Annotated in this window: 109 protein-coding genes, 2 tRNA genes, 2 pseudogenes and 2 riboswitches (1 of these 115 only partly in view); of the genes and pseudogenes, 64 read left to right on the forward strand and 49 right to left on the reverse strand. The window is 64.0% G+C overall.

Annotation, left to right across the window (positions count from 1 at the left end; translation table 11 throughout):
- On the forward strand, positions 1–101 hold a 101-nt coding region (locus NKH38_RS33305; RefSeq protein ID WP_502898780.1), incomplete at its 5' end, for a KUP/HAK/KT family potassium transporter.
- 35 nt (positions 102–136) lie between these two features.
- Positions 137–1,177, forward strand: coding sequence for an SDR family oxidoreductase (locus tag NKH38_RS07725; RefSeq protein WP_023735936.1), 1,041 nt, complete (start codon positions 137–139; stop codon positions 1,175–1,177).
- A gap of 49 nt (positions 1,178–1,226) precedes the next feature.
- Here NKH38_RS07725 and NKH38_RS07730 read toward each other — a convergent pair whose 3' ends face one another.
- Positions 1,227–2,117: an SDR family oxidoreductase gene (locus NKH38_RS07730; protein WP_352762471.1), complete on the reverse strand. Its 891-nt coding sequence runs from the start codon at positions 2,115–2,117 to the stop codon at positions 1,227–1,229.
- A gap of 138 nt (positions 2,118–2,255) precedes the next feature.
- On the opposite strand from NKH38_RS07730, the gene NKH38_RS07735 reads away from it, so the two are divergent.
- A complete protein-coding gene (locus NKH38_RS07735; protein WP_023690335.1) occupies positions 2,256–2,663 on the forward strand; it encodes a winged helix-turn-helix transcriptional regulator in 408 nt (135 codons plus the stop codon).
- 75 nt (positions 2,664–2,738) lie between these two features.
- Positions 2,739–3,974 (forward strand): annotated as a pseudogene (locus NKH38_RS07740) (FAD-dependent oxidoreductase); the annotation flags it as partial.
- On the opposite strand, the gene NKH38_RS07745 reads toward NKH38_RS07740, so the two are convergent.
- Entirely contained in the window at positions 3,937–4,677 is a 741-nt protein-coding gene (locus NKH38_RS07745; RefSeq protein WP_352762469.1) for a glutathione S-transferase family protein, read from the reverse strand. The pseudogene NKH38_RS07740 and the gene NKH38_RS07745 sit on opposite strands and share 38 nt — an antisense overlap.
- Positions 4,678–4,714: 37 nt before the next feature.
- Positions 4,715–5,020 (reverse strand): Rieske (2Fe-2S) protein, encoded by a 306-nt coding sequence (locus NKH38_RS07750; protein WP_023690332.1) that lies wholly within the window; start codon positions 5,018–5,020, stop codon positions 4,715–4,717.
- A 122-nt stretch (positions 5,021–5,142) separates the two neighbouring features.
- On the opposite strand from NKH38_RS07750, the gene NKH38_RS07755 reads away from it, so the two are divergent.
- The 3 genes from NKH38_RS07755 (at position 5,143) to ilvC (ending at position 7,453) form a co-directional block, all read left to right on the forward strand.
- Positions 5,143–5,601, forward strand: a complete 459-nt coding sequence (locus NKH38_RS07755) for a MarR family winged helix-turn-helix transcriptional regulator (RefSeq protein WP_023731255.1) — start codon at positions 5,143–5,145, stop codon at positions 5,599–5,601.
- A gap of 143 nt (positions 5,602–5,744) precedes the next feature.
- On the forward strand, positions 5,745–6,410 hold the full coding sequence (locus tag NKH38_RS07760) for a TetR/AcrR family transcriptional regulator (RefSeq protein WP_352762465.1): 666 nt from the start codon (positions 5,745–5,747) through the stop codon (positions 6,408–6,410).
- Positions 6,411–6,433: 23 nt separating this feature from the next.
- A complete protein-coding gene (gene ilvC / locus NKH38_RS07765; RefSeq protein ID WP_352762462.1) occupies positions 6,434–7,453 on the forward strand; it encodes a ketol-acid reductoisomerase in 1,020 nt (339 codons plus the stop codon).
- A gap of 81 nt (positions 7,454–7,534) precedes the next feature.
- On the opposite strand, the gene NKH38_RS07770 is transcribed toward ilvC, so the two are convergent.
- Positions 7,535–7,819, reverse strand: a complete 285-nt coding sequence (locus tag NKH38_RS07770) for a PilZ domain-containing protein (RefSeq protein ID WP_023685169.1) — start codon at positions 7,817–7,819, stop codon at positions 7,535–7,537.
- A 168-nt stretch (positions 7,820–7,987) separates the two neighbouring features.
- Positions 7,988–8,581: a BA14K family protein gene (locus tag NKH38_RS07775; protein WP_352762459.1), complete on the reverse strand. Its 594-nt coding sequence runs from the start codon at positions 8,579–8,581 to the stop codon at positions 7,988–7,990.
- Between the two features lie 157 nt (positions 8,582–8,738).
- Here NKH38_RS07775 and NKH38_RS07780 point away from each other — a divergent pair, with 157 nt between their 5' ends.
- Together NKH38_RS07780 and NKH38_RS07785 are read left to right on the forward strand one after the other, a co-directional pair.
- Positions 8,739–9,851, forward strand: a complete 1,113-nt coding sequence (locus NKH38_RS07780) for an endonuclease/exonuclease/phosphatase family protein (RefSeq protein WP_352741369.1) — start codon at positions 8,739–8,741, stop codon at positions 9,849–9,851.
- Positions 9,852–9,856: 5 nt separating this feature from the next.
- On the forward strand, positions 9,857–10,576 hold the full coding sequence (locus NKH38_RS07785) for an NUDIX hydrolase (RefSeq protein WP_023668380.1): 720 nt from the start codon (positions 9,857–9,859) through the stop codon (positions 10,574–10,576).
- Here NKH38_RS07785 and NKH38_RS07790 read toward each other — a convergent pair.
- From NKH38_RS07790 to NKH38_RS07805, 4 genes are all read right to left on the reverse strand, one after another.
- A complete protein-coding gene (locus NKH38_RS07790; RefSeq protein ID WP_023690325.1) occupies positions 10,573–10,815 on the reverse strand; it encodes a hypothetical protein in 243 nt (80 codons plus the stop codon). The two genes, NKH38_RS07785 and NKH38_RS07790, sit on opposite strands and share 4 nt — an antisense overlap.
- Positions 10,816–10,944: 129 nt before the next feature.
- Positions 10,945–12,162 (reverse strand): ABC transporter permease, encoded by a 1,218-nt coding sequence (locus NKH38_RS07795; RefSeq protein ID WP_023685173.1) that lies wholly within the window; start codon positions 12,160–12,162, stop codon positions 10,945–10,947.
- Complete coding sequence (locus NKH38_RS07800) at positions 12,159–12,863, reverse strand: ABC transporter ATP-binding protein (protein WP_023685174.1); 705 nt, start codon at positions 12,861–12,863, stop codon at positions 12,159–12,161. Before NKH38_RS07800 ends, NKH38_RS07795 begins: the two co-directional genes overlap by 4 nt.
- Positions 12,864–12,867: 4 nt before the next feature.
- The gene (locus NKH38_RS07805) at positions 12,868–14,154 is read right to left on the reverse strand and encodes an efflux RND transporter periplasmic adaptor subunit (RefSeq protein WP_023744656.1); all 1,287 of its coding nucleotides are present in this window, start codon (positions 14,152–14,154) and stop codon (positions 12,868–12,870) included.
- A gap of 113 nt (positions 14,155–14,267) precedes the next feature.
- Here NKH38_RS07805 and NKH38_RS07810 point away from each other — a divergent pair, with 113 nt between their 5' ends.
- Both NKH38_RS07810 and NKH38_RS07815 read left to right on the forward strand, forming a co-directional pair.
- Positions 14,268–15,176 carry a PhzF family phenazine biosynthesis protein gene (locus NKH38_RS07810; protein WP_352762454.1) on the forward strand — a complete coding sequence of 303 codons (909 nt, stop codon included), beginning with the start codon at positions 14,268–14,270 and terminating at the stop codon, positions 15,174–15,176.
- A 106-nt stretch (positions 15,177–15,282) separates the two neighbouring features.
- Positions 15,283–15,358 (forward strand) — tRNA-Lys (locus NKH38_RS07815).
- A gap of 168 nt (positions 15,359–15,526) precedes the next feature.
- Here NKH38_RS07815 and NKH38_RS07820 read toward each other — a convergent pair.
- From NKH38_RS07820 to NKH38_RS07855, 8 genes are all read right to left on the reverse strand, one after another.
- Positions 15,527–15,799, reverse strand: a complete 273-nt coding sequence (locus NKH38_RS07820) for a hypothetical protein (protein WP_155923538.1) — start codon at positions 15,797–15,799, stop codon at positions 15,527–15,529.
- A gap of 250 nt (positions 15,800–16,049) precedes the next feature.
- On the reverse strand, positions 16,050–17,060 hold the full coding sequence (gene cobT, locus NKH38_RS07825) for a nicotinate-nucleotide--dimethylbenzimidazole phosphoribosyltransferase (protein WP_352762452.1): 1,011 nt from the start codon (positions 17,058–17,060) through the stop codon (positions 16,050–16,052).
- Positions 17,061–17,084: 24 nt separating this feature from the next.
- Positions 17,085–17,852, reverse strand: a complete 768-nt coding sequence (gene cobS, locus NKH38_RS07830; RefSeq protein ID WP_352762450.1) for an adenosylcobinamide-GDP ribazoletransferase — start codon at positions 17,850–17,852, stop codon at positions 17,085–17,087.
- Complete coding sequence (locus tag NKH38_RS07835) at positions 17,849–19,162, reverse strand: cobyrinic acid a,c-diamide synthase CobB (RefSeq protein ID WP_023739152.1); 1,314 nt, start codon at positions 19,160–19,162, stop codon at positions 17,849–17,851. The genes cobS and NKH38_RS07835 overlap by 4 nt, the downstream gene beginning before the upstream one ends.
- Positions 19,159–19,971, reverse strand: a complete 813-nt coding sequence (gene cobA / locus NKH38_RS07840) for a uroporphyrinogen-III C-methyltransferase (RefSeq protein WP_352762447.1) — start codon at positions 19,969–19,971, stop codon at positions 19,159–19,161. The genes NKH38_RS07835 and cobA overlap by 4 nt, the downstream gene beginning before the upstream one ends.
- On the reverse strand, positions 19,968–20,732 hold the full coding sequence (gene cobM / locus NKH38_RS07845; protein WP_352904337.1) for a precorrin-4 C(11)-methyltransferase: 765 nt from the start codon (positions 20,730–20,732) through the stop codon (positions 19,968–19,970). The genes cobA and cobM overlap by 4 nt, the downstream gene beginning before the upstream one ends.
- A complete protein-coding gene (locus tag NKH38_RS07850) occupies positions 20,729–21,115 on the reverse strand; it encodes a cobalamin biosynthesis protein (RefSeq protein ID WP_023690940.1) in 387 nt (128 codons plus the stop codon). Before NKH38_RS07850 ends, cobM begins: the two co-directional genes overlap by 4 nt.
- Positions 21,112–22,338 (reverse strand): bifunctional cobalt-precorrin-7 (C(5))-methyltransferase/cobalt-precorrin-6B (C(15))-methyltransferase, encoded by a 1,227-nt coding sequence (locus NKH38_RS07855; protein ID WP_023685184.1) that lies wholly within the window; start codon positions 22,336–22,338, stop codon positions 21,112–21,114. Before NKH38_RS07855 ends, NKH38_RS07850 begins: the two co-directional genes overlap by 4 nt.
- Positions 22,339–22,492: 154 nt before the next feature.
- Between NKH38_RS07855 and NKH38_RS07860 the strand changes: the two genes are divergently transcribed.
- Positions 22,493–23,251, forward strand: a complete 759-nt coding sequence (locus NKH38_RS07860; RefSeq protein WP_031247073.1) for a cobalt-precorrin-6A reductase — start codon at positions 22,493–22,495, stop codon at positions 23,249–23,251.
- Here NKH38_RS07860 and NKH38_RS07865 read toward each other — a convergent pair.
- From NKH38_RS07865 to NKH38_RS07900, 8 genes are all read right to left on the reverse strand, one after another.
- Complete coding sequence (locus tag NKH38_RS07865) at positions 23,215–23,979, reverse strand: precorrin-3B C(17)-methyltransferase (protein WP_352762441.1); 765 nt, start codon at positions 23,977–23,979, stop codon at positions 23,215–23,217. The genes NKH38_RS07860 and NKH38_RS07865 overlap by 37 nt on opposite strands.
- Positions 23,976–24,749 carry a precorrin-2 C(20)-methyltransferase gene (locus NKH38_RS07870; protein ID WP_352762439.1) on the reverse strand — a complete coding sequence of 258 codons (774 nt, stop codon included), beginning with the start codon at positions 24,747–24,749 and terminating at the stop codon, positions 23,976–23,978. The genes NKH38_RS07865 and NKH38_RS07870 overlap by 4 nt, the downstream gene beginning before the upstream one ends.
- Positions 24,746–25,378 (reverse strand): precorrin-8X methylmutase, encoded by a 633-nt coding sequence (locus tag NKH38_RS07875; RefSeq protein WP_352762438.1) that lies wholly within the window; start codon positions 25,376–25,378, stop codon positions 24,746–24,748. Before NKH38_RS07875 ends, NKH38_RS07870 begins: the two co-directional genes overlap by 4 nt.
- A 2-nt stretch (positions 25,379–25,380) precedes the next feature.
- Entirely contained in the window at positions 25,381–26,856 is a 1,476-nt protein-coding gene (cobG, locus tag NKH38_RS07880) for a precorrin-3B synthase (protein ID WP_352762435.1), read from the reverse strand.
- Entirely contained in the window at positions 26,853–30,527 is a 3,675-nt protein-coding gene (gene cobN, locus NKH38_RS07885; protein ID WP_023731240.1) for a cobaltochelatase subunit CobN, read from the reverse strand. The genes cobG and cobN overlap by 4 nt, the downstream gene beginning before the upstream one ends.
- An 18-nt stretch (positions 30,528–30,545) precedes the next feature.
- On the reverse strand, positions 30,546–31,598 hold the full coding sequence (gene cobW, locus NKH38_RS07890) for a cobalamin biosynthesis protein CobW (protein WP_023731239.1): 1,053 nt from the start codon (positions 31,596–31,598) through the stop codon (positions 30,546–30,548).
- Positions 31,599–31,600: 2 nt separating this feature from the next.
- The gene (locus NKH38_RS07895; RefSeq protein WP_023731238.1) at positions 31,601–32,029 is read right to left on the reverse strand and encodes a DUF1636 family protein; all 429 of its coding nucleotides are present in this window, start codon (positions 32,027–32,029) and stop codon (positions 31,601–31,603) included.
- Between the two features lie 38 nt (positions 32,030–32,067).
- A riboswitch (cobalamin riboswitch) is annotated at positions 32,068–32,272 on the reverse strand.
- 29 nt (positions 32,273–32,301) lie between these two features.
- Entirely contained in the window at positions 32,302–33,504 is a 1,203-nt protein-coding gene (locus NKH38_RS07900) for a winged helix-turn-helix domain-containing protein (RefSeq protein ID WP_352762431.1), read from the reverse strand.
- 328 nt (positions 33,505–33,832) lie between these two features.
- On the opposite strand from NKH38_RS07900, the gene NKH38_RS07905 reads away from it, so the two are divergent.
- The 26 genes from NKH38_RS07905 to NKH38_RS08030 all read left to right on the forward strand — a co-directional run bounded on the left by NKH38_RS07905 (position 33,833) and on the right by NKH38_RS08030 (position 59,463).
- Entirely contained in the window at positions 33,833–34,198 is a 366-nt protein-coding gene (locus tag NKH38_RS07905) for an NADH-quinone oxidoreductase subunit A (RefSeq protein WP_023670825.1), read from the forward strand.
- Complete coding sequence (locus NKH38_RS07910) at positions 34,189–34,770, forward strand: NuoB/complex I 20 kDa subunit family protein (RefSeq protein ID WP_023670824.1); 582 nt, start codon at positions 34,189–34,191, stop codon at positions 34,768–34,770. Before NKH38_RS07905 ends, NKH38_RS07910 begins: the two co-directional genes overlap by 10 nt.
- Before the next feature lie 4 nt (positions 34,771–34,774).
- The gene (locus NKH38_RS07915) at positions 34,775–35,380 is read left to right on the forward strand and encodes an NADH-quinone oxidoreductase subunit C (protein WP_023731236.1); all 606 of its coding nucleotides are present in this window, start codon (positions 34,775–34,777) and stop codon (positions 35,378–35,380) included.
- Between the two features lie 9 nt (positions 35,381–35,389).
- Complete coding sequence (locus NKH38_RS07920) at positions 35,390–36,580, forward strand: NADH-quinone oxidoreductase subunit D (protein ID WP_023829421.1); 1,191 nt, start codon at positions 35,390–35,392, stop codon at positions 36,578–36,580.
- Entirely contained in the window at positions 36,581–37,912 is a 1,332-nt protein-coding gene (locus NKH38_RS07925) for an NADH-quinone oxidoreductase subunit E (RefSeq protein ID WP_352762428.1), read from the forward strand.
- Positions 37,912–38,115 carry a hypothetical protein gene (locus NKH38_RS07930; RefSeq protein ID WP_023690953.1) on the forward strand — a complete coding sequence of 68 codons (204 nt, stop codon included), beginning with the start codon at positions 37,912–37,914 and terminating at the stop codon, positions 38,113–38,115. Before NKH38_RS07925 ends, NKH38_RS07930 begins: the two co-directional genes overlap by 1 nt.
- Before the next feature lie 3 nt (positions 38,116–38,118).
- The gene (gene nuoF / locus NKH38_RS07935; RefSeq protein WP_352762427.1) at positions 38,119–39,423 is read left to right on the forward strand and encodes an NADH-quinone oxidoreductase subunit NuoF; all 1,305 of its coding nucleotides are present in this window, start codon (positions 38,119–38,121) and stop codon (positions 39,421–39,423) included.
- 74 nt (positions 39,424–39,497) lie between these two features.
- On the forward strand, positions 39,498–40,190 hold the full coding sequence (locus NKH38_RS07940) for a helix-hairpin-helix domain-containing protein (RefSeq protein ID WP_352762425.1): 693 nt from the start codon (positions 39,498–39,500) through the stop codon (positions 40,188–40,190).
- Positions 40,191–40,201: 11 nt separating this feature from the next.
- Complete coding sequence (locus tag NKH38_RS07945; protein WP_352762424.1) at positions 40,202–40,483, forward strand: pentapeptide repeat-containing protein; 282 nt, start codon at positions 40,202–40,204, stop codon at positions 40,481–40,483.
- Positions 40,483–42,564: an NADH-quinone oxidoreductase subunit NuoG gene (gene nuoG, locus NKH38_RS07950; protein WP_352762421.1), complete on the forward strand. Its 2,082-nt coding sequence runs from the start codon at positions 40,483–40,485 to the stop codon at positions 42,562–42,564. The genes NKH38_RS07945 and nuoG overlap by 1 nt, the downstream gene beginning before the upstream one ends.
- A gap of 2 nt (positions 42,565–42,566) precedes the next feature.
- Entirely contained in the window at positions 42,567–43,610 is a 1,044-nt protein-coding gene (gene nuoH / locus NKH38_RS07955) for an NADH-quinone oxidoreductase subunit NuoH (protein WP_023670815.1), read from the forward strand.
- A complete protein-coding gene (locus NKH38_RS07960; protein ID WP_023670814.1) occupies positions 43,610–43,867 on the forward strand; it encodes a hypothetical protein in 258 nt (85 codons plus the stop codon). The genes nuoH and NKH38_RS07960 overlap by 1 nt, the downstream gene beginning before the upstream one ends.
- Complete coding sequence (gene nuoI / locus NKH38_RS07965; protein ID WP_023805493.1) at positions 43,864–44,355, forward strand: NADH-quinone oxidoreductase subunit NuoI; 492 nt, start codon at positions 43,864–43,866, stop codon at positions 44,353–44,355. Before NKH38_RS07960 ends, nuoI begins: the two co-directional genes overlap by 4 nt.
- Before the next feature lie 123 nt (positions 44,356–44,478).
- Positions 44,479–45,099, forward strand: coding sequence for an NADH-quinone oxidoreductase subunit J (locus tag NKH38_RS07970; protein ID WP_023690957.1), 621 nt, complete (start codon positions 44,479–44,481; stop codon positions 45,097–45,099).
- A 1-nt stretch (position 45,100) separates the two neighbouring features.
- A complete protein-coding gene (gene nuoK, locus NKH38_RS07975; RefSeq protein WP_023670810.1) occupies positions 45,101–45,409 on the forward strand; it encodes an NADH-quinone oxidoreductase subunit NuoK in 309 nt (102 codons plus the stop codon).
- A gap of 10 nt (positions 45,410–45,419) precedes the next feature.
- Positions 45,420–47,393, forward strand: coding sequence for an NADH-quinone oxidoreductase subunit L (gene nuoL / locus NKH38_RS07980; RefSeq protein ID WP_352762419.1), 1,974 nt, complete (start codon positions 45,420–45,422; stop codon positions 47,391–47,393).
- The gene (locus NKH38_RS07985; protein ID WP_023670808.1) at positions 47,393–48,898 is read left to right on the forward strand and encodes an NADH-quinone oxidoreductase subunit M; all 1,506 of its coding nucleotides are present in this window, start codon (positions 47,393–47,395) and stop codon (positions 48,896–48,898) included. Before nuoL ends, NKH38_RS07985 begins: the two co-directional genes overlap by 1 nt.
- Positions 48,899–48,916: 18 nt before the next feature.
- Positions 48,917–50,353 (forward strand): NADH-quinone oxidoreductase subunit NuoN, encoded by a 1,437-nt coding sequence (nuoN, locus tag NKH38_RS07990; protein ID WP_023706136.1) that lies wholly within the window; start codon positions 48,917–48,919, stop codon positions 50,351–50,353.
- Positions 50,354–50,357: 4 nt separating this feature from the next.
- Entirely contained in the window at positions 50,358–51,179 is an 822-nt protein-coding gene (locus NKH38_RS07995) for a biotin--[acetyl-CoA-carboxylase] ligase (protein WP_023709242.1), read from the forward strand.
- A 33-nt stretch (positions 51,180–51,212) separates the two neighbouring features.
- On the forward strand, positions 51,213–52,886 hold the full coding sequence (locus tag NKH38_RS08000) for a ribonuclease J (protein ID WP_023690300.1): 1,674 nt from the start codon (positions 51,213–51,215) through the stop codon (positions 52,884–52,886).
- A gap of 97 nt (positions 52,887–52,983) precedes the next feature.
- The gene (mce, locus tag NKH38_RS08005; RefSeq protein ID WP_352762415.1) at positions 52,984–53,388 is read left to right on the forward strand and encodes a methylmalonyl-CoA epimerase; all 405 of its coding nucleotides are present in this window, start codon (positions 52,984–52,986) and stop codon (positions 53,386–53,388) included.
- The gene (locus NKH38_RS08010) at positions 53,385–53,669 is read left to right on the forward strand and encodes a DUF1467 family protein (RefSeq protein WP_352762413.1); all 285 of its coding nucleotides are present in this window, start codon (positions 53,385–53,387) and stop codon (positions 53,667–53,669) included. The genes mce and NKH38_RS08010 overlap by 4 nt, the downstream gene beginning before the upstream one ends.
- Before the next feature lie 729 nt (positions 53,670–54,398).
- On the forward strand, positions 54,399–55,727 hold the full coding sequence (gene proS / locus NKH38_RS08015; RefSeq protein WP_352762411.1) for a proline--tRNA ligase: 1,329 nt from the start codon (positions 54,399–54,401) through the stop codon (positions 55,725–55,727).
- Between the two features lie 104 nt (positions 55,728–55,831).
- Positions 55,832–57,070, forward strand: coding sequence for a lipoprotein-releasing ABC transporter permease subunit (locus tag NKH38_RS08020; protein WP_502896618.1), 1,239 nt, complete (start codon positions 55,832–55,834; stop codon positions 57,068–57,070).
- A complete protein-coding gene (locus NKH38_RS08025) occupies positions 57,067–57,750 on the forward strand; it encodes an ABC transporter ATP-binding protein (protein WP_352762407.1) in 684 nt (227 codons plus the stop codon). The genes NKH38_RS08020 and NKH38_RS08025 overlap by 4 nt, the downstream gene beginning before the upstream one ends.
- Positions 57,751–58,212: 462 nt before the next feature.
- Entirely contained in the window at positions 58,213–59,463 is a 1,251-nt protein-coding gene (locus NKH38_RS08030; protein WP_352762405.1) for a site-2 protease family protein, read from the forward strand.
- Between the two features lie 19 nt (positions 59,464–59,482).
- Here NKH38_RS08030 and lipB read toward each other — a convergent pair whose 3' ends face one another.
- Entirely contained in the window at positions 59,483–60,226 is a 744-nt protein-coding gene (gene lipB / locus NKH38_RS08035) for a lipoyl(octanoyl) transferase LipB (protein WP_023685213.1), read from the reverse strand.
- A 335-nt stretch (positions 60,227–60,561) separates the two neighbouring features.
- Between lipB and NKH38_RS08040 the strand changes: the two genes are divergently transcribed.
- A tRNA-Leu gene (locus NKH38_RS08040) sits at positions 60,562–60,646 on the forward strand.
- 199 nt (positions 60,647–60,845) lie between these two features.
- On the opposite strand, the gene NKH38_RS08045 is transcribed toward NKH38_RS08040, so the two are convergent.
- A complete protein-coding gene (locus NKH38_RS08045; RefSeq protein WP_352762402.1) occupies positions 60,846–61,079 on the reverse strand; it encodes a GcrA family cell cycle regulator in 234 nt (77 codons plus the stop codon).
- A 235-nt stretch (positions 61,080–61,314) separates the two neighbouring features.
- On the reverse strand, positions 61,315–62,394 hold the full coding sequence (locus NKH38_RS08050; protein WP_352762401.1) for a histidine kinase dimerization/phosphoacceptor domain -containing protein: 1,080 nt from the start codon (positions 62,392–62,394) through the stop codon (positions 61,315–61,317).
- Between the two features lie 399 nt (positions 62,395–62,793).
- Here NKH38_RS08050 and NKH38_RS08055 point away from each other — a divergent pair.
- A pseudogene (locus NKH38_RS08055) lies at positions 62,794–63,749 on the forward strand (TauD/TfdA dioxygenase family protein).
- A 27-nt stretch (positions 63,750–63,776) separates the two neighbouring features.
- Here the strand turns inward: NKH38_RS08055 and sucD are convergent.
- The 5 genes from sucD to NKH38_RS08080 form a co-directional block, all read right to left on the reverse strand.
- Entirely contained in the window at positions 63,777–64,676 is a 900-nt protein-coding gene (gene sucD / locus NKH38_RS08060; protein ID WP_023727684.1) for a succinate--CoA ligase subunit alpha, read from the reverse strand.
- Positions 64,677–64,690: 14 nt separating this feature from the next.
- Positions 64,691–65,875, reverse strand: a complete 1,185-nt coding sequence (locus NKH38_RS08065) for a malate--CoA ligase subunit beta (RefSeq protein WP_352762399.1) — start codon at positions 65,873–65,875, stop codon at positions 64,691–64,693.
- Positions 65,876–65,893: 18 nt separating this feature from the next.
- On the reverse strand, positions 65,894–66,868 hold the full coding sequence (locus NKH38_RS08070; RefSeq protein WP_352762397.1) for an HpcH/HpaI aldolase/citrate lyase family protein: 975 nt from the start codon (positions 66,866–66,868) through the stop codon (positions 65,894–65,896).
- A gap of 11 nt (positions 66,869–66,879) precedes the next feature.
- Positions 66,880–68,070 carry an aminotransferase class V-fold PLP-dependent enzyme gene (locus NKH38_RS08075; protein WP_352762394.1) on the reverse strand — a complete coding sequence of 397 codons (1,191 nt, stop codon included), beginning with the start codon at positions 68,068–68,070 and terminating at the stop codon, positions 66,880–66,882.
- 146 nt (positions 68,071–68,216) lie between these two features.
- Positions 68,217–68,837, reverse strand: coding sequence for a response regulator transcription factor (locus NKH38_RS08080; protein WP_032910960.1), 621 nt, complete (start codon positions 68,835–68,837; stop codon positions 68,217–68,219).
- Between the two features lie 312 nt (positions 68,838–69,149).
- On the opposite strand from NKH38_RS08080, the gene mgtE reads away from it, so the two are divergent.
- Both mgtE and NKH38_RS08090 read left to right on the forward strand, forming a co-directional pair.
- Complete coding sequence (gene mgtE, locus NKH38_RS08085) at positions 69,150–70,568, forward strand: magnesium transporter (protein WP_352762392.1); 1,419 nt, start codon at positions 69,150–69,152, stop codon at positions 70,566–70,568.
- 159 nt (positions 70,569–70,727) lie between these two features.
- Positions 70,728–71,114, forward strand: a complete 387-nt coding sequence (locus NKH38_RS08090; protein WP_006203215.1) for a MerR family transcriptional regulator — start codon at positions 70,728–70,730, stop codon at positions 71,112–71,114.
- A 301-nt stretch (positions 71,115–71,415) separates the two neighbouring features.
- On the opposite strand, the gene NKH38_RS08095 is transcribed toward NKH38_RS08090, so the two are convergent.
- Complete coding sequence (locus NKH38_RS08095) at positions 71,416–71,922, reverse strand: methyltransferase family protein (RefSeq protein WP_352762390.1); 507 nt, start codon at positions 71,920–71,922, stop codon at positions 71,416–71,418.
- Entirely contained in the window at positions 71,919–72,929 is a 1,011-nt protein-coding gene (locus NKH38_RS08100; RefSeq protein ID WP_352762388.1) for a heparan-alpha-glucosaminide N-acetyltransferase, read from the reverse strand. Before NKH38_RS08100 ends, NKH38_RS08095 begins: the two co-directional genes overlap by 4 nt.
- Before the next feature lie 232 nt (positions 72,930–73,161).
- Here NKH38_RS08100 and NKH38_RS08105 point away from each other — a divergent pair, with 232 nt between their 5' ends.
- Positions 73,162–74,361, forward strand: coding sequence for an MFS transporter (locus NKH38_RS08105; RefSeq protein ID WP_352762386.1), 1,200 nt, complete (start codon positions 73,162–73,164; stop codon positions 74,359–74,361).
- On the opposite strand, the gene NKH38_RS08110 is transcribed toward NKH38_RS08105, so the two are convergent.
- A complete protein-coding gene (locus NKH38_RS08110; protein ID WP_352762384.1) occupies positions 74,362–75,525 on the reverse strand; it encodes an aromatic ring-hydroxylating oxygenase subunit alpha in 1,164 nt (387 codons plus the stop codon).
- A gap of 134 nt (positions 75,526–75,659) precedes the next feature.
- On the opposite strand from NKH38_RS08110, the gene NKH38_RS08115 reads away from it, so the two are divergent.
- The 5 genes from NKH38_RS08115 (at position 75,660) to cobO (ending at position 78,771) form a co-directional block, all read left to right on the forward strand.
- Positions 75,660–76,352 (forward strand): gamma-glutamylcyclotransferase, encoded by a 693-nt coding sequence (locus tag NKH38_RS08115; RefSeq protein ID WP_352762382.1) that lies wholly within the window; start codon positions 75,660–75,662, stop codon positions 76,350–76,352.
- Between the two features lie 67 nt (positions 76,353–76,419).
- Positions 76,420–76,615, forward strand: a riboswitch (cobalamin riboswitch).
- Between the two features lie 36 nt (positions 76,616–76,651).
- The gene (locus tag NKH38_RS08120) at positions 76,652–76,831 is read left to right on the forward strand and encodes a CbtB domain-containing protein (RefSeq protein WP_023670784.1); all 180 of its coding nucleotides are present in this window, start codon (positions 76,652–76,654) and stop codon (positions 76,829–76,831) included.
- Positions 76,832–76,846: 15 nt separating this feature from the next.
- Positions 76,847–77,650, forward strand: coding sequence for a CbtA family protein (locus NKH38_RS08125; RefSeq protein WP_352762381.1), 804 nt, complete (start codon positions 76,847–76,849; stop codon positions 77,648–77,650).
- Positions 77,643–78,155 (forward strand): bifunctional adenosylcobinamide kinase/adenosylcobinamide-phosphate guanylyltransferase, encoded by a 513-nt coding sequence (gene cobU, locus NKH38_RS08130; RefSeq protein WP_023710812.1) that lies wholly within the window; start codon positions 77,643–77,645, stop codon positions 78,153–78,155. Before NKH38_RS08125 ends, cobU begins: the two co-directional genes overlap by 8 nt.
- Before the next feature lies 1 nt (position 78,156).
- On the forward strand, positions 78,157–78,771 hold the full coding sequence (gene cobO / locus NKH38_RS08135; protein ID WP_023739124.1) for a cob(I)yrinic acid a,c-diamide adenosyltransferase: 615 nt from the start codon (positions 78,157–78,159) through the stop codon (positions 78,769–78,771).
- Positions 78,772–78,919: 148 nt separating this feature from the next.
- Here cobO and cbiB read toward each other — a convergent pair whose 3' ends face one another.
- A complete protein-coding gene (gene cbiB, locus NKH38_RS08140) occupies positions 78,920–79,897 on the reverse strand; it encodes an adenosylcobinamide-phosphate synthase CbiB (RefSeq protein ID WP_352762376.1) in 978 nt (325 codons plus the stop codon).
- On the opposite strand from cbiB, the gene cobD reads away from it, so the two are divergent.
- Both cobD and NKH38_RS08150 read left to right on the forward strand, forming a co-directional pair.
- Positions 79,896–80,951, forward strand: a complete 1,056-nt coding sequence (cobD, locus tag NKH38_RS08145) for a threonine-phosphate decarboxylase CobD (protein WP_352762483.1) — start codon at positions 79,896–79,898, stop codon at positions 80,949–80,951. The two genes, cbiB and cobD, sit on opposite strands and share 2 nt — an antisense overlap.
- Positions 80,948–81,457 (forward strand): tyrosine phosphatase family protein, encoded by a 510-nt coding sequence (locus NKH38_RS08150; RefSeq protein ID WP_023690280.1) that lies wholly within the window; start codon positions 80,948–80,950, stop codon positions 81,455–81,457. The genes cobD and NKH38_RS08150 overlap by 4 nt, the downstream gene beginning before the upstream one ends.
- A 9-nt stretch (positions 81,458–81,466) precedes the next feature.
- On the opposite strand, the gene NKH38_RS08155 is transcribed toward NKH38_RS08150, so the two are convergent.
- Together NKH38_RS08155 and NKH38_RS08160 are read right to left on the reverse strand one after the other, a co-directional pair.
- A complete protein-coding gene (locus NKH38_RS08155; RefSeq protein ID WP_023670776.1) occupies positions 81,467–82,270 on the reverse strand; it encodes a creatininase family protein in 804 nt (267 codons plus the stop codon).
- Between the two features lie 53 nt (positions 82,271–82,323).
- Positions 82,324–82,707, reverse strand: a complete 384-nt coding sequence (locus tag NKH38_RS08160) for a RidA family protein (protein WP_023670775.1) — start codon at positions 82,705–82,707, stop codon at positions 82,324–82,326.
- 255 nt (positions 82,708–82,962) lie between these two features.
- On the opposite strand from NKH38_RS08160, the gene NKH38_RS08165 reads away from it, so the two are divergent.
- The 7 genes from NKH38_RS08165 (at position 82,963) to NKH38_RS08195 (ending at position 89,862) form a co-directional block, all read left to right on the forward strand.
- Complete coding sequence (locus NKH38_RS08165; RefSeq protein WP_023670774.1) at positions 82,963–83,967, forward strand: ABC transporter substrate-binding protein; 1,005 nt, start codon at positions 82,963–82,965, stop codon at positions 83,965–83,967.
- A 2-nt stretch (positions 83,968–83,969) separates the two neighbouring features.
- Positions 83,970–84,794, forward strand: coding sequence for an ABC transporter ATP-binding protein (locus NKH38_RS08170; RefSeq protein WP_352762372.1), 825 nt, complete (start codon positions 83,970–83,972; stop codon positions 84,792–84,794).
- Positions 84,781–85,632, forward strand: a complete 852-nt coding sequence (locus tag NKH38_RS08175; protein ID WP_023753453.1) for an ABC transporter permease — start codon at positions 84,781–84,783, stop codon at positions 85,630–85,632. The genes NKH38_RS08170 and NKH38_RS08175 overlap by 14 nt, the downstream gene beginning before the upstream one ends.
- Before the next feature lie 198 nt (positions 85,633–85,830).
- Positions 85,831–87,132, forward strand: coding sequence for a cytosine deaminase (locus NKH38_RS08180; protein WP_352762367.1), 1,302 nt, complete (start codon positions 85,831–85,833; stop codon positions 87,130–87,132).
- A complete protein-coding gene (locus NKH38_RS08185) occupies positions 87,132–88,535 on the forward strand; it encodes an FAD-binding oxidoreductase (protein ID WP_352762481.1) in 1,404 nt (467 codons plus the stop codon). The genes NKH38_RS08180 and NKH38_RS08185 overlap by 1 nt, the downstream gene beginning before the upstream one ends.
- Positions 88,536–88,699: 164 nt before the next feature.
- A complete protein-coding gene (locus tag NKH38_RS08190) occupies positions 88,700–89,281 on the forward strand; it encodes an NAD(P)H-dependent oxidoreductase (RefSeq protein WP_352762365.1) in 582 nt (193 codons plus the stop codon).
- Positions 89,281–89,862: an NAD(P)H-dependent oxidoreductase gene (locus NKH38_RS08195; RefSeq protein WP_023731932.1), complete on the forward strand. Its 582-nt coding sequence runs from the start codon at positions 89,281–89,283 to the stop codon at positions 89,860–89,862. Before NKH38_RS08190 ends, NKH38_RS08195 begins: the two co-directional genes overlap by 1 nt.
- A 171-nt stretch (positions 89,863–90,033) precedes the next feature.
- On the opposite strand, the gene NKH38_RS08200 is transcribed toward NKH38_RS08195, so the two are convergent.
- The 5 genes from NKH38_RS08200 to NKH38_RS08220 all read right to left on the reverse strand — a co-directional run bounded on the left by NKH38_RS08200 (position 90,034) and on the right by NKH38_RS08220 (position 97,646).
- Positions 90,034–92,481: a GcvT family protein gene (locus NKH38_RS08200; RefSeq protein ID WP_352762361.1), complete on the reverse strand. Its 2,448-nt coding sequence runs from the start codon at positions 92,479–92,481 to the stop codon at positions 90,034–90,036.
- Entirely contained in the window at positions 92,478–93,659 is a 1,182-nt protein-coding gene (locus NKH38_RS08205) for a pyridoxal phosphate-dependent aminotransferase (protein WP_023706109.1), read from the reverse strand. The genes NKH38_RS08200 and NKH38_RS08205 overlap by 4 nt, the downstream gene beginning before the upstream one ends.
- The gene (locus NKH38_RS08210) at positions 93,659–94,558 is read right to left on the reverse strand and encodes a homocysteine S-methyltransferase family protein (RefSeq protein ID WP_023730672.1); all 900 of its coding nucleotides are present in this window, start codon (positions 94,556–94,558) and stop codon (positions 93,659–93,661) included. The genes NKH38_RS08205 and NKH38_RS08210 overlap by 1 nt, the downstream gene beginning before the upstream one ends.
- Positions 94,555–97,008: a GcvT family protein gene (locus NKH38_RS08215; protein WP_023730673.1), complete on the reverse strand. Its 2,454-nt coding sequence runs from the start codon at positions 97,006–97,008 to the stop codon at positions 94,555–94,557. Before NKH38_RS08215 ends, NKH38_RS08210 begins: the two co-directional genes overlap by 4 nt.
- Positions 97,009–97,103: 95 nt before the next feature.
- Positions 97,104–97,646, reverse strand: coding sequence for a helix-turn-helix domain-containing protein (locus NKH38_RS08220; RefSeq protein ID WP_023706106.1), 543 nt, complete (start codon positions 97,644–97,646; stop codon positions 97,104–97,106).
- Between the two features lie 282 nt (positions 97,647–97,928).
- On the opposite strand from NKH38_RS08220, the gene NKH38_RS08225 reads away from it, so the two are divergent.
- The gene (locus tag NKH38_RS08225) at positions 97,929–98,633 is read left to right on the forward strand and encodes a nitroreductase (RefSeq protein ID WP_023670762.1); all 705 of its coding nucleotides are present in this window, start codon (positions 97,929–97,931) and stop codon (positions 98,631–98,633) included.
- A gap of 92 nt (positions 98,634–98,725) precedes the next feature.
- Here NKH38_RS08225 and NKH38_RS08230 read toward each other — a convergent pair whose 3' ends face one another.
- The 5 genes from NKH38_RS08230 to NKH38_RS08250 form a co-directional block, all read right to left on the reverse strand.
- Positions 98,726–100,036, reverse strand: a complete 1,311-nt coding sequence (locus NKH38_RS08230; RefSeq protein ID WP_352762356.1) for an MFS transporter — start codon at positions 100,034–100,036, stop codon at positions 98,726–98,728.
- Positions 100,037–100,189: 153 nt separating this feature from the next.
- Positions 100,190–100,807 (reverse strand): sarcosine oxidase subunit gamma, encoded by a 618-nt coding sequence (locus NKH38_RS08235; protein WP_352762354.1) that lies wholly within the window; start codon positions 100,805–100,807, stop codon positions 100,190–100,192.
- A complete protein-coding gene (locus NKH38_RS08240; RefSeq protein ID WP_352762352.1) occupies positions 100,800–103,793 on the reverse strand; it encodes a sarcosine oxidase subunit alpha in 2,994 nt (997 codons plus the stop codon). The genes NKH38_RS08235 and NKH38_RS08240 overlap by 8 nt, the downstream gene beginning before the upstream one ends.
- Positions 103,790–104,086, reverse strand: coding sequence for a sarcosine oxidase subunit delta (locus tag NKH38_RS08245; RefSeq protein ID WP_023741600.1), 297 nt, complete (start codon positions 104,084–104,086; stop codon positions 103,790–103,792). Before NKH38_RS08245 ends, NKH38_RS08240 begins: the two co-directional genes overlap by 4 nt.
- Positions 104,087–104,097: 11 nt before the next feature.
- Positions 104,098–105,357, reverse strand: a complete 1,260-nt coding sequence (locus NKH38_RS08250) for a sarcosine oxidase subunit beta family protein (protein ID WP_352762350.1) — start codon at positions 105,355–105,357, stop codon at positions 104,098–104,100.
- Positions 105,358–105,674: 317 nt separating this feature from the next.
- On the opposite strand from NKH38_RS08250, the gene NKH38_RS08255 reads away from it, so the two are divergent.
- The 6 genes from NKH38_RS08255 to NKH38_RS08280 all read left to right on the forward strand — a co-directional run.
- Positions 105,675–108,164, forward strand: a complete 2,490-nt coding sequence (locus NKH38_RS08255) for a mechanosensitive ion channel family protein (RefSeq protein WP_352668872.1) — start codon at positions 105,675–105,677, stop codon at positions 108,162–108,164.
- A 145-nt stretch (positions 108,165–108,309) separates the two neighbouring features.
- Positions 108,310–108,573, forward strand: coding sequence for a hypothetical protein (locus NKH38_RS08260; protein ID WP_352762348.1), 264 nt, complete (start codon positions 108,310–108,312; stop codon positions 108,571–108,573).
- Between the two features lie 206 nt (positions 108,574–108,779).
- Positions 108,780–110,213, forward strand: coding sequence for a UbiA family prenyltransferase (locus tag NKH38_RS08265; protein WP_352762345.1), 1,434 nt, complete (start codon positions 108,780–108,782; stop codon positions 110,211–110,213).
- A gap of 3 nt (positions 110,214–110,216) precedes the next feature.
- Positions 110,217–111,569 carry an FAD-binding oxidoreductase gene (locus NKH38_RS08270; RefSeq protein WP_352762343.1) on the forward strand — a complete coding sequence of 451 codons (1,353 nt, stop codon included), beginning with the start codon at positions 110,217–110,219 and terminating at the stop codon, positions 111,567–111,569.
- A gap of 124 nt (positions 111,570–111,693) precedes the next feature.
- Complete coding sequence (locus NKH38_RS08275) at positions 111,694–112,143, forward strand: EamA family transporter (protein ID WP_352762341.1); 450 nt, start codon at positions 111,694–111,696, stop codon at positions 112,141–112,143.
- Positions 112,140–112,584 carry the 5' end (the start) of an NAD-dependent epimerase/dehydratase family protein gene (locus NKH38_RS08280; RefSeq protein WP_023681794.1) on the forward strand. Its footprint extends 563 nt past the window's final position, so only the first 445 of its 1,008 coding nucleotides appear in the window; its start codon is at positions 112,140–112,142; its stop codon lies off the right edge, out of view. Before NKH38_RS08275 ends, NKH38_RS08280 begins: the two co-directional genes overlap by 4 nt.

The following is a 112,584-nucleotide window of genomic DNA, read 5'->3' on the forward strand; positions in this document are numbered from 1 at the left end:
AGCTGTTCATCGGGCTCGCCCGCTCGGCGGCCGATGCGACGGAGTATTTCCAGATCCCGACCGGACGTGTGGTCGAGATCGGCACGCAGGTGGCGATCTGAGGGTCTCGAACGGATAAATCGTCGAGGAGGCTAATATGAGCGGCGAATTGGTGCTGGTCACCGGCGGGTCCGGCTTCCTCGGCGCTCACTGCATCCTCGAACTGTTGAAGGCCGGCTACCGCGTCCGCACCTCCGTGCGATCGGCGAGGCGCGAAGCCGATGTGCTCGCCATGCTCAAGGCAGGTGGCACGGAGCCCGGTGACGCCCTTTCATTCGCCCATGCCGATCTGATGGTCGACGCAGGCTGGCCGGCGGCGGTGGCCGGCTGCGATTACGTGCTGCATGTCGCATCACCTTTTCCGCCCGGCGCGCCCACGCATGAGGATGACCTGATCCTTCCGGCGCGCGAGGGCGCGTTGCGCGTGCTGCGGGCGGCGCGGGATACCGGGGTCAGGCGCGTCGTGCTCACCTCATCCTTCGCGGCCGTCGGCTATGGCAAGATGCGCGCGGATGGGCAGCCTTTCAACGAGGAAAACTGGACCGATCCGGCAGGCAAGGTCAGCGCGTATGTGAAGTCCAAGACGCTCGCCGAGCGCGCGGCCTGGGATTTCGTCGCCGAGCAGGGCGGCGCGCTGGAGCTTGCGGTCGTCAATCCCGTTGGCATCTTTGGACCGGTGCTCGGCGCGGACCATTCGACCTCGACCGAATTTGTCCAGCGCATGCTGAACGGCGCCGTGCCTGGGCTGCCGCGCCTGTCCTTCGGCGTCGTCGACGCGCGCGACGTGGCGGATCTGCATGTTCGCGCCATGACCCACCCCGCCGCCAAGGGCGAACGGTTCCTCGCTGTCGCCGGCGATTTCATGACGGTGCGCGAGATCGCGCAGACCCTGAAGACGCGGCTCGGGCCGGCGGCGTCGCGCGTCTCGACGCGGGAGTTTCCCGATTGGCTGGTGCGCATCATCGGGCTGTTCAATCCGGAAGCGGCACAGCTCGCAACGGAACTGGGCAAGATCAAGAACGCCACCAACGCCAAGGCGGTGCGCGTGCTCGGCTGGGCGCCACGCTCGCGCGAAGATGCTTTGATTGCCACGGGCGAAAGCCTGATCCGGCTGGGACTGGTCAAGCGACGTAAGTAATTGTGCAGGAGGCCGAATCGTAAGGGCTCGCGTCCCGCAACGGCAGCTTTCAGCCGGCCAGTGCAGCCTTGTTCGTCTCCAGAAACTGCTTCAGCGGCACCGACTTTCGGCCGGAGAGTTTTTCGACCGCGTCGGTCACCATGCCGAGGTCACCTGCGCGGGCGGCAGCGTCGAACGACACCAGCACCTTTGCGAAGGGTTCAGGCAGGCCGGCCGACTTCATTCCCTCGGTCAGGGCTTCGTCGGAAAGCTGGATGACCTTGATCGGCTTGCTGGTGACCTCGGTGACCAACGCCGCCACTTCGGCAGCCGTATACGCACTGGGGCCGGTCAGCGTGTAAGTCTCGCTTTCGCTGCTGTCCGAGGCGAGCCCCGCTGCGATCGCCGCCGCGAAATCGTCACGCGTGCCGTAGGAAATGGCGCCGTCGCCGGCGGAGGTGTACCACTGACCCGATGCCAGAACCTGCGGCAACGCCATGAACAGGTTCTCGTTATACCAGCCATTGCGGAAGATCGTGTAGGGGATGCCGCTCGCCTTGACCGCCTGTTCGGTGTCGTAGTGGTCGGGCGCGAAAACAACCGGCGAACCAGGCTCGGGGTTGGGCATCGAGGTGTACAGCAGGTGGCCGACGCCAGCCTGTTTGGCCGCCGTCACCGCCGCAAGCTGCTGCTCGCGCCGCTTCCCCTGTACCTCGAGTTCGTTGGTCGAGAAGACGAGTGCCCGGTCGGCTCCCGCGAAGGCCTCGGCAAGCGATTGCGGGTCGTTGAAGTCAGCGGCTCTGACGAGGACGCCGCGCGCCGCCAGATCGGCAAGGTTGGCGGGTGTACGGGTGGCGGCGATGATGCGGTTTGCGGGGACCTTTAATGTGTCCAGCAGGTGGTTGATGACGCCGCGGCCAAGCTGGCCGGAAGCGCCGGTGACGAGAAGGGTTGCGGTCATGGGGGATCCTGAAATTGCGCCGGGTGGCGGGTGCTTCTGACAGTCTCAAAAAGAGACCAGCACTAAAATAAGAATTGACCGGCCACCGTAAAGAAGGCAGTTTTTAGGGAGGTAGGCACCGCCAGGGAACCAGCAGCCATGGACGGCAAGGTCGTCAATCTGAGAACCAAGCTCAATATATTCAAAGCCACCAGCGATGGCGCAAACATTGCCGATTGCCCGGTTCGCGACGTGATGCAGGGCGTGAACGGCAAATGGAGTTCGCTGCTGATGGCGGCGCTCGCCGAGCAGCCCTATCGTTTCGGCGAGTTGCGGCGCCTGGTGCCCGACATCTCGCAGCGCATGCTCACCCAGACGCTCCACGATCTGCAGCGCGACGGCTTTGTTCATCGCGAAGTGTTCCCGACCAAGCCGCCAAGCGTCGAATACAGCCTGACCGATCTCGGCCGTTCGATGTTCGGCGCCTTGCATCAATTGATCCTGTGGGCCGAACTCAACCATGGTGCGGTGCGCAAGGCGCGCGCTGCCTTCGACGCCGGTGGCTGATATTTTGGTCCATGCAGCAGCGGCTTGATTTGACAATGGCGCTGAAGGATTGTCCCGCCAGTGGTTGGGCGGGCAATGGAAAAATCTCTAGACATCGCGATTGCGGGCGCCGGCCCGGCAGGGCTCGCCACCGCGCTCTTTCTCAAGCGTGCGGGCCATAACGTCACCATCTTCGAACGTTTCGAGGAGCCCAAGCCCGTCGGCTCCGGACTGATCCTGCAGCCGACCGGGCTGAGCGTGGTTGCCGATCTCGGCCTGCTCGACGACATTCTGGCGCTCGGCAGCCGCATCGAGCGTCTGCATGGCGCCGATGCCTCGACCGGCCGCACCGTGCTCGCCGTGCGCTACGACGCGCAGCCTGGCGGCCGCTTCGGGCTGGCGGTGCACCGGGCGGCGCTGTTCAACGTGTTGTTCCGCGCCGCGCAGCGCCAAGGCCTCGCCATGGAAACCGGTGTCGAGATCGAGACGCTGGACGTCGGTGAGCGGGCGATCCTGATCTTCGACAAGAGCCGAACGGTGGGGGGCCGCAGGGCAGGGCCGTTCGACCTCGTGGTCGACGCCAGCGGCTCGCGTTCGAAGCTGCGCCGGTGCCTCAACGATCCGGCCCAGCCGCGGCAGCTCACTTACGGCGCGTTCTGGGCCTCGCTCGGCTGGCGCCAAGGCTTCGACGAAAATGCGCTGCTGCAGCGCTACGACAAGGCCAGCGTGATGATCGGCGTCCTGCCGATCGGCCGACCGGAACCGGGCGGGGAAAAGATGGCGGCGTTCTTCTGGAGCCTGAAGCCGGCGGATGCCGAAAACGTGCGCGCGGCAGGGCTCGACGCCTGGAAGGCGAGACTGGTCTCGCTGTGGCCACAGTGCGAGGCGTTCACCAGCCAGATCGACAGCTTCGACCAGCTGTCGCTGGCGCGCTACGGCCATCACACGATGAAGCTGCCGGCCGGCCGCCGGCTGGCGGTGATCGGCGACGCCGCGCATTCGACCAGCCCGCAGCTCGGGCAAGGCGCCAACATGGCGCTGCTCGACGCGGCAGCGCTCAGCCATGCCTTGGCACAGACGGGCAACGTCGAGGCAGCGCTGGAAAGCTACGCCCGGGCGCGGCGATGGCACGTCCGGATCTTCCAACTGCTGTCGCTGGCGTTGACGCCGTTCTACCAGTCGGACGGCACGATGCTGCCCTTCTTCCGCGACAGGCTGGTGGCGACCATCGCAAAGGTGCCGCCAGTGCCAAGCGTGCTTGCCTCGATGGTGGCCGGCACGCTGATCGATCCGTTCAGGCGGATCGGGCTAGAGGAGGTGCACTGGCCAGATCATCCGGCGGGATCAGGGTCGAGAGAAACGAATTTCTCGCACGCAGGAATAGACGCAGCCGCTGCGGATAGTCCGGCGCCACGGCACCCTTGATCGAGGCGCGTTCGCTCAACGCCTTGCGCCAGGCCTGGACCAATGGCTTGCCGTCCAGAATGCCGAAATTGCCGATCCCGTCGAAGGCGTCGAGATAGCGGAAGACCGGGCCGTAGACGGCGTCGACGAGGCAAAAGCGCTCGCCGTTGAACCACGGTCCGGTCTGGTCGGCCAGTTCGTCCTCCAGACGATCGAACATGGCCGAAAGTGCCGTGGACTCTGCCAGGAAGGCGGCCTCCGTCGAAGCCGAGTAGAACCGGCCGATGGCGTTCAATGTCGCCGAGCCGAACTCGATCCAGGCGCGATGCCGGGCACGGGCGTAGGCGTCGGCCGGATGCAGAGGATTGGCTTGCGTCTCCTCGAGGAATTCGAGAATGACGGCGGATTCGAAGATCACTGTGTCCTCGCCATTTGCGTGGACGATCAGCAGCGGCACCTTGCCCAGCGGCGAAATCGCCTTGAACCAGTCCGGCTTGTTGGCGAGGTCGATGGTGACACGTTCGAACGGCACGCCTTTCTCGGCCAGCGAGATCGCCGCGCGCTGCACATAGGGGCATAGATAATGGCTGACGAGAATGAGCTTGCCAGTCATTTCATTCTTCTCAGGCATTTCATTCTTCTCAGGCACGTTACTCTCCCCAGGCATGTCATTCTCCCCAGACATAGTTCAACGCGCCGTCCTCGACGCGCGTCGACAGGAACATCAGTCGCGACGCTTTTGGCGCCGGACCTTCGATCCGGTCGCCTGATGTCATGTCGAAGGCGGCGCCGTGCCATTGGCAGACCAGCTTGCCGTCCTTGCAGTCGAGCGGCCCGCCGAAATGCAGGCAGACATTGGCGGCGGCGCGGATGCGCTCACCGCTGCGCCAAATATGGACCTCGCGGCCGAAGAACGGTGCGATCAGGCTGCCCGTCTGTGGGACGTCGGCGACTTTGCAAATTTCGTGTTTCATGGATCTTTCCCGGATCGATGCAGTTGCATGCATATAGATGCAAGTGCATCGATCGTCAAGCTTGATGCTAGTGCATTGACCGTCAAGCTTGATGCAACTGCATCTATCGCCTAGGGTGGGTCATGACCAAAACAACCACGCCTTCGCCCGAAGCCGTCAAGGCCTGGGCCCGCCTGATGCGGGTTTCGCGCCAGCTCATCGAAAAGGCGGAAGAGGCTTTGAAGACTAGCGGCTTGCCGCCGCTCGACTGGTATGACGTGCTGCATGAACTCGCCGAGGCGGGCGAGGGCGGGCTGCGGCCATTCCAGCTGACCGAGCGCACTCTGTTTGCGCAGTACAACATCTCGCGGCTCCTGGCGCGCCTCGAGGCCGACGGACTGGTCGAGAAGCTCAGGGTTGCCGATGACGGCCGCGGCCAGACCATCCGCATCTCGGCCAAGGGCCGTCAGACGCGGCGACGGATGTGGGCTGTCTATGGACGGTCGATTGCGGAATTGGTCGGCGCAAAACTCTCCGCGGAGGAGCTGAAGATACTGGCGAGCCTGCTTGGAGAGCTGCGCCATCCGCCCGCCGATGATTGATCCGTCAGAATCTCGTGGTGTGCTCGGCGGCTCTCACGTCGACGATTTTTCTACCTCACCCCTTGCGTCGAGCATAGGATTGCGCAATATGCCGAACCGTAACGTACGGTACGCCGTTTGAGGCGACCCGGCGACCTCATCGAATGGGCAGGAAATTGTTGCAGGCAAGGGCCGAGATCGATACCAGCGAAGTGCTGACAGAGCGGCAAAAGGCTGTCCTGGACGCGGCTTTGCGGCTGCTGGTCGAGGAGGGCGACAATCTGACCATGACGGCGGTGGCGCGCCGCGCCAGCTGCTCGAAGGAAACGCTCTACAAATGGTTCGGCGACCGCGACGGACTGCTGACGGCGACCGTGCAGTGGCAGGCATCGAAAGTGCGCGTGGTGCCGGTCGACGGTGAGCGGCTGGATCTTGCCTCGCTGACGGCAAGCCTGGAAGGCTTCGCCTCGGACTGGCTGAAGGTGATTTCGAGCGATACCTCGATCGCGCTGAACCGCGTCGCGGTCGGCCATGCCGGATCCGGAAAGGACGATCTCGGCGCCATCGTGCTGGAGAATGGCCGTTTCGCGCTGGCCAGACGGCTGAAGCCGGTGCTGCTTGCCGGCAAGCATGCCGGGCTGCTCGACTTTACGGATGCCGAAACGGCGTTCCGGACCTTTTTCGGGCTGGTCGCCCGCGACGTGCAGATCCGTCTCCTGCTCGGCGACAGGCTGGAATTGACTGAAGCGGCGATCGGCGGCGATGCCGTCCGGGCAACGCAGCAGTTTCTCGCTCTTTATGGAGCAAAAACCGGGCCGCAAGGCCTCTAATCTCTACGGGAAGGAAGCAAAAGATGCGTGTCTATTACGATCGCGACGCCGATCTCAATCTGGTCAAGGGCAAGAAGGTCGCCATAATCGGCTATGGCAGCCAGGGCCGGGCGCACGCGCTCAACCTCAAGGATTCGGGCGCCAAGGAAATCGCCATCGGGCTCAAGGCTGGATCGGCGACCGCCAAGAAGGTCGAGGCCGACGGGCTCAAGGTGATGAGCGTGGCGGACGCTGCCAAATGGGCCGATTTAATGATGATGGCGACGCCTGACGAATTGCAGGCCGACATCTACAAAAACGAAATCGCGCCAAACATTCGTGACGGCGCCGCGATTGCCTTCGCGCACGGCCTCAACGTGCATTTCGGCCTCATCGAGCCGAAGTCGACCGTCGATGTCGTCATGATCGCGCCGAAAGGCCCCGGCCACACGGTGCGCGGCGAATACCAGAAGGGCGGCGGCGTGCCGTGCCTGGTCGCCGTCAACCAGGATGCTTCCGGCAACGCGCTCGATCTCGCTCTGTCCTACGCCTGCGGCGTCGGCGGCGGCCGTTCGGGCATCATCGAGACCAATTTCCGCGAGGAATGCGAGACCGATCTGTTCGGCGAGCAGGTCGTGCTCTGCGGCGGCCTGGTCGAACTGATCCGCGCCGGTTTTGAGACGCTGGTGGAAGCCGGCTATGCGCCCGAAATGGCCTATTTCGAGTGCCTGCACGAGGTCAAGCTGATCGTCGACCTGATCTATGAAGGGGGCATCGCCAACATGAACTACTCGATCTCGAACACGGCCGAATGGGGCGAATATGTCTCTGGCCCGCGCATTATCACCGCCGAGACCAAGGCCGAGATGAAGCGCGTGCTGAAGGACATCCAGACCGGAAAATTCACCTCGGAGTGGATGCAGGAATACCGCGCCGGCATGTCGCGCTTCAAGGGCATCCGCCGCAACAATGACAGCCACCAGATCGAGGAAGTCGGCGCCAAGCTGCGCGCCATGATGCCCTGGATTTCCAAGAACAAGCTGGTCGACAAGGCCAAGAACTAACCCGCAGTCGTCGGGATTGGGAGCAAAGAGCCGGCGGAGCGATCCGCCGGCTCTTTCATGCCGGTTTATCGATCAGGACGCTCAGCCATAGTGCCAATGCGGCTTCGGCTCGGTGCCGGTGAACTCGACGCCGATGCGGTCGTCGCGGCGCCAGCGCACGATGGCCTTGTAGCCGATGCCGTCGACCGGCACATAGAGCAGGAACTCGTCCGGCACGCGCGCGTCTATAGACACTTTCAGCTCGGCGCCGCCGGCATGCATGTTGCGCACCGTGCACTTGACCTCGGAATTGGTGAGGCCGGTCAGAATCGTCGCGCCTTTCAGCACGCGCTGCCGGTGTTTGTTTCGCAATTCGTTGTCGGCCATGACGGCACGTCCTTCGCGACCGGATCGGCGCGATCGTCAGATGGGGCACGATATCACGGATAGGCTGAGCCGATAAACATATGGTTAGCGGTGGCCGAGACCAGCCGTCTTTCCCAAATGAAACGGCGCCGCGATGGGGCGGCGCCGTCGTGTATTGTCGTTTATAGTTCAGCTGTAGGGCGACCAGCATTGCTGGCGCGGGCCACCATAGGGCTGGAACGTGTTGTCCCAGGCCCGGTAGGACCGATAGCGGTCGTAGCACCACTGTACATGGGCGCTGGACAGACGCTGCGTGCGGTAATGGCGGCGGGGCGCCGGCTGCACGTAATAGCCGTCATTGTAATAGCCGTTGTTGTAGTAGCCGTTGTTGTAGATGCTGCCGAGGCCGAGACCCAGGCCGAGGCCGAGAACTGCTGCGGCGCCGGTGTCAAAATCACGGCCGCGATGGTGGCGGTGATGGCGCCAGCGCCAGTTGTCGCCGCCGTTCCAGTTGCCGCCATTCCAGTTGCCGTTGTTCCAGTTGCCTGACCGGGCAAAGCGACGGCCGTCGTGGCGGCGCCACTGCCAATCGTTGAAGGAGCGGCGGTCATTGCCGCCCGCCCAGCTGTCGCGAACCGGTGTGATGTCAGACAATGCGGTGCTTGCCGGCACCGACAAGTCCGGCTGCAGGATCGGGCCCGCGGCGGATGGCGCCGTGAGACCCGAGAAAAGACCGAGCGCTAACAGCCCGGATTTGACTGTGGACGAAAAGAGCGAGCTCATTGCACTCTCCAAGTGATACAGGCCCCACGCCCGGATACCCCAGGGAAGTGGCCTATTGATGGACCTTGGCGTCTGAACGGAGGATGAACGGAAAGGTTCCATCAGCCATGACGAGCAGCCCTTGTTTTCATGGGCGCTTGCAGGCAAAGGTCAGCCCATGTCGCTGCGCCTCGCCACTTTCAATGTCGAAAACCTGATGAACAGGTTCGATTTCTCGGGCTTCCGCAACCAGCTCAACGAAGACCGCACGCTGGCGCTTTTCGACATCCAGAGCGAAGCCGAATACCGGATGCTGGAGCAGGCGCGCGCCATCGCACAGTCCGACGATACGCGCCAGTTGACCGCGCTCGCCATCGCCGCCACCCGCGCCGACATCATCTGCATGCAGGAGGTTGACAACATCGAGGCGCTGAAGGCGTTCGAGTATGGCTATCTCTTCAAGATGGTGGGCGAGGGTTACCGGCAGAAATACACCACCGCCGGCAATGATTCGCGCGGCATCGACGTTGCCCTGATGATGCGCAACGAGACAGCGCAAGGTCAGCCGATCGAATTCGTGCGCATGACCAGCCATGCCTATGTCACGTTCGAGCAGTTCGGATTGCACACGCCTGAACTCGAGGCGCTCGGCAACCTGGCCAATGAACGCATCTTCCGGCGCGATTGCCTGGAGGTCGACATCAAGGTCGGCGGCGTGCCGCTGACGCTTTACCTCGTCCATTTCAAATCGATGGGCTCGCCGCGCAATGGGCTCGACGGCCGCGAGGCGACGATGCCGGTGCGCATCGCCGAGGCGCAAGCCGTGCGCCGCATCATCGAGGAGCGCTTCGGCAAAGAGCACGCAGCCGATAAAAACTGGGCGATCTGCGGCGACATGAACGACTACCGCCAGCGGGTGAAGATCGAGGGCGACGCTATCGACGGCTACCGCTTCCAGGTGATCGACGAGAGCCAGTCCTGTATCGATGTGCTCACCGCCGGCGGCTTTTGCGAGAATGTCGTCGAGCGGCGGCCGGAGTTGGACCGCTGGAGTTTCTACCACACGCGCGGGCCGAAGGAGCGGCATCTGTGCCAGCTCGACTACATCCTGCTGTCGAAAGGGCTGGCGGCGAAGAATGCGACGGCGGTTCCCGACATCATCCGCAACGGCCAGCCCTGGCGCACCATCTTTCCGGCGGGACAGGCGGTGGAGCGCTTTCCGCGCGCCGGCTGGGACCGGCCGAAGGCGTCGGACCATTGTCCCGTCGCAATTACCCTGGACATGGCTTGAGCACGGTGAGCTTCGACCTGCCGCGCAACGTCATCCTGCCCGTCGACGAAATCGACGTCCGGCTCGACCCCGGCCCGCATCCGTTCGAGCGCGACAACGCGCAGGCGATCACTGACAACTGGCGGCGTGAGGTTACGGCCAATCCGGCGCTGTTCGACGGCACGGTGGTGCTGCTCTCGGCGCTCGCCTGGCGCGACAACCGGATCGTCGGGCGTTGTCACGCGGTGAAGTACTCGACCTTCCTGCTGTGGCGAAAGAACCGGCAGGGGACGGGCGCCGAGCATGCCTATGGTCACGCCATGCTGGTCGCCGGCGACAACGCCCTGGTGGCGATCCGCATGGGCGCGCACACGGTCCCGGCCGGCAGTGTCTACTTCGCTGCCGGCTCGTTCGAGCCGATCGATTTTCGCGATGGCCGCGTCGATGTCGATTTCAACATGATCCGTGAAGTGCGCGAGGAGACCGGGCTTGACCTGACAGGCGCTGCGCGCGGCAAGCGCTACCATGCGCTGTCGACTTCGACCGGCACGGTCCTCTTCCGCCGCTACCACGTCGATGCGCCGGCCGACGAGATTGCGCGGCGCATCGGCGCCTTCGTCGCGACCGAGACCGAGCCGGAGATCGAGGGGCCGGTGATCATCCGCCACGCCGCCGACCTGCCGGAAGGGCTGGCACCGCATATGAAGCCGCTGGTCGAGTGGCATTTTGGCGGTGGCGGGGGCTAACGGCGCGGATTGTTCTGCGCCGCCTTGCGGTCGTTGCGGGCGGCGACGAGGAACAGGATGACGCCGATGCCCAGCAATCCACCCATGACCATGCCCATCGTCTGGCCGACGACTGCCTGAAAATCGGCGGTGACACGATCGGGATTGGCCATGCCGTAGCGGGCGAGATACCACCAAAGTCCCGCAAGGGCGCCTTCGATGATCACCATCGTCAGAATCAGCCGCGCCTTCTTGCTCATTGCCACTCCTTGACCAGATGCTTTGCTCTAAAATTAGCATCGCAGACCGGACGACAACAAGTATTGCCGATGTCGACAAGCAGCCATCCTTGTGGATAGCGGTTGGTTGCGGTGGAGCTGATCTGGCGCTTATTCGTGGCGCAGCGCGTCGATCGGGTCGAGCCTGGCGCCGCGCAGCGCCGGGAAGAAGCCGAACACCATGCCGATCAGCGCCGAAAAACCGACGGCGAGCAGGATGACCGCCGGGCTCGGCGCAAACGGTATGGCCAGCGTTGCCGAGGCGAGGCCGGCCAGCGCCAGGCCGATCAGGATGCCGATAATGCCGCCGAGCAGCGACAGCACCGTCGCCTCGACCAGGAACTGGATGAGGATGTGCTTTTCATGCGCGCCGATGGCGAGCCTGATGCCGATCTCGCGGGTGCGCTCAGTGACCGAGACCAGCATGATGTTCATGATCCCGATGCCGCCGACCAGCAGGCTGACGCCCGCGACGGCGCCCAGCATGCCGGTCATGGTGGTGGTGGCGCTGGCCATGGCGTCGGCGATCTGGGTCATGTCGCGGATCGAGAAATCGTCTTCGCGGTCCGGCGTGATGCGGCGGGTGTCGCGCAAAATGTCTTCGACTCGCGGCTGCAATTCGGTGGTCGGGGTGCGGTCGTCGGCGGCGACGTAGATGTTGTCGATGTCGCGGTTGCCGGCGATGCGGCGCTGATAGGCGGCAAGCGGCATCAAGACGACATTGTCCTGGTCCTGGCCGAAGCCGGTATAGCCCTTGGGTTCGAGCAGGCCGATGATCTTGCACGAGGTGCGGTTGACGCGGATGATCTCGCCCTCGGGTTCGCCGGCGCCGAAGAATTGCTGGCGCACCGTTTCGCCGATCAGGCAGACGCCGGTGCCGGAGCGTGTTTCCGAATCCGAGAACGGGCGGCCCGACACCAGCTTCCAGTCGCGGGCGTCGAGATAGGCGCTGTCGGTGCCGGTGACGCCCGAGGTCAAGCTCTCGGTGCCGAAAATGACGCGGACTTGTTTCTGCGACGCCGGCGCAATGGCGCGCGCTCCGGTCAGGTGGGCTACGAGGGCGGCTACATCCTTGTCGGCCAGAGGCCGTACCGCCTGGTCGAGCCCGCCTGGTCCGCCGGTGCCTGCCGGGCGGCCGGAACGGACGACGAGCAGGTTCGAGCCGAGCTTGGCGATGTCCGACTTGACCTTGGCCGTGGTGCCCGAACCGATGGTCAGCATGGCGATGACGGCGGCGACACCGATGACGATGCCGAGCAGCGTCAGGAACGAGCGCAGCACATTGCGGCGGATGGAGCGCAGAGAGAGGCGGACGGTTTCCCAGATCATGACGCCAACTCCGACTTGGCCGTGTCGGACGCGACGTGGCCGTCGAGGAAGCGGATGGTGCGCTCGGCATAATCGGCGACATCGGCCTCGTGGGTGACCATGGCGATGGTCAAGCCGAGCTCCCGGTTCAGCCGCGTCAACAACTCCATGATCTCATGCGTGCGGGCGGTGTCGAGATTGCCGGTCGGCTCGTCGGCGACGAGCAGCGTAGGCCTGGTGACGATGGCGCGCGCGATCGCCACGCGCTGCTGCTGGCCGCCGGAGAGTTCGGCCGGCGTGTGGTGTTCGCGCCCGACCAGGCCGACCTCCGCCAGCGCCTGCATGGCAAGATCGCGGCGCTCGCGGGCCGGCGCGCCGCGATAGATCAGCGGCAGCTCGACATTTTCCGCCGCCGTGGTGCGCGGCAACAGATTGTAACCCTGGAAGACGAAGCCGATATAGAGATTGCGCAGAAGCGCCCGGCGGTTGCGGTCGAGCCGCCCGGCGTCGATGCCCATGAAGGAGTAGGTTCCGGCCGTCGGCGTGTCGAGGCAACCGATGATGTTCATCGCGGTCGATTTGCCCGAACCGGACGGGCCCATGATGGCGACGAATTCGCCACGCTGGATGGCGAGGTCGACGCCGGCCAGCGCATGGACCTTGGCTTCGCCCTGGCCATAGCTCTTCCAGACCGTGTCGAAACCGATGAGGCCCGCGGCCATGGCGTCAGCTCCGCAGCTGCGAGGTCGTGATAACCTCTGCACCTTCATCCAGCCCGGAGGTGATCTCGGTCAGTTCGCCGTCGGTGGAGCCGATCTTCACGTTGACCGGGTGCGGCCGCCCGTTCTCCAGCACATAGAGCGTGCGTGAGCCGTCGGTGGGCGCCTTCACCGGCTGGCGGCGGTTGCCGCCACGGCCCATGCGGCCGGTGAACAGATCGCTGAGGCTCCACGCGCGGGCAGCAGGTGCCGATGGCCGATAGCGAAACGCTGTTGAAGGCACGGTGAGCACGCTCTTGGCCTGCCTGGTGACGACCGAAACCGTGGCGGTCATGCCGGGCCGCAGCAAAAGCTCGTTATTGTTGACTTCCAACCGTGCATTGTAGGTGACGACGCCGTCGGTGGTGACCGAGGCGTAGGAGATGTCGCGGATCTCGGCGTCGAACGGCCGCTCGGGAAAGGCATCGACGGTGAAGCGTGCATGCTGGCCTGGTTTGACCGCGCCGATATCGGCCTCGTCGACCGCCGCCACCAATTCCATGTTCCTCAAATCGGCGGCGATGATGAACAGAACCGGCGCCTGCAGCGAGGAGGCGACCGTCTGGCCGGGGTCGACGGAACGCGTCAAGACGATGCCGTCGATCGGCGCATAGATGGTGCTCTTGGCAAGGTCGGTCTGCTGCGCCTTGAGATCGGCCTGGGCGATGGCGAGATTGGCCTGCGCACTATCGAGCGCCGCCTTGGAGCGGTCGCGCGTGGCAGTCGCCGCCTCGAGCGACTGATCGGTCGCCATGCCACGCCTGGTCAGTTCGGCCGCGCGGGTGAGGGCGCTTTCGTTCTCCTTCAGGGTTACCGTGGCGTCCTCGACATTGGCGGCAGCGGCCTTGGCCGAGGCTTCGGCGCGTTCGATCTGGACCTCGAGTTTCACCGTGTCGAGCGTCGCCAGCACGTCGCCCTTCTTGACCTGCTGGTTCTCTTCGGCCGAGACCGAGCGGATGATACCGGACAGCTCGCTTGAAATGTCGACCTGGGTGAGGGGCTGCAGCGTGCCGGTCGCCGAAACCGCGACGGTGAGGTCGGCAATGGTAGCCGGCGTGGTGGTGTAGTCGATCTTGGCCGGGGAGCCGGCAAACCACTGGTAGCCAGCCAACCCGGCGGCAAGTGCGATCAGCGCCAGCAGCGCGTAAAGCCAGCCACGACGGCGCGTCTTGCGCACACCACTCTGGTCAAGCCCAAGCGCCGCCTCGATGGCGGAATCCGATTCCGTCTTTGGCAGATTGACAAGCTGGTCCACGCCGGACCCCTATGAAAGCGTAATGTCCCTAGTTGTGCACAGATCAGGCTTGGTGGTTCGAATATCAAATTAAATTTCGGCCATGTTCGGATTGAGGCGGAAGGTTTTTCAAGATGCAGACCCGCAATTACTTGCTCTACGATGTGTTTACGACGGAGCGGCTGGCCGGCAATCCGCTGGCTGTCGTGCTCGACAGCCAAGGGCTGGATACAGCCGCCATGCAGGCCATTGCGCGCGAGTTCAACCTGTCCGAATCGGTCTTCGTACTGCCGCCGGACAATCCAAAACATCGCAACCGCATCCGCATTTTCACGCCCGACTATGAGATGCCGTTCGCCGGACATCCGACAGTTGGCGCCGCGATCGCGCTGGCCGAACTGACAGGCGAGGGCGAAGCCGGCATCTTCGTGCTGGAGGAGAATATCGGCCCGGTGCGCTGCGCCGTCAGCCGGCACGATGGCGCCACCTTTGCCGAGTTCGACCTGGCGAAGCTGCCGGAGCCGCTGAAGCTCGATGCCGACCCGGAGGCGATCGGCGCCGCCCTCGGGCTGGCGCCGCACGAGATCGGCTTCGAGAATCACCTGGTGTCGTTCTGGTCGGCAGCCGTGCCTTACGTCACCATTCCGGTTGCCAATCTGGAGGCTGCCGGCCGGATCAAGCTCGACAACCAGGCCTGGTCGGAACTGGCGCCGCGCAAGAGCGAATGGGCCTTCGCCAGCCCGTATGTCTATTGCCGCCAGACGGTGAACCATGACAGCGCCTTCCATGTCCGCATGATCGTGCCGGGCACGCCGTCCTATGAAGACCCGGCGACCGGGTCGGCGGCGGCGGCCTTTGCCGGCGCCATCATGCATTTCGATGCGCCCACCGACGGCATTTCGCAGCTGTGGATCGAGCAGGGGCTGGAGATGGGCCGCCCGTCACGTATCCGCTTGGAACTCACTGTCGAAGGCGGAAAACTGGCCTCCGCGCGCATCGGCGGCCATGCCATCAAGGTGGCGGAAGGCAGGCTGTTCGTGTGACCGCCTGCGGCAGTTCAGCGATTTGTCGGGAAATGATTCCGGCAGGGCTGGACAGGACCGGTATCGGCGGCTATATGCCCGCCAACGCCGGTTTTACCGGTCGAGTGGGTGCGTAGCTCAGTTGGTAGAGCAGCTGACTCTTAATCAGCGGGTCCACAGTTCAATCCTGTGCGCACCCACCAAATTTCTAGAAGAGTTGGTGGAAGACCTTGGAATGCCGGACGCGTTGACGCGCCTCGACATGCTGGGGCAGTTTGCCTTAAACTCGGCGGCCGGTAAGCCGGTGCGCTATTTGGCGAAGGAGTGAAGGCCGCGCTGGATTAAGAAAAGCCCGGAAGCCGAAGCCGCCATCAATTAAAGCCAGTTTGAAACCACGGACTGGTGTCATACCCTAAGCGCGGATTATAATGATCCAGGAAGTTTTCGGCCCTATTTGACGGTCGCGCAACCACGGTGCCTGTCGATTTGCAATCCGGTTTCGCGGTCGGCTTGCTGCCAGCCTTCTTATGAGCTGTAGAACACGAGGTTGTAGCCTGAGCGGTGGCCACCTTTTTCTTCTCTTTCGCAGCAGCTGCTCCGGTAGCGGCCAATACTATTGCTACGCCAAACACAACGAGTTTCATTGAAAACGCCCTCACCCTGCCCAATCCGTAATGATTGCGCCTGGTCACCGTTACGTCAATCACATTTTGTCGGCAACGGCGGCGAATAGTGCCAGTAAAAAGAGCCCACCACAGAAGCAGCGGGCCAACCCCCAGGTGGGGAATCTTTCAGCGGCCGTGCTGTTCGAGCCACCAGCCCGGAATGCCAGTGATCGGCCCGACGATGGTCAGTGAAGGTTCGGGCCGGCGCCCTCCCGTCAAATCGCTCTAGCTACTTCTCCGAAACACCAGCCTCGGCAAAGCTCGCCATGCCCGTGTGGCACTCCAGCGCCGAGCGGACGATGTTGACGGCTAGGCAGGCGCCGGAGCCTTCGCCGAGCCGCATGCCGAGGTCGAGCAGCGGCGGCAGGCCGAGCGCTTCGAGCAGGCGGCGGTGGCCGGATTCGGCCGAGACATGGGCGGCGATGGTGTGGGCGAGGCCAGACGGGTGCAGCCGCGCCAAGGGCGCTGCCGCGGCCGTGCAGACGAAGCCATCGAGCAGCACCGGGACATTGTTGCGGCGGGCGGCGAGCGTGGCGCCGAAGGTGGCGGCGAGTTCTCGTCCGCCAAGGGCGGCGGCGATCTTCAGCGGGTCGGACAGCGCGTCGGCATGGCGCTTGAGGCCGGATTCAATGGCGGTGACCTTGCGCTTCAGCCCGGCATCGTCGACGCCGGTGCCGCGCCCGGTCCATTTTTCAGCGCCGCCGCCGAACAGGGCGGTCGAGATGGCGGCCGCCGGCGTGGTGTTGCCGATGCCCATCTCGCCGAAACAGACGAGGTCGAGGTCTTTCGTCACCGCGTCATAGCCAGCCGAGACGGCGGCGAGGAAGTTTTTTTCGTCCATTGCCGGCACGTCAGTGAAGTCGCCGGTCGGATGATCGAGATCGAGCGGGATGACGTCGAGTTCCGCGCCGGCGATGCGGGCAAGCTGGTTGATGGCGGCGCCGCCGCCGGCGAAATTCGCCACCATCTGCACCGTCACTTCCGAGGGAAAGGCTGAAACGCCTTGCGCCGTCACACCGTGGTTGCCGGCGAACACGAAGACTTTGACGCGGTCGAGTTTCGGCATGTCGCGACCCTGCCAGCGCGCCAGCCAGGCGGCGAGAGTTTCCAGCCGGCCCAGGCTGCCTTGAGGCTTGGTCAGCGTGTCCTGGCGGCGGGCGACGGCGTTGGCGGCGGTATCGCTGCCGGCAGGCAGATCGAGACAGGCGGCGCGCAGTTCGTCGAATGATTTGAATGGCATGGGGAAGGAATCTCCGGGGAAGAATCAGGACAGGGAAACGGAAGCGACGAGCAGGACAGTGATCTCGCCCAGCTGCTGCAGGGCGCCGATCGTGTCACCGGTGTGGCCGCCAATCTGGTTGAGGCAGAGCGCGCGCAAGGCGCTGAACACGAGAGCGAGCAGGATCGGTGCGGCAAAGGCGCCGCCGAGCCCCAGAGTCAGAAGCGGGATGGCCCCGAGCACGGCGCCGAGAACAGCTGTCTGGGTCGAGACGGTCCCGGCGCCGGCAGACAGGCCGTCACTGCGCGCCGCCGGCGCCAGATGCATGAACGCGCCGAGCAGGCCTCGCGAGGCGGCATGGGCGGCGATCAGCGCGAAGAGAACGCTTGTCGGATCGGCCAGTTGCGACAGCGCGCTCCAGCGAATGAGCATCGACAGGCCAAGCGCCGAAGCGCCATAGGCGCCGATACGGCTGTCGCGCATGATCTCGAGTTTTTTATCGCGCGTCTTGCCGCCGCCAAAGCCATCTGCGACATCCGACAGCCCATCCTCATGCAGGCAGCCGGTGGCGAGCAGGGTTGCTGCAAGCGCAAGTGCGGCCGCCGGCCCAGCGGCGAGACCGAGCTTTACCCCGATGGCGTAGACGACGGCGCCGACCAAAGCGACCGCGAGGCCGGCGGCAGGCGCCGCCCAGATCGCATCGGCCAGGCTGCGGCCACGAAAGTCGAAGACCGGCAGCGGCAGCCGGGTGAAGAAGACGAGGCAAAGCGCGACGTCGTCGAGCGCTTGCCGGGGTGAGGGCACGGCGGTCATGCACTCCTCGCAATGGCGTGGAAGAAGGTGCCGCTGACAAGGCCGCGGCGATAGCCGGAGGCGCCGAGCGGATTGCCCTGGCCATCGGCTAGGTCGGCCAGCGGCTCGTCATTGCCGGTGGCGATCATCTGCGCATAGTGGAATTCATGGCCACGGATCAGCGCGCCTTGCGGCCCCAGCGGACAGGCGGCGCGCAGGCGTGCCTCGCGGTAGCCGAGGTTCATCTTGCGCTTGGCAAAGCTGGTGGAATGGCCGAGCAGGCCAAGCATGGCGTGCGTCTCGCCGGCCGCGTCCTCCAGCGCTTCGCCCAGCACCATGAAGCCGCCGCACTCGCCATGGATGGGTTTGGTCTCGGCAAACCTTGCCATGCCAGCTCGGAAATTGGTCGCCGCCGCGAGGCGGCCGGCGTGAAGCTCGGGATAGCCGCCGGGCAGCCAGCAGACATCGCAATCCTGCGCCGGTGCTTCGTCGGCGAGCGGCGAGAACGGCACGATCTCGGCGCCGGCCTGACGCCAGTGGGCGGCGACGTGCGGATAGAGGAAGGTGAAAGCGGCATCTTCGGCGAGTGCGATGCGCTGGCCGGGCGGCTGCAAGGCATTTTCGAAACTGCCCGGTGACGGCGAAAACGGCGCGGCCAGCGCCATGATGGCGTCAAGGTCGAGGGATTTCTCGACCATGTCGGCGAGGCGGTCGAGATGCGTCATCAGGTCGGCATATTCGCCGGCTTGGACGAGGCCGAGATGGCGCTCCGGCAAATTGAGCGTGGGATCGCGCAGGATGGCGCCGACGACCGGCAGGCCGAGCGCTTCGATCGCCTCGCTGCACAGCTTGCGGTGGCGCTCGCTGCCGAGGCGGTTGAGCACGATTCCGGCCATGCGCACATCGGGATCATAGGTGGCAAAGCCCTTGGCGACGGCGGCCGCCGTCGTCGACTGTCCCGAGACGTCGAGCACCAAAAGCACCGGCAGGTGGTAGAGCCGCGCCAGATCGGCGGCCGAGCCGGTGCGGCCTTGTCCGGCCGGGATGCCGTCGAACAGGCCCATGGCGCTTTCGAGGAAGATAAAATCGGCGTCCTCGGTGGCATTGCCGGCCAAGGCGTTGAGCAGGTCAGGCGACATCGCCCAGCTGTCCAGGTTGACGCCGGACAGGCCGGTGGCGGCGGTATGAAAACCCGGATCGATATAGTCGGGGCCGGACTTGGCGCCGCGCACCTTGATGCCGCGCCGGGCGAGTGCGCGCAAAATGCCGATGGTGACGCTGGTCTTGCCGGAGCCGGAACGCGGCGCGCCGATGATGATGGCGCGGGTCATGCGTTACCCGCCAGTGCCGCGCGCATGGCGACGATGCCGCCGACGACAATGAGGGCCGGCGAGGCCAATTCCGCCGCGGCGGCCGCTTCGGAAATGGTGGCGAGTGTCGCGACGACGGTCCGCTCCTGCGGTGTCGTCGCCGAAACGATGACAGCCGCCGGCGTCGACGGCGCCAGCCCGCCTTCGAGCAGCGACGCGGCGATAACAGGCAGATTGGCCATGCCCATATAGATGACCACCGGCTGGCCGGTGCGGGCGATCGCGCCCCAGTCGAGATCGTCATCTGTGCCGGCGGCATGACCTGTCGCCAGGATGATCGCCTTGTTGATGCCGCGCATGGTTGCGGGAATGCCGGTGGCGGCCAGCGCGCTCAGCCCCGATGTCAGGCCGGGCATGACGCGGAAAGGGATTTTTTCGCGCGCCAGCGCCAGCGCCTCTTCGCCGCCGCGGCCGAAAATATAGGGATCGCCGCCCTTCAGCCGGACGACGCGGCGGCCCTCGCGTGCCAGCCGCACCAGCAGAGCGGTGATGTCGTCCTGCTTCATCGACGGCTTGCCGCCGCGCTTTCCCGCAAAGAACAGTTCGGCCTTTTCCGCGACAGCGACGACGTCGGGCGAGACCAGCGCGTCATAGACCACAGCGTCGGCCTCGGCCAATGCCGCCAGCACTTCCAGCGTCAGGCAGCCGGGATCGCCGGGGCCGGCGCCGGCCAGCCAGACATGGCCCGGCTCAAGCCGGCGCGGCTTGAAGTTCAGCCGGGCAAGGGCCTGTTCGAGCGTGGTGTTTTCGCTTTTGGTCTTGCCGCTCACAATCCGTCCCGTCCCCGGAAACGCCGCTGGTAGTGGGCGTCGTACAATGAACTCTCGCCAAAACCTTCCGCTGCCAGCGAGCGGCCGACGAAGATGATCGCCGTGCGCTCCATCGGGTCGGCGGCGAGCAGTGCCTCGATCGTGGCGAGCGTGCCGGTCAGCACGTGCTCGTCCGGCCATGAAGCGCGAAAGACGATCGCCACCGGGCAATCGCCGCCATAATGCGGCGACAATTCGGCGACGACGCGGTCGATGGCGTGGATGGCGAGATGAATGGCCAGTGTGGCGCCGGTGCGGCCGAAGCCGGCCAGCGTTTCGCCCGGCGGCATTTTCGAGGCGCGGCCGGAGACGCGGGTCAGCACCAGGCTTTGCGCCACCTCGGGAATGGTCAGTTCGCGGCGAAGGGCTGCGGCTGCGGCGGCGAAAGAGGGAACGCCCGGCGTCAGCGTGTAAGGAATGCCGTGTTTTTCCAGCCGGCGGATCTGCTCGGCCACGGCGCTCCACACCGAGAGGTCGCCGGAATGCAGGCGGGCGACATCGTGGCCGGCCTGGTGGGCTGTCACATATTCGACCTCGATTTCGTCGAGTGACATCGGCGCCGTATCGATCAGTTTGGTCCCCGGTGCGCAGTGTTGCAGCAATTCCGGCGCGACGATCGAGCCGGCATACAGACAGACCGGGCAGCTTGCCAGCAGCTTGGCGCCGCGCAGTGTGATGAGGGCGGCGGCGCCGGGACCGGCGCCGATGAAATGCACGGTCATGGCGCGTCTCCGCTGATGGCGATGGCGCAGGTGACCGGGCCGAGCACGGTGCGTGGACCAAGCAGCTTTGCACCGGGGCCGGCAACGGCAAGGGCGGAGGCTTCTGAGACGGAGGGTGTGCCGGCGAGATCCTGCGAGAGATCGGATTTGCTGAGTGCCTCCGACGAGACGGCCTGAAGTGCTGCGTCATCAACGATGATGACGGGAAGGTTGAGCGTGCGGCCAGCGGCAGAGATCGCTTCTTCGTCTTTCTTGAGCGCGGCGGTCGCCAAGGCCGACAGCGCCGTTATCGCCAGCCCGTGCGCTTCGAGGGCGGTTTCGATCGCCGCGAGCACGTCTTCGACGCTCACGCCCTTCCGGCTGCCGATGCCCGCCACCATCATGGCTTCACCCAGCTCCACTGGGTGACCGGCATGGCCGGGCGCCAGGCCTGCATCGAACCGACAGGAGAAGCGCGGGAAATGGTGATGCGGGTAAGGTCGCCGCCGCGCTTGATGTGCTCCGCGAGAAGCAGCGCCTCCATCTCCAGCGTCACCGCATTGGCAACGAGACGGCCACGGGATGGCAGCGCCTTGATGGCGGCGTTCAGTACGCCGGCGTCGCTGCCACCTCCGCCGATGAAGATCGCATCCGGCGTGTCCAGCCCGGCCAGTGCCTTGGGCGCCGACCCTTCCACCACGACAAGACCGGGCACGCCGCAATGCGCGGCGTTGCGGACGATGCGGGCGGCGCGGTCGCTGTTGGCCTCGATGGCGATGGCGCGCATCGAGGGGTGAGCGAGCATCCATTCGATGCCGATGGAGCCGGAACCGGCGCCGATGTCCCACAGCAATTCGCCACGCCTCGGCGCCAGCGCCGCAAGCGTGATGGCGCGGATGTCGTGCTTGGTGATCTGGCCGTCGTGCTCGAACAGATGGTCGGCGCGGCCAACCGTCAGCGGCAGGATGCGGGCCTCTTGTGTCGATTCAAGCTCAAGCGCCAGCACGTTGAGCGGATTGATGTCTCTGAGATCGAAAGCGTCGGCACGTGCCGAGCGAAGCTTCTCGTTCGGTCCGCCCAGCGCTTCCAGAACGGTCAGCCGCGAACCGCCGAAGTCGAGCTCTACGAGCAGGCGCGCTATTGTCGCTGGTGCGTCGCCGTCCGATGTCAGCGCCAGGATGCGCGCCCTGGGATGCAGCAGCGGCCGGATCAGGTCGAGCGGCCTTCCATGCAGCGAGATCGTCTCGATGTCCTGCAACGCCCAGCCGAGCCGGGCGGCAGCCAGCGAAATCGCCGATGGCGCGGGGATGACATGCATCTCTTCAGGCTTGACCTTGCGGGCAAGGGTGGCGCCGACCCCGTGGAAGAATGGATCACCGGAGGCGAGCACGCAGACGCGCCGGCCGGCCAGCGCCAGCACGTCTGCCATGCCGGCATCGAATGGCACCGGCCATGGGCGCTGCTCACCCTTGATGAGCGAAGCCACCAGCGCCAGATGCCGCTTGCCGCCGAAGACGGTCTCGGCGTCAGCGATCTGCCGCTTGGCCTCGTCGCCGAGACTCGCTAAACCGTCCTCGCCGATGCCGACGATTGTAAGCCATTTTGGCGTGGGCTGTTTTTTTGACATGTCGCGCCGCCCCTCATCCGCCTGCCGGCACCTTCTCCCCGTGTAGTGACGGGGAGAAGGGAGACGCTCCGGCGCTGACGCCTCCCTCTCCCCGTTCTTCAGGGGGAGAGGGTAGGGGTGAGGGGCAGCGCAGACGCTGTTCAACATGGTGCTCATGAAGAAGATTCTGATCCTTGGCGGCACGACAGAAGCGCGCCAATTGGCCGGAAAACTGGTGGAAGATTTCCTCGTCACTCTGTCGCTGGCCGGCCGTACCGAAAGCCCGGTCGCGCAAGGCGTGCCGGTGCGCAGCGGCGGCTTTGGCGGCGCCGACGGGCTGGCGGCCTATCTCAAGGAGACGCGAACCGATCTGCTGATCGACGCGACGCATCCCTATGCCGCGCGAATTTCCGCCAATGCGGCGCAAGCCGCGCGCACTTCGGTTGTGCCGATCCTTGCTTTGCGCCGCCCTGGCTGGGAGCCAATAGATGGCGACCGCTGGACGCAGATCGATACGACAGGCGATGCGGTGCACGCGCTTGGGTCGCCGCCGCGCCGTGCCTTCCTGGCGCTCGGCCGGCAGGAGGTCGCGGCTTTCGAGGCGGCGCCGCAGCATCATTACCTTGTCCGCAGCGTCGATCCGGTCGAGCCGAAACTGGCGGTGCCTGATGCGACCTACCTGCTGGCGCGTGGGCCGTTTCGCGAGGCGGATGAACGCGCGCTGCTCGAGGAGCACCGCATCGATGTCGTCGTATCCAAGAACAGCGGCGGCGAGGCCACCTACGGCAAGATCGCGGCGGCGCGGGCGCTCGGTATCGAGGTGGTGATGGTGCGCAGGCCCATCCTGCCGGAGGTGCCGTCGGCCGAAACTGTCGAAGCATTGGCCGCGATGATCGATCATGGTCTCGACCCCGTCGCGGAACGCGGTGTGTAGACCAGCGCCGGTTTGTCACCGCGCTTGATGATCCTTGTCTCCGGCGAGCCGATGATGATGCAGGTCGCCATGTCGGCCCTTTCCGCCTCGACATCGGCCAACAGAAAAACCTCGATGCGCTCGTCCGGGCGGCCGGCGGCGCGGCCGAAGATGACCGGCGTGGTGCCGGGCAGGATGGCGCGCAGGCATTCGAAGGCGCGGCCGAGCTGCCAAGGGCGCGCCTTGCTGATCGGGTTATAGAGCGCGATGACGAAGCCGGCGCCGGCCGCCGCCAAAAGGCGCAGCTCGATCAGATCCCACGGTTTGAGATTGTCGGACAGCGAGATGGCGCAGAAATCATGGCCGAGCGGCGCGCCGATGCGGGCGGCAACCGCCAGCATGGCGGTGACGCCCGGCACGACAGTGACATCGACGGTGCGCCATTCGGCCGGACCGGCCTCGATCGCCTCGCAGACGGCGGCCGCCATGGCGAACACGCCGGGATCGCCGCCGGAGACGACGGCGACGTCATGGCCGTCCGCCGCCTTTACCAGCGCGTCCTTGGAGCGGGCGAGTTCCTCGCGATTGTCCGAGGCGACGCGGGTTTGGTCGGTGCGAAGATCAAGCCGGTCGAGATAAGGTTTGTAGCCATAGAAGAATTTTGCCTGCGCCACGGCCCGGCTCGCCTCCGGCGTCACCTGATCGGCATTGCCTGGCCCAAGGCCGATGACGGTGAGGCGGCCGCTCATGGCTTGGCTCCCATGACGCCAGGCCGGCCGGACCAGCCGGCAACCAGCACGATGGCGAAATAGGGCGCCTTGTCGTCCGGCTTGTCGGCAAGCTTCACCGTGATGCTGCCGGCCATGGTGCCGCGCTCGACATAGACGGCGCGGGCGAGCTTGCCGGTGGCCTCCAGCGCCCGCCTGATCTTGAGCAGGTTGCGGCCGACCTTCATGATGACGGCGGCATCGGTGTCGGCGAGACGGCGTGTCAGTTCGAATTCGCTCATCGTGCCGGGCAAAACCGTCAGCACATCGTCGCCCTGGACGATCGGCACGCCGGTCTGCGACCAGCAGCCCGACATGGCGGTGACGCCGGGGATGACTTCGGTCGGGAAGCGGTGTGCCAGCCGGACATGCAGGTGCATGTAGGAGCCGTAAAACAGCGGGTCGCCTTCGGAGAGCACGGCGACCATCCGGCCGGCTTCGAGGTGGTCGGCGACCTTCTCGGCCGACTCCTCGTAGAAATCGGTGATCTGCGAACGGTAGTCGTCGTGATCCTTGTCGATCTCGGTGGTGACGGGGTAGAGCAGCGGCAGTTCCAGCATATCCGGCCGGAAGCGCGCCTCGACGATGGCGCGCGCATTGCTGTTGTTGCCGCGCTTGGCGAAGTAGGCGACGACATCGGCCTCGGCCAGAACGCGCGCGGCCTTCAGCGTCAGCAGCTCGGGGTCGCCAGGCCCCGTGCCGACGCCGACAAGACGGCCTTTTGCCAGATCTTCTTTGACGGCTGCGTTCACAGGCCGGGCCTCGCCAGCGAATTGAGCGCGGCTGCAGTCATGGCGCTGCCGCCAAGCCTGCCGCGCACGATGGCGTAGGGCACGCCGTAGGAGTTTTCAGCCAGCGCATCCTTGGATTCGGCGGCACCGACGAAGCCGACCGGCATGCCGATGATGGCGGCCGGTTTCGGCGCGCCATCGCGCAGCTTTTCCAGGAGATAGAAGAGCGCTGTCGGCGCATTGCCGATGGCCACGACCGAACCGGCCATGCGTTCGCCCCAGAGGTCGATCGCGGCGGCCGAGCGGGTGTTGCCGATCTGCTTGGCGATGTCGTGCGTGCGCGGGTCGCGCAAGCTGCAGATCACCTCATTGCCGGCCGGCAGCCTGGCGCGGGTGACGCCATGCGAGACCATTTCGGCATCGCAGAAGATCGGTGCGCCGGCCGCCAAAGCGCTGCGGGCGGCGGCGACGAAATCGCTGGAGAAGACAAAATGACTTGATGCTTCGACCTGGCCGCAGGCATGGATCATGCGGATGGCGACGTCGGCTTCCGCCTCGGAGAACCGGGACAGGTCGGCCTCGGCGCGGATGATGGCGAAGGAACGTTCATAGATCGCGTTGCCGTCATGGATGTAGTCGTAGGCGGCCATGCTCATTTCCGTTGTTCAATTTGTCGGTAAGCCTTGGCGATTGCCGCCGGTCCGAGCCTTGTCAGGCAGGCGGCGGCGGTTTCACCTGGATATCGAGCGCTGCGGACCATCGCTGCGACGCGACCGATGCCGCGCGCGGCGTCATAGCCCGGCCTGTAGCCCGCAGGAAGGGCCTTTGCCGTCGCGTTCACGACAAGTCCGGCTCCGTTTTCGCCGCCGACCAATGTCAGCGCCGCCGGACCGGGGTGCGCGCAGCCCTTGGCGCAGCCGGAAATGTGCAGTGTGAAGTCGAGACTATCGGTCATTTCGGCGGCGATTGTCTCGGCAATATCGCGCGTGGCGATTTGTCCGGATGCGCAGGCAGGAGTGCCGGGGCAGGCGGCGATGCGGGTGCGCGGGTCGGCGGCGATGGTGACGAAGCCGAGGGCGGCGGCGGTGGCTCGCAGGGGGTGGTTTGCGGACGACGGTTGGCCGAGGAACAGCAAGGCGCGGCCGGGGGCGAGGCGGATTTCGGCGACGCCGAGGGACAGGGCGCTTTGGGCGAGGGCGATGAGTTTTTCGGCCGGCATGCTGCCATAGGGGAGGGCTATGCCGAGAGCGGTGGTGTCGTTGGATAAGGGGAAAAGACCGATAGGCCGGCGATCCTGCACACCCCCCTCTGTCCTGCCGGACATCTCCCCCTCAAGGGGGGAGATTGCGTCTTCGTGGGCGATTTCGCCAATTTTCAGCGTGGAAAGTGGAGAGCCGCCGGCGACCCTGCTGATCTCCCCCGTTAAGGGGGAGATGTCCGGCAGGACAGAGGGGGGCGCGAAGGAATGCCAGCTTGCGAGAGAGGCCAATTGCCTCTCCGACAAATCCCGAGGATGTGCGTCACGCCCCTTCTCGGCAACCATCCTCAGCACAGCAACCGCAATATCGCGCGCTGCATCCTCATCGGCCGTCGCAAGCGGCCTCGCGCTTTGACCGTCGCCGGCAACAGACAAAGCCCACATAACGTTGCCGCCCACCCGCACCGCCTTCAGCCTGACATCGGCCGTCACCGCATCCATCGTCAACTGCCCGCCGCCGTCGACAACCACCGAAACCTTCGGTCCCAGCCTTGCCGTCAGCCCAGCCTCCTCAACCGCCATCCTGATCCGCTCAGCCAAAGCTCGCGGATCGGCAATCTCCCGCGGATCGATGCCGGCCAGCGGCCCGGTCTCGACCGGCACGCCGGTGCGCACGGCGATGCCCAGCGCATCCACCTCCGCCGCCAGCAGCGCTGCGCTTTCCGCCGTCAGCCCGCGTATCTGCAGGCTGCCGCGCGCGGTCACTTCCATGATGCCGTTGCCGCGCTTCAAGGCGGATTCGCAGAGTCCGATCAGCGACTTGGGGGAAAGCCCTCCAGCAACCGGGTTGAGCCGCACCAGCAGGCCATCGCCGGTCTGCATCGGCGCTGACAGAGCCGGGCAGGCGCCGCGCCTTGAAAAGGCGTTCATGCCGCAACCCCGAGCGCCTCGGCCTCGGCGATCAGCGCCGCGAGATCGTCGTCGACCGAGTTGCGCAAGGGATGCCAGAGACCGCGCCGGCGCGCCGACAGGAAGCGCTCGGCGATGACTTTGGCAGCGGCCGGATTTTCACGCAGGATGAAGGCGCGGACATCGGGATCGCCGACATAGGCGTCATGCACGGCCTCGATCAACGCGCCCGAAATGGCGTGCGTGGTTTCGGCAAAGCCGATGAGGCGGTCGACGGTTTCGGCAAACTCGGAAGCGCCGCGCGGACCATGCCGCATCTGGCCGGCTATAAAGCGCGCATTAACGGCGCGGGCGCGCACCACGCGCGACACAGCCTCGCCGACCGAGCGCGGCTTGGGCTTCTGCGGATCCGTGGTGTCGAGCACGATCACGTCGGCATTGCGGCCCAGTGCCGCCAGCGCCGCCGAAAAACCGCCGATGAAAGCGACGTCGGCGGAGCCTTCAAGTATATCGCGGCCGGGGTCGTCACCGGTGTGGACGAGAAGATCGGCCTCGGCGACGCGGGTCTCGAAGGCACCGGGGGAAGCGATGCCTTCGCTCTTGGCGCCGCCATAGGCATGCGACGTCGCATCGAGATAGGCGCGGCCGATTTCTTCGCGCCCGACCCAGTCGCCGCTGGACAGCAGGTCCTCGACGCCGGCGCCGTAGGTGCCGGGCGAGGTGCCGAAGATGCGCGGGCCGATCTTGCCATCGGCGCGGGTTCTGGCGGCGAGCGGGTTTTCCGAATCGTCCTCGTCACGCGCGGCAACGGCGTTGGCGGCGGCGTCGATCAGCGCGATCTGGGTCGGGAACATGTCGCGGAACAGACCCGAAATCCGCCAGGTGACATCGACGCGCGGGCGACCGAGCGTGGCCGGCGGCAGCACTTCGATGCCGGTGATGCGGCCGGTGGCCGAATCCCATTGCGGCCGGCAGCCCATCAGCGCCAGGCCTTGCGCGATCTCCTCGCCGCCGGTGCGCAGCGAGGCCGAGCCCCAGAGGTCGATGACCAGCGAGCGCGGCCAGTCGCCATGCGACTGCATATAGCCGCGCACGACTTCTTCTGCCGCCGCCTTTCCCAGATCGTAGGCGGTCGGCGTCGGCATGGTGCGCGGGTCGGAGGTGAACAGGTTGCGGCCGGTGGGCAGCACGTCGGAGCGGCCACGCGCCGGTGCGCCCGCCGGACCCGCCTTGATGTGACGGCCGTCGAGCGCGGCAAGAAGTGCTGCCTTCTCGGCTTCGGCACTTTGCCGGCGCACGGCGTCGGGTTCGTCGTCGGGCGCGCGGCCGTAAATGTGCAGGCCGTCCTTGATGGCGAAATCCTTGAGGTCGCAGAGCCAGGCATCGATGCGGCGCAGCGCCTCGTCGGGCGCATCGGTTTGGGCGACACCTGCTTCGGAGGCGAGGCCGTTCTTTTGCGCGGTGTCGACGATCAGCTTGGCCAGACGATCGCGGCGGCGGCGGTCGAGGCCGTCGGCCTGGGCATATTCGTCGACGAGGCGTTCGAGCCTGTGCTGCCCTTCGTCGAGGCCGGCACCGGTCAGCGGCGGCGGCAGATGGCCAAGCGTGACGGCGGCGATACGCCGCTTCGCCTGCGCCGCTTCGCCGGGATTGGAGACGATGAAGGGGTAAATGACGGGCAACGAGCCGGTGACGATCTCGGGGAAGCAGTTTTGTGAGAGCGCTACCGTCTTGCCGGGCAGCCATTCCAGCGTGCCATGAGCGCCGACATGGATGAGAGCATGGATGCGGAGCGATTTGCGCAGCCACAGGCCGAAGGCGATGAGGTTGTGGCGGGGAGGGAGCGTCGGGTCGTGGTAATCGGCGCGGCGGTGGGCCGAGCGGCCACGGTCGGGGGCGAGAGCGACAGTGATGTTGCCGAAGGTGGCGGCGCGGAAGGGGAAGCCGCTCTTACCCTCCCCCTTGTGGGGAGGGTGGCCCGCAGGGCCGGGTTGGGGTGGTGCACCGCTACCCCCACCCCGTTTCGCGCCATCCGCTTCGCGAATGTCGCGAACCGACCCTCCCCACAAGGGGGAGGGTGAAGGGGCGCCCCATGCCGCCTCGACTGCAGCCAGTGCGTCAGCCGGCAAATCCTTTGAGAAGTCCAGATACTCCTCCAACCCCAGCCCATCGCCTCTCCGCTCCAACGGGTCCAGCAACTCACGCGGCGTTTGCGGAATCCCTTCAACGCGATAGCCCTGCTCCTTCAGGTCATGCAGCATGGCCAGCACGCTGGACGGCACATCCAGGCCCACTGCATAGCCAGTGCGGCCGGGCGCGCTCGGATAGTCCGGAATGAGGATCGCCAACTTACGCGTCGCGCGGGGCGTCTGCTGCAGCTTGATGAACGCCGCGACACGCTCCGCCACTTGCGCCACGCGATCCGGTTCCGGCCGGTTTGCAAAGGCGCGGTGGCCGAGTGCCGGGTCGGTTTCGCTCTCGCCCTTGAAGGAAATCGCGCCGGCCAGGATGCGGCCGTCGAGTTCGGGCAGCACGACATGCATGGCAAGGTCGGCGGGCGCCAGGCCGCGCTGGTTGTTGTCCCAGACGTCGCGGCGGGTGGTGGCGACGATGACCTGGAAGACAGGCACGCCGGCGCGGTCGAACAGGGTTTCGACGCCGGGTTCGGCGCCGGAAGCGAAGGCGGTTGCGGTGATGATGGCGGCGGGGTTGAGTGCGGCCAGCGCGGTTCCGACGAAGGCCAGGGAGGTCGGGTCTTTGAGGCTGGAGACGAAGATCGGGACCGGTCTCATGCCGCGTTGGCGCAGTGCATCAAAAAGCGCATCGATTGGCGCGACATCGGCGGCCAGCAGCATTGAGCGGTAGAAGAGGATGGGGATGATGGGAGAGTTGATGTTGTCTGCGCCGAGTTCCCGCCCACCCCCCTCTGTCCTGCCGGACATCTCCCCCGGAAGGGGGGAGATTGTGCTCTCATAAATGTTTTCGCCAATCGCAGACCTTGCGGAGATCTCCAAAGGAGCAGGAGAGGAGCCGCCTTTGGTGACGGCTGATCTCCCCCCTTGCGGGGGAGATGTCCGGCAGGACAGAGGGGGGTGTGAAGGAACGCCGACATCGGCCAAATCCAACTTGCCTACGACGCCGCGGCCTGGCTCGTAGTAGCCAGCTTTCGGCACGCTGACCGGCTCAGCCGCCGCCACATCGGACCCAGCCAACCCCGCTAGCCGCTGCATCAGTGCTGCCATATTCTCCGGTCCGCCCTCGCGGAAATAGCCAAGCAGGCCGTCCAACTCCTCGCGCGGCAGCGTCGAGGCTTCGATCAGCCTGAAATCCTCGTCGTGGCTTTCACCCGGCAGCAGTGCCAGCTTGATGCCGTTCGCACGGGCAGTCGCGGCAAGCTGGTCGCAGCCATAGCGCCACCAGTCGTAGCCGCCGAGGATGCGCACCAAAATCACCTTGGCGTGGCGGGCGACGCTGTCGATCCAGAGGTCCACGGACATGGGATGGCGCAGGTCGCGCAGCGCCGCCAGCCGCATCGACGGCAGGCGGACGGCATCGGCCTTCCAGGCCGCCGCGAGGCCGGCGAGGTCGCTGTCGGTGAAGGACAGCACCACGATATCCGCCGGCGTCTGCCCGAGATCGACGGGCTCGGCGAGATCGTCGAGCGAGGCGGAGGTCGTGGTGAGTATGTGCATCGCGGCTCGTGCCTGAGATCAGCCGGCGAGTATACGCTCGATCGCCGGGCGGTTCAGCCCCTTCAGGCCAATGACGACGAGACGCGAGCGGCGATCGTCTTCGGTCGTCCAGGCGCGGTCATAATAATGGTTGACGCGTCGGCCGACGGCCTGCAGCAAAAGCCGCATCGGCTTGCCGCCGACATCGACGAAGCCTTTCACGCGCAGAACATTCTCTTCCTCGGCCACCGTAGCGACGCGCCTGGCCAGTTCGTCCGGATTGGTGATCGAGGGGATGTCGACGATGAAGGTGTCGAAATCGTCATGCTCGTGGTCGAAGGCGCCGTCATGGTGCGACTTGCGGTTCTCGATGTCGTCTTCGACGGCGAGACCGAGGCCAAGCAGCACCGACGGGTCGACCTTGCCATGCGCGGTCGGCACGATTTTTACCGCGCGGGCGGAATGCTCATTGATGATGGTGTTGGCGCGGGCCGAACCGGCTGAATCCATCAAATCGCTCTTCGACAGGATGATCAAATCGGCGCAGGCGATCTGGTCTTCGAAGACTTCTTCGACGGGGTCGTCATGGTCGAGCGTCTCGTCCTGGACACGCTGCGCCTGAAGCGCGTCCATGTCGTTGGCGACGCGTCCCTCGGCCAGCGCCGGGCCGTCTACCACGGCGATGACACCGTCGACCGTCACCCGGCTCTTCACGCTCGGCCACTGGAACGCCTGGACCAGCGGCTTGGGCAGAGCGAGGCCCGAGGTCTCGATCAGGATGTGGTCGACCCTCGGCGTCAGTGCGAGGATTTTGTCGAGGGCGGGCACGAAATCGTCGGCGACTGTACAGCAGATGCAGCCATTGGCCAGTTCGACGATGTTTTCCTCGGGGCAAGTGTCGATGCCGCACCCTTTGAGAATCTCGCCGTCGATGCCGATGTCGCCGAACTCGTTGACGATGATGGCAATGCGCTTGCCCCCGGCGTTTTCCAGGAGATGGCGGACCAGCGTCGTCTTGCCGGCGCCGAGAAAGCCGGTGACGACGGTGCAGGGAACACGGGAGAGATTGCCGGTCGGGTTTGAAACGTTCATCGTCAGTCCTTCAGCATATCGAGGGGTGGGATGCGGGCAACGAGGCCGCGCTTGAGGCTATCGGGCCGGCCGCGCCACGGGATGAGACCGTCGGTCGAAGTCGCGAAGAGCTTTGCGCCGGTGACGAGATCGGCGCCGCTGGTTGCGGCCAGATCGCCGAAGACATAGCTCCAGCAGCCATCACGCAGGATCGCGGCGCTGAGGCGGCGCTTGCAATTGCCGAGACATTCGGCGGTGCGGACGCGGATGTTGTCATCGGCTGCGGCGAGGCGCGTGTCGTCGGCCAGCAGTTCGCCGGCGCGGGGGTGAGCGTCTGAGCCGGTTTCATCGCGGCATGAGGCGCAGACGATGACGGTCACGCCAGCCAACGCGTCGCTATTGGCAGACGAAACATCCGCTGTGCCAGCCGAAAAACTGCTGTTCTGGTCCAAAAACCGTGCTCCTTGCCCGGAAACCCGCCAGGCGATCGGATACTTTGTCTCAGACGGCAGGTCTCCTGGCTCGCGGGTCATCGCCTTGGTTAGCCGCCTTCCCGGTGTTACCCAGTGGCTTTCGGCCTTGGCTCTTCGCTTACAGTTGCGGGGACAGCCGCGGATTTGGGATTTTCGTCCCGCACCGCATTCCCTCTTGGCCCTTGCCGTTGCGGGCAGGGGACCGTCTGGAGCGGATTTAGGCTGTTGCGGGGAGTTGTGTCAACGCACTGCTACGACATGGCGATGTCGACCAGGGGTTTCCCCAGATTGCCGGCCGGCGCCACTTCGATGCGCTCAAGGCCAAGCCAGCCCTGCATCTGCTTCAATTCCTCGAACAGCTCTGCGGCAGTTTCCGGCGGTGCGCCTGCTTCGGCGTAGGCGGCGTGGACGCGTAAGACACTCGCAGGCCGGTCGGCCTTGAGATCGACGCGGGCGACGATCCGGTCGCCGAGCAGGAAGGGCAGCACGTAGTAGCCATATTGGCGCTTTTCGGCCGGCGTGTAGATCTCGATGCGGTAGTGGAAATCGAACAGGCGCTCGGTGCGCGAGCGCTCGAAGACCACCGGATCGAAGGGCGCCAGTAGCGCGCGGGCCTCGATCTTTCGCGGCAGACGGGCGTCCTTATAGAGGTAAGCCGGCTTGTCCCAGCCTTCGACGCGCACCGGCAGCAGTTCGCCCAACTCGACCAGTTCCTCCAGCCGGCCCTTCATATCGGCCGGCGACAGGCGGAAATAGTCGCGCAGGTGACCCGACGTCGCGATGCCGTGGGCGCGGGCGGAAATGCGCAGCAATTCGCGGTGCGCGTCCTCGGCCGCCGGCACCGGCAGGTCGAGGATCGCCTGCGGCAGCACGCGCTCGGGCAGGTCGTAGAAACGCTCGAAGCCACGGCGGTGCGCCGTGGTGATGCGTCCGGCCCAGAAGAGCCATTCGAAGGCGTGCTTGGCGTGGCTCCAGCCCCACCAGCCGCCCGAACCTTTCTGGCCCTCCAGTGCCGAAGCGGCAATCGGGCCGCGCTCGGCGACCGCGCGGTAGATCTCTTCGATATAGGCGGCGTGCTCGCGGCCCCATTTGGCGAGGCCCAGATACATTTCGTCGCCGCTTTCAGCGCGCTGCATGCGCCAGCGCATCAGTGGGTAGGTCTCGACCGGCAGGAACGAGGCCTCATGCGCCCAGTACTCGAACACGGTGCGCTTGCGGGTGATTGCGGCATTGTCGAGCAGGGTGAGCGGGTAGGGGCCAAGGCGCGAATAGAGCGGCATATAGTGGGCGCGCACCACGGCGCTGACGGAATCGATCTGCAGCAGGCCGGTGCGCGACAGCACGCGGGCGAGGTGGCGGCGATCGGGCGTGCCGACCGGGCGGGGATCGAGAAATCCTTGCGCGGCGAGCGCGATGCGCCTGGCCGTCGGGAGTGAGATATTGTCCTTCGTCAAAGTGTCTTGCCTCGAACCATTTTTCCCGACTTTAGCCGGCGATTCCGGTCATGCTAGCAGGCAAATGGCGGGAGATGTGTCAGGAGACAAAAGTGGAGTGAAAGATGAAGGAAATCAAACAGGAGGAGATCGGACCAGTTTTTCCCGGCCTGCCGTCCAGCACTGTCTTTTGAACAAGGTTTGACTTGCTTCGCTGAAAGCCCTGCGCTAACCCTCGCCGCGTTGCAGCAAAGGCACCTAAAACGGTTCAGCGGTTAAACTGTCGCGCTTCCGCATTAGGGTTGGTTGCTGTAATCAAAGTGGATTGGCCGCCAACGGAAAGCCGAGCATGAACGTACTCCTCAGTTCATACCTGCCCATCGTCCTCTTCATCGCCGTGGCCGCAGTTGTAGGCTTGGCGCTTATCATCGCGCCGTTCCTGGTGGCTTATCGCAATCCCGATCCGGAGAAGCTTTCCGCCTACGAGTGCGGGTTCAACTCGTTCGACGATGCCCGGATGAAATTCGACATCCGCTTCTACCTGGTGTCGATCCTGTTCATCATCTTCGATCTGGAAGTGGCCTTCCTGTTTCCGTGGGCGGTGTCGTTCTCGAAGATCGGCATGCTCGGTTTCTGGTCGATGATGGTGTTTTTGGCGGTGCTGACCATCGGCTTTGCCTATGAATGGAAAAAAGGAGCGCTGGAATGGGATTGAACGACAGTTCCGGAACGCTCGTCGCGCCGAAGCCCAAAGGCCTGATCGACCCCAATACCGGACGTCCGGTCGGTTCCGACGATCCGTTCTTCCTCGAGATCAACAATGAACTGGCCGACAAGGGTTTTCTGGTCACCTCGACCGAGGCGCTGATCACCTGGGCACGCAGCGGCTCGCTGATGTTCATGACCTTCGGTCTCGCCTGCTGTGCCGTCGAGATGATCCACACCTCGATGCCGCGCTATGATTCTGAAAGGTTTGGCGTGGCTCCTCGCGCGTCGCCGCGCCAGTCCGACATCATGATCGTGGCGGGAACGCTGACCAACAAGATGGCCCCGGCTTTGCGCAAGGTCTACGACCAGATGCCGGAGCCGCGCTACGTCATCTCGATGGGCTCCTGCGCCAATGGCGGCGGCTATTATCACTATTCCTATTCGGTGGTGCGCGGCTGCGACCGCATCGTGCCGGTCGACATCTATGTGCCCGGCTGCCCGCCAAGCGCCGAAGCGCTGCTCTACGGCATTCTTCTCCTGCAGAAGAAGATCCGCCGCACCGGCACGATCGAACGGTAGACCCATGGCCGCATCCCTGAGCGAACTGTCGACCTATCTCGGCGAAAAGCTGCCGGGCCGCGTCACCGATGCAGTGCTTGCCTATGGCGAACTGACGATCTCGGTTGCTACAGACAATCTGATCGAGGTGACAAGCTTCCTGCGTGACGATTCGGGCTGCCAGTTCATTTCGATCATCGATATCTGCGGCGCCGACTACCCGTCGCGCGTCAAGCGTTTCGATGTCGTCTATCATCTGCTGTCGCCGAAGCAGAATTTGCGCATCCGCATCAAGGTGCAGGCCGACGAAGAGACGCTGGTGCCGTCGCTCACCGCTGTCTATCCCGGCGCCGACTGGTATGAGCGCGAAGCCTACGATCTCTATGGCGTGCTGTTCTCCGGCCATCCGGACCTGCGCCGTATCCTCACGGATTACGGCTTCGAGGGCCATCCCCTGCGCAAGGACTTCCCGCTGACAGGTTTCGTCGAGGTGCGCTACGACGACGAAGCCAAGCGCGTGATCTACGAGCCGGTGGAATTGAAGCAGGAATTCCGCAATTTCGATTTTCTTTCGCCATGGGAAGGGACGGATTACGTCCTGCCTGGGGACGAAAAAGCCAAGACGAATTGAGGCGCCAGAATGGCTGAAACCTCCGTCCGCAACTTCAACATCAACTTCGGACCGCAGCACCCTGCGGCGCACGGTGTTTTGCGTCTTGTGCTGGAGCTCGACGGCGAAGTGGTCGATCGCGTCGATCCGCATATCGGCCTGCTCCATCGCGGCACCGAAAAGCTGATCGAGCACAAGACCTACCTGCAGGCCGTGCCCTATCTCGACCGGCTCGACTATTGCGCACCGATGAACCAGGAGCATGCCTTCGCGCTCGCCACCGAGCGGTTGCTCGGCATCGAAGTGCCGAAGCGCGGCCAGCTGATCCGCGTGCTCTATTCCGAGCTCAGCCGCATCATGTCGCACATCCTCAATGTGACGACGCAGGCGCTGGATATCGGCGCGCTGACGCCGCCGCTGTGGGGTTTCGTCGAACGCGAAAAGCTGATGGTGTTTTATGAGCGCGCTTCCGGTTCGCGCATGCACGCGGCCTATTTCCGTCCGGGCGGTGTGCACCAGGATCTGCCGGCGAAGCTGGTCGAGGACATCGGCAAGTGGATCGACCCGTTCCTGAAGTCGCTTGACGACCTCGACAAGCTGCTTACCGGCAACCGCATCTTCAAGCAGCGCAATGTCGATATTGGTATCGTGTCGCTGGCCGACGCCTGGGCCTGGGGCTTTTCCGGCGTCATGGTGCGCGGCTCGGGTGCGGCCTGGGATTTGCGCAAGTCGCAGCCTTATGAATGCTATTCCGAGATGGATTTCGACATCCCGATCGGCAAGAACGGCGACTGCTACGACCGCTACCTCGTGCGCATGGAAGAGATGCGCCAGTCGGCAAAGATCATGCGCCAGTGCGTCGACCTCTTGCTTGGCAAGGAAAGCGTCGGGCCGGTGTCCAACCTCGACGGCAAGGTGGTGCCGCCCAAGCGCCAGGCGATGAAGCGCTCGATGGAAGCGCTGATCCATCATTTCAAGCTTTACACCGAGGGTTACCGCGTGCCGGCGGGCGAGGTCTATGCCGCCGTCGAGGCGCCGAAGGGCGAGTTCGGTGTCTATCTCGTCTCCGACGGCACCAACAAGCCCTATCGCTGCAAGCTGCGCGCGCCCGGCTTCGCGCATCTGCAAGCCATGGATTTCCTCTGCCGTGGCCACATGCTGGCCGACGTCACTGCCGTCCTGGGTTCCCTCGACATCGTGTTTGGTGAGGTCGATCGCTAAATGTCAGTCCGCCGTCTCGCAGAAGCAAGCGTCCAGCCAGCCACCTTCGCCTTCAACCGGGCGAATGCGGCGGTTGCGAAGCAATGGATCAAGAAATATCCGAAGGGCCGCGAGCAGTCGGCGATCATTCCCTTGCTGATGATTGCGCAGGAGCAGGAAGGCTGGGTCACCAAGGCGGCGATCGAGACGATTTCGGACATGCTCGGCATGCCGCGCATTCGCGGGCTCGAAGTCGCGACCTTCTACACGCAGTACCAGCTCAATCCGGTCGGCACGCGCGCGCATATCCAGGTCTGCGGCACCACGCCCTGCATGCTGCGCGGCTCGGAAGCGCTGATGGATGTGTGCCGCTCGAAAATCCATCACGACCAGTTCCACACCAACGACAAGGGCACGCTGTCGTGGGAGGAGGTCGAATGCCTCGGCGCCTGCGTCAACGCGCCGATGGTGATGGTCTTGAAGGACACGTTCGAGGATCTGACGCCTGAGCGGCTGGCCGAAATCATCGATCTTTATGATGCAGGCAAGGGCGCCTCGGTTCCCACGGGACCGCAAAATGGCAGAACCGGCTCGGAGCCGGCGCCTGGCCTGACGACGCTGAAGAGCGAAAAGGCGATCCTCAAAGCGACGCGCGACAAGGAAGCCAGGGCGGCGAGCAAGGCTGCCCACGCGGCGCCCGACGCGATCATTGCAGCGCCTGTTCCGGCGCCTGCCGCTCCTGCAGCGGCCGCCCCGGTGGCGCCATCCAACGCCGGCAAGCCGAAAACCGATGCGCCGGAAACCAGCTCGGCGTTGAAGTCGCCCTCCAGGGCCAAGGTTGCACCGGCGGCGGAAAAAGCGGCGAGCGTCCCGGCGCCCCTGCATTCGGCCGCCAACGCCAACACCGCGGCGCCTGAAGTCGAGAAGGTCGCCAAGCAGCGTAATGGCCCGAAGACCATCGCCACGCCGGCAACTGCCTTCACTGCGCCGGAATTCAAGGCGCCAGCGGTCAAGGCCGCGGTGGCCCCGGCCGTCAAGGCGCCGGCAGCCAGGCCCGCAAAGCCGTCGCTCGAGGACAAGAACCGTCCGGCCGGAATCGACAGGCCGGCTGCGGTCGACGATCTCAAGCTGATCTCGGGCATTGGCCCGAAGATCGAGGGCATCCTTCATTCCCTTGGCATCTTCACCTTCACACAGGTCGCATCCTGGAATAAGGCCGAGCGCGACTGGGTGGATGGATATCTCGCTTTCCAGGGCCGCATCGAGCGCGACGACTGGGGCAAGCAGGCCAAGGCGCTCGCCAAGGGCGGCGTCGCCGAATACATCCGCGTCTTCGGCAAGGAGCCACGTTGATGGCTGAAGCGCAAAGCACCGGATCTTTGCTGACGCTGCGCAGCATTGTCATCGGCGTTGTCTGCATCGCTGCTGCCAACATCCTTCTGGAGGGGCTTCGGCGCCTCGTCGAATTGCCGTTTTCGGATACCCTGGAATCGATGGCCGCGACCGGCATGGGCGTGCTGGTGTGGTTCTCGATCGTCTTGCGGGGAAAGAGGTAAGTCATGCTGGCTGACAAAGACCGCATCTTCAACAACATCTACGGCCTGTTCGATAAGTCGCTGGCCGGCGCCATGGCGCGCGGCGCCTGGGACAACACGCCCGGCATCATCGCCAAGGGGCGCGAGTGGATCGTCAACGAGATGAAGGCGTCCGGCCTGCGCGGCCGTGGCGGCGCCGGCTTCCCGACCGGGCTGAAATGGTCGTTCATGCCCAAGCAGAGCGATGGAAGGCCGAGTTATCTCGTTGTCAACGCCGACGAATCCGAGCCCGGCACGTGCAAGGACCGCGATATCCTGCGCAACGATCCGCACACCCTGGTCGAGGGCTCGTTCATCGCCGGCTTCGCCATGGGCGCGGTCGCCGCCTACATCTATGTGCGCGGCGAGTTCATCCGTGAGCGCGAGGCGCTGCAGCGCGCCATCGACGAGGCCTACGAGGCCAGGCTGATCGGCAAGAACAACACGTCCGGATACGATTTCGACATCTACATGCATCACGGCGCCGGCGCCTATATATGTGGCGAGGAAACAGCACTTCTGGAAAGCCTCGAAGGCAAGAAGGGCCAGCCCCGGCTGAAGCCGCCATTCCCGGCCAATGTCGGCTTGTACGGTTGTCCGACAACCGTGAACAATGTCGAGTCGATTGCGGTGGCGCCGACCATTTTGCGCCGTGGCGCCGCCTGGTTCTCGTCCTTTGGCCGGCCCAACAATGTCGGCACCAAGCTGTTTTGCATCTCGGGTCACGTCAACAATCCGTGCACCGTCGAAGAGGCGATGTCGATCCCGTTCCGCGAGCTGATCGAAACCCATTGCGGCGGCATTCGCGGCGGCTGGGACAATCTCCTGGCGGTCATTCCGGGCGGCGCTTCGGTGCCGCTGGTGCCGGCCGAGCAGATCATCGATGCGCCGATGGATTTCGATGCTTTGCGCGACCTGAAATCCGGCCTCGGCACGGCGGCTGTCATCGTCATGGACAAATCGACCGATATCGTGAAGGCGATCGCCAGGCTTTCCTATTTCTACAAGCATGAGAGCTGCGGCCAGTGCACGCCATGCCGCGAAGGCACCGGCTGGATGTGGCGGGTGATGGAGCGGCTGGTGCGCGGCGAGGCGCAGAAGCGCGAGATCGACATGCTGCTCGACGTCACCAAACAGGTGGAGGGTCATACGATCTGCGCGCTGGGCGATGCCGCGGCATGGCCGATCCAGGGCCTGATGCGGCATTTCCGCGGCGAGGTGGAGCGGCGCATCGACGAGTTTTCGCGCAACGCGAACCGGGCCGAACCGGTGATGGTGGCGGCTGAGTAGATTTGAAATACGGGCGCAAGCCCGGGACTGACACAGCGGGGCGGGGCAAGCGAAGAAACGACCAGGAGATGTCTATGGCGCCGTATTCGAACCCTTTGATGCCCAATTTGGACCAGCTTAAGAAGATGAACCAGGATTTGACAAGGATGATGCCGAAGGAGATGGCCAGCGCCGTCAACCTTCTCGCGCATCCTGTCGCTGGTGCCGCCGCCATGTCGGCGCTGGGCTTCGGCCTTGCCAACCATGCCTTTGGCGTGTGGCTAGGCGCCTTGTCGGGTGCTGCCGAGGCATCGCAGCGGATTTTCCAGCCGATCATCGACGATTTCGAGCAGCGCACCCAAGAGTTCTCCGAGACCGCGCCGGCCACTAAGGCGCGCGCGGCGACCAGAACCCTGATCGCCGAGGCGCAGACTTTTGCCCAGGATGTGACCGATATTGCCGCTCGCACCGTCGATGCCGAGCCGGAGAAGACCGATGCCGTCGCCGAAGGCGCGACGATCGGATTGATGCCGGAGGATTTCAGACAGCCCAAGGCCGTGGCGCGTCCGGCCAAGCCGTCGGATCTCAAGGCGATCACCGGCGTTGGGCCGAAGCTGGAAAAGGTGCTGAACGGCCTCGGCATCTGGACCTTTGCCCAGATCGCGGCGTGGACGCCGGAAGAGATCGCCTGGGTCGAGGACTACCTGTCGCTCACCGGCCGCATCGGCCGCGACGAGTGGACCCGCCAGGCCGCGGCGCTGACGCTGGCTGCCAAGGCGAAGAAGTAGGGGTGGCAGGCATGGATATCCACGACAGGAGCGATGTTCTCGATGTGCGCAATGCCATCGTCAGCAACTCCAGATTTGACGATGTGAACTTGTCGAACACGCAGTTTCACAACGTCGACCTGTCGGCGGCCGTTGTGGACGACGCGAACCTCTCGGACGCGTTTTTCAGCAATGTGAATATGAGCAATTTGAAGATAGAAAACGCTGAAGTCGCCGGCATGATGATCAATCGCATCAGGCTGAGCGATCTGTTTCAGGCATATGAGACGGCGCAGACCGCCGGGGGCAATTGATGGCAAAGCTCAAGGTCGACGGGAAAGAGATCACTGTACCCGACCACTACACGCTGCTGCAGGCGGCCGAGGACGCCGGCGCGGAAGTGCCGCGCTTCTGCTTCCATGAGCGGCTGTCGATCGCCGGCAATTGCCGCATGTGCCTGATCGAGGTGAAGGGCGGGCCGCCCAAACCGCAGGCCTCCTGCGCCATGAATGTGCGCGACCTGCGTCCGGGTCCGAATGGCGAGGCGCCTGAAATCTTCACCAACACGCCGATGGTCAAGAAGGCCCGCGAAGGCGTGATGGAATTCCTTTTGATCAACCATCCGCTGGATTGCCCGATCTGCGATCAGGGCGGCGAATGCGACCTGCAGGACCAGGCGATGGCCTTCGGCGTCGATTCCTCGCGCTATCACGAGAACAAGCGCGCGGTCGAAGACAAGTATATCGGCCCATTGGTCAAGACGGTTATGAACCGTTGCATCCACTGCACGCGCTGCGTCCGCTTCACCACGGAAGTTGCAGGCATTTCCGAGCTTGGCCTGATCGGCCGCGGCGAGGATGCCGAGATTACCACCTATCTCGAAAGCGCCATGACCTCGGAGCTGCAGGGCAATGTCATCGACCTTTGCCCGGTCGGCGCGCTGACGTCGAAGCCGTTCGCCTTCCAGGCGCGGCCGTGGGAGCTGACCAAGACAGAATCCATCGACGTCATGGACGCCGTCGGCTCGGCAATCCGCGTCGACAGCCGTGGCCGCGAGGTGATGCGCATCCTGCCGCGCGTCAATGAAGCGGTGAACGAGGAGTGGATTTCCGACAAGACCCGCTTCATCTGGGACGGATTGCGCACGCAGCGCCTCGACCGCCCCTATGTCCGCAAGGACGGAAAGTTGGCGCCGGCCAGCTGGGCCGAAGCGTTCGTTGCGATCAGGGATGCGGTGTCGAATGCGGCGCCCGAGAAAATCGGCGCGATTGCGGGCGATCTTGCCGCCGTCGAGGAAATCTACGCGCTGAAGCAGCTTATGGCTGCGTTGGGCTCGAAGAACACCGATTGCCGCCAGGACGGCGCCGCACTCGATCCCGCGCTCGGCCGCGCCAGCTACATCTTCAACCCCACCATCGAGGGCATCGAGCAGGCCGACGCGGTGCTGATCATTGGCGCCAATCCGCGCTTCGAGGCCTCGGTGCTCAATGCCCGCATCCGCAAGCGCTGGCGGATCGGCAATCTGCCGGTCGGCGTCATCGGCGAGGTCGGCGACACGCGTTACGACTACGAACAGCTCGGCGCCGGCCCGGAGTCGCTGAAAGACCTGGCCGACGGCAACGGGAGGTTCTTCCAGGTGCTGAAGAAGGCGACGCATCCGCTGATCATCGTCGGCCAGGGCGCGCTGTCGCGTGCCGACGGCGCGGCGGTGCTCGGCCAGGCGGCGAAACTCGCCACCGCCGTCAACGCTGCCCGCGCCGACTGGAACGGCTTTGCCGTGCTGCACACTGCGGCCGCGCGCGTCGGCGGCCTCGATGTCGGCTTCGTGCCTGGCAAGGGCGGCAAGAACGTTGCCGGCATGCTGGGTGAGAGCGAGGTTCTGTTCCTGCTCGGCGCCGACGAGGTCGACATGTCCAAGACCGGCGGCGCCTTCGTCGTCTATGTCGGCACGCATGGCGACGCCGGTGCGCACCGCGCCAATGTCATCCTGCCGGGAGCCGCTTACACCGAAAAGTCCGGCACCTATGTCAACACCGAGGGACGCGTGCAGCAGACCAACCGCGCGGGCTTCGCGCCGGGCGACGCGCGCGAAGACTGGGCGATCCTGAGGGCATTGTCCGATGTGCTGGGCAAGAAACTACCCTTCGATTCGCTGCAGCAGTTGCGCGCCAAACTCTATGGCGAATACCCGCATCTCGCCCGCATCGATCATGTCGAAGCCGGCAATGCCGATGACGTCGCCAAGGTGGCGAAGCTCGGCGGGCGGCTGAACAAGGGCACTTTCACCTCGCCGGTCACGGATTTCTATCTGACCAACCCGATCGCGCGGGCCTCCGCTGTCATGGCGGAATGCTCGGCGCTGGCGAAAAACGGCTTCAGGCAGGCGGCAGAGTAGACATGGACACCTTCTTCTCCTTCTACGTGCTGCCGACGCTGATCATCCTTTTGAAGTCGGTCGTGCTGATCGTCGTTTTGCTGATCGGGGTCGCCTATCTGCTTTACGCCGACCGCAAGATCTGGGCGGCGGTGCAGTTGCGCCGCGGCCCGAACGTCGTCGGCCCGTGGGGCACGCTGCAGGCTTTCGCCGATCTGCTGAAATTCGTCTTCAAGGAACCGGTCATTCCGTCCGGCGCCAACAAGGGCGTGTTCCTGCTGGCGCCGCTGGTGTCGGCCGTGCTGGCAATCTCAGCCTGGGCGGTCATTCCCGTCAATGCGGGCTGGGGGATCGCCAACGTCAATGTCGGCATCCTCTACGTCTTCGCCATCTCCTCGCTCGAGGTCTATGGCGTGATCATGGGCGGCTGGGCGTCCAACTCGAAATACCCGTTCCTCGGCGCGCTGCGCTCGGCGGCGCAGATGGTCTCCTACGAAGTCTCGATCGGCTTCGTCATCGTCACCGTGCTGCTCTGCGTCGGCTCGCTCAACCTGTCGGACATCGTGCTGTCGCAGCAGGACGGTCTGGGCACCAAGCTTGGCCTGCCCAACAGCTTCCTCGACTGGCACTGGCTGGCGCTGTTCCCGATGTTCGTCATTTTCTTCATCTCGGCGCTGGCCGAGACCAACCGCCCGCCCTTCGACCTGGTGGAAGCCGAGTCGGAACTCGTCGCCGGCCACATGGTCGAATACTCCTCGACGCCGTTCCTGTTGTTCTTCCTCGGCGAATATGTCGCCGTGGTGATGATGTGCGCGCTGGCCACCATCCTGTTCCTCGGCGGCTGGCTGCCGCCCTTCGACTTCGCCCCCTTCACCTGGGTGCCCGGCGTGATCTGGTTCGTGCTCAAGATCTGCCTGATGTTCTTCATGTTCTCCATGGTGAAGGCCTTCGTGCCGCGCTACCGATACGACCAGCTGATGCGGCTCGGCTGGAAAGTATTTTTGCCGATCTCGCTGTTCATGGTCGTTGCCACCGCGGCCTTCCTCAAGATCACGGGGATGGCGTGATGGGCGATTTCACCCTTGGTTTTTTGGGAGCAGTTGCCGGCGTAGTCGTGGCGTTGTTCGGCAATCTGGTCGTGCTTCCTTACGTCTTGCGGCAACAGGAACAAAGGTTGGCAGCAAACTATCGAGCCCCGGTGTTTAGCTGGGACAAGCAGAAATTGGCTGCTCTGACGACACTTGCTTACCGTTTCCTGATGCCTGTTTTGTTTGGGTTTGTCGGCGCCATCGCTGCAATACAGATTTTTGGGGGTGCCGAATGAGTGCGCTTGCTCAAGCCGCAAAATCGCTGCTGCTGCAGGATTTCGTCAGCGCCTTCTTCCTGTCGATGCGCCAGTTCTTCGCGCCGAAGGAAACGATCAACTATCCGCACGAGAAAGGGCCGACCAGCCCGCGCTTCCGTGGCGAGCACGCGCTGCGCCGCTATCCCAATGGCGAGGAACGCTGCATCGCCTGCAAATTGTGCGAAGCGATCTGTCCGGCGCAGGCGATCACCATCGAGGCCGGCCCGCGCCGCAATGACGGCACGCGCCGCACCGTGCGCTACGACATCGACATGGTGAAGTGCATCTATTGCGGCTTCTGCCAGGAAGCCTGCCCGGTCGACGCCATCGTCGAGGGGCCGAATTTCGAGTTCGCGACGGAGACGCGCGAAGAGCTTTACTACGACAAGGACAGGCTGCTGGCGAATGGCGACCGCTGGGAGCGCGAACTGGCGCGCAACATCTCGCTGGACTCGCCTTACCGCTGACATTTGACGCATGGACGGGGCGAGGGCCCTCGTCTAAGGACAACGCAACTTGCCGGCCGGAGGCGGTCGCAGAAATCAAACAGGACGGATGTCCTGTTTGGACAGGAACCCGGGGGATCCCCAATGCTGAGTGGACTAGAGGCGGCCTTTTTCTACCTCTTCGCCTTTGTCGCGGTGGCGTCGGCCTTCATGGTCATTTCGTCGCGCAACCCCGTGCATTCCGTGCTGTTCCTGATCCTGACCTTCTTTAACGCCGCCGGCCTGTTCATGCTGACCGGCGCCGAGTTCCTGGCGATGATCCTGCTCGTCGTCTATGTCGGCGCGGTCATGGTGCTGTTCCTGTTCGTCGTCATGATGCTCGATGTCGACTTCGCCGAGATGAAGGAAGGCGCCCTGCAATATGCGCCGATCGGCGCGCTGGTCGGGCTGATCCTGGCGGCCGAGCTGATCGTGGTGCTCGGCGGCTACACCTTCGCGCCGCAACTGGCCTCGACGGTCTCCAAACCCATCCCGGATCTTGCCGCGCGGACAAACACCGCAGCACTCGGCGACATCCTCTATACGGACTACCTCTACTACTTCCAGATTTCGGGCCTCATCCTGCTGGTCGCCATGATTGGCGCCATCGTGCTGACGCTGCGCCACAAGGAAGGGGTCAAGCGGCAGTCGATCGCCGCCCAGGTCGGCCGCACGCCGGCGACAGGCATGGAAATCCGCAAGGTCAAGTCGGGCGAGGGGCTCTGAGATGGTCGTCGGCATCGCACATTACCTGACCGTATCGGCGATCCTGTTCACGCTCGGCGTGTTCGGCATCTTCCTGAACCGCAGGAACATCATCGTCATCCTGATGTCGATCGAGCTGATCCTTTTGGCGGTCAACATCAATTTCGTCGCCTTCTCGGCGGCATTGGGCGATCTCGTCGGCCAGGTGTTTGCCCTGTTCGTGCTGACGGTCGCGGCCGCCGAAGCGGCCATCGGTCTTGCCATTCTCGTCGTCTTCTTCCGCAACCGCGGCTCGATCGCGGTCGAAGACGTGAACCAGATGAAGGGTTGACGGGGCTAACATGTATCAAGCGATCGTCTTCCTTCCGCTGCTCGGCTTCCTGATTGTCGGCCTGTTCGGCAATGCGCTCGGCGCCAAGGCATCGGAATATATCACCTCAGGCTTCCTGGTGATCTCGGCCGTGCTGTCCTGGGTCGCCTTCTTCTCCGTCGGCTTCGGCGAAGGCGAGGTGTTCACCGTGCCGGTACTGCGCTGGATCCAATCCGGCGGCTTGGACGCGTCCTGGGCGCTCAGGATCGATACGCTGACGGTGGTCATGCTGGTGGTGGTCAACACGGTGTCGGCGCTGGTCCACATCTATTCGATCGGCTACATGCACCACGATCCGAACCGGCCGCGCTTCTTCGCCTATCTGTCGTTGTTCACCTTCGCCATGCTGATGCTGGTGACGGCGGACAACCTCGTGCAGATGTTCTTCGGCTGGGAAGGGGTGGGTCTCGCCTCTTATTTGCTGATCGGCTTCTGGTACAAGAGGCCGTCGGCCAATGCTGCTGCCATCAAGGCCTTCGTCGTCAACCGCGTCGGCGATTTTGGCTTCGCGCTCGGCATTTTCGGCGTCTTCGTTTTGTTCGGCTCGGTCAATCTCGGCACCATCTTCGCCAATGCCGCGACGTTCATTCCGGCTGAAGGCGCCCCACAAGGCGCGGCCGTGCTGACCTTCCTCGGCTACGCGCTGGACAAGCAGGCAGCCATGACCATCGTCTGCCTGCTGCTGTTCATGGGCGCCATGGGCAAGTCGGCGCAGGTGCCGCTGCACACCTGGCTGCCGGACGCGATGGAGGGCCCGACCCCGGTTTCCGCGCTGATCCATGCCGCCACCATGGTCACGGCCGGCGTGTTCATGCTGGCGCGGCTGTCGCCGCTGTTCGAACTGTCGCATTCGGCGCTGACCGTGGTGACCTTCATCGGCGCCTTCACCGCCTTCTTCGCGGCGACCGTCGGCCTGGTCCAGAACGACATCAAGCGCGTCATCGCCTATTCGACCTGTTCGCAGCTCGGCTACATGTTCGTCGCGCTCGGCGTCGGCGCCTATGGCGCGGCGATCTTCCATCTGTTCACGCACGCCTTCTTCAAGGCGCTGCTGTTCCTGGGCTCCGGCTCGGTCATCCATGCCGTCTCCGACGAGCAGGACATGCGCAAGATGGGCGGCCTGCGGAAGCTCATTCCGAAGACCTACTGGATGATGGTGATCGGCACGCTGGCGCTGACCGGCGTCGGCATTCCGGTGACCGTCATCGGCACCGCCGGCTTCTTCTCCAAGGATGCCATCATCGAGGCTGCCTTTGCCGGCCACAATTCGGTCGCCGGCCTCGCTTTTGTCCTGCTGGTCATCGCCGCCTGCTTCACCTCCTTCTACTCCTGGCGGCTGATCTTCATGACCTTCCATGGCGAGCCGCGGGCGAGCCACGACGTCATGCACCATGTCCATGAATCGCCGCCGGTGATGCTGGTGCCGCTGTTCATCCTGGCCGCGGGCGCGCTGTTTGCCGGCGTTATCTTCCATGGTGCCTTCATCGGCGAAGGCTATACCGAATTCTGGAAGGCCTCGCTGTTCACGCTGCCGGACAACCACATCCTGCACGATATCCACGAATTGCCGCTGTGGGTCGAGCTGGCACCGTTCGTCGCCATGATCATCGGCTTTGCCGTCGCCTGGAAGTTCTACATCCGCTCGCCGGAACTGCCCCGGAGCGTCGCCGCCAACCATCGGCTGCTGTATGCCTTCCTGCTCAACAAATGGTACTTCGACGAGCTCTACGACGTCCTGTTCGTGCGGCCGGCAAAGGCGCTGGGCAGGTTCTTGTGGAAGACCGGCGACGGCACCATCATCGACGGGCTCGGCCCTGACGGCATTTCGGCGCGTGTCGTCGACGTCACCGACCGCGTCGTCAAGCTACAGACCGGCTATCTCTATCACTATGCCTTCGCCATGCTGATCGGCGTGGCCGCACTCGTCACCTGGATGATGCTCTGATGACCGCCTGGCCAATCCTCTCGCTGGTCACCTTCCTGCCGCTCGTAGGTGTGCTGCTGATCCTGTTCATCAGGGATGACAGCCCGAATGCGCGTCGCAACATCCGCGCCATCGCGTTCACGACGACAGCGGCCACCTTCATCATCTCGCTGTTCATCTGGACCGGCTTCGACAATTCGCAAGCCGGCTTCCAGTTCGTCGAGAAGTTTGCCTGGTTGGATTCCGGCATCTCCTACCATATGGGCGTCGACGGCATTTCGATGCTGTTCGTCATCCTGACGACGTTCCTCATGCCGCTCTGCATCCTGGCGTCGTGGGAAGCGATCGACAAGCGCGTCAAGGCCTACATGATCGCCTTCCTGCTCTTGGAAACGCTGATGATCGGCGTGTTCTGCGCGCTCGACATCGTGCTGTTCTACGTCTTCTTCGAGGCCGGCCTGATTCCGATGTTCATCATCATCGGCGTCTGGGGCGGCAAGCGCCGCGTCTACGCCTCGTTCAAGTTCTTCCTCTATACGCTCGCCGGCTCGGTGCTGATGCTGCTCGCCATCATGGCGATGTTCTTCCAGGCGGGCACCACCGACATCCCGACGCTGCTGACCCACAACTTCCCGGCCCACATGCAGACATGGCTATTTCTAGCCTTCTTCGCCTCCTTCGCGGTGAAGATGCCGATGTGGCCGGTGCACACCTGGCTGCCCGATGCGCATGTCGAAGCGCCGACGGCGGGCTCGGTGATCCTGGCGGGCATACTGTTGAAAATGGGCGGGTACGGCTTCCTGCGCTTCTCCCTGCCGATGTTCCCGCTGGCGTCGGAAATGTTCGCACCGCTGGTGTTCACGCTGTCGGTCGTCGCCATCATCTACACCTCGCTGGTGGCGCTGATGCAGGAGGACATGAAGAAGCTGATCGCCTATTCCTCCGTCGCCCATATGGGCTTCGTCACCATGGGCATCTTCGCCATGAACCAGGAAGGCGTGCAGGGCGCGATCTTCCAGATGCTGAGCCACGGCCTCGTCTCGGGCGCACTGTTCCTGTGCGTCGGCGTCATTTACGACCGCATGCACACGCGAGAGATCGACGCCTATGGCGGCTTGGTCAACAACATGCCGAAATACGCAACCGTGTTCCTGATCTTCACCATGGCCAATGTCGGCTTGCCCGGCACGTCAGGCTTCGTCGGCGAGTTCCTGACCATGCTCGGCGTGTTCCGGGTCAACACCTGGGTGGCTTTCTTCGCCGCCACCGGCGTCATCCTGTCGGCGGCCTACGCGCTCTGGCTCTACCGCCGGGTCATCTTCGGCGCGCTGACCAAGGAAAGCCTGAAGGGCCTGCTCGATCTGTCGACGCGCGAGAAGGCAATCATCTACCCGCTGGTCGTGCTGGTCATCTTCTTCGGCGTTTATCCCGCTCCCGTCTTCGATGCCACGGCCCAGTCGGTCAAGGCGCTCGTCACCAATGTCACCGCATCCATCGGCGCCGCGCAGACCGCGGCGGCGAACTGACCAGAGGTTTTGCGAACCATGACGCCGGACCTTTATTCCAGCCTTTCGCTCTCGACGCCGGAGCTGATCCTCGCCATCGGCGCGCTGGCGCTGTTGATGGTCGGCGCCTATTCGCGCGCCAACACTGCCATTCTGGTGACTGTCCTTGCCGTCGCCGTGCTGGTGATCGCAGGCCTATGGCTGATCTTTCCCACGGGGCAGGGCGCAGCCTATGGCAACGCCTTCATCCAGGATCCGTTCTCCCGCTTCATGAAGGTGCTGTCGCTGATCGGTTCGGCGGTGACGCTGGTGATGTCGATGCGCTTCGCCAGGCAGGAGCATTTCGACAAGTTCGAATACCCGGTGCTGATCCTGTTGTGCACGCTCGGCATGATGCTGATGATCTCGGCCAACGGCATGATCGGGCTCTATCTCGGCCTCGAACTGCAGTCGCTGGCGATTTACGTGCTGGCGGCGATCAATCGCGACAATCTGCGTTCGACCGAGGCCGGTTTGAAGTATTTTGTGCTCGGCGCGCTGTCGTCGGGCATGCTGCTTTACGGAATCAGCCTCATTTACGGCTACACCGGCAATGTCGGCTTCCAAGAAATCGCCTCGGCGCTTGGCAGCGGTGAGCGCCAGCTCGGCCTCGTCGTCGGCCTGGTTTTCGTTTTGGCCGGTCTTGCCTTCAAGATTTCCGCGGTGCCGTTCCACATGTGGACGCCCGATGTCTACGAGGGCGCGCCGACGCCGGTCACCGCCTTCCTGGCGGCTGCCCCCAAAATGGCGGCAATGGCGCTGATCGTGCGCGTCACCATGGGCGCCTTCAAGCCGATCGCTTCCGACTGGCAGCAGATCATCGTCTTCATCTCGATCGCCTCGATGGCGCTCGGCTCCTTCGCCGCGATCGGCCAAACCAACATCAAGCGGCTGATGGCGTACTCCTCGATCGGCCATATGGGCTACGCGCTGGTCGGCCTAGCCGCCAACAGCCAGGCCGGCGTGCGCGGCGTCGCCATCTACATGCTGATCTATCTCGTCATGACGCTCGGCACCTTCGCCTTCATCCTCGCCATGCGGCGCAAGGAAGGCAATGTCGAGCAGATCAGCGATCTCGCCGGTCTGTCGTCGACCAACCCGATCATGGCGACGATCCTGACCATCCTGATGTTCTCGCTGGCCGGCATCCCGCCGCTCGCCGGTTTCTGGGGGAAATGGTACGTGTTCCTCGCCGCCATCAACGCCAACCTCTATGCGCTGGCGATCATCGGCGTGCTGGCCTCCGTCGTGGGCGCTTTCTACTATCTGCGTATCATCAAGATCATGTGGTTCGACGAACCGGCCGGTGGCTTCGTTCCGATGGCGGTTGAGCTGCGCCTCGTGCTTGGTGTCTCCGGCGCTTTCGTGCTGTTCTATGTGCTGATCGGCGGTCCGATCGCGACCTACGCCGAAGCCGCCGCCAAGACATTTTTCTGACCGGATGGCATTTCGGCTGGCTCCAACCTCTGAGACGGAAGGGTTCCGGCTCGAGGCGCATGACAGTGTGGGTTCCACCAACACGCTGGCGCTGGACCATGCAAGGGCAGGCGATCCCGGCAAATTGTGGGTCGTTTCCAAGAAGCAGGAAAGCGGCCGTGGCCGCCGCGGCAGGGCCTGGGTATCGCCCGAGGGCAATCTGGCGGCGACATTGCTGGTCATCACCGGCGGTGAGTTGCGTCTGGCGGCGACGCTGGGCTTCGTCGCCGGCCTGTCGCTGGCCGACGCGCTCGACGCCGTGGTGCCGAAGGGCAGGATCGCTATCGGCCTCGACGGCGCCAGCCAGGGGCAGAACCGCTTCGAGCTGAAATGGCCGAACGATGTGCTGGCCTCCGGCGCCAAGCTGGCCGGCATCCTGCTGGAATCGGCCATTCTCGATGGCGGCCGTTTCGCGGTGGCGGTGGGCATCGGCGTCAATGTGGTGGCGCATCCGCCGGATTTGCCGTATCCGGCGACATCGCTTCAGGCGCTGGGCGCGACATGCGACGCCGAAACGCTGTTCTTGGCGCTGTCCGATGCCTGGACCGACAATGCCCGGCTGTGGGATGACGGACGCGGGCTCGACGCCATCCGGCGTCGCTGGCTATCGCGCGCGGCGGGGCTTGGCGGCGAGGTTGCTGTCAGGATTGACGGGAATGTGGTGCGCGGTACCTTCGAGACCATTGACGCGGACTGCCGTTTCGTGATCCGCGATGATGAGGGGTCGGTCGTGACGGTAGCCGCCGGCGACGTGCATTTCGGCGCCGTCGCGTCGGCAAAGATTTAGGGGCTGGCCGCAAGGGCCGGGAAGGGAAAATTGATGGCGAAAGCGCAAAACGCCGAACTCGTCTTCGTGCCGCTCGGCGGCGTCGGCGAGATCGGCATGAACTTCGCCCTTTACGGCTATGGGCCGCCTAGCGCGCGCGAGTGGATCGTCGTCGATGTCGGCGTGACTTTTCCCGATGCGGCGCATCCTGGCGTCGACCTGATCCTGCCCGATACGCGCTTCATCGAGGAGAACCTCGCCGGCCTGCGCGGCATCATCATCACCCACGCGCATGAAGACCATTACGGGGCGCTGCTCGACATCTGGCCGAAGCTGAAGGCGCCGGTGTGGATGACACCGTTCAGCGCCGGACTGCTGGACGCCAAGCGGCAGGGCGAGCAGGGCGCGCCGAAGAAAATTCCGGTGACGATCTACCGGGCAGGCGAAACATTCACTGTCGGCCCGTTCTCGATCGAGGCCATTCCGGTGGCGCACTCGATCCCCGAGCCGATGTCGCTGGCGATCACCTCGCCGGCCGGCACCGTCATCCATACCGGCGACTGGAAGATCGATCCGGAACCGACGATCGGTCCGAAAACCGACGAGGCGCGGTTTCGCGCCTATGGTGACAAGGGCGTTCTGGCGCTGGTCTGCGATTCCACCAATGCGCTGCGCGAAGGCGAATCGCCGTCGGAAGTGGCGGTGGGCGAAGGCCTCAGGGGCGTCATCCAGAGCGCTGTCGGCCGTGTCGCCGTCACCACCTTCTCCTCCAATGTCGGACGCATCGTCTCCATCGCCAAGGCGGCGCGCGATGCCGGCCGCCAGTGCCTGGTGCTCGGCCGCTCGCTGAAGCGGGTCATCGATGTCGCCGGCGAACTCGGCTACATGGACGGGCTGCCGGAGTTCATCGCCGAAGAGGATTTCGGCTTCATCCCGCGCGAGAACCTGGTCATCATCTGCACCGGCAGCCAGGGCGAGGCGCTGGCAGCGCTGGCAAAACTGTCGCGCGACGAGATGAAGTCGGTGTCGCTGACGGCCGGCGACACGGTGGTGTTTTCCTCACGCACCATTCCCGGCAACGAGAAGGCGATCCTCGAGATCAAGAACCGCCTCATCGACCTCGGCATCAAGATCATCGAGGATGGCGACGCGCTGGTGCATGTCTCCGGCCATCCCCGCCGCAGCGAATTGCGCAGGATGTATGAATGGGTGCGGCCGCAGATCGGCGTTCCCGTGCACGGCGAAGCCGCGCATCTGGTGGCGCAGGGGTCGCTGATGTCGACGTCGGGCATCGGCCAGGTGGCGCAAGTGCGCGACGGCGACATGCTGCGGCTGGCGCCGGGTCCGGCCACGATCATCGACCAGGTGCCGTTCGGCCGCATCTACAAGGACGGCAGGCTGATCGGCACCGACCAGGCGATGGGCATACGCGACCGGCGCAAGCTATCCTTCGCCGGCCATGTCGCGGTCAATGTCGTGCTCGACGATAAATATGAGCTCGCCGGCGATCCCGATCTGGTCGCCATCGGCGTCGCCGAGGCCGATGCCCGTGGCGAAAACATGGAAGATCTGATGCTCGACGCGGCCGTCGGCGCGGTCGACTCGATCCCACGCCAGCGCCGCAAGGACCTCGACCTGGTGCAGGAAGCGGTGCGGCGCGCCGTGCGCGGCGCCGCCAACGAAGCCTGGGGCAAGAAGCCGCTGGTGACGGTGTTTGTGACGAGGTGAGGGAATAGGCAGTAGGCGGTAGGCAGTGGAGAAAAATGCAGATGTATCACTACTGCCTACTGCCCATTCCCTACTCCCTTAACTTGTGGAGCACTTCATGCTGGGACGCCTGAACCATGTAGCACTTGCCGTGCCGGACCTGGCCGCGGCGATTGCGGCCTATCGCGATACGCTTGGCGCGAAGGTCACCGCGCCGCAAGCGCTGCCCGAGCATGGGGTTACCGTGGTGTTCGTCGATGTCGGCAACACCAAGATCGAACTCCTGGAGCCGCTGGGCGAGGGGTCGCCGATCGCGGCCTTTCTGGACAAGAACCGCTCGGGCGGCATGCATCATGTCTGCTACGAGGTCGACGACATCCTTGCCACGCGCGATCACCTCAAAGCAAGCGGCGCCCGCGTGCTGGGCGACGGCAATCCCAAAACCGGCGCTCACGGCAAGCCGGTGCTGTTCCTGCACCCCAAGGACTTCTTCGGCACGCTGGTCGAACTGGAGCAGGCATGAGCTGGATTTCGTTTGCCGCGCTGTTCTTCATCACCTGGTGGCTGATGCTGTTCATCGTGCTGCCGTTCAGCGTCAAGACGCAGGATGACGACCAGGACGTGACGCTGGGCACGGTTGCGAGCGCGCCGCGCGGACCGCATATGCTGCGCGCCGTGATCCGCACCACCATCGTCACGGCTGTCGTCATGGGGGTTTTCTACAGCCTGACGCACGGGCTGGGCTACAACCTCGACGAAGTCCCGCACATCATCCCCGAAGCCAGCCGGGCACCGGCTAACTAACACTTTCCCGCCGACAGATCGGCTGGGATGTTTGTGCCTGTTTCGAAGCGCCAAACTCAGGTTTTGTCTCGCCAGCCTGCGATGCGCAATCGGCGGTCAGGCATGGCCCACCCGCATTAGAATCACGCCTTGGTGTCAGGCTGACGCAAGCTCACGTGATTTGGGAACAGGTTGATCTAACCAGATGATCAGGCAAAAAAAATGCAAGGCACAAGGCCTTGCAATTTAAACGCGTTCCGATCTGTTTTCCGGTTTCCGGCGGCAGCGGGTAACCGCGCCTAGATCGCATCCTCCCAAGACTTTGACCGCGTAGGAGAGCAGATTTTTCTCCACCCTCTCGGTTATCGGGGCACACTAGCCTAACCCTGATGAAATTGTCACGCAGAATTTTGCCCGCAATCGGGCAATCTGTGCTGCAGTGCACAATAGTGCGGCAGGCTTTGCTTGCGAAACGAACAACACCGGGGCTGCCGCCTTAATCTGGTCAGGTGTGCCGCGTCGCCCGGACGCGCAAAGCGTGTGTGAGCACTTCGGAGTCAGGGTCATCATTTTGCATCAAAAGCATTATCGTTTTCGGTGCGAAGGTCTTTGGAAGAAGAATCGATTTTTGCGATTTCGGACCGATGCGGCCGGTCGGGTTTCCATTCCGTCACGAAATAGCTATGAAGCCGGGGCAAGCAAGCCAGCCGCGCCGATTCCGGCGCAGCCTCCTCTCTCACGGACCTGTCCATGCGTTTGTCGCAGTTTTTCCTGCCCATCCTGAAAGAAAATCCGCGCGAGGCCGAGATCGTCTCGCACCGGCTGATGCTGCGTGCCGGCATGATCCGCCAGCAGGGGCAGGGCAGCTTTTCCTGGCTGCCGCTAGGCAAGCTGGTGCTCGACAACGTCTGCCGCATCATCCGCGAGGAGCAGAACCGCGCCGGCGCTCTGGAAATCCTGATGCCGACCATCCAGTCGGCCGATCTGTGGCGCGAAAGCGGCCGCTATGACGATTACGGCAAGGAGATGCTGCGCATCAAGGACCGACAGGACCGAGACATGCTCTACGGTCCGACCAATGAGGAAGTGGTCACCGAGATCGTGCGCGCCTACGTCAAGTCGTACAAGGATTTGCCGCTCAACCTCTACCACATCCAGTGGAAGTTCCGCGACGAGGTGCGGCCGCGCTTCGGCGTCATGCGCTCCCGCGAGTTCCTGATGAAGGATGCCTATTCCTTCGACCTCGATTTCGAGGGCGCCAAGGCCGCCTACAACCGCATGTTCGTGTCCTATCTCAGGACGTTCACGCGCATGGGGCTGCAGGCCATTCCGATGCGAGCCGACACCGGGCCGATCGGCGGCGATCTCAGCCATGAATTCATCATCCTGGCCGACACCGGCGAGAGCCAGGTCTATTGCGACCGCGAATATCTGTCGCTCCAGGTGCCCGGCGAGAAAACCGACTTCGGCAATGACGGCGAGATCGCCGACATCGTCAAGACGTGGACGACGCCTTACGCCGCCACCGACGAGATGCATGACGAGGCGGCCTGGGACAAGCTTGGCGAAGCCGACCGGGTCTCGGCACGCGGCATCGAGGTCGGCCACATCTTCCATTTCGGCGACAAATATTCCAAGCCCATGGGCGCCAAGGTGACCGGGCCCGACGGCAAGGATCATTTCGTTTCCGGCGGCTCCTACGGTATCGGTCCGTCGCGGCTGGTGGCGGCGATCATCGAGGCCAACCATGACGACAACGGCATCATCTGGCCGGAAGCGGTGACGCCGTTCGACATCGGCCTGATCAACATGAAGGCCGGCGACGCCGAGTGCGACCGCGTCTGCGGCGAGCTCTACGCCGCCTTCACCGGCGCCGGCAAGGATGTGCTTTACGACGACACCGACCAGCGGCCGGGCGGCAAGTTCGCCACCGCCGACCTGATCGGCCTGCCCTGGCAGGTGATCGTTGGGCCGCGCGGCGTGGCCGCCGGCGAGATCGAGATCAAGAACCGCCGGACCGGCGAGCGCGAGACGCTGCCGGTCGCGGAGGCCAGGAAACGCTTCGGTGCAACCGCATGAGCGAAGCCGCGGCAGCGAAGTCTTCGGTAGCCCAGTCTCCGGTTGGCAAGTCTCCGGTCGCCAAGTCTCCGGTCACCAAGTCTCCGGTCGCCGGCCCGTTCTCCATGTTCGAACGCATGGTCGCCTGGCGTTATTTGCGGTCGCGCCGCAAGGAGACGGTGATCTCGGTCATCGCCTCGATCTCCTTCCTCGGCATCATGCTGGGCGTCGCCACGCTGATCGTCGTCATGGCTGTCATGAACGGGTTTCGAGCCGAACTTCTGACCCGCATCCTCGGCGTCAACGGCCATCTGATCGTGCAGCCGCTGGATTCGCCGCTTGAGGACTATGCGCAGGTCGCCGCCCGCATCAACGGCGTGGCCGGCGTCGAATACGCGATACCGCTGATCGACGGCCAGGTGCTGGCGCAAGGCAATGTCGGCGGCGGCATGGGCGCGCTGGTGCGCGGTATCAGGGCCGAAGACCTCGGCAAGATCGCCATCGTCGCCCAGAACGTCAAGCAAGGCACGCTTGACGGCTTCGACTCCGGCGAGGGCGTCGCTATCGGCAAGCGCATGGCGGAGAATCTCGGCCTTGTGCTCGGCGACACCATCACGCTGATCTCGCCGGACGGCGATGTGACGCCGATGGGCACGACGCCGCGGCTGAAGGGCTACAAGGTGGCGGCGATCTTCGAGGTCGGCATGTCGGAGTATGACAGCTCCATCGTCTACATGCCGTTTTCCGAAGCGCAGCTCTATTTCAACATGGACGGCAGGGCGCAGACGATCGAGATCTATGTCGACAATCCCGATAATGTCGACGCGCTGAAACCGCTGGTCGATGCGGCGGCGCAGCGGCCGATCGATATGGTCGACTGGCGCCAGCGCAACGAGACGTTCTTTTCCGCACTGCAGGTCGAACGCAACGTCATGTTCATGATCCTGACGCTGATCGTGCTGGTGGCGGCGCTCAACATCATTTCGGGCCTGATCATGCTGGTGAAGGACAAGGGCCACGACATCGCCATCCTGCGCACGATGGGCGCCTCGCGCGGCGCCATCCTGCGCATCTTCCTGATGACGGGTGCTGCGATCGGCGTCACCGGCACGCTCGCCGGCGTGCTGCTCGGGGTGCTCATCTGCACCAACATCGAATCCATCCGCCAGTTCTTCTCCTGGATGACCGGCAAGGTGCTGTTCAATCCGGAACTCTATTTCCTCAGCCAGCTGCCGGCAAAGATGGACCCGCGCGAGACCACCTATGTCATCCTGATGGCGCTCGGCCTGTCCTTCCTGGCAACAGTGTTTCCGGCATGGCGCGCCGCACGGCTCGATCCGGTCGAGGCCTTGAGATACGAATGAAGTCCGAGATCATTATCGAGCTGAAGAGCGTCGAGCGGCACTATGTCCAGGGGCCGCGCAAGCTCACCATTTTGAACGGCGCCGACTTTTCGCTGAAACGCGGCGAGATGGTGGCGCTGGTGGCGCCGTCGGGCACCGGCAAGTCGACGCTGCTGCACACGGCGGGCCTGCTCGAGCGCCCCGACGCCGGTGACGTCATTCTGGCCGGCCGCGCCTGCGGACGGCTCTCCGACGACGAACGCACGGCGATCCGCCGCAACGATGTCGGCTTCGTCTATCAGTTCCATCATCTGCTGCCGGAGTTTTCGGCACTGGAAAACATCATGATGCCGCAGCTGATCAAAGGGCTTTCGCGCAAGGAGGCGTCGGAGCGCGCAGCACAGCTGCTCGACTATATGCAGATCGGCAAGCGCGCGTCGCACCGTCCGTCGGAGCTGTCCGGCGGCGAGCAGCAGCGCGTCGCCATTGCCCGCGCGGTCGCCAACGCGCCCTTGCTGCTGCTCGCCGACGAGCCGACCGGCAATCTCGACCCGGTCACCGCGTCCTATGTGTTCGAGGCGCTCGGCGCGCTGGTCAAGCAGTCCGGCCTTGCCGCGCTGATCGCCACCCACAATCACGAACTCGCCTCGCGCATGGACCGGCGGGTGACGCTGGCGGACGGCAAGGTCGTTCCGTCGTAGGCCCCAACTTCGTCATCCTAGCGTCTGCGCTGCGTCGCTGCGCTCCTTGCTCCGCCCTAGGATGACGAAGTGATTGGTGCGTGTCGGCCGATCGCAAAGGCATGCGATGCGCCCTGCGTCAGCACTGCCGTCACCCCGTCAACCTTTCCTTAACCCTGCCCAAACCGGCTGTCAGGATTCGTCGGCATGCCGCTTTCCGCTCATTGACTTTCGAACAAAGTTAGAACAGAATACGAACATAGCAACAACAGGAGAGAGTTATGAGCGATCTTGTTCAGGACGTCGTTTCGTTGGTGTGCATGAGTGCGTTTCTGGTTTCCATGGCCGTCTGGATCGGCGCCATGTGATGCAACTGCGGTTCGCCGCACTGTTTTAGGCGGGCAGGAAGGCGCTGTGCCGTTAAGCCTTTCTTGCCGCCATGACGCTAGGCTGCCCCGCCAAGACAGGGAGCAAAAACCTCAGGTGTCGCCGATCGTGACGGCCCTTCTCGTGGCCGGTAATCTCGGACTGATTTTCCTTCTGATGACTGCGCCGCTCGGTTTGCGCACGGTGCGGCTGAGCCGCGTGGTTGCCGTGGACCGGCAGCGCCTCTGGCAGGCGCTGTGGCCGCTCGGCAGCGATGCCGGCTGGTCCGGCGAGATACTCTCGGCCCAGCCGCTGGACGGGCAGGGCACGGCCCGCATCCTGCTGTCCTGGGAGGGCCGGGACGGCCAGCCGATCGAGCGAAGGTCGCGCTTCGAGGACGTCGTCGAAGGCAGTCGTTTTTCGATGCGGGTCATCGAGGATACCGCGCTCGACGCGTCGTTCTGGAAGGATTTTTACGAGACCACCGAACTCACCTCGGAAGGTGCCGGCACGCGGGTGACGCTCAGTCAGACCGATCGCTATCGCGGCGTCGCCTTCCTGGTGTTCCGCTACTTCGCCATGCGCCGCGAGCTCGGCAAGCTGGAGATCTGGGCGAGGACCGGACAGTATCGCAAGGGCGGCTGGTTCGAGCATCCGCTGAGCCAGGTCGGTTTCGCCGTTCTGTCGGCTTTCATCCTTTGGCCGTTCTTCGGGCTCAATCTCGGCGGCCTGGCGCTGGCCGCGATCCTGACCTCGGTGGTTGCCCTGCATGAGCTCGGCCACATGGCGGCCTTTCGGCTAACCGGTCATCGCAAGGCGCGGATGATCTTTATCCCGCTGCTCGGCGGCATCGCCATTGGCGGCCGGCCTTATGACAGCTGCTTCGAGGTCGCCTTCGTGGCGCTGATGGGCGCTGGTTTTTCCGCGTTCCTGGTACCGCTGCTGATCGTCGCCAGCGGGCTCGCATCCGGCGAGGGACATCGGCTCGCCGCGGCCCTTCTGGCGACGCTTGCCGGCTTTGCCGCATTGTTCAACATCGCCAATCTGGTGCCGGTTTGGAAATTCGACGGCGGCCAGGTACTGCGCCAGATCTGCCCGGGGCCGGTCGCCCTGGCGCTCGCCTCGTTTTCGCTGCTCTCGGCCTTGCTGTGGCTTGGCTGGCTGGCCGGCTTTTCCCAAACCTTTCTGCTGGTGGCGGGCGCCGTCTTTGCCATCCTCAGCCTGATGACAGTGGGTAGCGGGGTAAAACCGCGCTACGAACTGAAACCGATCCGCACCTTCGATCGTTTCGCCATCGCCGGCGCGCTGCTGGCCGTCTTCGCCGTTCACGGTTTCGGGCTGTTGTGGGCCTCGGCGCGGTTGCTTTGAGCGTTGGTCGAGGCGAGACTCAGCCGGCCTTGCGAGCCGGTTCTGCAGAAGTTGACTCCGCTGCCCCGAAAACATCCTCGAAGGCGGATTTCAGCGCCAGGTCGAAATCGCCCATGGTCACGGGCAGGCCGAGGTCGACGAGGCTGGTGACGCCGTGATCCGGCACGCCGCATGGCACGATGCCGCTGAAATGGCTGAGATCCGGCTCGACATTGACGGCAATGCCATGAAAGCTCACCCAGCGCCGCAGCCGGATGCCGATGGCCGCGATCTTGTCTTCAGCCGGCGAGCCGTCGGGCAGGGACGGGCGCTCGGGCCGCACCACCCAGACTCCGACGCGGTCCTCGCGGCGTTCGCCGCGTACATTGAAGGCGGCAAGCGTGCCGATGATCCACTGCTCGAGCGCGGCGACGAAGGCGCGCACATCCTCGCGCCGGCGCTTCAGGTCAAGCATGACATAGGCAACCCGCTGCCCCGGCCCGTGATAGGTGTATTCGCCGCCGCGCCCCGCGGCAAAGACCGGGAAACGGTCGGGGTCGATCAGGTCCTCGATGCGGGCGCTGGTCCCGGCGGTGTAAAGCGGCGGATGCTCGACCAGCCAGACCATCTCGGCGGCTGCACCCGCGCGGATTGCCTCGGCGCGCGCTTCCATCAGGGCCAGCGCATCGGTGTAGCCGGTCAGGCCGGGCTCGATGCGCCATTCGACCGGCGCCGAACCCGGCAAGGGCAGGAACGACGTGGCGATCTGGCTGCGTTCGGTCATGGCTTTTTCGTTTTTCGCGTGATGCACACCGGCTTGGCGAAACCGCCTTGCGCTCTGGGGCGGAATGCATTCGCCCTTCATATGGCGGTATCCGGCTGAAACGTCCAGTTGAGCCACGCATTTGGGCCTTCGCGCATGATCCCGAAGATTGGTGATCTTCGGAAAGGATCATGCGCCATCAAAGTGCTGCAGCGTCCTTTGCGCGTCGCACAGGACGCGCGGCGCTGTAGAGGCCGATATGCCAATTCGCGGCGATTATTGCGCGCCGCGCCCTTGTTTCGCCGGAAACGATTTGCTACACGCCGCGAGCCGGTTCGTTCCGGCTCCTACCACGGGCGGTCGTGGCGGAATTGGTAGACGCGCAGCGTTGAGGTCGCTGTGGGGCAACCCGTGGAAGTTCGAGTCTTCTCGACCGCACCATAATTTTTCGGCCATTGAAATCCTTGCGACTTCTCAGGCCGTCGACGCCAAATCATCGCCTTTGGCGCTTGAACCGGCCGCAGCAGAGTTGCAACAAGAGTCGCAGAGCCGCACGCGAACGCCGCTTGGCTCGCACCGGCCAGCCTCCTGCACCCGAGTCCCTGGCTTTGACGGTGGCGGGGCAGGGGATGTGGGTGACCTAAGCGGCGCGTCGTTGCGGGAAATGGAGACCCGGACGGGCTCGACGAGGGTCAACGGCCGTCACGACGGTGTGGTGGTGATCGCAGTAGACGCGATCCGGCGACGTCGGCCCGGCACAAAACCGGTAACCACCGGGTACCGAGCGGTCTTCGCTCACCGGGAAGCGGCACTGGTTGAGGCCTAGCTGAATGAGGGGGACGTCTCTCGACGCTGGTCTGATATTTTCACGCATGATGGTTTTCAGTTTCCTGGTTCATAGCCATTGCCGGCTGACGACCGCGATGCGACCCGTCGGAGCGAGCTTCTCTCGTTTTGGAGGGCTGTGGACCACATATGGTGCTGATCGCACCGTCAAAGAAGCCCGGCGCCCCGCTTCTGCAGCCAAATCGTTTGCGACTTAAGGCCACACCCGCGAGCGCCCGAAGCACCTGTCCGGCCGGGATTTGCCGGCGCGCCGTTGCATAGCCTCAGTCCGTCGCCGCCGATCGCTTGAAGTCGATGGTGACCCTGGTTCCCTCGCCGGCACTCGACTTGACGTCGAATTGCGCCTTGGCATTTTCGGTCAGCGACCGCGCGATCAGGGAGCCGAGCTTGCCGGGCCTGGGCCAGGTCTCACCCGTCGGCAAACCGATCCCATCATCGGCGACAGTCACCCGGCAACCATCGCCGCTGACGACGCTGTGCAGCGTGATCGTGCCGCCCTCGCGCCCGACGAATGCATGTTTGAGAGCGTTGGTCAGCAACTCATTGACGACCAGGCCTGTCGGCATGGCAACGTTGATGGATACCGGATAGGTATCCACCTTAAGGTCGAGGCGGATACCTTCGACTGCGTGCGACGCCATGACGGCGGACGCGATCTGGCTAAGATACACGCCAAGATCCACCTCATCCTTCTGCTGGTCAGCCGACAATGTCTGGTAGAGGATTGCCAATGCGTCTACCCGGCCGGCAAGCCTTTCGAAACGCTTCTGGTCCGGTTCGGTGGCGTTGCGGGTTTCCATCCGGATCAAAGCGGTGATCATCTGCAGATTGTTTTTCACCCGATGCTGAAGTTCGCGCAACAGGGTGTCCTTCTCCCGGATGAGCTCCTCCGCGGGTCGCGCGTCCTCGGTCTCACCGTGTGCCGTGACGTCGACAAGCGCCACCAGCCGGAAGCAGAGCTTGCCGTTGTCGTCCTCGATAACGTTGGAATAAACGTCGACGATTGCCGGCTTGTCCTCGCCGCGCTCGAGGCGAAATGTGCCGACGAAATCGGTGTCTTCAACGACAGCCTCGGCGAGCGGCCTGTCCTTCTGCCGATGAAGCCCCCTGCCGGAAAGGGCCGCCCAGTTTTCCCGCGCAAGCTTCGGCGCCTTGAGGTCCGAGAGCTTCTCGAATTCGGGATTGGCGTAGACGACACGTTCCTTCGCGATCAATTCCGAGACGGCGATCGCGATCGGCATCTGGTCGAGAAATTTCTTGAACTGGTCGCTTTCCAGCGCGGTGGCGAGGTCAGGCGTATCGAGCAATTGCTCGACAGCGTCAGCCTTATCGGAGTCTGTCATCTCGGCGCCTGCGTGATGCGTGGAAGCCATCAATATCAGGCATGCAATTCACCCGCCATCTCCAATATCGAAGGGGATACGACAGCGTCACTACTGGTGCGGGCCGCGTCGCGCAGCGCTCCACCGCCTGCCGCTCACGAACGAATTGGACAGAAGGCATTTTTCTCAGGGCCGCCGAACTTTGAAAAGAAATGTCTATGGAATTTGTAGAATTACGCTTTGAATGGGATCTCGGTACTGCTCGCAAGCCTTGGCGGCCTTCGCCTCCTGAGTTGAGATCAGTGCTCTCGTTGCCAAGCAAGTCGGCTCCCGATGAGGGAGTTGCTCCGCCGATCGCTATGCGGCCGGCAGACGGCGGAGCATTGCCACCAGCCCGCGGCTTTAGAGGAAGAGGTTCCCATGACCAGACTTACCCCCGTAGAGCAGATCATCCCGGTTTCCGATATTGTCCCGCTTACCGGACGCGTCGGCGCAGAGATCAGGAACATTCGGCTCTCCGGCGACCTGCCGCAGCAGACGGTCGCGGCGATCAACCAGATCCTGTTGCGGCACAAGGTGGTGTTCTTCCGCGACCAGGCGCATCTCGACGATGCCGGGCAGGAGCGCTTTGCCCAGCGTCTCGGCGACCTCGTCCCGCATCCGACGCAAGGTCCCGTCAAGGGAACGGCGTCCATTCTCGAACTCGATTCCAGCCGTGGCGGCGGCCGTGCCGACCAATGGCATACCGACGTCACCTTCGTAGATGCCTATCCGAAATTCTCCGTTCTTCGCGGCGTCGTCATACCGCCGGCCGGCGGCGACACGATCTGGTCGAACACCGCGGCCGCCTACCAGGACCTGCCCGAGCCGTTGAAACTGCTCGCCGACAATCTCTGGGCGGTTCACAGCAACGCCTACGATTACGCCGCGGTGCGGCCGCGTGCGAGCGCCGCGGAAAAGAAGCACTTCGAGGAAATCTTCACCTCGACGATCTACGAGACCGAGCATCCCGTTGTCCGCGTCCATCCCGAAACAGGCGAGCGCACGCTGCTGCTCGGCAATTTCGTGCAACGGCTGATCGGTCTTTCCAAAAGCGATTCAGCGAAGCTCTACGAGGTGTTCCAGTCCTATGTCACGGCGCCGGAGAACACCGTGCGCTGGCGCCGGAGAACACCGTGCGCTGGCGCTGGAAGGCCGGCGATGTGGCGATCTGGGATAACCGCGCGACGCAACACTACGCCGTCAACGATTACGGCGACCAGCACCGGGTGGTCCGTCGCGCCACGGTCGACGGCGACGTTCCGGTCAGCGTCGACGGCCGCCGCAGCGCCACCCGCACCAAGGTCGCGAAGCCGGCAGCCGACAAGGCGGCATGAGGCGCGGTCGAACGCGAAGGCCGCTGTTCAGGCGGCCTTCTTCATCCCCGCCAGCGTCTCTGCAACCACCTCACCAAACGACGACGGCGTCGGCACGATGATCACCCCGGCGTCCTTGAGGATCTCCACCTTTTCCTGCGCCGACTCGCCGAAGGCCGAGATGATGGCGCCGGCGTGGCCCATGCGGCGGCCTTTGGGGGCCGAAAGGCCGGCGATGTAGGCGATGAGCGGCTTCCTCATATTGTCGCGCGCCCAGATCGCCGCTTCGGCTTCCTGCGGTCCGCCGATCTCGCCGATCATCACCACGGCGTCGGTGTCGTCATCCTGTTCGAACAGTTTCAGCATGTCCTTGAAGGACGAGCCGTTGATCGGGTCGCCGCCAATGCCGACGCTGGTCGAGACGCCGATGCCGAGCGACTTCATCTGCGACGCCGCCTCGTAGCCCAGGGTTCCCGAGCGGCCGACAATGCCGACGCGGCCAGGCAGATAGATGCTGCCGGGCATGATGCCCATCAGCGCCTGTCCGGGCGTGATGACGCCGGCGCAGTTCGGCCCGATCAGCCGCATGCGGTCCTCGTAGCGGTAGCGCAGCATGTAGCGCTTGACCTGCATCATGTCCTGCGACGGGATGCCGTCGGTGATGCAGACGCAGAGTTTTATGCCGGCGTCGGCCGCTTCCATGATCGAATCGGCGGCAAAAGGCGGCGGCACGAAGACGATGCTGGCCTCCGCGCGGGTCTCGCGCACCGCGCCCTTGACCGTGTTGAAGACGGGTAGGCCAAGATGCTTCTGGCCGCCTTTGCCGGGCGTAACGCCGCCGACCAGCTTGGTGCCGTAGCGCTTCATGTCCTCGGCATGGAAGCTGCCGATCTTGCCGGTGAACCCCTGGACGATGACGCGGGTGCTGCGGTTGAGCAGGATTGCCATTTTCTCGACCTCCCTCAGGCTGCTTTTTTCTTGGTGGCCGCGCGCCAGGCGGCGACGGCTTTTTCGGCGGCTTCGGCCAGCGTGTCGGCAACGATCACCGCCTCGCCGGAATCAGCCAGGATGCGGCGGCCTTCCTCGGCCCTGGTGCCGGAGAGACGGACCACCAGCGGCACGTTGACGCCGACCTCGCGTATCGCCTTGATGACGCCTTCGGCGACCCAGTCGCAGCGGTTGATGCCGGCAAAGATGTTGACCAGTATGGTCTCGACATTCTTGTCGCCGAGCACGGCGCGGAAGGATTTGGCCACCCGCTCGGGCGAGGCGCCGCCACCGATGTCGAGGAAGTTGGCCGGTTCGCCGCCGGCGATTTTGATCATGTCCATGGTCGCCATGGCGAGGCCGGCGCCGTTGATGATGCAGCCGATGTTGCCGTCGAGCCCGACATAGGAGAGGCCGCGGTCGCTGGCGAAGGTCTCGCGCGGGTCTTCCTGGCTCTTGTCGCGCAGCTCGGAGATTTCCGGCCGCCTGAACAGCGCGTTCTCGTCGAACGACATTTTGGCGTCGAGCGCGATCAGATTGCCGTCGCGGGTCACCACCAGCGGATTGATCTCCAGCATCGAGGCGTCGTAGTCGCGAAACACCCGGTAGCAGCTGAAGATGGTCTCGGTCGCCTTGCCGATCAGATTGTGGTCGAGGCCGAGGCCGAAGGCGATCTCGCGCGCCTGGAAACGCTGCATGCCGACACCGGGATCGACCGATGTGCGCAGGATGGAATTCGGCGCCTTCTCGACGATGTCCTCGATCTCCATGCCGCCGGCAGCCGAGGCCACGATCATGACGCGCTCTTCCTTGCGGTCGAGGACGAAGCCGACATAGAGCTCCTGCGCGATATCGACGGATTCCTCGAGATAGAGGCGCGAAATCAGCTTGCCGCGCGGGCCGGTCTGCTGTGTCACCAGCTTGCGGCCGAGCATGGCCTCGGCCGCGTTGGAGATTTCCTCGTCATTGGCGCAGAGCTTGATGCCACCGGCCTTGCCGCGGGCGCCGGAATGCACCTGCGCCTTCAGCACCCATTTGCTGCCGCCGATCTCGCGCGCCCTGTAGGTTGCCTGCTCGGGGCTGTAGGCCAGCCCGCCGCGCGGCACATGCACGCCGTGGCGTGCCAGCAGTTCCTTGGCCTGATATTCGTGGATGTCCATTTTGTCCTCCCTGAACGGTCAATGCGTGGCGACGCGCGGCTCACTAGACAATTGACCGGCGCGTTCGATTGCCTCGTTGACCACCAGAACATTGCGCGCCATGCGTTCCGACGCGGCGTCGATCATCTTGCCGTCGAGGGCGGCCGCGCCCTTGCCCTGCGCCTCCGCCTCCTTCAGCACTTCGAGGATGCGCCGGGCGCGGGTGACCTCTTTTTCCGGTGGAGAGAAGACGTCGTTGGCGAGCGCGATCTGCGAGGGATGGATTGCCCATTTGCCTTCGATACCCAGCGCCGCCGCCCGTCTGGCGCCGGCGACGTAGCCCTCCGGATCGGAGAAGTCGCCGAAAGGCCCGTCAATCGCGCGCAGGCCATAGGCCCGGCAGGCGACGGTCATCCGCGACAGAGCGAAATGCCACTGATCACCGGGATAGTCGGGGTTGAGGCCGCCAATGTTGACCGTGCGCGCCTTGCAGCTTGCGGCATAGTCGGCGACGCCGAAATGCATGGCTTCGAGCCGGCCGGGTGTCGCGGCAATCGCCTCGACATTGGCCATGCCGAGCGCGGTCTCGATCAGTGCTTCGAGGCCGACGCGGGTCCCGAAACCCTTTGCCATCTCGATCTGGTTGACCATGGCCTCGACCATGTAGAGGTCGGCCGGCACGCCGACCTTCGGCACCAAAATGGTGTCCAGCCGGTCGCCGGCCTGCTCCATGACGTCGACCACGTCGCGGTACATGTAATGGGTGTCGAGCCCGTTGATGCGCACCGAGACGGTCTTGCCCTTGGCGCGCCAGTCGATGTCGTTGAGCGCCTGGATGATGTTCTTGCGGGCGCGCTCCTTGTCGGGCGGGGCGACGGCGTCCTCGATGTCGAGGAAGATGAAGTCGGCGGCGCTGTTGGCCGCCTTGTCGATCATTTCCGGACTGGAGCCGGGAACCGCCAGTTCGCTGCGCTGCAGGCGGAGTTTCTTCAGATGGTTGATGGTGTGGCTCATCGTTGGCTCCCTCAGGCGGCTTCGGCGACCGGCACGGTGGCCGAGGCGCGGAAGTGCTGGATGGCGGCGCCGACGCCGGAGCCGGGCGCCAGCCGTACGCCGCAGTCGAGCAGCGCCATTTCGGCGGCCGAGAGCGAGGCCAGCACCATCACCTCGTTCAGCCAGCCGAGATGGCCGACGCGGAAGACCTTGCCGATCACCTTGTTGAGGCCGCCGCCGAGCGCGGTCTGGTATTTCTGGTAGGCGCGCTTGACCACATCGCCGCTGTCGACGCCGTCCGGCACCAGGATGGCGCTGACCGTATCGGAGTGCCATTTCGGCGCCTTGGCGCAGAGCTTCAGGCCCCAGGCGTCGACCGCCTTGCGCACGCCTTCGGCGAGGCGATGGTGACGGGCGAAGATGTTTTCCAGCCCTTCCTCGGCGATCAGGTCGAGCGAGGCGCGCAGGCCGCGCAGCAGCTGAGTAGCCGGCGTATAAGGGAAATAGCCGGCGTCGTTGGCGCGGATCATATCTTCGAAGGAGAAGAAACAGCGGCGGTGGGTGGCGCTCCGCGAGGCCACCAGCGCCTTCTTGCTGACGGAGAGGAAACCGAGGCCGGCGGGCAGCATGAAACCCTTCTGCGAGCCGCTGACCGCGCAATCGACGCCCCATTCCTTCTGGCGAAAGTCGATCGAGCCGATCGACGAGACGCCGTCGACGAAGAGCAAAGCAGGGTGGTTGGCGTCATCGAGCGCGGCGCGGCAGCCGGCGACGTCGCTGGTCACGCCGGTCGCGGTCTCGTTCTGCGTGCAGAAGACTGCCTTGATGCGGTGCGCCTTGTCGGCCCTGAGCCGCTCGGCATAGAGCTCGAGCGGCACGCCGGTTCCCCATTCGCAGTCGATGACATCGACCTCGAAGCCGAGCCGTTCGGCCATGTCGACCCACAGATGCGAGAACTGTCCAAAGCGCGACATCAGCACGCGGTCGCCGGGGCTGAGCACATTGGTCATCGCCGCTTCCCAGGCGCCGGTGCCGGAGGAGGGATAGATGAAGACGCGGCCGGTCTCGTTCTTGAACACGCGCTTGATGTCCTCGAACAGCGGAAGCGTGAGATCGGGGAAGGAGGTGGCGCGCATGTCCTCCATCGGCAGGTTCATCGCCTGCCGGACCTGTTCGGGGATGTTGGTCGGTCCGGGAATGAAAAGATGGGTGAAACCGGCCATGTCGCGAACTCCTCCTGATCCAGCAAAGCGGTGATGGGGAGTTTCGTTTCGACGGCTAAAGGCGACAACACCTCAAGGGGTAACATCTTGCCGCGCGTGGGTGGGGGTTGCCTACCCGGGTGACCTACCCGCGGCTCAGCGCTTGCCTACCCGAACGGCTGCTTCTGGGTACGCCTCTCCCGCGCGTAGAGCGCCACGGCCATCGCCCGGTTGCGGACGTCGAGCTTGTCGTAGAGATTCTTGAGGTGATACTTCACCGTGTTCTCGGAAATCCCGGTACGCGTCGCGATCTGCAAATTGGTCCAGCCGTCGGATAGCACGGCCAGCAGTTCGCGCTCGCGCACGGTGAGCAGCGACAAGGGTGTGTCGTTGACCTTGTTGATGTCGATGTAGGGGATGCAGATGCGGCCATGCGCGACGGCCAGGATGGTCTCGAAGATGATCGCCGGATCGTCGAACTGGAAGCAGTAGCCCTGGGCGCCGAGCCGCACGCACTGCTTCAGGATGCCGATGTCGTGGTCGTTGGAAAACACCGCGATGCGCACGCCCAGCTTGCGGCTGTGAACCTCGGCCAGCACATCGGCGCCGTCCATGTCGGAGAGCTTCCAGCCGATAACGGCGACGTCGAATTCCGCTTCGGCTGCCAATTCCAGAAAATGCCTGCCGCTTTGCACGCAGGCCCTGAGATCGAAGCGCCCGTCGCAGTCCAGCATGTCGCGCAGCGCCGATATGACGAGCGGATTGCGTTCGGCGACGACCACGCGCACGCGCCGTTCCTCGATTGCCTTCTGCGTCTGTGACCTGATCTTCAAGGGCTTCCGGCTGTTCTGGTTCCTGGCCTGGGCGGGTCCGGCAGATGGCAGGACCTGCATCATGACAATTCTGCCCCAACCGTGCTCGGGTGCTCTTTCCCCAGCGACATGCGCTGTCGCGCCGCCTGAATCCTGGGCGGCGTCATATCCTGATGAAATCGCTCTCGCCCATATGCAGGGCGGGGCGCATTTCGTTTGATATTACCGTGCGTTGCGCGCTAGACCTGACAGGCACCTTTTCCGAAATTCCCATGGCGGGAGCCGCTGGTGGAACGCCAGGACGACCACACGACCGGCGCCAAAGCCGCTGACGATGCCCACGCCGACATCTATGGCGAGGACGGCGCCGTCCTGTCATCATTCCTCGCCCAGATCGGGGCGGCGATCGCCGATCGCGATACGCTGACGCTGAAGCGCGAAGTCGACGACCTGCACCAGTCGGAACTTGGCGATCTGCTTGAGACCCTGCACCCCGAGCAGCGTCGCGCCCTTGTCGAACTGCTCGGCGCCGACTTCGACTTCTCGTCGCTGACCGAGGTCGACGAGGCGATCCGCCGCGATATCGTCGACAATATGCCCAATGAGCAAATTGCCCAGGGCATGCAGGACCTCGATTCCGACGACGCGGTCTACATTCTCGAAGACCTTGAAAAGGAAGACCAGGACGAGATCCTGTCGCAGCTGCCGTTCACCGAGCGGATCAGGCTGCGCCGCTCGCTCGACTACCCGGAAGAGACCGCCGGTCGCCGCATGCAGACCGAATTTGTCGCCGTGCCGCCGTTCTGGACCATAGGCCAGACCATCGACTACATGCGCGAAGACAAGAACCTGCCCGAGCGCTTCAGCCAGATCTTCGTCATCGATCCAAGCTTCAAGTTGCTCGGCGCCATCGACCTCGACCAGATCCTGCGCACCAAGCGCACGACCAAGGTCGGAGACGTGATGCACGAGACGAGGCACGCCATTCCGGCCACCATGGACCAGGAAGAGGCGGCGCGGGACTTCGAGCAATACGATCTTCTGTCCGCCGCCGTCGTCGACGAGAACGAGCGGCTGGTCGGCGTGCTGACCATCGACGACGTCGTCGACGTCATCCAGCAGGAGGCCGAGGAAGATCTGCTGCGCATGGGCGGCGTCGGCGACGAAGAGTTGTCCGACAGCATTCTTTCGACCTCGCGCTCGCGCGTTCCCTGGCTGCTGGTCAACCTGTTGACGGCGTTCCTGGCGGCATCGGTGATCGGCTTGTTCGACCGCACCATCGAGCATATTGTGGCACTGGCCGTGCTGATGCCGATCGTGGCCGGCATGGGCGGCAATGCCGGTTCGCAGACCATGACCGTCACCGTGCGCGCGCTGGCGACCAGGGATCTCGACATCTACAATGCCGGCCGCATCATCCGCCGCGAAATGGGCGTGGGTTCCATCAACGGCATCATCTTCGCCGTGCTGATCGGCATTGTCGCGGCCGTCTGGTTCCGCGATGCCAATCTGGGCGGCATCATAGCGGCGGCCATGATCATCAACATGTTCGTGGCAGCCCTTGCCGGTATCCTGATCCCGCTATTGCTCGACCGGTTCAAGATCGACCCGGCGGTGGCGTCGGCGGTTTTCGTCACCACGGTCACCGACGTCGTTGGCTTCTTTGCCTTCCTCGGGCTGGCCACCTGGTGGTTCGCTATCCCTTGAGAAAGAGGCGTTGCGGGCTCAATTGACTTTTACGTAAATGTGGTGCGAGGCTTGCGCGGGGTTTCATGCCGAGTCCGGCTTGGAACGGGGTTGATCGGAATGCGTTTGGGAATCCTGAGCGACCGGGTGTTTTCCGATGTTCCGACATTTGGAGCAAAGATGCGGGAATATTATTCGATCACCGAACTGACCCGCGAATTCGACGTGTCGACGCGGACGCTGCGCTTCTACGAGGATGAGGGGCTGGTGCAACCGGTGCGGCGTGGCCGCACAAGGCTGTTTCGTCCGTCGGACCGGCATCTGATCCGTCAGATCATGCGCGGGAAACGGCTCGGCTTCTCGATCAACGAGATCCGCGAAATCATCCAGATGTACAAGGAACCGCCCGGCGAGGTCGGTCAACTCAAGCTGATGATCAAGCGCATCGAGGAAAAGCGCGAGGATTTGCGCCAGAAGCGCCGCGATCTCGAGGAGACGCTGGCGGAGCTCGACCAGGCTGAGGAGTCATGCGTCGAGCGGCTGGTGGAGCTGGGGGTTAATACCTGAGCGGTCCGTCGAGCGTTTGCGCGCCCGTCGCAAACGTTCGTGATTAGCCGGAGCCCTTCCACACTTCGTCATTCTAGGGCGAAGCAGGAGCGAAGCTCCGTCGCGGAGACCCTAGAATCCATTCCGTGACATCGGTCGTGGAGTGCAGCGGTAGAGAATTCTGGACCATAGCAACGCTCTGGAGTCGCGGCATGGATCCTCGGGTCTGTGCTGCGTCGCTACGCTCCTTGCTCCGCCCGTGGATGACGACGAGACGGATGCGCCAGCTAATCGCCAAGGTATACACCCCTGCCACGTCGCCTCAGATCCAGCGCCTGACCCGCTTCGTATAGTCGCGGTACTTCTTGCCGAATTTGGCGAACAGCACCTTCTCCTCGCTCTCGATGGCGACCTTCTGCGTTGCAAATGCCGCGATCAAAGCCAGCGGCAGGAACCATACGATCCCCGAGACGAAGGCGACGCCGATCAAAAGCAGCGTGTTGGCCAGATACATCGGGTTGCGCGTGACGCCGAACGGGCCAGACGTCACCAGATGCTCCGGCACGCCATTGGGGTTCATCGTCGTTTTGGCCCGGATCATGGTGCGGATAGCGGTGAACCAGAGGGCTGCGACGGCAAACAGCACCACAAAGCCGGCGGCAAACAAAAGGTCGCCCAAGAGGTCGCCGATCCAGGGCAGGGGATAGAACAGGCCGAGCACGATGCTGATGGCGATGGCGGCGATGTAGATCAGCGGCGGCCACGGGATCAGCCGTGGTCTCGGTAGATCGGGTTTTGCCAGCCGGGGTTTTGCCAGCTTGTCGGTCATTGTTGCCCTCCCTGCGTCATCGGACTCTCCTCCGTCCTTGCGGTGCAGATGCCGGCGAGTTCACCGAGATGCGCTTTGAACTCCGGGGTCTGGTCACCATTGTAGAGCCGGTCGAATGCCGCTTCGCTTTGCAGCGTGTCCAGCATGCACACACAATAGCTGGTGCAGAACTCCGTGTCGCGCTGCTGTTCGCAGGATACCTGGCATTCTTTGAGGAAGACCACTTCCCGTGTCTCGACCGGCGCCGGCGCGATCTGCGAGAACAGCCAGACGCAGCCGAACAGCAGCGGCTGGTGGATCAGGTAGAAAGCCAGGCTGTGGCGGCCGATGAAGGTGAGCGGCCTGGTCCAGCTTCCTGATCCCAGCGTGGCCAGCCGCGCCAGCAGGCCGGTGGTGGACGCAAACTTTGCCGCGGCGATGCCGAGAAGCACGGCGCCGAACCAGGGAAACAGCGGCACGTAATCATTGGAGCGCGGGTTGATCGCCGACAGGCCGACCCACCACAGCGGCGGATGATCGAAGGCTTCGGATCGGAGATAGAGGGGGACTGCGATCACCACCGCCGCCACGACCAGCGTCAGCCAGGAAGGCAGCCGCAGAAACAAAAGGCCGAGCAGGCTGGCCAGCGCGATCTGATGCAGGATGCCGAAGAAGATGAAGCTGTCCGGCGTGATGAAGTACGTGACCGCCGATATAGCGGCGGCCGCGACGGCGACCATGGCAAAACGTTTCCAGAAGCCGGTCCAGCGGATCTGCCTGCCATGAGCGAGAAACAGGCTGACGCCGACCAGGAACAGGAAGGTCGAGGCGATGCAGCGCGCATAGATCTTCCACCAGCCGACGGCGGTGAGGCCGGGGTCGGTGTAGTGGAAATTTTCGAGATCCCAGGTGAAGTGGTAGCTCGCCATGGCGATCAGCGCGATGCCGCGTACGACATCGATGGCGACGATGCGCTTCGGTTGATCTCGCTTCAGTTGATCTCCAGGGGGTGCGGTATGGATGCTCATGGTCTCGCGATCTGATTCAGCCCCAAAGACGACTATCACGGTTGCACCGGACAAAAGAAGGCCGCCCTCTAGGCTCCGGGTCGCGCCGTGCAGCTGCATCGGGCGGCGCTTTAGGCCAGAGCCGGAAAGCCTTTGGCCGAATTCGCTTTTTGCCGGGAAGGGGTCGGTTTCCTGTTACCGGCGGAGGAAGCGCCAGCGCAGATTTGGGCTGCGAGTCTGATTTGGGGATCAAATGTCCACCCATGTGCGCCATCCGATCTGGCTTCCGGCCCTGCGTCCGGCGGATGCCCGCACCTTTGCCTCGCTCTATGCGGTCGAATCCTTCGCCCGCGCCACGGTATCGAGCGTCATCCCGATCCAGGCCTATGAGATTCTGCACAACGAGCAGATCGTCTCGATCCTATACACCATCGTGGCGCTGCTCGGCCTGTCGGTGACCTTGTTCATGCCGATCTTGATCCGCAGGTTTGCCCGGCGCTGGGTCTATACCGCCGGCGCCTGCCTGCTGGCGATGGGCTCGCTGTTCTTCGTCACCCACACGCTTGCCGGGCAACTGGCAGGCATGCTGTGCCGCGTCATGGGGGCGAGCGCGCTGTCGATCACGCTCAACCTCTACATCATGGATCACATCCGCAAGACCGATTTCATGCAGGCCGAATCGCTGCGCATGGCGTGGTCGATGCTGGCTTGGACCGGCGGGCCGACACTCGGCATCTTCCTCTACACACGCTACGGCATCTATGCCGCGCATGGCGCGGTCGCGGTGTTGGCGTTGGCCTTGCTGGCGCTGTTCTGGACCTACAGGCTGGGCGACAACCGGTCGATCCGGCCGGGCAAGACACGGCCGGCCAATCCGCTGGTCAATATCGGCCGCTTCGTAGCACAACCCAGGCTTAGGCTGGCCTGGCTGATCGCCTTCGGCCGCTCCTGCTTCTGGACGACGTTCTTCGTCTACGGGCCGCTGTTCATGGTGATTACCGGCGAGGGCAAGCTTGCCGGCGGCCTGCTGATTTCGGCCGGCAATGCGCTGTTGTTCATGGCGATCTTCTGGGGCAAAGCGGGAAAACGCTTCGGCGGCCGGCGCACCATGACCTTCGCCTATTTCGCGATGTCGGCGACGCTGCTTGCGGCGGGCGCGGTCGGCACTACCGCGCCGCTGCTTACGGGCTTTTTCCTGCTCTGCGGCGCCTTCTTCACCATCGCGCTCGATGCACTGGGCTCGACCGCCTTCATGCGCTCGGTGCGGTCCTATGAGCGGGCGCAGATGGCCGCGGTCTACCGCACCTATCTCGACTTTTCCGAGCTGACGCCGCCGCTGGTTTATTCGGTGGTGCTGGCGTTTTTCGGCCTCGGCTCGGTGTTCGTGACGCTGGGCATTCTGGCCGCGGTTTGCGGCTTTATCACCTGGCGCTATCTGCCGAAGTCGCTTTGATCAGGAGGCCGCATGCCGCTCGCGCACCCAGTTGTGGAAGCGATGCAGATCATACTCCTCCTGCATCAGCACGCCGGCCGCGTGACGCATGGAGCGCAGGCCTTCCTGGTTGATCTCGCAGATCGCGGCATCCTCCTCCAGCACCTGGGTGCCGAAGGCGACGACATTGTCGATGTCCGTCTCAGCCAGCGCCTCGGGCGCGAACAGCCATTCGGCGGTGAGTTCGGTCTGTTCGGGACCGAGCGGCATCAGTCGCACCGTCCTGACATAATCGACATGGCCGACGATGAACATCGAGGGCAGGCTGGTGGCATAGGTCTGTCCGGCCGCACGCTCGGCTGGCGTCAGGCCCGGGAAGACCGGGCCATGGGCATGTCCGTCGCGCGACCAGGTCTCGGCGCCGGCGCGCAGGCCACCCGAAAACTCCGGTGCGTCATTGTCGGCATGGCGGACCCAGTCGGGGTCGTCGTGCCGGCTCATCAGGCCGCGGCCGTATATCGGCACCAGCCGAGACAGGTCCTTGTGGACGCCTGGGCAATGCAGGCACTCGTTGAAGTTCTCCCAGAAGATTTTCCAGTTGCAGTTCATCACCTTGCGCAGGACATGGCCTGATACCAGCGTTTCCAGCGGCCAGTTGGCGAGGTCGCCGGATGCGGGATCGAAGGAGGTCTCGGCGGAGCCGGCCGTCGCCTGCTGAAGGTTCACAAAGACAAAGCCGCGCCACACCGACAGCGCCACCCGGTAGAGCGGATGATCTGCCTTGTCGAAACCATCTGGCAGCGATTTCGAGGGAACGCGCACGAGATCGCCGCGCAGCGAGTAGGACCAGGCATGGTAGGGGCAAGTGATGAGCCGCGCTTTCAGCCGGCCCTCGCTTTCCTGGCAAAGCTGCGAGCCGCGATGCCGGCAGGTGTTGTGGAAGGCGCGCAACTCGCCGGTGTCGTCGCGCAGCACGACGATTTCCTGCGTGCCGACGCGGAATGTCCTGAATGCCAAAGGCTGGGCAAGATCGGCCTCGCGGCAGACGAGCAGCCAGCTTTTGTACCAGATGGCCTCGAGATCGCGCTGGTAAGCCTCGCTATCCCAATAGGCCGATGACGGTAGCGTCGGTTCGGCCCGGCTCAGGCCGTTATAGGGGTCGCGCTCGCTCGGGTTGGGATGCATGGCTGGCTTCCTATGAAGCGTCAGCCGACACCCCGGCAAATCGTTTGTCAATCAGAGTGCCGCATTGCCGGTTGCAGGCGCGGCGCATAATCATGTCGTGGACATGGGACATTCGGAATTGGGGGGATTCGGACGTGGCCGCACGACAGATGTCGCTTACGCCGGAGCTGGTCGCGCGCTGCTGGCGCGAGATCAGGGACCCCGGGCCTGATCCGGACGCGATGCATCTCGATGAAGCCGACTATGACGCGCTTCTGGATGAATTGCAGGTCGAACTCCCGGATAGCGAACCGCTATGGCTGTTCGGCTATGGATCGCTGATCTGGAAACCGGAAATAGATTATGTCGAGGACCGCGTTGCGCTGGCGCGCGGCTGGCATCGGTCCTTTTGCATGAACATGACGCGCTGGCGCGGCACCAAGGTCAGCCCCGGCCTGATGATGGCGCTGGACCGTGGCGGACAATGCAAGGGCGTCGCCTTTCGGCTGACCGACAATAACCGGCGCGAGCAGTTGGGCCGGCTTTTCCGGCGCGAAGTCACGCTGAAGCCGACAAGCTACCGGCCGCGCATGCTGAAGCTTGCAAGCGAGGCCGGACCGCTCAGGGCATTGGCCTTCGTGATCAACCGCAACGGCCTGACCTATTCAGGACCGCTCGACGAGGGCAAGGTCGTCGAAAGGCTGGCAACGTCCTGCGGGCACTGGGGGTCGGGCGCCGACTATCTCTACAACACGGTGAAAAACCTTGAAGAGCGCGGCATTCACGATCGCCATCTGTGGCGGCTGCAGCGGCTGGTTGCCGAGCGGATCACCGCGTTGAACCCGTAACGCCGCATGGCGCATTCGCGCTGTTGGCCGGCGGAATTTGGTTTGCCGGATGCGACCGTTTCAGCCTATAGTCATGCATGTCGTCGGTTCCGTTAGGGACCAAGAGGGAATGCGGTGAGGGCTGACTTGTTGCCCAATGCCGTGGCTGCCCCCGCAACTGTGTGCGGTAGTCCTCTCCAAGCCACTGGGGATTTTTTCTTCGGGAAGGTGGGGAAGGGCGCTGATCCGCGAGCCAGGAGACCTGCCGGCGACAGGGAACTGACTTCGATGCCCTCGGGTGGAGGGCGAAAGGACAAGATATGAATACCGCTTCCGTCTCCCTCGGCGCTTCCGTCTCCTCGCAGTCGCGCTTCATGCAGCTCGTGCTTAGCGCGTTTCTGGGCATTTTCGTCGTCGGCGTTGTCGGTTTCTCGCATATCGATGCGGTCCACAATGCGGCGCACGACTATCGCCATTCGATGGCGTTTCCCTGCCACTGACGAGGATCTGACATCATGAACCTGTTTCGCAACGTCGTGTTCATCGCGGCGATCGCAGGGCTCGTGGCGGGTGTCGCTCTCGCCTGCATGCAGGCCTACGCCACCGTGCCGCTGATCCTCAAGGCGGAGGTCTACGAAAAGGCTGGTGGCGGCCATGAGCATCAGCATGCCGCGGCGCCCGCCGCCAACGCTGCGGACACCGATGCCATGAGCACCGCCGCGCCGGCGGAAAATGCGGTGAGCAGCGCAGCACCGGCTGAAGCAGCCGCGCCGGCGGAGGACGAAGGCTGGGCGCCGGCCGACGGCTTCGAGCGTTTCGCCTTCAGTGTCGTCGCCAATATCGTCACCGGCATCGGCTTCGCGCTGGTCCTGGTGGCGGTTTCCGAGTTCGCCGGCGGCATCGGCAGCTGGCGCCAGGGCGTGTTCTGGGGCTTGGCCGGCTTTGCCGTGTTCACGCTGGCGCCGGGCCTCGGCCTGCCGCCGGAACTGCCGGCAATGCAGGCGGCCGATCTCATGCAGCGCCAGATCTGGTGGTGGGCAACGGTGATGACAACGGCGATCGGTCTTGCCCTTATCACCTTCCGCACGTCGGCGCCCCTGACTGTGCTCGCCGTCGTCCTGATCGTCGCCCCGCATATTGTCGGCGCGCCGCAGCCTGACAGTTTCGTAACGCCGATCCCGGAGGGCCTGCATCATCAGTTCGTGGTGGCGGTGACGCTGACCAATCTGGTGTTCTGGCTGGTGCTCGGCGCAGTTGTCGGTGTAGTGCGCGCGCGCTTCGCCGGCACCGCGACCAGCCTGCGCGACAGCTTTGCCTGATCGCAGTTTGACCTTCATCATCGGCGGTGCGCGCTCCGGCAAGAGCGCGCATGCCGAAACTTTGGCGACGGCGTTGCTGCCGCCATGGGCTTATATCGCCACCGCGCTAGCCTATGACGGCGAAATGCGCGAGCGCATCGCGCAGCACCGCTCGCGCCGTGGCGAGGGGTGGGCGACCATCGACGCCCCGCTTGATCTTGCCGGTGCGCTCGAGGCATTGCCGGACAACCAGCCGGTGCTTGTCGACTGCCTGACGCTGTGGCTGACCAATCATATGCTGGCCGATCATGATCTGGAGGGGGAGTGCCGGCGGCTGGCCGATGTGCTTTCGCGGCCGCGCGGACCGTGGTTCGTGGTCTCCAACGAAGTCGGACAAGGCATCGTGCCCGACAATGCGCTGGCACGCCGGTTCCGCGATGCCGCCGGCCGGCTCAACCAGCAGATCGCGGTCGTAGCTGATATGGTGCTTCTGATGGTGGCGGGGCTGCCGCTCAAGGTGAAATGAGATGACCGATATCGACACAAAAGACGAAGAGCGCCATCGCGCCAAGATGGCCAAGCGCAAGGCGGTGCAGGACGCCGAGGTCGCGGAAAAGACGGTCGAGAAGGGGCTGCTGATCGTCAACACCGGACCCGGCAAGGGCAAGACCACGGCTGCCTTCGGGCTGGCGCTGCGCATGCTCGGCTATGGCAAGCGCGTCGGAATCGTCCAGTTCATCAAGGGCAAATGGCACACCGGCGAGAAGGATGCCTTCGCGGCGTTTGGCGACCGCGTCGTCTGGCACACGATGGGCGAGGGTTTCACCTGGGAGACGCAGGATCTGAAGCGCGACATTAAGGCGGCCGAAGCCGCCTGGGCCAAGGCGCTGGAACTGATCGCCGATCCCTCGATCAGCCTCGTCGTGCTGGACGAACTGAACATCGCGCTACGCTACGACTATCTCGATCTCGACCGAGTGGTGGCGGCGCTGAAAGCGCGGCGCGAAGGTCTGCATGTCGTCGTCACCGGCCGCAACGCCAAGCCGGCGCTGGTCGAGGCGGCGGATCTGGTGACGGAGATGGGCGTGACCAAGCATCATTTTTCGGCCGGCGTGAAGGCACAGCAGGGGATTGAGTTTTGAGGGATTTCGTACCCTCCCCCTTGTGGGGAGGGTCGATCCGCGAAGCGGAGCGGGGTGGGGGTCCTCGTAGGGCGCAGTCCCCCGCCCCGGGGCTTCGCGCCGACCCTCCCCACAAGGGGGAGGGTAAAGGAAGGGCGACGATAAGCTCTCAGGACGTTACCGCGATAAGCACCGCCGACAGCAACCCGAACAGCCCAATCAGCAGATAGTCGGCGACCTGATAAAGTTTCAGCGCCTGCCTGATGTCCTGGCTTTCCGCCGCGCGCCTACCGCCTTCGCCCATATAGGCGTCCTCGACGATGACGCCGCCATAGCTGCGCGGGCCGGCGAGCGCCAGGCCGAGTGCGCCGGCCATTGCTGCTTCCGGCCAACCGGCATTGGGTGAGCGGTGCTTTTTGGCGTCGCGCCGCATTGCTTGCCAAGCGTTGCGGGGATCGGCGCCGTCAACGAGAAAGGCGGCGGCAACGATCAGCAACGCGGTCAGCCGGGACGCCGGCAGGTTGATCCAGTCGTCGAAGAGTGCCGCCGCGCGGCCGAAGGCCTCGTGGTGCGGGGTGCGGTGGCCGATCATCGAATCGGCAGTGTTGGCGGCCTTGTAGGCGACGCCGCCGGCCAGACCGCAGACACCTGTCCAGAAGGCGGGCGCAACGATGCCGTCGGAGAAATTCTCGGCCAGGCTTTCGATGGCGGCGCGGCTGACGCCGGCATGGTCGAGCTTCTCTGGATCGCGGCCGACGATGCGCGCAACCGCAATGCGGCCGAGCGCCAGGCCGCCGGTATCCAGCGAATCGGCCACCGCCTCGACATGTTCGGTAAGGCTCTTTTGCGACAGCAGCGACGAGGCCAGGATTGCCGTGATGATCATGCCGGCAGGAAAGAGCTGCCAGAGCAGGATTTGCACGATGAAGGCGATTGCCGCCGGCACCAGCACGATCACCAGCAGCGCCTGCACGCCGCGGCGGCGACGCAGCGCGTCGGAATCAGTGTCGCGGTTGAGCCTGAGGTCGAGAAAGGCTATCAGCCTGCCGAACCAGGTGACGGGATGGCCGACGGCACGGAACAGCCAGTCCGGGTAACCCAGGATGCGTTCGATGGCCAGCGACAGGAAAGCGATCAGGATCGACATGAAGCTTTCTGATGGAGCGATTACTGTGGTGGATCACGGTGGATCCCTTGGCCGGGCGAGGGCGCTCTTCCCTCACGCGCCACAACCTTTCGTCGATCTCTCGACAGGTATCAATCCGCACTCCTACCCGCTTTTCGAGCTGCCCGCCACCGCCCTGTCACGATTGCCGGAGGCCGCGCGCCTGCGTGAGCTGGCCAGGGTCGCGGCCGGCGCCTATGGCGCCCCTTCGGCCGAGAATGTGGCGGTCGCCCCGGGCACGCAGATCCTGCTGCCGCGCGTCGCCTCGCTGGTCAGCCCCGGCAAGGCGCTGGTGCTCGGGCCGACCTATGCCGAGCATGCCAGGGCCGCCGCGATTGCCGGCCATGCGGTGGCGGAGGTCGACGATTTCGAGGCGCTTGCCGGAGCCGAAATTGCCATCATCGTCAATCCCAACAATCCCGACGGGCGAGTCGTGTCGCGGGAAAGGCTGCTTCGGCTTGCCGAGACATTGCGCGCCATAGGCGGTCTGCTGGTCGTCGACGAAGCCTTCATGGATGTCGGCCCGCACGCGGAAAGCCTGGCCGGCGATGTCGGGCGGGGCGGCATCGTCGTGCTGCGCTCGTTTGGCAAATTCTTCGGTCTCGCCGGCCTGCGGCTCGGCTTCGCACTTTCCGATGCGGTGACGGTCGAAAGGCTTGAAACGCAATTCGGCCCTTGGGCGGTCGCCGGTCCAGCGCTCGAATACGGCATCCGCGCGCTTGCCGACAGCGGCTGGCAGGCCGGCATGCGGCGGCGGCTGGCGCAGGATGCGGCGCGGCTCGATGCGCTGCTTTCGCGCTTTGGCGTTGCTGTCGCCGGCGGCACGACGCTGTTTCGCTATCTCCGGCTTGCCGATGCACCGGGGCTGTTTTCGACGCTCGGTGAGCGCGGCATATTGCTCAGGCATTTTTCCGAGCGTCCCCAGGTGCTCCGCGCGGGGCTGCCTGGAAGTCAGGAGGAATGGCAGCGGCTCGAATCGGCGCTTGCCGACTGGCACGCACGGCGCGACGATGGGTCGAAGGAGATCGCGCCATGATCCATATCTGTTCGCTGGCAAAGCTTGAGGAGACGGTGGCCAAAAGCGGCGCCGAGCGCGTGCTGTCGCTGCTCGCTGCCGGCACCGAGGTGACGCGGCCGGCCTCAATCGCGAGGGAAAACCACCTGCATCTGGTCATGCACGACATCGCGGTGGCGCAGGACGGCATGACCATGCCCGGCGAAGGCCATGTGCGCAATCTGCTCGATTTCGCCCGGAAATGGGACCGCGCCAAACCCATGGTCGTCCATTGCTATGCCGGCATCAGCCGCTCGACCGCCTCGGCCTATATCATTGCGGCGGCGCTCGCCCCGAAGCGCGACGAAGTCGAACTTGCGCAGACATTGCGGAAGCTTTCGCCCTCGGCGACACCCAATCCACGGTTGATCGCCGTCGCGGATGCTCTTCTCTCACGACAAGGCCGCATGATCGAAGCGATCGAGGCGATCGGACGCGGCGCCGATGCTTTTGAGGGTACGCCTTTCGTGTTGAAGATCGACGGCTAAGGCGGCCCGCTATGCCAGCCAGTCGGCAAGCTTCGCCTTGCGCACATCCTTCAACAGGGTGATGAAGCCGTCGGCCTGATGCTCCGCCGTCAGTCGGCCTTTCTCGGCCGTGGCAATGCTGGCATCGCCGACCACGCCGTTGGGGTTGAGATCCCCAGCGATCCAGGCGAAAGCGTGCGTTCCGGTGTGGCGCAGCAGCGCAAATTCGGTTTCGGCGCGGGCGACCTTGGAGGCGAAATTGTCGGCCTTGGCCATGTCGACTAACTCCGGGCGAAAATGCAGCATCAACGAGGTCTCGACGTCGCCGCCATGGATGCCATGGCGGTCTTCCAGCTCGGTGTACATGCCGGCGGGGCGGCCGAAGCGCTGCCAGCTGGTCTTCACCGCCAGCATCCTCTCACGCACGCGCAGCTCGCGCGTGACGATGCCCATGATCTCTTCATTGCCGCCATGCGAGTTGACGACGATCAGTTTCCTTACGCCTGCGCGGGCAACGGACAGGCCAAGCTCGGTCCAGGCATCGACCAGGGTGGCCGCCGGCAGGGTGAGCGTGCCCGGCGCCTGCAGATGCTCGTTCGACTTGCCGACCGTTTGGACCGGCAGGATGCGGATGTCGAGATCGCCGGGCAGGCGGGCGATGACCGTCTCCAGCATGCCGTTCATGATCGAGGTATCGGTTGATACAGGCAAATGCGGGCCGTGCTGCTCGATCGCCGCCACCGGCAGCACGGCAATCGTCGCCTCCGGATCGATCGCGGCGTATTCGGTGGTCCGGTAGTCGCCCCACCAAACGCGTCTGTTTGCAACGGTCATGTCATGCCTCTTGACTGTGAGGGAGACCTAGCGCGCCAAACGTCGCCTGTCGATCACCCAGCCGCAATCGCCTCGACCTCGACCTTGAACTCCGGCCGCGCAAAGCCTGACACGATCATCAGCGTCGAGGCGGGCGCGGGGCTGGCAAACAAGCGGTCGCGGACGTCCATATAGGGCCGCAGAAAGGCGCGGTCGGTGACGTAGGCGTTTATGCGCACGATGTCGCCTAGCCCCAGCCCGGCTTCAGCCAGAATCGCCGCTATGTTTTGAAAGCAGAGCTCGGCCTGCGCGCCGGCATCCTCGGGGATCTGGTCGTCCGCCGTGATGGCGACCTGACCGGAGCACAGAACCAGCCGCTTGCCTGGCGGCACCTCGACCCCGTGGCTGTAGCGGGCGAAAGGCGGCTTGATCGACTTCGGCGCGAGGTATCTGAACATGGCAATCTCCTGTCTGCGAGACCAGCCTAAGACGTGACCGATAGTACGTTCAAGATGTGGTGCATGGCACAAGGGCGATTGTGGACAGGCGTCCAAAAAATAGGCACGATGCCTCCCGCACAGCATGACCCGTCCGGTGTTGGCAGTGACTGCCGCGCAAGCAGGCGGCCCGGGCGGTGGCATGTGTCTTGCTTCTTGGATCAATGGTGTCGAGCCCGGCGCGTGACGCTCCGGAGCCAACAAAGGGTGGTGTCGATGTACGGAAAACAGAAGATTTCAGCGCTTGCGGTCGCGCTGCTTGGAGCCGGCACGTTCGGCGCGGCAGCAAACGAGAAGGTCACCTTCGGCACCAACTGGCTGGCCGAGCCCGAGCATGGCGGCTACTACCAGGCCGTCGCCGACGGCACCTACGCTGCATGTGGCCTCGACGTGACGATTTCGCAGGGAGGTCCGCAGGTCAGCGGGCGGCCGCTGCTGCTGGCCGGCAAGCTCGATTTCTACATGGGCGGCAATCTGCTGTCGGCCTTCGACGCCGTCCAGCAGGGCATCCCGATGCGCGTCGTCGCCGCCGATTTCCAGAAGGACCCTCAAGTCATCATGTCCCACCCGGGGCAGGGGCTGGACAAGTGGGAGGATTTGAAGAACGCCGACCAGTACATTCTCGGCGACGAGGGCGTCCAGACCTTCTTCCAGTGGATGGTCATCGAACTCGGTTTCGATGCCGCCAAGCGCGTGCCCTACACCTACAACACCGCTCCATTCCTGGCCAACAAGAAGTCGATCCAGCAGGGTTACGTCACCTCGGAGCCTTTTGCGGTCAAGAAGGAAGGCGGCTTCGTGCCCAACCAGTTCCTGCTCGCCGACTATGGCTGGGACACCTATTCGACGACGATCGAGGTGATGCAGGACACGATCGACAAGCGGCCGGAGGTGGTCCAGTGCTTCGTCGATGGCTCGGCCAAGGGCTGGTACAACTACCTCTACGGCGACAACAAGGCCGCCAACGAGATGATCAAGAAAGACAACCCCGACATGAGCGACGAGCAGATTGCCTTCTCGATCGAGCAGATGAAGAAGTTCGGCCTGGCCGATTCCGGCGACACCGAAAAGCTCGGCATCGGCGCCATGAACGAAGACCGGATCAAGAGCTTCTATGACAAGATGGTCAAGGCCAAGGTCACGCCCGAGGGCATCGATATCAAGAAGGCCTACACGCTGGCCTTCATCAACAAAGGTGTCGGGATCGAGCTGAAGAAGTAGTCGTGAAGCTGGAAAAGATGGCGCAGGCGCCCATGACGGCATCGGGTGAAGGCCCGATGCTGCTGACGCTGCGCCATGTCGGCAAGGTGTTTTCCAATGGCGTGACTGCATTGAGCGACGTCGATCTCGCCATCCGCGAGGGCGATTTTGTCAGCCTTCTCGGGCCGTCCGGCTGCGGCAAGTCAACGGCGTTGAGGCTGATCGCGGGCCTGTCGACGCCGACATCCGGTCAGCTCGACTGGGGCGGTTCGATCGACCGCGCCAATATCGGCTTCGTCTTCCAAGAACCGACGCTGCTGCCCTGGGCCAATGTCTTCGACAATGTCTGGTTGCCGCTCAGGCTGAAAGGCGGGTCGCGTGCCAAGGCGGCGCCGGCGGTGATGGAGATGCTGGAGCGGGTGCACCTGACCGGTTTCGAAAACGCCGTGCCGCGCGAACTTTCCGGCGGCATGAAGATGCGCGTCTCGATCGCACGCGCGATGGTGACGAAGCCGCGCATTCTGTTGATGGACGAGCCGTTCGCCGCCCTCGACGAGATCACCCGCTTCAAGCTCAACAACGACCTTCTGGAGCTGTGGCAGGACGAGCGTTTCACCGTCATCTTCGTCACTCACAGCGTCTTCGAAAGCGTGTTCCTGTCCAAACGCGTCGTCGTCATGGCGGCGCGGCCGGGCCGCGTCCATGCCGAGCTTGCCATCCACGCCTCCTATCCGCGAGACGAGGTTTTCCGCACTTCGCCCGACTATGCCGCGCTCTGCCGCCAGGCCTCGGACATCCTGGTCAACGCCATCAACACATCAGCCGGACCGCACCATGACGGCCATTGACCAGAATGCCGCAACGCTCGACGCGGAAGAGGCGGGCCGCGTACGCCAGGAGCGGCTGGAGCGGATCGGCCGGTGGGTCTTGCCGCTGGCGATCATGATCCTGGCGATCTGGCTGTGGGACCGCATCTGCGTGTGGAACGCGATCCCGCAATATATTCTGCCGCGCCCCGGCGTGGTGCTGTGGACGCTCTATAGCGATGCCGGGCTCCTGTTCTCCGCGCTGCTGGTCACGTTGCGCATAACCTTTCTCAGCCTGCTGCTCGCGGTGGTCGGCGGCGTCGGACTGGCGGTGCTGTTTGCGCAATCGAAATGGGTGGAGATGTCGTTCTTTCCCTTCGCCATCGTGCTGCAGGTAACGCCGATCGTGGCGGTCTTCCCGCTCATCAACATCTATGTGGACAACCAGACGGTGAAGCTTTTGCTTTGCGCCTGGATCGTCGCGTTCTTCCCGATCCTGTCCAACACCACGCTCGGCCTCAATTCGGTCGACCGCAATCTGCGCGACATGTTCAAGCTCAACGGCGCGACGCGCTGGCAGCAATTGCGCTATCTCAGACTGCCGGCGGCCATGCCGTATTTTCTAGGAGGCCTGAAGATCGCCGGCGGCCTGTCGCTGATCGGCGCCGTGGTGGCCGAGTTCGTCGCCGGCGCGCAGGGGCAGTCGTCGGGGCTGGCGTCGCGCATCATCGAGGCCGGCTACCGCCTCAACGCGCCAAGGCTGTTCGCGGCGCTGATCCTGATCTCGCTCACCGGCATATTGATCTTCCTGGTGCTGTCGCTGATATCGCATCTCATCCTGCGCCGCTGGCACGAGAGCGCGCTGAAGCAGGAGCGGTAGGGGGTTGGGTGACGTGATTGAGATGCTGGCGCGAAACACCCCCCTCTGGCCTGCCGGCCATCTCCCCCTCAAGGGGGGAGATTGGACGTCATCCGGGATTTCGCCAATTATCGACGTTGGAAGACGGGTGCTGTCGGAAAAGCTGCCAATCTCCCCCCTTGAGGGGGAGATGCCCGGCAGGGCAGAGGGGGGCGGTCCTTGATACCGACCTCTGGCTCGTACCATCTCACCAACGTCCGCCTTCACCGGTCGCTGACATCAGGTCTTGCCCCCACTTACGACACCGACGGTTTCGCGCTGGCCGACATCGCCGTCGCCGACGGTAAGCTCTCCAGCATCGCCGCGCACAAGAAATCAAAAGCGCCAGCCACCGCCATCGACCTTGCCGGCCGCATCATCCTGCCGTGCTTCGTCGACTGCCACACCCATATCGACAAGGGCCAGATCTGGCCGCGCAAACCCAATCCCGACGGCAGTTTCATGGGCGCGCTCAATGCCACCGGCGCCGACCGTGCAGCGCGCTGGAGCGCCGAGGACGTGGCGCGGCGCATGGATTTCTCTTTGCGCTCGGCCTACGCGCACGGCACCAAGGCCTTGCGCACTCATCTCGACAGCGTGCCGCCACAGGAGGAAATCTCCTGGCCGGTGTTCGAGGCGATGCGGGAGAAATGGCGCGGCCGCATCGAATTGCAGGCAGCCTGCCTGCTCGGCATCGAAGGCGTGCGCGACAGAAAGTGGTTCGAGAGGCTGGCCAAGCGTGTGGCTGCGGCCAAGGGCGTGCTCGGCGTCGTCACCTATATGGTGCCGGATCTCGAAGAGCTTCTCGACAAGGTGTTCGCCGAGGCGAACAAGCACGAGCTCGATCTCGATTTCCACGCCGACGAGACCGACGATATCGCGGCGATCTCGCTGAAGAAGATTGCCGAGGCCGCACTCTGGAACGGTTTTGAGGGCAACATCCTGGTGGGACATTGCTGCTCGCTGGCGCGCCAGCCGGACCTCGACGTGCTCGACACGCTGGACAAGGTCGCCAAAGCCAAGCTTGCCGTGGTGTCGCTGCCGATGTGCAATCTCTATCTGCAGGACCGGCGCGCCGACCAGACCACGCCACGCTGGCGCGGCGTGACCTTGCTGCATGAGATGAAGGCGAGGGGCATCCCGGTCGCGGTCGCCTCCGACAACACCCGCGATCCGTTCTATGCCTATGGCGATCTCGACATGCTGGAGGTCTACCGCATGGCGACGCGCATCCTGCATTTCGATCATCCGGTCGGCGACTGGCCGCAGACGGTGGCGGCGACGCCGGCCAAGGTGATGCGGCTCGACGGTGTCGGGACACTGGCAGCAGGTGGCAGCGCCGATTTCATCGTCTTCAAAGGGCGGAGCTGGACGGAATTGCTGTCGCGGCCCGAATCGGATCGCATCGTCGTGCGCAACGGCCGAGCGATCGACAGGCAATTGCCCGACTATGCCGAGCTCGACGAACTGATGGTGGAATGATGGATGTTTCGGCGCTCAAACGCGATCTCGACGGGATAAAGCTCGACGACAATCCGGCCATCGTCCAGCAGAAGAGCCGCGACTTCTACTGGTACAGCCCGGTGCTGAAGCAGCAGCTCGACCACGTCACCGGCGACCTGATCGTGACGCCCAGGAACGAGGCCGAACTGATCCGCGTGCTTGCCGCTTGCCACCGTCATGGCGTTCCGGTGACGCCGCGCGGCAGCGGCACCGGCAATTACGGCCAGGCGATGCCGCTGTCGGGCGGCGTGGTTTTGAACCTTGCCGAGATGAACGAGATCAAGGCCATAGCGCCGGGCCGCGTCGTCACCGGGCCGGGCGCGATCCTCGCCGACATCGACAGAGCGACGCGCGCGCATTCCGGGCAGGAACTGCGGCTGTCGCCGTCGACCTACAACACCGCCTCGATCGGCGGCTTCATCGCCGGCGGCTCGGGCGGCGTCGGCTCGATCAATTTCGGCGGTCTGCGCGATTTCGGCAATGTGCTGCGCCTGCGCGTCGTCACCATGGAGGCGGAGCCGAAGGCGCTCGAACTCACCGGCGAGGACCTGCACAAGGTCACCCACGCCTATGGCACCAACGGCATCATCACCGAGGTCGAGATGCCGCTGACTGCAGCCTATGAATGGATCGACGTGATCGTCGGCTTCGACACTTTCATGCCGGCAGCCCGCTACGGCAACGCGCTGGCACGCCAGGACGGCATCCTGACCAAGCTGATCACGCCGATCGCTGCGCCCGTGCCGCAGCTCTATTTCAAGCGCCACCAGAAGTTCTTCCGGGACGGGCAAAGCATCTGCGTCGTCATGGTTGCCCGGCATGGGCTAGACGCGTTCCTCGCCTTCACCCGCCGCGCCGGCGGCGAGGTCATCTTCAATGCTGCGACGGCCACGGACGAAGAGAGGAAGGGCCTGCCGCCGGGCTTCGAGCTGGCGTGGAACCACACCACGCTCAGGGCACTGCGGGTCGATCCCGCGATCACCTATCTGCAATCGCTCTATCCGTTCCCCAACCAGCTGGCGCTGGTGGAGAAGATGGACGCGATGTTTCCGAACGAGGTCTTTTCGCATCTCGAATTCGTGCGCCTCGACGGCAACATCACCTGCTTCGGCCTGCCGCTGGTGAAATTCACCACCGAGGCGCGGCTCAACGAAATCATCCGGCTGCATGAGGAGAATGGCTGCCCGATCTTCAACCCGCACCGCTACACGCTGGAAGAGGGCGGCATGAAGCAGACGGATGAAATCCAGCTCGCCTTCAAGCGCGAGACCGATCCGCAAGGCCTGCTCAATCCCGGCAAGATGATCGCCTGGGAAAATCCGGATTACGACTATCGCTCGGGCCGGACTTTTTTGTTCAAGGGTTTGCAGAAAGCAGAATGAGCAGAGGTTTGAGCTTGAGCACCCCCCTCTGTCCTGCCGGACATCTCCCCCGCAAGGGGGGAGATTGGCAGCCTGAACGCCGCGGCCAATCTCCCCCCTTGGGGGGGGAGATGCCCGGCAGGGCAGAGGAGGGTGCCTCGCGCCCACCTCGCAAGTATTTCCCCATGAAAGTCCTCGTCCTCTACGCACACCCGGTGGAGACCAGCTTCAATGCAGGTCTGCACCGCACGATCGTCGAGCGGCTGACGGCCGCCGGCCATGAGGTCGACGATTGCGATCTCTATGCAGAGGATTTCGACCCCAGGCTGACGCGCGGGGAGAGGCTGGATTATCATAACCAACGCAGCCCTGCGGACCCGGCCGCGCCCTATGTCGAGCGGCTGCTCAAGGCCGAGGCGCTGGTGCTGTCATATCCCGTCTGGAACTACGGCTTCCCGGCCATCCTGAAAGGCTTTTTCGACCGCGTGTTTCTGCCCGGCGTGTCGTTCAAATTGGTCGACGGCAAGGCGCAGCCTTCGCTCCACAACATCCGCAAGCTGACCGCCGTCACCACCTATGGCGGCAGCCGGTTCCGCGCCATGCTGATGGGCGATCCGCCGCGCAAATTGGTCAAGCGGATGCTGCGCGCGACGATCAGGCCCGGCGCCTCGGTGTCCTACCTCGCGCATTATTCGATGAACCTGTCGACCGACGAGACGCGGGCAGCCTTCATGGCCAAGGTCGCGGCCGGGATGGATGAATTCTGATGCGCGTGCTGGTGGTCTATTGCCATCCGGTGCCCGAAAGCTTTTGCGCCGCCATCAGAGATGCCGCCGTCGATGTGCTGAAGGCACGCGGCTGGGAGGTGCGGCTGCTCGACCTCTATGCGGAGAAATTCGATCCGGTGATGGGCTGCGAAGAGCGACGCGCCTACAATGAGCGGGCGCCGGAGGATCCGGCCCTAAAACCGCATTTCGAGCATCTCGCCTGGGCTGAGGCGATCCTGTTCATCTATCCGACCTGGTGGTACGGGCTGCCGGCCATGCTGAAGGGCTGGCTCGACCGGGTCTGGGCGACCGATGTCGCCTTCAAGCTGGGCAAGGGGCGCATCACGTCGCTGATGACACATGTCACCGGGGTCGGCGTCATCACCACCTGCGGCGCGCCGACCTGGTGGAGCGTCGTCGTCGGCCAGCCCGGCCGCAAGACCTTGCTGCGCGGTATGCGCGCGCTGTGCGCCCGCCGCTGCCGGACGTTTTTCCTGGCGCACTACCTGATGGACGCCTCCACGCCAAGGACGAGGGCGGCGTTTCTGGTGAAGGTGCGGGCGAAGCTGGAGCGGTTTTGAGCTTCTTCACCCTCCCCCTTGTGGGGAGGGTCGCGCAGCAAATGCCGCAAGGCGGCTTTTCCGAAGCGGGGTGGGGGGTCTCGTAGGGCGCACCCCCCCACCCCGTCTCGCAATCGCCGCTTCGCTCCGACTGCGAGCCGACCCTCCCCACAAGGGGAGGGTAAAAAGGTGCTACATCCTCGTCCGTTCCGCCTTGGGATCGTACATCGGTTTCAGCGATGCTTCCGCCGGAAAGCGCTCGCCGGCGATCTCGATCTCATAGGACGAGGCCAGCACATCCGCCTCGCTCTCGCCCTGGCAGGGCACATAGCCCAGCCCGATCGCGCCGCCGAGATGGTGGCCGTAGTTGCCTGATGTGATCGGGCCGACGATCTTGCCGTCGCGAAGGATCGCCTCGTTGTGGAAGAGCAGAGGCTGCGGGTCCTTCAGCCGGAACTGCACCAGCCGGCGCGACAGGCCGGCTTCTTTTTTCTTCAGCACCGCATCGCGACCGATGAACTCGCCCTTGGCGGTTTTGACCGCAAAGCCGAGGCCGGCCTCCAGCACATTGTCCTCGTCGGTGATGTCATGGCCGAAATGCCGAAACGCCTTTTCGATGCGACAGGAATCCAGCGTATGCAGGCCGCAAAGTTTCAGGCCGACATCCGCCCCCGCTTCATCGATCGCCTCGAAGACATGGGCCGCCTGGTCGGTCGAAACATAAAGTTCCCAGCCGAGTTCGCCGACATAGGTGACGCGGTGGGCACGGGCGAGGCCCATGCCGATCTCGATCTCCTGGAAGGTGCCGAATGGATTGTTGTCGTTGGAGAAATCGTTGGGGCTGACTTTCTGGATCAGCTTTCGCGCATCCGGACCCATCAGGCAGAGCACGGCCTCAGCTGCCGTGACATCGGTGATGACTACGAATTCATCCCCGACATGCCGGCGCAGCCAGGCGAGGTCGCGTTGCAGCGTCGCGCCCGGCACGACGAGGAAGTAGGCGGTCTCAGATAGCCGCGACACCGTGAGGTCGCTTTCGATACCGCCGCGCTGGTTGAGCATCTGGGTGTAGACGATCTTGCCCGGCGCCACGTCCATATCGTTGGCGCACAGCCTTTGCAGGAAGGCACAGGCGTCGCGGCCTTCGACACGGATCTTGCCGAACGAGGTCATGTCGAACAGGCCGACCTTGTTGCGGACCGCCAGGTGCTCCTCGCGCTGGTTGTCGAACCAGTTCTGCCGCTTCCAGGAATAGCGGTATTCGCGCTCCTGTCCCTCTCGCGCAAACCAGTTGGCGCGCTCCCAGCCGGCGACTTCGCCGAACACGGCGCCGCGCGCCTTCAGGTGTTCGTGCAGGGGCGAGCGCCTGACATTTCTGGACGTTGCCATCTGCCGGTAGGGGAAGTGATCCGCATAGAGCAGGCCGAGTGTTTCGGAGACACGCTCCTTGAGATACCTACGGTTCTTCTGGAATGGCTGGGCGCGGCGGATGTCGACTTCCCAGAGGTCGAAGGGCGCTTCGCCGTCATTGATCCACTGCGCCAGCGCCATGCCGGCGCCGCCGGACGAGACGATGCCGATGGAATTGTAGCCGGTCGCCATCCAGTAGCCCGACAGCTCCGGCGCTTCGCCGAGATAGTAGCGGTCGTCGGGGGTAAAGCTTTCGGGGCCGTTGAAGAAGGTGTGAATGCCGGCGGTTGCCAGCATCGGCATGCGGTTGACGCCCATTTCGAGGATCGGCTCGAAATGCTCCATGTCCTCGGGAAGCTGGTCGAAGCAGAAATCCTCGCTTATGCCGTCCATGCCCCATGGCTTGGCCACCGGCTCGAAGGCGCCGAGCATCATCTTGCCGGCATCTTCCTTGTAGTAGGCGCATTCATCGGGAACGCGCAGCACCGGTAGACGACCGAGCCCGGGGATCGGCTCGGTGACGAGATAAAAATGTTCGCAGGCATGCAGCGGGATGGTGACGCCGTTCTGGGCGCCGAGCTCGCGCGCCCACATGCCGGCGCAGTTGACGACGATGTCGGCCTCGATCGTTCCCTGGTCCTCGCCTTGCGCCCACGACACACCGGTGACGCGACCGGCCTTGGTATGGACCTTGGTGACCTTCACATTTTCGACGATGGCGGCGCCACGCTGGCGGGCGCCCTTGGCCAGCGCCATGGCGATGTTGGCGGGATCGCACTGGCCGTCGAGCGGCAGATGCACGGCGCCGACCACGTCGGACACGTTGAGATGCGGGTACATCTCCTTGACTTCACCAGGCGAAATCTCGCGCACATCGACATCGAAGGCGCGGGCGAGCGAGGCCTGCCGGTAAATCTCGTGCTTGCGCTCCTCGGTCAGCGCCACGGTGATCGAGCCGACCTGGCGCATGCCGGTGCCGACTTCCGTTTCGGCTTCCAGCTTGACGTAGAGGTCGGCCGAATATTTGGCCAGCCGCGTCATGTTCTGCGAGCCGCGCAGCTGGCCGATCAGGCCGGCGGCGTGCCAGGTCGTCCCCGAGGTCAGCTGCTTGCGTTCCAGCAGCACGATGTCGGTCCAGCCGAGCTTGGCCAGGTGGTAGGCGACCGAACAGCCGGAGACACCGCCGCCGATAATAACCGCGCGGGCCTTGGTGGGAATGCTTCTGGTCATGCGGCCTCGCGGCGATAGCCGGATGCGAAGCGGCGCAGGCGTTTTGCGGCTTCCTGAAGCACCGGCTCCGGTTGGCAGAGGCTGATGCGGATGTGGCCGGCAGCGGCCTTGCCGAAGCTGGAACCCGGCATGACGCCGACACTCTCCTGGTCGAGAAAGGCCCAGGCGAATTTCTCGTCGTCGGGCTCGACGGCGGAGATGTCGAGCATGACATACATGCCGCCCTCCGAGCCGTGCACGCTGATATTGTTCATGCCGCGCACGGCGTCGAGCAGGACGGTGCGGCGCGCCGCATAGCGCTCGGCGATTTCCTTGACGCCATAGCGGTTCTCCAGCGCCTCGGCGCAGGCGATCGAGATGAAGGCCGGCAGGCCGTAGGTCGTCACCAGATTTAGATTGGTCAACAGCGTGATCATCTGCGTCGGGCCGGTCAGCCAGCCCATGCGCCAGCCGGTCATGCCGTGGCTCTTGGACATCGAATTGATGACCAGCGTGCGCTCGGCCATGCCGGGCAGGCCGCGCGGCGAGATGTGCTCGCCGCCGCCGAGCGTCCAGTAGACCTCGTCCGACAGCAGCCAGAGATCGTGCTCGCGGCAGATCTCGGCCAGCTCTTCCAGACGCTCACGCGAATAGACGGCGCCGGTCGGGTTGTTCGGCGTGTTGATCAAAATGGCGCGCGTGTTGGGCTTGAGCGCCGCGCGGATCATCTCGGCGTGCGGCTGGAAACCGTCTTCGGCCGGTGTCTCGACGACGGTGAAGCTGGCGCCGGCGGCGCTGAACGTGTTGGGATAAGTCGCGTAGTAGGGCGCCACCACGATAGCGTGGTCGCCCTGGTCGAGAACGGCCTGCACGGCCGCGTAAAGGGCAGCCTGGCCGCCCGGCGTGGCGATGACTTGGTCAGGTGCCGTCTCCACCCCGGTGCAAGCGGTCGAGGCCGCCGCCATCGCCCTGCGCAGGCGCGGAACGCCGGGAAGCGGGGTGTAGTGGTGGTTGCTGCCGCGAACCGCCGTCACGCAGGCTTCGATCGTCTGGCTCGGCGTATCGAAATCATGGTCGCCGACCGACAGCATGATGATGTCCTGGCCGGCCTCCTTGCGGGCCCATGCCTCGGTGTGGACCTCCCAGCCATCTTTGCCCGAAGGCACGATGCCGGAAATGCGCGATGAGGGTCTGGGCATCAGGATACTCCCGAGATTTCGTGGCCGGCCTGTTCGAGCTGATCGCGCAACGCGGCGATGTGGGCAGGGCCGACTTCGCAGCAGCCGCCGACGATGGTGGCGCCAGCGGCGACCCAGCCGAGCGCCTGGTCGGCATAGGCATCCGGATCAAGGTCGTGGCGTGCGTGCAGCACTTCGACCGTCCCGCCATGCTTGAGCGCTTCGACAGAGGTGAAGCCATTGGCATAGGCGCCGACCGGGCCGCCGAGGGCAATCAATTCGGGCAGTGCCGCGGCGATAGTTTCTGGCCGGCAGCAATTCACCAGGCGCGCTGCAACCGTCAGGCCGTCGAGGGCGTCCGCCGCTGCCGCTATTGTTTCGCCGCTGCGCAGCCGCGCCGCGCCGTGATCGGCGAGCGTCCAAGATACCCAGACAGGTTTGCCGCTTTCCGACGCAGCGGTAACGGCCGCACGGCCTTCCTCGGCTGAGGCCATGGTCTCGCACAGGAACAGGTCGACGCCATCGGCCTGCTCTGCGACGATGCGGCGATAGATGTCCAGCGTCTCCTGGAACGATATGGTCAGCGCCGGCGCATAGCTGCCGAACAGCGGTGATAGGCAGCCGGCGATCGCTGCATCGCCTGCCTCGTCGCGTGCCTGTCTTGCCAATTCGATGCCGCGCTTCTGCAAGGGCTTGAAGAGGTCTTCTGCTCCTTCCCGCGCGAGCCGCTCCGGCGTTGCCGAATAGGTGTTGATGGTGATGACGCGAGCGCCGGCCCGGATGAATTCGGCATGCAGGTCACGCACCAGATCCGGCTCGTCGATCAGCACCCTGGCCGACCAGAGCGGCGTCGGCTCGGAGCTGCTGCGGCGGACCAGTTCCTGGCCCATGCCGCCATCGGTGAGAATGACTTTCTTCATGCTCTCAGTCTTTCGTTTTTCGGATCCCACAGCGGCTCGTCTTTCTGCACGACTGCCTTGAAACGATCGCCAAAAATTTCAATCTCGATCGCGGTATCGGGTTCAGCCAGGTCGGCGCGCAGCATGCCGAGCGCGATCGATTTGTCGATGCGATGCCCCCAGCCGCCGGACGTCGTCTCGCCGACGATCTTGCCGTCATGCCAGAGCGTCGACACGGACGGCGCGTCGCAATCGCCTGGGTTTTCGACCACCAGCGTGACGAAGCGCTTCTTCACGCCTTGCTGCTTTTCGTTCTGCAGGGCTGCCTTGCCGCGGAAGTCGGGCTTGTCCCATTTGACGAAGCGCTCGAGCCCGCCCTGCAGGACCGTATAGTCGGTCGACAGGTCGCCCTTCCAGGTCCGGTAGCCCTTTTCGAGGCGCAGCGAATCCAGCGCATACATGCCGAACGGTTTCAGACCGTGTTTTTGTCCCGCCGCCCAGATGGCGTCGAAGATGGCGGCGGTGTCTCCCACCTTGGTGTGGATTTCCCAGCCGAGTTCGCCGGCGAAGGATACCCGCACCAGCTTCGCCCAGCGGCCGGCGATGGTGGTTTCCTGATGCGTCAGCCAGGGCAGCGAGAGATCCGCGCCACAGACATCGGCCAGGATCTTGCGCGAATTGGGGCCGGCGAGGATTTGCGTCGAATAGTCTTCGGTCCTGTCGGTGAGGGTGAAAGCCGCGTCCTTCGGCAGGCGCGACTTCAGCCATTCGAAATCGTGCCACTGCGCTACCGCCGCGGTGATCAGCGTCATCTGCTCTTCGCCATGGCGCACCACCGACATCTCGGTGACGATGCGGCCCTTGTCGTCGGCGAAATAGGCGAGGCCGATTCGGCCGGGCTTGGGCACCAGACCGGTGACCTGCAGTGCCAGCCATTCGGCTGCGCCAGGACCTTCGAGGTTGAAGCGCGAGAAGCCGGGCAGGTCGAGAATGCAGGCGGCGTCGCGCACCGCCAAGCATTCTTCGCGCACGCGGTGCTGCCACGGCCCGTCGCGGCGGAAGGTGAGTGTTGCTTCTTCCGACGTGTCGTCACCGGGTTGCGCATACCAGGTGGCACGCTCCCAGCCATTATAGGCGTCGAACTGGGCGCCGAGCGCCTTGATGCGATCGTGGATCGGCGACAGCTTGCGGTCGCGCCCGGCCGGCCAGGCATGGCGCGGGAACTGGATGGCGTATTCGTTGCCGTAGATCTCCATGCCCTTGGCGACGCTATAGTCGGGGGCGGCCGCAAAGCTGGTGAAACGGCGCGGATCGCAAGACCACATGTCCCATTCGGTCTGGCCCTGCGTAACCCATTCGGCCAGCACCTTGCCGGCGCCGCCGCCCTGGGCGATGCCGAAGGTGAAGACACAGGCCTCGAACGCGTTGGGAACGCCGGGCATCGGACCGATCAGCGGATTGCCGTCCGGCGCGTAAGGGATCGGCCCGTTGATCACCTTGGACAGGCCGGCAGTGCCGAGAATCGGCACGCGGGCTACGGCATCGGCAAGGTAGTGCTCGAGACGGTCGAGATCGTCGGGGAAGAGCTGGAAGGAAAAATCCTCCGGCATCGGGTCGTTGTGGGTCGCCCAATGCGCGCGGCAATTGCGCTCATAGGGGCCGAGATTCATGCCGTTCTTTTCCTGGCGCAGATAGTAGGAGGTGTCGACGTCGCGCAGCAGCGGCAGCTTCTTGCCCTGCTCCTTCGACCACGCCACCAGTTCGGGTATCTCCTCGAACAAGATGTACTGATGGCTCATCACCATCATCGGGACGTCGCGGCCGAACATTTTGCCGACTTCGGCGGCACGGTAGCCGGCGGCATTGACGACGATCTCGCAGCGGATTTCGCCTTGCGGGGTGACAACCACCCATTCGTCGTTCTCACGGCGCACGCCCGTGGTCGGGCAGAAGCGGATGATCTTTGCCCCCATGTCGCGCGCACCCTTGGCAAGTGCCTGCGTCAGCTGCGCGGGGTCGATGTCGCCGTCGTTTGGATCATAGAGCGCGCCTTTCAATTCATGCGTCTCGATGAAGGGATAGCGGCGCTTGATCTCATCAGGGCCGACAATGTCGATGTCCATGCCCTGGTAGCGGCCCATGCCCTTGGCGCGCTGGAACTCCTGCATGCGCTCCTTGGTGTGGGCGAGCCGCAGCGAGCCGGTAACGTGGTAGTTCATGGGATAGTCGACGGCATCAGCCAAGCCGCGATAGACCTCGGTCGAATAGCGCTGCATGTTCATCAGCGACCAGGACGACGAGAAGGTCGGCACGTTGCCGGCGGCATGCCAGGTCGAGCCCGATGTCAGCTCGTTCTTTTCAAGCAGCACGCAATCGGTCCAGCCCGCCTTGCAAAGGTGGTAGAGCGAGGAGGTGCCGACGACACCGCCTCCGATGATCACCACGCGTGCCGTGGTCGGCAAACCGGCCATATTCTTCTCCCAAACCTGAAGCGCGCTGCGCTTCTATCTTTTTGCTTGACGCATGTCGTTTCCCAAAACCGCTGCACACTTTGGGCCACATGCATTCAATAAACAGGCGGCGAAACCACCCAGATGATCACGGCCGGCTCGGTGCCGGGATTGCGCCAGCGGTACGGCTTGCGCTCGAAGCGGAAGGAATCGCCTTCGCCGAGCCGGTGCCAGACGCCGGCTATCTCGATCTCGAAAATGCCAGAGGCGATGTAGCCGGCTTCCTCGGTCGGCCGCAGCTGCTCGCTCTTCATCTCGGCGCCCGGCGCGAAGATCGAACGCACCATCTCGAAACTACCGCCGAGATCGGGCGACAGAAGCTCCTCCACCAGGCCGGATTCGCTTGTGCCAAGCGTGCGCCGGCTGCCGGCGCGCACGACAACGCCGCGCTCCTTCTCGATCGGCACGTCGTGGCTGAAGAACAGGCTGAGCGGCACGCCGAACAGGTCTGCGAAGGCCCTGAGGTCGCCAAGTGAAGGGATAGACAGGCCGCGCTCGACCTGACTGACCCAGCCGACAGAGCGGCCAAGCTTCAGCGCGATCTCAGCCAGCGTCAGCCCACGCGCCTTGCGCAGCGCACGGATGTCGCTTGCCAACAGGCGCTCCTCAGGTCCCTGCAATGTTTTGGGAATAGCTGGGGGCAAAACGCTCACTTGATGAAAATCTGGAAATGAATTTCATGAGAGCTCATGTCCGTGAAAAAATCAAGCGAATTTTCATGGGCACACAAGATTTGCTTGCGCCATTTTGGCGGTTCATGCAAAGGCTCTGGCACGAGCGGCGGGTGTGGGAATGCGGGTCGGCGACCAAGGATTGAAATCTGCGCAAGGTCTTCTCCGATAGCCGGTTCGGCTTTCGAAGTGTGCGCAAAGGGACGGCCCATGCTGGAAAAAAACGGCCTGGCAGCGCATAACGCGGCTGTTGTCGACGAGGCGATCATCTCGCGCCGTTCAGTGCGTGCCTTCCTGCCCGACATGGTCGATGACGAGACGATCCGAGCCATTCTTGGCGTCGCCGCGCGCGCGCCTTCGGGCACCAATATGCAGCCTTGGCGGGTCTATGTCGTCAAGGGCGAGGTCAAGCAGCAGATCACCGATGCCATCCTGAATTCCGGTATCCGCGCCGAAAAGGCCGATTGGGACGAGTATCGCTATTATCCCACCCAGTTCTTCGAGCCGTATCTCACCCGCCGCCGCGCCAACGGTTTCGGGCTCTATGGGGCACTCGGCATCGGCCGCCGCGAGGTCGACAAGATGCGCGCCCAGCACGACCGCAACTTCGTCTTCTTCGACGCGCCGGTCGGCATGATCTTCACCATCGACCGGCGGCTGAACCAGGGCTCGTGGATCGACTACGGAATGTTCCTGCAGAACATCATGGTGGCGGCGCGAGGCAGGGGCCTGCACACCTGCCCGCAGGCCGCCTTCGCGCCCTATCACCGGCAGATCCGGCCGGTGCTCAACATCCCCGACGAGGAGATCGTCGTCTGCGGCATGGCGCTCGGCCTTGAGGATACGTCGAAACCCGAAAACGACTTCCGCACCGACCGCGTGCCGCTGGAAGAGTGGGTGACGTTCAGCGGATAGGCCTCGGCTACCGGGGCCTTATTCCACGTTCATCTGCGCGCCATGGCCGCTGACATGGGCGCCGTCCTGCGGTGTCAGTCTGAGATAGGCGATCAGCGCGCACAAAGTGATGACGCCCTCGACAACAGCGCCGCCGCCAGGCCGACGCTGATCGCCACCCCCAACTGCCACAGTATGTAGTAGAGCGCGCTGAAGCGGGCGAGCTGGTCGGGCGCGATGTCGGAATAGGCGAGATTGCCGGTCGAAGCCCACTGCGCCGAGCGCAGAACGCCGAAGGCAAAGATATAGACGAGCACGATCCAGACCGGCGTTGTCGCCTCAATCAAGGCGAAGCCCGCTACCATGGCAGCAACGATCGGCGTGTTGACGACCAGCACGCGGCGAAAGCCGAAACGGTTGAGCAGGCGCGGCATGAAGACACGCATGATCAGCGAGCCGATTGCGGCGACGAAAGTCAGCGATCCCGCCTGCACCGCGCTCATGCCCAAGCCGAGCTGGAACATCAGCGGCAAAAGGAAAACGACCGAGCTCAGGCCGATCGTGTCCAGCCCACCACCGGTGAGGAATGAGATGCGAAAGGTGCGGATGCGCAGGAGTTTCAGGTCAAGCAAGGGGTTGCGGGCGCGCAGGCAGTAGAAGGAGGCAAGCGTCAGGATGACGATCGCCAGCGCCAGCTCGGCCGCGATCATGCTGCCGGCGGCGTCTTTGGCCGCAAGCGAATCCATGCCGAAGACCAGCAGGACCATGCCGCTGCCGACCAGCAGGAAGCCCGGGAAATCGAATGGCGTGCGCACCGGTTTGGTAACGGCCGGAAACAGCGACGCGGCAAGAACGGCCGCGGCCAGCGCGAACGGCACGTTGATGAAGAAGATCCAGCGCCAGGAAATGTAGGTCGTCAGCGCGCCGCCGACCAGCGGGCCGACCAGCGGTCCGGACTGGCCGGCCAGCGAAATATACATGTTGATCGTCAGCGTGCGGCTGCGCGGGAAGGTCGACAGGATGACGACCTGGCCGAGCGTCCCCATCAAGGCGCCGCCGAAGCCTTGCAGCGCGCGGGCGCCGACCAGCGTCCAGATGTCGTTGGACAATCCGCACAGCGCCGATGACGCGGCGAACACCAGCAAGGCGAAGCAATAAACGTTGCGCAAGCCGAAGCGGTCGGCCGCCCAGCCGCCGAGCGGCATCGAGATGATCAGGCTGGCGACATAGACAGTGATCAACAGGCCGAGCTGGCTCGGCGGCCGGCCGAGGCTGTCGCTGATACCGGGCAGGGCGGTGACCACGACATTCTGGTCGAGGCTGGTCATGAACACGCCGCAGGCGACCGTCAGCGGCAGCAGGAGCAAGGCTCTGGCCGACACATCGGCGCGATCCGTGGCGCCGGCGGATAGTTCTGCGGTCATGGGGATGTTCGAACCAAACGACGATGCCGACTCTGAGACGGGATTTTTTTAATCCCCTGGGCCGGTTGGGCCACGTTTCCCACCATGGGCTTCCATTGGAGCATTCTCTAGCGGCAGAACCGGCTGGCCTTGAGGCCAGAACGGCTTTTGGCCCTACTGAACCTCGTAGCCGACCTCCTCGCTGGCATGGCAGAGCGCCTTCCAGAACGAGCGGGCGAAGGAGCGGAAGACATAGATGTCGAACTGGTCGGTGCCGGTGCGCTGGATCTGCGCAAAGACGTCGTGATGGGTGGTCGAACGGCCGGAGCCGATCGGGAAGGCGGGCAGCGCAACATCGATGGCGAAGAATTTCGCCAGCACCCATTCGGCCTTAGGGCCGGCGATGCGGATAGCGGTGCGGCCATGCGACAGGTCGGTGATCGTGCCGATTGCCGGGGTTACGTCCCCGGCAAAACGCGTCGCCAGGCCCTCGGCATCGTCGACGGCGGTGAATTTTCCAGGCGCGAAACCGAACGCGGCCTTGCCGTCCTTGGCAACGCCGCCGCCGGCGCCATCGGGCAAATCTAGGCCGGTGACCTTGCGGATCGCTTCGATCAGCTGCTTTTCCGCGCCCGGCCATGCGGCCAGCTGCAGAATCGAGCCTGGCCTGATTTCGGTCAGAATGACATCGACGCCATGCTCGAAGTTGCCGTGCGAACCCGGATGGAACACCGGCTCGAGCGGCGAGAGCCGCTCGGGTGGCTGGCGTTCACGTGATTGGCGCTCAGCCATGCATGCGGCTCCCGTCCGGGTCGTAGAAATGGTTGGAGACGATTTCGACCGGCCCGAACCGCTTGCGCAGCGGATCGGAGACGAATGCCCGGGTGCCATGGCGCGCCTTGCCGCCCTCGACCAAAGCCAGCGCGATGTGCTTGCCCAGCGCCGGCGAGTAGCAGCAGGCGGTGATATGGCCGATGGAGTCGTGCGGATTGGCTTCGTCCAGTTCCTCGACGAGGTGGGCTCCGCCATTGAACGGCCGATGGTCGAGCGAGACCAGACCGACCAGCTGCAGCCGCTCGGGCGCGATCAGGCCTTCGCGGTCCATCATCGCCGAGCCGATGAACGGCTTCTTCTTCGACAGCATCCAGTCGAGATGCAGGTCGCGCGCCGTGGTGCGGCCGTCGATCTCCGCGCCGGTGACATGGCCCTTTTCGATGCGCATCGTGCCCAACGCCTCCAGCCCGTAGGTGACCAGGCCGAACGGCTTGCCGGCTTCGATAAGGGCTTCCCAGACATGGGTGCCGTAGCCGGCGCCGCAATAGACCTCGAAGGCCATTTCTCCGGAGAAGGACAGCCGGCAAATCATCACCGGCACGCCTGATATCTCGCCGCGCACGATGCCCATGAAGGGCAGGGCTGTGTTGTCGACCGCAGTGCCGGTGACACAGGCGGCGAGGATGGCCCGCGCCTTCGGCCCGCCGATGGCCGCGCCCGCCCATTCGTCGGTTGCCGAGGTGACATGCACTTTGAGTTCCGGCCAGATGACGTCGAGGAAATATTCCAGATGCTGCATCACCTTGCCGGCGTTGGCCGTGGTGGTCGTCATCAGGAAATCCCGTTCGCCAAGCCGCCATGTGGTGCCGTCGTCGAAGGCCAGCCCATCCTCGCGCAGCATCAGGCCGTAGCGGGCCTTGCCGACGGGGAGGGTAGAAAACATGTTGGTGTAGACGCGGTCGAGGAATTCACCGGCATCCGGTCCCTGCACGGCGATCTTGCCCAGCGTCGAGACGTCGACAATGCCGGCACTTTCGCGCGTCGCCCTGGCTTCACGGACATAGGCCTGTTCGACCGTCTCGCCGGCAAGGCCGTAGATCATTGGCCGATACCAGAGCCCGGCGGAATACATCGTCGCGCCATTGGCGAGGTGCCAGTCATGCATCGGCGTCAGCCGCTCCGGCTTCAGATCGCCGAAACGCTCGGCCGCGAGCGAGCCAATCGACACCGCGGAGTAGGGAGGGCGGAAGCGCGTCGTTCCGACTTCGGGGATCGGTTTGCCCAACGCCTCGGCCATGATGGCGAGGCCCGGAACGTTGGAGTTCTTGCCCTGGTCGGTCGCCATGCCGAGCGTGGTGTAGCGCTTCAGATGCTCGACGGAGACAAAACCTTCGCGATGCGCCAGCCGCACGTCTTCGGCAGTCACGTCATGCTGGAAGTCGACGAAGCTTTTTCCCTTGGCTTTGATCTCGAACACCGGCGCCGGATCGGGGTTTCCCGGGGCTGCTTCGACATCCGGCAAAGCTGCCGGCGCAGCCGCTCCGCCCGCGGCGGACAGGCCGGCTGCACGGCCCTCAGTGATGGCTTCGACGGTCGAAAAGCTGCCGTTGAAAGCGCCGGCGCCAATCCATTGCCGAGTCGGTTTCGGCGGCAGGAAGGCCTGGCGGGCAGGGTTCCACTCGGCTCTCGCGCCAGCCTGGCTGGCGAGATGGATGGTCGGCGACCAGCCGCCCGACATCAGCAGGCTATCGGCGTGGATGCTGCGGGCGTCACCGCTGAGCGCGCCCGAGTTCATGTCGAAGCGCTGCACCTTGAGGCCGGAGAGCGCCTTGCCGCCTTCGGTGGCGACCACGGCATGGCCGGAGAGGATTTCGGCTTCGGCCTCGGTGGCGAGGCTGCGCATTTCGGCCGAAAGCTCGGGGCGCACATCGACGATGGCGACAATAGCTGCCCCGGCCTTCCTCAGCGCCAGAGCCGAGCGATAGGCGCTGTCATTGTTGGTGAACAGCGCGATCCTGTCGCCGGGCAGCACGCCATAATCGTTAGCATAGCGCTCGGCGGCATGCGCCAGCATGACGCCCGGCCGGTCATTGCCGGGGAACACAAGCGGCCGCTCGAAAGAGCCGGTGGCCAGCACCACCGTCTTGGCGCGGATCGCCCAGTAGCGATGGCGCGGCTCGCCCTTGCCGGGCGTTTCCTTGTGGTCGGTGACGCGCTCGAGCGCGGCTAGCGTGTTGCCGTCATAATAGCCCCACACCGTGGTGCGCGGCAGCAGGCGGACCGTGTCATGGCCTTCGAGCTGGCTGACGGCGCGCGCCGCCCAGTCGGCGGCCGGCGCGCCGTCGATGGCCTCGCCGGACCAGTTGGCCGAGCCGCCGAAACGCGGTTCGAGCTCGGCCAGGATGACGCGCGCGCCCTGGTCGGCAGCGGCCTTGGCGGCTGACAGGCCGGCCGGGCCGGAGCCGACCACCAGCACGTCGCAAAACGCGTTCATGCGCTCGTAGCGCGAGGTGTCGGCGGCAATACCGGCGCGGCCCAGGCCGGCGGCGCGGCGGATGAAATGCTCGCAGAACATCCAGAATCTGGTGCCCTTCAGCGGGCCGAAGACCGGACCCATGAAGGTCTTGTAGTAGAAGCCGGCGGCCAGGATCTTGCCGCCGAGCTGGTTGACGGCGTTGATGTCCCAGGCGAGCGAGGGAAAGCGGTTCTGGCTGACGGCCACCAGCCCGTCATAGATCTCGACCATGGTTGCGGCGATGTTGGGCTCGCGCACTTCGCCGCGCAGCACCGTCACCAGCGCGTTCGGTTCCTCGACGCCGGCCGAGAGCAGGCCGCGCGGGCGGTGGTATTTGAACGAGCGGCCGAACAGCGTCACGCCGTTGGCAAGCAGCGCCGAGGCCAGCGTGTCGCCGCCATGGCCGGTGTAAGGCGTGCCGTCGAAGGTGAAGCGGATGGTGCGCAGGCGGTCGATGCGGCCGCCGGTCTCGGTGCGGCGCGGGCTCACGACTTGCCTCCGGCTTTGTGCCGGGCACCGGCATTGTGGTCGACGCGGGCGAAACCGGTGCTGGAAATCTCATGCGTGACCGTGTTGCGCACCATCCTCAGATGGGTGCGGCAACCGCCGGAATGCTGCCAGATCTCATTGTGGTCGCCGGCCGGGTTCAGGCGGTCGTAGACATAGGCGTTCCAGGCGTCGAGGTCCTGCGAGTTGGGCTGCGGGCGCTCGCGGTTGCCGTCGCCCTGATAGGTGAACTCGATGACGTCGCGCGGGCCGCAATAGGGACAAGTGATAAGCATTTGTTTGAACCCTAATGCAGCCGGGGCGTTGCGCCCTGGCCCTTGTCGTCGATCACCAGGCCGCGATAAAAACGGTCGAGCGTGAACGGCGCGTTGAGCGCGTGCGGCTCGTCCTTGGCGATGGTGTATGCAAAGCACCAGCCCGAGGCCGGCGTCGCCTTGAAGCCGCCATAGCACCAGCCGCAATTGAGATACATGCCCGGCAGCGGGCCGGTGGTGATGATCGGCGAACCGTCCATCGACATGTCGCAGACGCCGCCCCAGGAGCGCAGCATGCGTACACGCGCAAGGCCGGGAAACAGCGCCAGCATCTCGCTCATCACCTCGTCGACGATGGGCAGATTACCGCGCTGGGCGTAGCTGTTGTAGCCGTCGATATCGCCGCCATAGACGAGGCCGCCCTTGTCGGACTGCGACATGTAGAAATGACCCATGCCGAAGGTCAGGACCGTGTTGCAGAACGGTTTCAGCGACTCTGTCACGAAGGCCTGCAGCACATGGCTCTCGATCGGCATGCTATCGATGCCGGCAAGCTGCATCACCCGCCCGGTGCTGCCGGCAACGGCCACGGCGACTTTCTTGCCGCGGATCTCTCCGCGCGTCGTCTGCACGCCGGTGATGCGGTCGCCGTCGCGCAGGAAGCCGGTGACCTCGCAATTCTCGACGATGTCGACGCCGCGTCGGTCGGCGCCGCGCGCATAGCCCCAGGCAACCGCATCGTGCCGGGCGGTGCCGGCGCGTGGCTGCATCAGGCCGCCGACGATGGGAAAGCGCGCGGAGGCCGACATGTCCAGCGCCGGGACCAGGCGCGCGATCTCGGCGGTGCTCATCAGCTCGGCATCGACGCCGAGATGGCGCATGGCGTTGCCGCGCCTGGCCAAGTCGTCGAACTGGCCCGGCGTGTGAGCCAGGTTCAGGCAGCCGCGCTGCGAGAACATGACGTTGTAGTTGAGGTCGTGCGACAGGTTCTCCCACATCTTCATCGAATGTTCGTAGAAGCGGGTGTTGGACGGCAAAAGGTAGTTGGAGCGCACCGCCGTGGTGTTACGGCCGACATTGCCGGAACCCAGCCAGCCCTTTTCCAGCACCGCGACATTGGTGATGCCGTGCTCCTTGGCCAGATAGTACGCCGTCGACAGGCCGTGGCCGCCGCCACCGATGATGATGACGTCATAGGAAGCCTTGGGGTCGGGCTTGCGCCAGGCCGGCTTCCAGTCCTTGTTTCCCTTGAGCGCGTTCGTGAGAAGCGAAAGGGCTGAATATTCCGCCATTCTTCATGTCATCCCTAGAGCATGATGCCGAAAAGTGTGAAGCGGTTTTCGGACGACATCATGCTCTATATCTTTGATTTCTAGAGCCGGAAGGTTTCAGGTCGGACAGACCTGAAACCTTCCGGCTCGGCGCGATGCGGCAGACTATAGAGCAGGCGGCGGGCGCAAAGCCAAGATTGCGCCATGGCTTTTCGACTGGCCGACTCCCGCAAGGCGCCCAACTGCGATGACTTCGCCACGACTTGCCCCACGGGATGAGCGTCTCTATCAAGGACCGCTTTAGAAGCGGCCTTGCCGCCCTTTGAGTCGCCACCATTATGCTTTTTCGCTTCTTTCGCCTGATCCTGGTCCTCGCGCTCGTTGCCTTGGCGCCGCATTCGTTCGGCGCGATGGCGCAGGGGCTGGGCCAGGCGCCTGCCGGGCTGGTCGCCGACCAGCAGAAAATCCTGCAGGGTTTGACGACGAAAACCGACGCTCTGGAGAAGAAAGTCCAGGAGGACGGCGTCGACGACACCACCCTCGTCGAGATCCGCCTGCAGCTGGAAGAGCTGTCGCGCGCTGCGCTGAACAGCGCGCTGGCGTTCCGGTCCCGGCTGGGGGAGATCAATTCGAGGCTTGAGCAGCTTGGTGCGCCCCCGGCTGCCGGACAGCCGCCTGAACCGGATATCGTTACCGGCGAGCGCCAGGCGCTGGCGTCGGAAAAGGCGGAGATCAACGCCGTCATCGCCGGCGCGCAGAACCTGTCTATCCGCATCAATGCGCTGATCGAGAAGATCGGCAATATGCGCAGCGAGCTGTTTCGCAGCGGGCTGACCAAGCGCTATGTGCTGTCCGATGCACTGAGCCCGCAAGTGTTTTCCGACGCCAGGGACGAATACGCCAATTTTTACAGGGCGGTGTCGTCCTGGCTGAGCTTTGCCTTCAAGTTCAAGTTCCAGGCGATGCTCGCGGCGACCCTCATGGCGCTTGCGTTGGCCGTGGTGCTTCTGGTCGGTGGGCGCCGCCTGTTTGGGCGCATCTTCGAGGCCGACGCGTCGGTTGAAGATCCGACGTATCTCAGTCGCCTGTCGGTGGCGTTCTGGTCGACCTTGCTGCCGACGCTGGCGGTCAGCGCCTTCCTCGCCTCGACAGTGTTCCTGTACAATTACTACAATGTGCTGCGCGGCGACATAGGCGTGTTCCTCAACGCTCTGGCAGCCGTCATCGCCATAGTGTTCTGTGTCAACCGCCTGACCAATGCGGCGCTGTCGCCCAGCATGCCGAACTGGCGCCTGATCCAGGTCGAGACCGGCCCGGCGCGTTGGCTGGTGCGGCTGACGACGGCCATGGCAGTCGTCATCGGCATCAACAATTTCCTGTCGATCGTCAACGACAAGATGGGCTCGCCCCTGTCGCTGACGGTGGCCAGGAGTTTTGTCGCCACGGTCATCGTGGGCGTCATCCTGATCCTTATGGCGCTGCTGAAGCCTTACAAGGACGCCGACGGGCGCTGGCGCCCCTGGCCGGCCTGGCTGCGCTACACCTGTGTCGCGCTCGGCCTGTTCACGATTGCGGCGGCGCTGTTCGGCTATATCGGTCTTGCCATCTTCGTCTCGTTGCAGGTCGTGGTCACCGGCACCATCCTGCTCACCGCCTATATCGGCTTCCTGTCGGCGCGCGAGATCGGCGAGGAGGGTGGTTTCGCCGGCACGTCCATCGGGCGCTGGCTGAAGACCAATTCCAGCTATGAGGACACCGCGCTCGACCAGCTCGGCCTCGTCGTCAGCGTCGCCATCAACCTGATGATCGTGCTGGTGTTCCTGCCGCTGATCCTGTTGATGTGGGGCTTCCAGCCCGGCGATATCCAGGCCTGGGGCTATAAATTGGCGACAGGCGTCACCGTCGGTTCGGTGACGATTTCGGTCACCGGCATCCTCACCGGCATCGTCGTCTTCATCATCGGCTATTTCCTGACCCGCTGGTTCCAGGGCTGGCTCGACGGCTCGGTAATGGCGCGCGGCAAGGTCGATACCGGCGTGCGCAACTCGATCCGGCTGGCGGTCGGCTATGCCGGCGTCGCGCTCGCTGGGCTCGTCGGCATCTCGGCGGCGGGCATCGATCTCTCCAACCTGGCGCTCGTTGCAGGCGCACTCTCGCTGGGTATCGGCTTTGGCCTGCAGAATGTCGTGTCCAACTTCGTGTCCGGCCTGATCCTTCTCGCCGAGCGGCCGTTCAAGGTCGGCGACTGGATCGTCGCCGGCGACACATCAGGCACGGTCAAGAAGATCAGCGTGCGCGCCACCGAAATCGAGACCTTCCAGCGGCAATCGGTGATCCTGCCCAATTCGAACCTCATCAACAACGCCGTCGGCAACTGGACGCACCGCAACAAGCTCGGACGTGTGGAGATCAAGGTCGGGGTCGCCTATGGCAGCGACGTCAAGCGGGTACACGCGGTCCTGCTTGAGATTGCGCGCGGCCATGCGCTGGTGCTGAAGAACCCGGAACCCTTCGTGCTGTTCACCAATTTCGGGCCGGCAGCACTCGAGTTCGAGATCCGCGTGTTCCTGGCCGATGTGCTGAACGGCGCCATCGTTCAGAACGATATCCGCTTTGCCGTTCTCGATGCTTTTGACGCCGAGCACATAGAAATCCCCTCGACGCCGCGCGCCGAGGTCAAGGTCAAGAAGACCGACGCATGGCCGATCGACGACGACAAGATCGAGGTCGAGTTCGCCGAGAAGGAGCAGGCGGAGGCCAGAGCCGCCGCCGAGGCGAAGCGGCTGGCCAAAACTGGTCGCAAGGCCCGCAAACCCGATCCCAGCTAAGGCCCCAAGCTCCTCCCAAACCAATTGCGGCATGAATGCGGCATTCAGTTGCGGTTCAGCTTGCATCTCATATAAGCTCACATGCAGAGGCGAGAATGCCTTGCGAAATGCAACAGAGGCGGTGTGGAAACACCGATATTGCAAAATGTGGAAGTCGCTCGTCGTCGCCATCGCTCTTACCGCAGCGAGTGGCTCGGCCTTTGCCGCCAGCGCGGTCAACAAGGATGCTGAGACCCGTACGCTGATCGTGACGGAAGGCGGCGGCAAGACGGAGCTGGCGCTGGCCGCCGGCGAAACCGCGGAATTCTGCCCGAACGGCTGTTTTGTCACCTTGCCCAATGGTGACCTCGAGGCCCTGACCGGCTCGGAAACGGTCGAAATCTCGGGTGGCGTTGCCCGCATCAAGTAAGTCGGCAGGCAAATGTAGTAGAGGCCGGGCAATGCCCGGCCTTTTCTCGTCTACGGCAACGGTTGCTTAACGATGACGAGGGAAATACCCCGGCGCATATCCGTTGCAACCAGACGTTTTAACGTTCGTTGCGCCGTTGCTCGCTATGCCGGATACCAAGACGCCGAAACGTGGCGCGACGGGTTTTTGAGCTGGGCAGGAAAGATATGGATGCGCGGTCGGACAAGAACGCAATCCCGCTTGCGGTCGACCTCGACGGCACGCTGATTGCGACCGATCTTCTTTGGGAAGGCCTGTTCATCCTGCTCAAGAAGAATCCGCTCTATGTTTTCCTGGTTCCGTTCTGGCTGGCCGCCGGCCTGGCGCGGCTGAAACAAGCGATTGCCGACCGCATCGACATCGATCCGGCCTCGCTGCCCTATCGCGAAGCGCTGCTGCAGCGGCTGCGCGCCGACCATCGCGACGGACGCAAGATCGTGCTGGCGACCGGTACGCCACGCAAGTTCGCCGAGACAATCGCCGCGCATCTGGGCGTCTTCGACTATGTGCTGGCGACCGACGGTCCCCACAACATGACCTCGGACCGCAAGCGCGACGCGCTCATCGCCGCCTATGGCGACGGCGGTTTCGACTATGCCGGCAACAGCCGGCACGACCTCAAGGTTTTCGGAGCCGCACGCAACGCCATCGTCGTGGCGCCCGACCGCCATGCGAGGCGCTGGCAGGCCGCGCATAGCGCCGAAAGGATGCCGGCGCCGAAAAGGACATTGAAGACATTCGTCAAGATGCTGCGGGTGCATCAGTGGCTGAAGAATTCGCTGATCGCGGTGCCGATGGTGCTGTCGCATGAATACTTCAACATCAACATGATCTGGCAATGCCTGCTGGCGTTCGTCGCCTTCAGCGCCGTGGCTTCCGCCATCTACATCCTCAACGATTTCTTCGACCTTGCGCTCGACCGCAAGCATCCGACCAAACGCAACCGGCCTTTCGCCAGCGGCGCTTTGTCGATCCCGTTCGGTCTCGGCGCGATGGCCGCTCTGCTGACGATCGGCATCGCCGCCGGGCTTCTGTTGCCGATCGAGTTCCTGGGCGTGCTCGCCGGCTATCTGGTGGTGACCACAGCCTATTCGCTGTCGTTCAAGCGCATGCTCCTGGCCGACGTACTGACGCTGGCCGGGCTCTACACAGTGCGTGTGCTGGCAGGTGCTGCGGCGACCGGGGTCGAAGTCTCGTTCTGGCTGCTCGCCTTCTCGATTTTCTTCTTCCTGTCGCTGGCGCTGGTGAAGCGCTATGTCGAACTGCGCACCACAGCCATTCCGGTGGGCGAGCGCATTGCCGGTCGCGGCTACCGCATCGAAGATCAGGAGATCGTCGCCCAGGCGGGCATGGCGTCGGCCTTCTCCTCGGCGCTGGTGCTGGCGCTCTACATGGACAGCGTCGCGGTACGCGAACTCTATCCGCATCCCTGGCTGGTCTGGCCGCTGGCGCCGATCGTGCTGTATTTGACCATGCGGGTCTGGATCCTGGCGCGCCGCAACGAGATGAATGATGATCCGGTCATCTTCATCATTCGCGACTGGCGAAGCCAGATCGTCGTGGTGATCGGCGCCGCCCTTCTGGTCGCGGGAGGCTGGTAGGGCATGGCCGGCGAACGGTACCGGAGTTTTGGCCTCGCCACGCCGGCCGCAAAGCGAGCCATCGCGGCCGACGATGCCATCGCGCTGATGCGGAGCGGCAAGGCGACAAAGAACGCCTTGCTCGCCTATGGCAATGGCCGCTCCTACGGCGATTCCTGCCAGAACGAGCCAGGTGCGGTCGTGGACATGCGGCCGCTGAACCGCATCGGCGCCTTCAATGCCGAGACCGGCCTGCTCGAGGCGGAGGCCGGCGTGTTCCTCTCCGATATCATTGCGCACACTGCACCTTACGGTTTCTTTCCGACTGTGGTCCCAGGCACCCAGTTCGTCACCCTTGGCGGCGCGATCGCCAATGACGTCCATGGCAAGAACCATCACCGGCGCGGCACCTTTGGCTGCCATGTCGAGTCGTTCACGCTGCTGCGCTCGGACGGGCGGACATACACCTGCTCGGCAACCGACAATGCAAGGCTGTTTGCGGCGACGATCGGCGGCATGGGGCTGACCGGCCTGATCCTGTCGGCCTCGATCCGGCTGATGCGGGTGCATTCGCTCGATATCGCCGAGAAGGTAACGCGGTTTGCCGATCTTAGCGAATTCTTCGAACTGGCCGAGGCCGCCGACCAGGCGAATGAATATGCCGTCGCCTGGATCGACCAGCTTGCCGGCGGCCATGGCCGCGGGCGCGGCCTGTTGTTGACAGGCAATCATGCCGAGTATGGCTCGCATGCGGCGTCTCGCGCCGGCTCCCGTTTTTCAGTGCCGTTCCAGCCGCCGTTCAATGTGCTCAACCGGCCGTTCCTCACCGCCTTCAACGCCGCCTATCGGTGGAAGAAGGGGCGCTCGCCGGGGCCGAGCCAAACCGGCTACCAGGGCTTTTTCTTTCCGCTTGATGGTGTCGGCGACTGGAATCGGCTGTATGGCCCGAAAGGCCTCTACCAGCACCAGAGCGTGGTGCCGGAAAATGTCGCGCGTCAGACCGTGCCGGCGCTGCTCGAGGCGGCGCGACGGGCCGGGCAGGGCTCTTTCCTCACCGTGTTGAAGCGCTTCGGCTCGATCCGCTCGCCGGGGCTGCTGTCCTTTCCGCGGCCAGGCTTCACGTTGACGCTGGATTTCCCCAATCGCGGCGACAGGACGCTGGCCCTGCTCAGCGAACTTGACCGCATCACGGTCGCGGCCGGCGGCGCGGTCAACCCGTACAAGGATGCGCGCATGGGCGCTGATACTTTCGCGGCCTCCTTCCCGAATTGGCAGCGGCTTGAAGCGCTGCGCGACCCGGCGTTCGTGTCCAGTTTCTGGCTGCGGACGGCGAAAAAGCTCAACGACCGGCCAGGGCGCGTCAAGGCAGCTGAATAGGTACAACCCGAATAAGTCATGGTTAATAGATCGTAAGTTCCGTGGTTTACTCAAAGCATTGCCGTGACTTCATGAAATGTTTGCAGGTTCGTAATAGGACCGTTGCGAGTGGCGGGTGCAAAATATGAAATACATCGTCTCCATTCTGTTCACGGTCATGACCAATGCCGCCGCGCAGCTGATGCTGAAGCAAGGCATGATGTCGCTCGGGCCGATTTCGTTCGAAGGCACCAATCCGCTGTTGAGGCTGTTGCAGGTCGTTTTCAGCCCATGGGTGTTTCTCGGCCTGTGCACCTTCGTCATCTCGATGGCTTCGCATCTCTATGTGCTGTCCAAGGTCGAGCTCAGCTTTGCGTATCCGTTCCTCAGCCTTGCCTATGTCGCGGTTGCGATCTTCGCCTATTTCATCTTCCGCGAGGACCTCAATGCCTGGCGCATTGCCGGCATCGCCTTCATCTGCGTCGGCACCGTGCTGATCGCGCAAAGCGGTCGAGACTTGGGCGGGCTCGGGCATGACGACCAAACCGCTTCCATCATCCCCGACAAGATCCAGACAAACGAGATCGTTCGATGAGACATGTTATTTTCGGCGGCGACGGCTTCGTCGGCCGTCATCTTGCCCCGAAGCTTGTGGCCGATGGTGAAGAGGTTGTCGTTGCCGACATCGTCAAGAGCGACCTGACGCACTATCGCAACGTTCGCTTCGTCACCTGCGATGTCACGGATACGGCCTCGGTGGCCAACATCGGATTGAAGGCCGACGACATGATCTACAACCTGTCGGCCAAAATGCTGTCGCCGATCCAGGTGCGGGCCAAGCGTCACGACTTCTTCTTTCCGGTGAATTTCCATGGCACCGAACACATCATGCAGGCGATGGACAAGGCCGGCGCGTCCAAGCTCGTCCACTACACCACCGACATGATCTACGGCCACACGGTCACCCAGCCGATGACCGAGGAGCACCCGGTCGCACCGCTCGGCGAATATGGCTGGTCGAAGCAGAAGACCGAGG

The organism is Mesorhizobium sp. M1078 (genome assembly GCF_040318615.1).
In the GTDB taxonomy this organism is placed as follows: Bacteria; Pseudomonadota; Alphaproteobacteria; order Rhizobiales; family Rhizobiaceae; genus Mesorhizobium.

Excerpts from the sequence above, each read along its gene's own strand:
- NKH38_RS07795 (WP_023685173.1), bottom strand. The coding sequence starts at position 12,162 with ATGATCTGGGAAACCGTCCGCCTCTCTCTGCGCTCCATCCGCCGCAAT.
- NKH38_RS08125 (WP_352762381.1), top strand. The coding sequence starts at position 76,847 with ATGAACCTGTTTCGCAACGTCGTGTTCATCGCGGCGATCGCAGGGCTC.
- NKH38_RS08065 (WP_352762399.1), bottom strand. The coding sequence starts at position 65,875 with ATGGACATCCACGAATATCAGGCCAAGGAACTGCTGGCACGCCACGGC.
- lipB (WP_023685213.1), bottom strand. The coding sequence starts at position 60,226 with ATGACCGAACGCAGCCAGATCGCCACGTCGTTCCTGCCCTTGCCGGGT.
- NKH38_RS08185 (WP_352762481.1), top strand. The coding sequence starts at position 87,132 with ATGGATGTTTCGGCGCTCAAACGCGATCTCGACGGGATAAAGCTCGAC.
- NKH38_RS07940 (WP_352762425.1), top strand. The coding sequence starts at position 39,498 with ATGGCGCCGTATTCGAACCCTTTGATGCCCAATTTGGACCAGCTTAAG.
- NKH38_RS08260 (WP_352762348.1), top strand. The coding sequence starts at position 108,310 with ATGTGGAAGTCGCTCGTCGTCGCCATCGCTCTTACCGCAGCGAGTGGC.
- ilvC (WP_352762462.1), top strand. The coding sequence starts at position 6,434 with ATGCGTGTCTATTACGATCGCGACGCCGATCTCAATCTGGTCAAGGGC.
- NKH38_RS07755 (WP_023731255.1), top strand. The coding sequence starts at position 5,143 with ATGACCAAAACAACCACGCCTTCGCCCGAAGCCGTCAAGGCCTGGGCC.
- NKH38_RS08190 (WP_352762365.1), top strand. The coding sequence starts at position 88,700 with ATGAAAGTCCTCGTCCTCTACGCACACCCGGTGGAGACCAGCTTCAAT.
- NKH38_RS07725 (WP_023735936.1), top strand. The coding sequence starts at position 137 with ATGAGCGGCGAATTGGTGCTGGTCACCGGCGGGTCCGGCTTCCTCGGC.
- NKH38_RS07945 (WP_352762424.1), top strand. The coding sequence starts at position 40,202 with ATGGATATCCACGACAGGAGCGATGTTCTCGATGTGCGCAATGCCATC.
- NKH38_RS08215 (WP_023730673.1), bottom strand. The coding sequence starts at position 97,008 with ATGGCCGGTTTGCCGACCACGGCACGCGTGGTGATCATCGGAGGCGGT.
- NKH38_RS07995 (WP_023709242.1), top strand. The coding sequence starts at position 50,358 with ATGGCATTTCGGCTGGCTCCAACCTCTGAGACGGAAGGGTTCCGGCTC.
- NKH38_RS08160 (WP_023670775.1), bottom strand. The coding sequence starts at position 82,707 with ATGTTCAGATACCTCGCGCCGAAGTCGATCAAGCCGCCTTTCGCCCGC.
- NKH38_RS08175 (WP_023753453.1), top strand. The coding sequence starts at position 84,781 with ATGACGGCCATTGACCAGAATGCCGCAACGCTCGACGCGGAAGAGGCG.
- NKH38_RS07930 (WP_023690953.1), top strand. The coding sequence starts at position 37,912 with ATGGCTGAAGCGCAAAGCACCGGATCTTTGCTGACGCTGCGCAGCATT.
- NKH38_RS08105 (WP_352762386.1), top strand. The coding sequence starts at position 73,162 with ATGTCCACCCATGTGCGCCATCCGATCTGGCTTCCGGCCCTGCGTCCG.
- NKH38_RS08200 (WP_352762361.1), bottom strand. The coding sequence starts at position 92,481 with ATGACCAGAAGCATTCCCACCAAGGCCCGCGCGGTTATTATCGGCGGC.
- NKH38_RS07865 (WP_352762441.1), bottom strand. The coding sequence starts at position 23,979 with ATGAGCGGCCGCCTCACCGTCATCGGCCTTGGGCCAGGCAATGCCGAT.
- NKH38_RS07800 (WP_023685174.1), bottom strand. The coding sequence starts at position 12,863 with ATGGCCGCGGGCCTCATCGGTTTCGACACGGTCTGGAAGAGCTATGGC.
- NKH38_RS07860 (WP_031247073.1), top strand. The coding sequence starts at position 22,493 with ATGAAGAAGATTCTGATCCTTGGCGGCACGACAGAAGCGCGCCAATTG.
- NKH38_RS08090 (WP_006203215.1), top strand. The coding sequence starts at position 70,728 with ATGCGGGAATATTATTCGATCACCGAACTGACCCGCGAATTCGACGTG.
- NKH38_RS08165 (WP_023670774.1), top strand. The coding sequence starts at position 82,963 with ATGTACGGAAAACAGAAGATTTCAGCGCTTGCGGTCGCGCTGCTTGGA.
- NKH38_RS08010 (WP_352762413.1), top strand. The coding sequence starts at position 53,385 with ATGAGCTGGATTTCGTTTGCCGCGCTGTTCTTCATCACCTGGTGGCTG.
- NKH38_RS07920 (WP_023829421.1), top strand. The coding sequence starts at position 35,390 with ATGGCTGAAACCTCCGTCCGCAACTTCAACATCAACTTCGGACCGCAG.
- nuoH (WP_023670815.1), top strand. The coding sequence starts at position 42,567 with ATGGACACCTTCTTCTCCTTCTACGTGCTGCCGACGCTGATCATCCTT.
- sucD (WP_023727684.1), bottom strand. The coding sequence starts at position 64,676 with ATGGCAATCCTGCTCAACCGCAGCACCCGCGTCATCGTCCAGGGGTTC.
- NKH38_RS07820 (WP_155923538.1), bottom strand. The coding sequence starts at position 15,799 with ATGAAACTCGTTGTGTTTGGCGTAGCAATAGTATTGGCCGCTACCGGA.
- NKH38_RS07790 (WP_023690325.1), bottom strand. The coding sequence starts at position 10,815 with ATGAGCAAGAAGGCGCGGCTGATTCTGACGATGGTGATCATCGAAGGC.
- NKH38_RS08095 (WP_352762390.1), bottom strand. The coding sequence starts at position 71,922 with ATGACCGACAAGCTGGCAAAACCCCGGCTGGCAAAACCCGATCTACCG.
- NKH38_RS08245 (WP_023741600.1), bottom strand. The coding sequence starts at position 104,086 with ATGCTTATCACTTGTCCCTATTGCGGCCCGCGCGACGTCATCGAGTTC.
- NKH38_RS08025 (WP_352762407.1), top strand. The coding sequence starts at position 57,067 with ATGAAGTCCGAGATCATTATCGAGCTGAAGAGCGTCGAGCGGCACTAT.
- cobG (WP_352762435.1), bottom strand. The coding sequence starts at position 26,856 with ATGAACGCCTTTTCAAGGCGCGGCGCCTGCCCGGCTCTGTCAGCGCCG.
- NKH38_RS07925 (WP_352762428.1), top strand. The coding sequence starts at position 36,581 with ATGTCAGTCCGCCGTCTCGCAGAAGCAAGCGTCCAGCCAGCCACCTTC.
- NKH38_RS07875 (WP_352762438.1), bottom strand. The coding sequence starts at position 25,378 with ATGGCCGCCTACGACTACATCCATGACGGCAACGCGATCTATGAACGT.
- NKH38_RS08235 (WP_352762354.1), bottom strand. The coding sequence starts at position 100,807 with ATGGCTGAGCGCCAATCACGTGAACGCCAGCCACCCGAGCGGCTCTCG.
- NKH38_RS08050 (WP_352762401.1), bottom strand. The coding sequence starts at position 62,394 with ATGACAGACTCCGATAAGGCTGACGCTGTCGAGCAATTGCTCGATACG.
- NKH38_RS08205 (WP_023706109.1), bottom strand. The coding sequence starts at position 93,659 with ATGCCCAGACCCTCATCGCGCATTTCCGGCATCGTGCCTTCGGGCAAA.
- nuoG (WP_352762421.1), top strand. The coding sequence starts at position 40,483 with ATGGCAAAGCTCAAGGTCGACGGGAAAGAGATCACTGTACCCGACCAC.
- nuoN (WP_023706136.1), top strand. The coding sequence starts at position 48,917 with ATGACGCCGGACCTTTATTCCAGCCTTTCGCTCTCGACGCCGGAGCTG.
- NKH38_RS08255 (WP_352668872.1), top strand. The coding sequence starts at position 105,675 with ATGCTTTTTCGCTTCTTTCGCCTGATCCTGGTCCTCGCGCTCGTTGCC.
- cobN (WP_023731240.1), bottom strand. The coding sequence starts at position 30,527 with ATGCACATACTCACCACGACCTCCGCCTCGCTCGACGATCTCGCCGAG.
- NKH38_RS07780 (WP_352741369.1), top strand. The coding sequence starts at position 8,739 with ATGTCGCTGCGCCTCGCCACTTTCAATGTCGAAAACCTGATGAACAGG.
- NKH38_RS08265 (WP_352762345.1), top strand. The coding sequence starts at position 108,780 with ATGGATGCGCGGTCGGACAAGAACGCAATCCCGCTTGCGGTCGACCTC.
- NKH38_RS07750 (WP_023690332.1), bottom strand. The coding sequence starts at position 5,020 with ATGAAACACGAAATTTGCAAAGTCGCCGACGTCCCACAGACGGGCAGC.
- NKH38_RS08110 (WP_352762384.1), bottom strand. The coding sequence starts at position 75,525 with ATGCATCCCAACCCGAGCGAGCGCGACCCCTATAACGGCCTGAGCCGG.
- nuoK (WP_023670810.1), top strand. The coding sequence starts at position 45,101 with ATGGTCGTCGGCATCGCACATTACCTGACCGTATCGGCGATCCTGTTC.
- NKH38_RS07775 (WP_352762459.1), bottom strand. The coding sequence starts at position 8,581 with ATGAGCTCGCTCTTTTCGTCCACAGTCAAATCCGGGCTGTTAGCGCTC.
- NKH38_RS08270 (WP_352762343.1), top strand. The coding sequence starts at position 110,217 with ATGGCCGGCGAACGGTACCGGAGTTTTGGCCTCGCCACGCCGGCCGCA.
- NKH38_RS08210 (WP_023730672.1), bottom strand. The coding sequence starts at position 94,558 with ATGAAGAAAGTCATTCTCACCGATGGCGGCATGGGCCAGGAACTGGTC.
- NKH38_RS08045 (WP_352762402.1), bottom strand. The coding sequence starts at position 61,079 with ATGCGTGAAAATATCAGACCAGCGTCGAGAGACGTCCCCCTCATTCAG.
- NKH38_RS08250 (WP_352762350.1), bottom strand. The coding sequence starts at position 105,357 with ATGGCGGAATATTCAGCCCTTTCGCTTCTCACGAACGCGCTCAAGGGA.
- cobW (WP_023731239.1), bottom strand. The coding sequence starts at position 31,598 with ATGAACGTTTCAAACCCGACCGGCAATCTCTCCCGTGTTCCCTGCACC.
- nuoL (WP_352762419.1), top strand. The coding sequence starts at position 45,420 with ATGTATCAAGCGATCGTCTTCCTTCCGCTGCTCGGCTTCCTGATTGTC.
- NKH38_RS08100 (WP_352762388.1), bottom strand. The coding sequence starts at position 72,929 with ATGAGCATCCATACCGCACCCCCTGGAGATCAACTGAAGCGAGATCAA.
- NKH38_RS08120 (WP_023670784.1), top strand. The coding sequence starts at position 76,652 with ATGAATACCGCTTCCGTCTCCCTCGGCGCTTCCGTCTCCTCGCAGTCG.
- NKH38_RS07735 (WP_023690335.1), top strand. The coding sequence starts at position 2,256 with ATGGACGGCAAGGTCGTCAATCTGAGAACCAAGCTCAATATATTCAAA.
- NKH38_RS08020 (WP_502896618.1), top strand. The coding sequence starts at position 55,832 with ATGTTCGAACGCATGGTCGCCTGGCGTTATTTGCGGTCGCGCCGCAAG.
- nuoF (WP_352762427.1), top strand. The coding sequence starts at position 38,119 with ATGCTGGCTGACAAAGACCGCATCTTCAACAACATCTACGGCCTGTTC.
- NKH38_RS07985 (WP_023670808.1), top strand. The coding sequence starts at position 47,393 with ATGACCGCCTGGCCAATCCTCTCGCTGGTCACCTTCCTGCCGCTCGTA.
- cobO (WP_023739124.1), top strand. The coding sequence starts at position 78,157 with ATGACCGATATCGACACAAAAGACGAAGAGCGCCATCGCGCCAAGATG.
- cobT (WP_352762452.1), bottom strand. The coding sequence starts at position 17,060 with ATGCCATTCAAATCATTCGACGAACTGCGCGCCGCCTGTCTCGATCTG.
- NKH38_RS08155 (WP_023670776.1), bottom strand. The coding sequence starts at position 82,270 with ATGACCGTTGCAAACAGACGCGTTTGGTGGGGCGACTACCGGACCACC.
- NKH38_RS08150 (WP_023690280.1), top strand. The coding sequence starts at position 80,948 with ATGATCCATATCTGTTCGCTGGCAAAGCTTGAGGAGACGGTGGCCAAA.
- cobM (WP_352904337.1), bottom strand. The coding sequence starts at position 20,732 with ATGACCGTGCATTTCATCGGCGCCGGTCCCGGCGCCGCCGCCCTCATC.
- cbiB (WP_352762376.1), bottom strand. The coding sequence starts at position 79,897 with ATGTCGATCCTGATCGCTTTCCTGTCGCTGGCCATCGAACGCATCCTG.
- NKH38_RS07835 (WP_023739152.1), bottom strand. The coding sequence starts at position 19,162 with ATGACCCGCGCCATCATCATCGGCGCGCCGCGTTCCGGCTCCGGCAAG.
- NKH38_RS07960 (WP_023670814.1), top strand. The coding sequence starts at position 43,610 with ATGGGCGATTTCACCCTTGGTTTTTTGGGAGCAGTTGCCGGCGTAGTC.
- NKH38_RS07905 (WP_023670825.1), top strand. The coding sequence starts at position 33,833 with ATGAACGTACTCCTCAGTTCATACCTGCCCATCGTCCTCTTCATCGCC.
- NKH38_RS07770 (WP_023685169.1), bottom strand. The coding sequence starts at position 7,819 with ATGGCCGACAACGAATTGCGAAACAAACACCGGCAGCGCGTGCTGAAA.
- proS (WP_352762411.1), top strand. The coding sequence starts at position 54,399 with ATGCGTTTGTCGCAGTTTTTCCTGCCCATCCTGAAAGAAAATCCGCGC.
- nuoI (WP_023805493.1), top strand. The coding sequence starts at position 43,864 with ATGAGTGCGCTTGCTCAAGCCGCAAAATCGCTGCTGCTGCAGGATTTC.
- NKH38_RS07970 (WP_023690957.1), top strand. The coding sequence starts at position 44,479 with ATGCTGAGTGGACTAGAGGCGGCCTTTTTCTACCTCTTCGCCTTTGTC.
- NKH38_RS07745 (WP_352762469.1), bottom strand. The coding sequence starts at position 4,677 with ATGCCTGAGAAGAATGAAATGACTGGCAAGCTCATTCTCGTCAGCCAT.
- NKH38_RS08075 (WP_352762394.1), bottom strand. The coding sequence starts at position 68,070 with ATGGCCGGTTTCACCCATCTTTTCATTCCCGGACCGACCAACATCCCC.
- NKH38_RS08225 (WP_023670762.1), top strand. The coding sequence starts at position 97,929 with ATGCTGGAAAAAAACGGCCTGGCAGCGCATAACGCGGCTGTTGTCGAC.
- NKH38_RS07810 (WP_352762454.1), top strand. The coding sequence starts at position 14,268 with ATGCAGACCCGCAATTACTTGCTCTACGATGTGTTTACGACGGAGCGG.
- NKH38_RS08275 (WP_352762341.1), top strand. The coding sequence starts at position 111,694 with ATGAAATACATCGTCTCCATTCTGTTCACGGTCATGACCAATGCCGCC.
- mce (WP_352762415.1), top strand. The coding sequence starts at position 52,984 with ATGCTGGGACGCCTGAACCATGTAGCACTTGCCGTGCCGGACCTGGCC.
- NKH38_RS07730 (WP_352762471.1), bottom strand. The coding sequence starts at position 2,117 with ATGACCGCAACCCTTCTCGTCACCGGCGCTTCCGGCCAGCTTGGCCGC.
- NKH38_RS07910 (WP_023670824.1), top strand. The coding sequence starts at position 34,189 with ATGGGATTGAACGACAGTTCCGGAACGCTCGTCGCGCCGAAGCCCAAA.
- NKH38_RS07855 (WP_023685184.1), bottom strand. The coding sequence starts at position 22,338 with ATGTCAAAAAAACAGCCCACGCCAAAATGGCTTACAATCGTCGGCATC.
- cobS (WP_352762450.1), bottom strand. The coding sequence starts at position 17,852 with ATGACCGCCGTGCCCTCACCCCGGCAAGCGCTCGACGACGTCGCGCTT.
- NKH38_RS07915 (WP_023731236.1), top strand. The coding sequence starts at position 34,775 with ATGGCCGCATCCCTGAGCGAACTGTCGACCTATCTCGGCGAAAAGCTG.
- NKH38_RS07850 (WP_023690940.1), bottom strand. The coding sequence starts at position 21,115 with ATGATGGTGGCGGGCATCGGCAGCCGGAAGGGCGTGAGCGTCGAAGAC.
- NKH38_RS08000 (WP_023690300.1), top strand. The coding sequence starts at position 51,213 with ATGGCGAAAGCGCAAAACGCCGAACTCGTCTTCGTGCCGCTCGGCGGC.
- NKH38_RS08070 (WP_352762397.1), bottom strand. The coding sequence starts at position 66,868 with ATGAGCCACACCATCAACCATCTGAAGAAACTCCGCCTGCAGCGCAGC.
- NKH38_RS07760 (WP_352762465.1), top strand. The coding sequence starts at position 5,745 with ATGGGCAGGAAATTGTTGCAGGCAAGGGCCGAGATCGATACCAGCGAA.
- cobD (WP_352762483.1), top strand. The coding sequence starts at position 79,896 with ATGAAGCTTTCTGATGGAGCGATTACTGTGGTGGATCACGGTGGATCC.
- NKH38_RS08195 (WP_023731932.1), top strand. The coding sequence starts at position 89,281 with ATGCGCGTGCTGGTGGTCTATTGCCATCCGGTGCCCGAAAGCTTTTGC.
- NKH38_RS08230 (WP_352762356.1), bottom strand. The coding sequence starts at position 100,036 with ATGACCGCAGAACTATCCGCCGGCGCCACGGATCGCGCCGATGTGTCG.